Origin of the sequence: Rathayibacter sp. VKM Ac-2928 (genome assembly GCF_022815545.1) — a bacterium.
GTDB classification, from domain to species: Bacteria; Actinomycetota; Actinomycetes; order Actinomycetales; family Microbacteriaceae; genus Rathayibacter; species Rathayibacter festucae.
The window spans coordinates 817,962-933,304 of sequence record NZ_JALGRU010000001.1; the positions used below are offsets into that span (position 1 = coordinate 817,962).

A 115,343-nucleotide genomic window follows, 5' to 3' on the forward strand; every position below is an offset into this window, starting at 1 on the left:
CGGGCTACTCGATCAGCAAGTGTTTCTCGACCCACCGTCAGCGCGCTGCCGGTGCTCCCGCCGCGAGCGGGCCGCCGTCGAGCGTCGTGAGGTACTCGTCGAAGACGGGGGCCGGGTCGGTGCCCGTCGCGACGGCGTCCACGAGGGCCCGCCGCACCAGCGCCAGCACGACCGTGGCGAGCACGGCCGCGCGCGGCTCGTCCGCCGCGGGCAGGCGCATCCGCCGGGCGATGCTCGGGGTGAGCGCGGCCTCGCCGTCGTGCAGCGACTGCGCCCAGACCGCGCGCATGCCGGGCGTCTCGGTGAGCAGCGGCATCAGCCGCAGCGTCCGCTCGAGCTGCGGGCCGGACGCGGCCGCGGCGAAGGCGGCGCCCAGCGCGGTGTTCAGCGACTCCGACTCCGGCCGCGCGACGAGCTCCCGCGCCATCGCCGCGATGGCCGCGTAGAGCACGGGCCGCACGCAGTCCTCCTTGCCGCCGAGGTAGCGGTGGAAGGTGCGCAGCGAGATGCCGGCGGCGTGCGCCAGGTCGATCGAGCTGACGCCCTTGGTGGTCCCGCGCTCGAGCAGCAGGGCGACGCACTTCTCGGACAGGGCGAGCGCGATGGTGCCCTGCCGCTCCTGCGGACCGCTCATGCGAGGACCTCCCGGTGGCCGGTGGTGAGGGCGACGAGGAGCTCGGGCGCGAGGGTGCCCCGCCCGACGACGTCCACGGTGTCGAGCCCCTGCCAGTGCGCGGCGGCGACGAGCAGCGCGGCGAGGCGCTCGGCCGTGTCCGGCGGCGCTCCGGGCTCGCGCCAGGCCGCCTGCACCCGCAGCACGCCGTTCTGCCGGTCGCTCTTGAGGTCGACGCGCGCCGCGATCACGTCGTCGAGCAGCACGGGCAGCACGTAGTAGCCGTGCACGCGCTGGGCCGCCGGTGTGTAGATCTCGATCCGGTAGTGGAAGTCGAAGAACAGCTCGGCGCGCGGGCGGTGCCAGACGACGGGATCGAAGGGGGAGAGCAGTGCGTCGGCCCGCAGCTCGCGCGGTCGCCGCGCCGCCGTGTGCCGCCAGAGCGGCAGCGGGCGCCCCGAGCGCTCCCAGCCGCGGACCTCGACCGGCACCAGCTCGCCCGCGTCGACCAGGTCGTGCACGGCCGCGAGCGTCGGCGCCTTCAGCAGCCGGTGGTAGTCGGCCAGATCGCCGAGCGTCCCGACGCCGAGCGCGAGGGCGGAGCGGCGCACCAGCTCGCGGACCGCGTCCTCGGTGGAGACCTCCGCCTCGAGCACCTCGCGGGGCAGCACCTGATCGGCGAGCGCGTAGGAGCGCTCGAAGCGCGTGCGCCCGGCGGTCACCACCTCGCCCCAGCGGAAGAGCACCTCGAGCCCGCGCTTCATGTCCGACCAGCCCCACCACGGTCCGGTCCGGGTGTTGGCCTCGTGCTCGATCTCCGACGCGCGGAGCGGGCCGTCGGCGAGGGCCGCGCGCAGCCAGTCGAGCGTGGACCGGTTCTCGGCCGCCCAGCCCTCGTGCTCGGGCAGGCGGACGCGGCGGTAGTGCTCCATCCGCCAGCGGTAGAGCGGGAGGTCGGCGCGGCGGATCAGCGCCGCCTCGTGCGCCCAGTACTCGAGGTAGTGGCCCTTCGGCGAGAACGCGACCGCGTCGAGGAGGGCGCGGTCGTAGGGGCCGAGCCGGGCGAGGACGGGGAGGTAGTGGCTCCGCTCGAAGACGTTGACCGAGTCGAGTTGCAGCGGCCGGATCCGGTCGATCACGCCGAGGATCTGCCGCGTGCCGACCCGCGGCGGCGGCGCGGCACCGAAGCCCTGGGCGGCCAGGGCGATGCGGCGCGCGAGCGCGGGGCTGAGCTGCTCGGTCATGGTGCCCCCACGCTAGCGAAGGCCGCCGACATCGGCCGATCCCGCCCCGGCGCCGAGTGTTCCCGTCCGGTTCATCCGGGCGGCCCCGGGATGTCGGGAGCCGCCCCTACGTTTCCCGAGGCGCCCGCAGGGGCCCACCCACCCGACTCCTGGAGGACTCTTGACGACCCAGCGCTTCCCCCGCCCCGGCGTGCTCGCCGCCGCGACCGCCGCACTCGCTCTCACCCTGACCGCCTGCTCCGGTGACGCCGGCGCCTCGACCGGCGACGCGTCCGTCGACGCCTCGACCGCGACCTCCGCCGCCGACCTCGGCGGGCTCGACGCCCTGGTCGAGGCCGCGAAGGCCGAGGGCGAGCTGAACGTGATCGCGCTGCCCGACAACTGGGCCAACTACGGCGAGCTCATCTCGGGCTTCGAGGACGAGTACGGCATCACCGTCAACTCGGCCGACCCCGACGTCTCCTCCGCCGAGGAGATCAGCACCGCGCAGAACCTGGCCGGCCAGGACACCGCTCCGGACGTCTTCGACCTCGGTGCCGCCGTGGCGCTCGCCAACACCGACCTCTTCGCGCCGTACAAGGTCGAGACCTGGGACGACATCCCCGAGGGCAACCGCGAGGAGACCGGCCTCTGGGTGAACGACTACACCGGCCTGATGTCGATCGGCTACGACGCCGACGCCGTGCCCGCGCCCGAGTCGCTCGACGACCTGCTCGGCGCCGACTACCGCGGCTCCGTCGCGATCAACGGCGACCCGACCCAGGCCGGCGCCGCGGCGGCCGCCGTGCAGCTCGCCGCCCTGCAGTCGGGCGGCTCGGCCGACGACGTCCAGTCCGGCATCGACTTCTTCGAGAAGCTCAACGACGCGGGCAACTTCCTGCCGCTGGACCCGACCGACGCGACCATCGCCTCCGGCGAGACCCCGGTCGTCTTCGACTGGAGCTACAACAACCTCGCCGCCGCGAAGGCGAACGAGGGCACCCGCGAGTGGACGACGACGGTGCTGCCCGGGACCGCGGTCGGCAGCTACTACAACCAGGCGATCAACGCCGACGCGCCGCACCCGGCCGCCGCGCGCCTCTGGCAGGAGTACCTCTACTCCGACGCCGCGCAGAACCTCTACCTCGCGGCCGGCGCCTACCCGGTGCGCCTGGCGGCCATGGTCGACGCCGGCACGGTGGACACGGAGGCCCTCGACGCCGTCGGCGCCGCTCCGGAGGACCTCGTCCAGTTCACCTCCGAGCAGACCGAGGCCGCCTCGGCCCTGCTGGCCGAGAAGTGGGGCGCGGCGATCCAGTGACGACCGCCGCCGTCCGCGCCGTTCCCGGGGCCCGCGCGCCCCGGGGACGGCGCGGTCTTCCCGCAGCGCTCGGCGTCGCTCCGTTCGCGGTGTACGTCCTGCTCTTCCTCGCCGTGCCGACCGTCCTCGCGGTCGGGACGGGCTTCGTGGACGGCGACGGGCGGCCGACGCTCGCGAACGTCGCGGCGCTGGGCGACCCGGTCGTCCTGTCCGCCTTCGGCGCCTCGCTCGGACTGTCGGCGCTCACCGCCGTCGTCGGCGCGGTCCTCGGCGGCGTCGTCTGCCTCGCTCTGCTCGGCGCCGATCCGCGCGGTCCGCTGCGCACGATCGTCGACGCCGCGGCGAGCGTGCTCGCCCAGTTCGGCGGCGTGATGCTCGCCTTCGCCTTCATCGCGACGATCGGCGTGCAGGGCCTGGTCACGACCCTCCTGGCCGGCGCCGGCGTCGACCTCTACGCCGACGGCGTCTGGCTGTACCAGCTGCCCGGGCTGATCCTGCCCTACCTCTACTTCCAGGTGCCGCTGATGGTGCTGACCTTCCTGCCCGCGCTCGAGGGTCTGCGCCCCGAGTGGGCCGAGGCGAACGCCGTGCTCGGCGGGGGAGCGGTGAGCTACTGGTGGCGGGTCGCGGTCCCCGTGCTCGCGCCCTCCTTCCTCGGCTCGGTGCTGCTGCTGTTCGCCAACGCGTTCTCCTCGTTCGCCACGGCCGCGGCACTCATCAGCCAGGGCGCGCAGATCGTGCCGCTGCAGATCCGCGCCGCGCTCGTCAGCGAGACGGTCCTCGGCCGGGAGAACCTGGCCGGCGCGCTCGCGCTCGGGATGCTCCTCGTGATGATCGTGCTGATGTCCGGCTACGCGCTGCTGCAGCGCCGGGCCCGTCGGTGGCAGCGGTGACCCGCGCTCTCTCCCGCATCGTCCTGGTCGTCACCGGCCTCGCCTTCGCGGTGCCGCTGATCGCGATGGCGGAGTTCACCCTCCGCGGCGCCGGCGGCTACGACCTCTCGCACTGGACCGCGATCCTCGACTCGGAGAACGAGCGCGGCTACCGCGCGCTCTTCCAGGGCATCGGCAACTCGCTGATCCTCGCAGTGGTCACCGCCCTGATCGTGCTCGTGCTGCTGGTGCCGACGATGCTCCTCGTCGAGATCCGCCTGCCGCGGCTGCGCCGACCGCTCGAGCTGGTCTGCCTGCTGCCGCTGACCGTCCCCGCGATCGTGCTGGTCGTCGGGCTCGCGCCGGTGTACTCGGTGATCACCCGCCTCGTCGGCTCGGCGCCCTGGACGCTCGCGCTCGCCTACGGCGTGCTCGTGCTGCCCTACGCCTACCGCGCGATCGCTGCCGACCTCGCGGGCCTGGACGCGATCACGCTCTCGGAGGCCGCCCGCTCGCTGGGCGCCGGCCCGTTCGGCGTGCTCGTCCGGGTGCTGCTGCCGAATCTGCGCCGCGGTCTCGTCGCCGCCGCGCTGATCACGGTCGCCGTGGTCCTCGGCGAGTACACCATCGCCTCGCTGCTCAGCCGCACCACCCTGCAGACCGGTCTCGTGCAGGTGTCGAAGCAGGACGCCTACGTCGCCGTGATCTTCTCCCTCCTCTCCCTCCTGTTCGCCTTCGCCCTGCTGCTCGGGATCGGCCGCCTCGCGCGGATCGGCCTCGTCGCCACCGGGCGCCGCGCCTCGAAAGGCACCTCGTGACCGCGCCCCTCTCCCCGGGCGCCCGCGTCCGCTTCCTCGACGTCGCCCGGCACTTCGGCGCGGCTCGCGCCCTCGACGGCGTCTCGTTCGACGTGGCGCCCGGGGAGTTCATCGCCCTGCTCGGCCCCTCGGGCTGCGGCAAGACCACTGCTCTCCGCGCCCTCAGCGGGCTCGAGCGGATCGACTCCGGCCGCATCCTGGTCGACGAGCGCGACGTCGCCGATCTGCCGGTCGCCCGCCGCGACATGGGCATGGTCTTCCAGTCCTACTCGCTCTTCCCGCACCTGCGCGCCCGCGAGAACGTGGAGTTCGGGCTGCGCACCCGCGGTGTCGCGGCGAAGGAGCGGCGGACGGCCGCGCAGGACGCGCTCGACCTGGTCGGCCTCGGCGCCCTGGGCGATCGCTACGCGCACCAGCTCTCCGGCGGGCAGCAGCAGCGGGTCGCCCTGGCGCGGGCGCTCGTGACCCGCCCCCGGGTGCTGCTCCTGGACGAGCCGCTCTCCGCGCTGGACGCGAAGGTCCGCGTGCAGCTGCGCGACGAGATCAAGCGGCTGCAGTCCGAGATCGGCATCACCACCTTCTTCGTCACCCACGATCAGGAGGAGGCGCTCGCCGTCGCCGACCGGGTCGCGGTGATGAACGCGGGGAGGATCGAGCAGCTCGGCGCGCCCGAGGACCTCTACGCCCGGCCGTCGTCGCCGTTCGTCGCGCACTTCGTCGGGCTCTCGAACGTCGTGCCGGGGGTCGTCTCGAGCGGGGCCGTCTCGGTGCTCGGAGCGCGCCTGCCCCTGGTGGACAGCGCGGCCGTCGACGGCGCCGTCTCGGCGTTCCTCCGCCCCGAGGACATCGAGATCGTGCCGGGCGGCGCTCCGGGCGATCTGCCTGCCGTGGTCCTCGCGACCAGCTTCCTCGGACCGGTGCGCCGCTCCACGGTCCGCACCGAGCAGGGGGACGAGCTCGTCGTCCAGCACGCGGCCGGGATCCGGCTCGAGCCGGGGGAGCGGGTCGGCCTCGCGCTCGCGCGGCGGCCGGTGGCCGTCCGCGCGGCCTCGTGAGCTGTCGCGGATTCCGCCCGCGGAATGCGGCGGGGATTAGTCTGGGCGGATGAGACTCGGCCGGTCCCGCCGCACGTCCGGCGCCCGCGACGCCGTCCGCGCCGCCGCGGCTCCCGAGCGGGCTCCGCAGCCCCGCCCGCTCGACCCGGACGCCGCCTTCGTCAGCACCGGGATGCGTATCGCCGGGGCCTGGGCCTGGCGGATCCTCGTCGTCGCCGGTGCCCTCGCCGTGATCGGCCTGCTGGTGATCGAGCTGCGGCTGATCGTCATCCCGCTGCTGCTCGCGATCGTCATCGCGGCGCTCCTCGTGCCGTTCTCGACGTTCCTGCAGCGGCACCACTGGCCCAAGTGGCTCGCGATCGTGGTGGCCGAGCTCGGCATCGTCCTCGTGATCGGCGGCCTGCTCTTCCTCGTCGTCACCCAGGTCACCTCCGGCTTCGACGACCTCAGCCGCCAGACCGTGCAGTCCTACGACGCCCTGAAGTCGTGGCTGCTCGAGGGGCCGCTGCACCTGACCGAGACCGACATCAACCAGTACGCGCAGCAGGCGCTCGCCGCCGTGCAGCAGGACTCGGGGATGCTCGTCAGCGGTGCGCTCAGCGTCGGCTCGACGGTCGGGCACGTGCTCACCGGGGTGCTGCTGACGCTGTTCTCGACCCTCTTCATCCTGATCGACGGTCCGAACATCTGGCGCTGGGTCGTGCGGCTCTTCCCGCACCGCGCCCGGAGGGCCGTCGACGGGGCCGGCCGCGCGGGCTGGATCACGCTGACCAACTTCGTGAAGGTGCAGATCCTGGTCGCCTTCGTCGACGCGGTGGGCATCGGGCTCGGCTCGTTCCTGCTCGGCGTCCCGCTCGCGATCCCGATCGGCGTGCTGGTCTTCCTCGGCTCCTTCGTGCCCGTGATCGGCGCGGTCGTCACCGGCGCGCTGGCCGTCTTCATCGCCCTGGTCTACAACGGCCCGGTCATCGCGCTGATCCTGCTGATCGTCGTCCTCGGCGTCCAGCAGCTCGAGGGGCACATCCTCCAGCCCCTGATCATGGGCTCCGCCGTCAAGGTGCACCCGCTCGCCGTCGTCCTCGCGGTCGCCGGCGGCTCGATCGTCGCGGGCATCGCGGGCGCGTTCTTCGCGGTCCCGGTCGTCGCGACCCTCAACGTCATGGTCAACTACGTCGCGAGCGGAGCCTGGCGCTCGCCGACCCGAACCCCCGAGAGAGTTGCCGAAGAGCATGCAGACTAGCCGCGTCGTCGGACCGACCCTGAGCGAGTTCGAGGCGGCCCGAACCGTCCTCGCCCCCGTCATCGCGAACACTCCGATGGAGACGAGCACCTTCCTCGCCGAGGTGCTCGGCTCGCCCGTCTTCCTCAAGTGCGAGAACCTGCAGCGCACCGGCTCCTACAAGATCCGCGGCGCCGTGTTCCGGCTCTCGCACCTCACTCCCGAGGAGCGGGAGCGCGGCGTCGTCGCCGCCTCGGCCGGCAACCACGCCCAGGGCGTCGCCTTCGCCGCGCGTGAGCTCGGCATCAAGGCGACCATCTTCATGCCGATCGGCGTCGCGCTGCCCAAGCTCGCGGCGACCCGCGACTACGGCGCGGAGGTGGTGCTCAGCGGGCACATCTTCAACGAGGCGCTCGCCGCGGCGGCCGAGTTCGCCGAGAGCACCGGCGCGGTCTTCATCCCGCCCTACGACCACCCCGATGTGATCACGGGCCAGGGCACCATCGGCCTGGAGATCCTCGAGCAGGCGCCCGGCGTCGAGACGCTCGTCGTCCCCATCGGCGGCGGCGGGCTCATCGCCGGCGTCGCGTCGGCGGCGAAGCAGAAGGCCGCCCAGGAGGGCCGCACGCTGCGCGTCATCGGCGTCCAGGCGGCGAACGCCGCGCCCTACCCGCTCTCGCTCGCGGCCGGCGAGCCGATCGCCATCACGATCTCGCCCACCATCGCCGACGGCATCGCGGTCGCGAAGCCCGGTCAGCTGAACTTCGAGATCATCCGCGAGGTCGTCGACGAGGTCGTCACCGTCGAGGACGACGACACCGCCCGCGCCCTGCTCGTGCTGCTCGAGCGCGCGAAGCTCGTCGTCGAGCCGGCCGGAGCCGTCGGCATCGCCGCGATCCTCACCGGCAAGATCCGCAACGCGGGCCGCACCGCGGTCATCCTCTCCGGCGGCAACATCGATCCGCTGATGATGGAGCGGGTGATCAGCCGGGGCCTCGCCGCCTCCGAGCGCTACCTGAAGATGAGCATCGGCCTGCCGGACCGGCCGGGCCAGCTCGCGCGGATCGCCGACCTGATCTCGGAGGCCAACGCCAACGTCGTCGAGGTGCTGCACACCCGGCACGGCCGCGGCCTGCAGATCAGCGAGGTCGAGCTCGAGATCAGCGTCGAGACCCGCGGCCCCGAGCACGCCGACCGCGTCCTCCAGGTCCTCCGCGACGCCGGCTACAGCCCGCGCCTCTCCCGCGGCTAGTCCGCCGGATACGCGAGATGCCACTTGTGACGCTTCGACACGGCGTGTCGAGCGCACAAGCGGCATCTCGCGGAGTGACTCACGACAACGCCGCGGACGGGTCACCGTGACGTGCTCAGTGGCCGTTCCAGGTCTCGACGTCGACGACCTTCACGGTGATGTTCCGGCCGTTGGGGGCCTCGAAGGTGGTGGAGTCGCCGACCTTCAGGCCCATGATCGCGCCGCCGAGCGGGCTCTGCGGGCTGTAGACGTCGAGGTCGCTCTCGCCCGCCATCTCGCGGTTGCCGAGGAGGAAGCGCGACTCGTCGCCGGCGATCTCGGCGGTGATGATCGTGCCGGCCTCGACGACTCCGTGGCTCTCGGGCGGCGTGCCGATCTCGGCCTCGCGCAGCAGCGCGGTCAGCTGGCGGATGCGCGCCTCGATCTTGCCCTGCTCGTCCTTGGCGGCGTGGTAGCCGCCGTTCTCCTTGAGGTCGCCCTCCTCGCGCGCGACCTCGATGCGCTTGGCGATCTCGAGGCGTCCGTTGGTGGACAGCTCGGTGTGCTCCGCCTGGAGGCGGTCGTACGACTCCTGGGTCATCCAGGTGACCTGAGGCTGGTCGGCCATGGTGGGCTCCTCACATGACGGCCGCGCGCGACCGACGGTGCTGTCGGGCGCCTGGCCCGTCGAGCGGATCGACCGAGGGCGTGCGGCGGGGGAAAAGACAAGGCCCCGACGAGTCCGTCAGGGCACCCCGACACCCTACGGGAGCCAGCAGGAGGAGATCAAACCTGTCGTGGCGAGCTCCGTGGTGCGCACCGTCTCGGTGTAGGAGCGGAAGCGATCGCTGGACGCGGGGTACTCGACGACGAGCCAGCCGACCACGGCGGACTGCTCGTTGAGCGCCTGGACGGCGCAGGCGGCGTCGCGGCCGGTGGGGACGGTGAGGTCGAACGACACCTGGACGGTGCGGTCGTCGACGACCACGTGCGCGGTGTCCTGCACGTCGACGCCGTCGCGGGCGCCGTCGAGGCCGGCCCAGATCACCCAGGCGGCGAAGACCGCGACGAAGGCGACGGCGACGAGGGCGAAGAGGCGCCGGTCGCCGCGGCGGCTGCGCGGGGTGCGCCCGTAGCGGGAAGCCAGAGGGCCGGCGGCGCGGACGGCGTCCGGGTCGAGGGCGGGGTCGCTCGCGCGCTCGTCGCTCTCGGACGTTCGGGCGGCCACGGAACTCCCTGGGGTGAAGCGACTATTCTGGCGGGTGACGTGCGCCGGTGAAAACCGAGCGACGCCCCCCCATTAAACCCCGACGAATCGAGCGATCGTGTCCCAGGCCGTCCAGGTCTCCGCAGATTCAGAGGCGCCTGCCGCTGTGGCGCCGCGCGAGGTCCCGCGCCTGCTCGCCGTGCACGCCCACCCGGACGACGAGTCCAGCAAGGGCGCCGCGACCCTCGCCTCCTACGCCGCCCGCGGTGCCGAGGTCATGGTCGTCTCCTGCACCGGCGGCGAGGCCGGCTCCGTTCTGAACGAGGCGCTCGGCGCCCGCGCGCACGCCGAGCGCGACATGGGCGGCCTGCGCCGCTACGAGATGGCCGCCGCGCAGCGCGCGCTCGGCATCGAGCACGCCTGGCTGGGCTTCGTCGACTCCGGGATGCCCGAGGACGGCGCCGTCGCCGCGGACTCCTTCGCCGGCCTGCCGCTGCCGACCGCGTCGGCACCGCTGGTGCGCCTCGTCCGCCGGTTCCGCCCGCACGTGATCATCAGCTACGACGAGAACGGCGGCTACCCGCACCCGGACCACATCCGGGCGCACCAGGTCGCGGTCGAGGCGTTCCGCGCCGCGGGCGAGGCCGACGAGTACCCCGGCACCGGCGCCGCCTGGTCGGTCTCGAAGCTCTACTACGACCGCGTGTTCAGCTCGCAGAAGCTGCGCGCCATCGCCGAGCACATCCGCGCGATCGACCCGGAGGACCCGCTGCTCGCGGCCTTCGAGGAGATGAAGCGCTGGAACGAGGAGACGCCCTACCTCGCCACCACGAAGATCGTCGTCTCCGGCTTCCACGACCGCCGCGACGCCGCCCTGCTGGCGCACGCGAGCCAGGTCGCGCCGGACAACAAGTTCTTCTTCCTCCCGCACTCGGCGATCGACGCCGCGTGGCCGACCGACGACTTCCAGCTCGTGCAGAGCCGGGTCGACGCGCCGACGCCGGAGACCGACCTCTTCGCCGGGATCGATGTCGCGCTGCCGGATGACGCCGCCCTCGCCGCCCCCGCCTCCGAGGAGCAGTCCGCATGATCGCCGCGACCGTGCTCGAGGCCGCCAACGTCGCCCTGATCCGCGCCGCTGAGGCCACGCCGGTGCCGACGACCGCGCCGGAGTTCAACGAGGACACGGTGACGCCCGGCCTGTTCGGCTTCATCACGATGTTCGTGATCGCGCTCGCCGCCGTGTTCCTCGCGCTCGACATGGTCCGCCGCGTCCGCCGGACGACCTACCGCGCCCAGGTCAACGAGCAGCTCGACTCCGAGGAGCGCGAGCGCGCGGAGGACGCCCCGTCCGGACGCTGACGCCCGGGCGCTGATTTCAGGGCGGTGACGCCTCCCGCGCTCAGCCGACGTTGTAGGTCGGGTTCAGGCAGACGATCAGCGCCGCCGTCCAGTGGCAGAGGAACGCCACCGCGGTCAGCGCGTGGAAGATCTCGTGGAAGCCGAAGACCCCGGGCACCGGGTTCGGCCGCTTGATCCCGTAGATGACCGCGCCGACGGAGTAGCAGAGGCCGCCGACCAGCACGAGCACCATCATCGCCGCGCTCGCCTCGAACAGCGGGCCGAGGTACATCACCGCCGCCCAGCCCAGCAGCAGGTAGAGCGGCACGTAGAGCCAGCGCGGCGCGGAGATCCAGAACACCCGGAAGCCGATCCCGAGCAGCGCCCCCGCCCAGACCAGGACCAGCAGCAGCGAGCCCTGCGCGGGCGGCAGAGCGAGCGCGGCGAGCGGCGTGTAGGTGCCGGCGATCAGCAGGAAGATGTTCGCGTGGTCGATCCGCTTGAGGATCATCTTGGTCCGCGGCGACCAGTCGAAGCGGTGGTAGAGCGCCGAGTTGCCGAAGAGCAGCAGCGACGAGACGGCGAACACGGTCGCCGCCCACTTCGCCGGTGCGCCGTCGGCGACGCTGACCAGGACGATGCCCGCGACGATCGCGACCGGGAACAGTCCGGCGTGGATCCAGCCGCGCCAGGTCGGTCGCGCCTCCGTCGCCGGGCCGTGCTCGATCTCGTCCTCGACGAGCGGGAGGGCGGGGAGCGACGGGCCGGCCGCGTCGTCCTCCGCCACGGCGCGCGCATCCGGATCGGGCGTGGGGGAGGTCGGCCGGTGGCTCATACGGACGAGGATACGACCCGCCGCCGCAGGGCGACCGGGAGAGCCTGCTCGAACGGGGGAACAGCCGTGGTCCGGTACCGGGCCGCGGTTTCGACTACCGTGGCACCGTGCCGAAGCCGAGACTGCCCGTGGGGAGCGACCTGCTCTACGGCGTCTACAAGAAGCGGCTGCGCTCGAGTCTCGAGGGCGCCGCGCTGCCGAACCACGTCGCGATGATCATCGACGGCAACCGCCGCTGGGCCCGCCAGCGCGCGCTGGAGACGGCCGCGCACGGCCACCGCGCGGGCGCGGCGAAGGTGCACGAGTTCCTGCAGTGGTGCGACGAGCTCGGCATCCGGCACGTCACCCTCTACCTGCTCTCGCAGGACAACCTGGTCGGCCGGGAGAGCTCCGAGCTCACCGAGCTGATCGCGATCATCGCCGACCTCGCCGAGGAGGTCTCGCAGCAGCCCGAGTGGCGCGTGCAGCACGTAGGCTCGGACGACGGGCTGCCGGAGTCGCTCGTCTCGGCGCTCGACCGCGCGGAGGAGCGCACCGTCGCGCACACCGGCCTGCACATCAACCTCGCGGTCGGCTACGGCGGCCGCCACGAGATCGCGCAGGCGGTCCGCAGCATCCTCGACGAGCACGGCAAGCGCGGCTCCTCGATCGAGGACGTCGCGGGCCTGCTCACCCCCGAGCTGATCGGCGAGCACCTCTACACAAGCGGTCAGCCCGACCCGGATCTGGTGATCCGCACCTCGGGCGAGCAGCGCCTCTCCGACTTCATGCTCTGGCAGAGCGCGCACAGCGAGTTCTACTTCATGGAGGCGCTCGGCCCCGATATCCGCGAGGTCGACTTCCTCCGGGCGCTGCGTGACTACGCCGGCCGGCACCGCCGCTTCGGCAGCTGAGCTGCCCTCCCGCGCGCGCTGTTCACATAGCCGTTACACGTTCGTCTCGGCAAGAACCACACGGCTGTCATTTCCGGGATTAGGTTCGGATCATCAGGTGACGCACCTGGTCGAGTCGGCCACACAAGTACGACTCGATGACTGCCAGTGAAGGAACTGCGCGGTGCCGAGACGCACCACCGGCCGACTCGAATCCTCTGAAGTGAGTCGGGGGCTCCGGCCCCCGGAATGTGGAGAGTCGACGTGACAGTTCCCCAGGGTACGGATCCGCAGAACGGCACGCAGGGCGCGGTCCACCGCCGCGCGCAGCACGGCTCCTCGGATCGCACCGAGCAGCTCCAGCGCACCTACGTCCTCGACACCTCGGTGCTGCTGTCGGATCCCTCCTCGATGTTCCGCTTCGCGGAGCACGCCGTCGTCCTGCCGATCGTCGTGATCAGCGAGCTCGAGGGCAAGCGCAACGACCCCGAGATCGGCTACTTCGCCCGCCAGGCGCTGCGGCACCTCGACGAGCTGCGGGTCAAGCACGAGCGGCTGGATTTCCCGATCCGGGTCGGCCGGGGCGGGACCCTCCGCGTCGAGCTGAACCACTCGAACATGTCGGTGCTGCCCAGCGGGCTGCAGCTCGGCGACAACGACTCGCGGATCCTCGCCGTGGCGATGAACCTGCAGAGCGAGGGCGCCCTCGTCACCGTCGTGTCGAAGGACATGCCGATGCGCGTGAAGGCCGCGTCGATCGGCCTCACCGCCGAGGAGTACCTCGCCGAGCTCGCCCCCGAGTCGGGCTGGACGGGCATGGACGACGTCACCCTCCAGGGCGACCAGATGAGCGAGCTCTACGACCGCGAGCGGCTGTTCACCGACGAGGTCGCCGACATCCCGATCAACACCGGCTTGGTCGTGCACTCGGATCGCGGCTCCGCGCTCGCCCGGGTGACCGGCAAGCGCCAGATCACGCTGGTGCGCGGCGACAAGGACGTCTTCGGGCTGCACGGCCGCTCCGCGGAGCAGCGGCTCGCGATCGACCTGCTGCTCGACCAGGAGGTGGGCATCGTCTCGCTCGGCGGCCGGGCCGGCACCGGCAAGTCGGCGCTCGCGCTCTGCGCGGGGCTCGAGGCGGTGCTGGAGAAGCGCCAGCACAAGAAGATCATGGTGTTCCGGCCGCTCTACGCGGTCGGCGGCCAGGACCTCGGCTTCCTGCCCGGCGACGCCGCCGAGAAGATGAACCCCTGGGCGCAGGCGGTCTTCGACACCCTCGGCGCGCTGGTCTCGCAGAACGTGCTCGACGAGGTGATCGAGCGCGGGATGCTCGAGGTGCTGCCGCTGACGCACATCCGCGGGCGCTCGCTGCACGACGCGTTCGTGATCGTGGACGAGGCGCAGTCGCTCGAGCGCAACGTGCTGCTGACGGTGCTGTCGCGGGTCGGCCAGAACTCGCGGGTGGTGCTCACCCACGACGTCGCCCAGCGCGACAACCTGCGCGTCGGCCGCTACGACGGCGTCGCCTCGGTGATCGAGACGCTGAAGGGGCACCCGCTGTTCGCGCACGTGACGCTGACCCGCTCCGAGCGGTCGGCGATCGCGGCGCTGGTCACAGAGATGCTGGAGTCGAACGAGTCGGCCTGAGTCCTCCCCGCCGGCGGCTCGCGTCTGAGCGGCCTCCGGCTCGCGGAACCGGTCCCGGCTCGCCGGATCGACCTGTTCCCGCGAGCCGGAGGTCGTTCCGCGTGCCGGAGGTGCTCCGCGACTGGAGTGATCCGGGGCTGCGGCGCGTAGCGTGGGGCGGGTGAGCATCCTCGACGACGCGCTCCTCGAGCGCTTCCGCCTCCGCGCGGCCGACTACGACGCGCGCAACGTCTTCTTCACCGAGGACCTCGAGGAGCTGAAGGCCGCCGGGTATCTGACGATGCTCGTCCCGGCGGAGCTCGGCGGCGGCGGCCTCGGTCTCGAGCAGGTCACGGCCGAGCACACCCGGCTGGCGACGGCCGCTCCCGCGACCGCGCTCGCGACCACGATGCACCTGGTCTGGACCGGCATCGCGAAGGCTCTGCGCGCCCGCGGCGACGCCTCGCTCGAGCACGTGCTGGTCGACGCGGCGGCCGGGCACGTCTTCGCCTTCGGCAACAGCGAGCCCGGCAACGACCTCGTGCTCTCCGACTCGCTCACCCGCGCGGAGCCGCTCGGCGACGGCGGCTACCGCTTCACCGGAACCAAGATCTTCACCTCGCTCTCGCCGGCCTGGACCCGGCTCGGCGTCTTCGGCCGCGACGACAGCGGGCCGGAGCCGCGGCTCGTGCACGGCTTCGTCGACCGGCCGTCGCCGGACGCGCCGATGCCGGGGCTCACTGTGCACGACGACTGGGACACCCTCGGCATGCGCGCGACGCAGAGCCGGACCACGGTGCTCGACGGCGTCGAGGTGCCGGCCGCGCGGATGTTCCGCTCGCTGCCCGTCGGCCCGACCGCCGACCCGCTGGTCTTCGCGATCTTCGCCGACTTCGAGCTGCTGATCGCCTCGGTCTACCTCGGGGTGGCCCAGCGCGCCCTCGAGCTCGGCGTGGCGTCGGCGCGGAAGCGGACGTCGCTCCGGGTCGGCGGGCGGCCGCTCTCCGAGGACCCGGACATCCGCTGGCGCCTCGCCGACGCCGCGATCCTGCTCGACGGACTCCGGGCACCGCTCGCGAGCGCGGCGGCCGACGTCGACGCCCTGGTCGAGCGCGGGGCGGCCTGGTTCCCGTCGCTCGTCGGCGTGAAGATCCGCACCACCGAGGCGGCACTGCGCATCGTCGAGAGCGCCGTCCGCGTCTCGGGCGGCTCGTCCTACCGCCGCGACTCCGAGCTCTCCCGGCTCTACCGCGACGTGCTCGCCGGGCTCTTCCACCCCTCCGACGACGAGTCCGCGCACGGGCTCTTCGCGAACGCGCTGCTCGGGTCGGTGCCGCCCCGGGAGTGACGGGCGGACGTCCGGCATCGCCTGTGGAGAACTCCGGCGGGCGCGGGGCGATCGGCCCTACAGTCTCCGGATGCACCGGCTCCAGGACCTCTCGGCGGCGCTCGTCGGCGCGCTTCTGCTCGGCGCGATCGGGCTCGCGCGGGTCGAGGGGCTCGCGGCGATCGTCATCCTCGTCGTCGCTGCGGCGACCGTGCCGCTCGTGGTCGCGGACGTGCGCGAGCGGCGGCTGCCGAACGCGCTGACGGTGCCGATCCTGCTGGCGGGGCTCGCGTCGATGGTCGGCGAGTCGCTCTCGGGGCGGGTGCCGGGGGAGCTGCCCGCCGCGCTGGCGACGGCGCTCGCGCTCGGGGTGCTGCACGCCGCGGGCGGGCTCGGCCGGGGCGACGTGAAGCTCGGGACGGGGCTGGCGCTCCCGCTCGCGGCGGTCGATCCGGCGCTCGCCCTCCTGGCGCCGGTGCTCGCGTTCGTCCTGGCCGGGGCGTGGAGTCTGCCGTCGGCGCTGCGGGGCGGGGGCGAGCGGATCCCGTTCGGGCCGTTCCAGCTCGCCGCGTTCTGGATCGTCATCGTCGGGGCGTGACAGGCGAGCCTCGGACGCTGGTCCGCACGGCCGCGGAGGTGTAGACCGAGTGCCGAGCGAGGAGGCCGACGTGGCGGACGGCGACGGAGACGACGGGGTGGACGGTGGGAGCGCGGCCCTGCAGCGGGGGACGACCTGCGCGATCGTGGGCGGCGGGCCGGCGGGCCTGGTGCTCGGTCTGCTGCTGGCGCGGGCCGGCGTCGCGGTGACGGTGCTGGAGAAGCACGCCGACTTCCTCCGCGACTTCCGCGGCGACACGGTGCATCCGACGACGCTCGGGCTGCTCGAGGACCTCGGGCTCCTCGACCGCTTCGAGGCGATCCGGCACTCGCGGGTGGAGCGGGTGACGATCCCCGGCCGCGACGGGCGCGACGTGGTGATCGCGGACTTCGCGCGGCTGCCGGTGCGCCACCCGTACGTCGCGATGGTGCCGCAGTGGGACCTGCTGGCCCTGGTCGCCGAGGCGGCGCAGGCCGAGCGCTGCTTCACGCTCCTCACCGAGCACGAGGTGACCGGCGTCGTCCGCGAGGGCGGGCGGGTCGTCGGCGTCGAGTACCGGTCGCCGGCCGGGGAGGGGCGCCTGCTCGCCGATCTGACGGTCGCCTGCGACGGGCGCTGGTCGGCCGTGCGCCGCTCGTCCGGACTGCCCGTGCGGTCGCTGGCGGTCGGCTTCGACGTCTGGTGGTACCGCCTGCCGACCGCGCGGGCCGTGGGCGAGTCGCTCCTGCCGCGGATCGGGCGCGGGCGGGTGTCGATCGCGATCCCGCGCGACGGCTACCTGCAGATCGCGCGGCTGGGGCTCAAAGGCACCGACGCGGCGGTGCGGGAGCGGGGGATCGAGGCGTTCCGGGTGGAGGCGGCCGATCTGCTCCCCGAGGTCGCCGAGGACGTGGCGGGGATCGCGTCGATGGACGACGTGAAGCACCTCGACGTCCGGCTCGAGCGGCTGCCGCGCTGGCACGCTCCAGGGGTGCTCTGCCTCGGCGACGCGGCGCACGCGATGTCGCCGGTGGGCGGCGTCGGCATCAACCTGGCCGTGCAGGACGCGGTGGCGGCCGCGCGGCTGCTGGCCGGGCCGCTGCGCCGCGGTGTGCTGCGGACGGCAACGGGCGACCGCGTGCTCGCGCGGGTGCAGCGCCGGCGCGCGCTGCCCGCGATGCTGATCCAGTCGCTGCAGCGGGTCCTGCACGCGAGGCTGATCCTGCCGGCGCTGAACGGGCGGCTCTCGGGACCGCCGACCGCGCTCGCGGTGCTGCTCCGGCTGCTGCCCGGGCTCGCCGTCGTGCCGGCGGCACTGGTCGGCATCGGTCCTCGACCCGAGCGCGCGCCGTCGTGGGCGCGGCGGCCGGCCGCGCGCTGACGGCCGACGTCCTGGCCGCGGTGGGTCTCGATACGCGCCTGCGGCGCTACTCGACCAGCATGGTGTGGGCGCCCGTCCCACGGCGGCGGCCCGGTCCATGTTGATCGAGCAGCCCGCGGAGCGGGCGTATCGAGATCCACCGTTGTCTGGAGTGGGGGTCTTGATACGCGCGTGCGGCGCTACTCGACCAGCATGAGAGCGGGGCTCAGCCCGGGTGGGTCATCGACATGACGTCGAGGGCGCTGTCGAGCTGCGACTCCGTCACCTCGCCGCGCTCGACGAAGCCGAGGTCGACGACGGACTCGCGGACGGTGATGCCCTTCGCGACCGAGTTCTTCGCGACCTTGGCGGCGGCCTCGTAGCCGATCACCTTGTTCAGCGGCGTGACGATCGAGGGCGAGGACTCGGCGAGAGCTCGCGCGTGCTCGACGTTGGCCTCGAGGCCGTCGATGGTCTTGTCGGCGAGCAGCGTGGCCGAGGCGGTGAGCAGGCGGATCGACTCCAGCAGCGCCGTGCCCATCACCGGGATGGCGACGTTCAGCTCGAAGGCTCCCGAGGCTCCGGCCCAGGCGATCGTCGCGTCGTTGCCGATCACGCGGGCGCAGACCATCAGGACCGCCTCCGGGATCACCGGGTTCACCTTGCCGGGCATGATCGACGAGCCGGGCTGGAGGTCCGGGATGCTCAGCTCGCCGAGACCGGTGTTCGGGCCGGAGCCCATCCAGCGCAGGTCGTTGTTGATCTTGGTGAGGCTGACGGCGAGCACGCGGAGCGCGCCGGACGCCTCGACGAGCGAGTCGCGGGCGCCCTGCGCCTCGAAGTGGTTGCGCGCCTCGGTGACGGGCAGGCCGGTCTCCTCCGCGAGGCGGGCGATGACCTTCGCCGGGAAGCCGGCGGGCGTGTTGATGCCGGTGCCGACGGCGGTGCCGCCGAGCGGGACCTCCGCGACCCGGGGGAGGGCGGACTGCACGCGCTCGATGCCGAGGCGGATCTGCGCCGCGTAGCCGCCGAACTCCTGGCCGAGGGTGACGGGCGTCGCGTCCATCAGGTGGGTGCGGCCGGCCTTGACGACCTCGGCCCACAGCTCGGCCTTGGTCTCGAGGGCCTCGGCCAGGTGCTCGAGCGAGGGCACCAGGTCCTGGATCAGCGCGCCGGTCACGGCGACGTGCACCGAGGTCGGGAAGACGTCGTTCGAGGACTGCGAGGCGTTGACGTGGTCGTTCGGGTGCACCGCGCGGCCGAGCGCGGTCGTCGCGAGGGTGGCGAGCACCTCGTTCATGTTCATGTTCGACGACGTGCCGGAGCCGGTCTGATAGACGTCGATCGGGAAGTGCTCGCCGTAGCCGCCGCCGACGACGAGGTCGGCCGCGTCGGCGATGGAGCGGGCGATCTCGCCGTCGAGCACGCCGAGATCGGCGTTGACGAGGGCCGCGGCCTTCTTGATCCGGGCGAGGGCCGCGATCTGGGCGGGCTCGAGGCCGGCGCCGGAGATCGGGAAGTTCTCGACCGCGCGCTGCGTCTGCGCGGCGTAGAGCGCGTCGCGCGGGACGCGGACCTCGCCCATCGTGTCGTGCTCGATGCGGAAGGCGTCGTCGGCGCCGGAGTCGGTCGGGGAGGTGTCCACCACGCTGTGTTCGTCCTGTTCTGTTCGGTTCATCGGTTCGGTGAGAGGAGGTCGGTGGTCGGCTGCTCGGCGGCCGGAGCGGTCGCGTCGGGGCCCGACACGCTCTGCAGGGGGCTGGAGGTGCGCTCCTGCTCCGAGCGGTACGGGCTCATCTGCGGCGGATCGATGCCGAGGACCACGTCGGAGTCGACGGTGCCGTCGGCGAGGCGGTAGTTGGCGCCGACGACCGCGAGCTCTCCCGCGGCGACCGCGTCGGCGATGAGCGGGGAGCGCTGCAGCAGCTCGGCGACGGTGTCGCGGAGGTGCTCGCGGCCGACCGCGAGGGCGTCGGTCGTCGACGGGTCGACGAGCACGCGGCCGTCGGGCTGCGGGCCGACGATGCGGCGGACGGCCGGGATGATCGGCTCGATCAGGTGCTCGATGTGCGGCGGGAGGCGCTCGGCGTCGGGCGCCTGCGACTGGATCGCGGCCTTGACCGCTCCGCACTCGTCGTGGCCGAGGACGAGGATCAGCTTCACGCCGAGCACGGCGACGCCGTACTCGAGGGAGCCGATGATCGAATCGGCGATGACCTGGCCGGCGTTGCGGACCACGAAGAGGTCGCCGAGGCCGAGGTCGAAGATGATCTCGGCTGCAAGGCGCGAGTCGCTGCAGCCGAAGAGCGCGGCGAGCGGCTTCTGCTCGGCGGCGAGCTCGTTGCGGCGCTCGACGTCCTGGCGGGGGTGGCGGGGCTCGCCGGCGACGAAGCGCTGGTTGCCGCGCAGCATCTCCTTCCAGACCCACGACGGCGGGCGCGATTCGCGCGCGACGACGATGCTCTGCGGGACCTCGTGCTGGGGACTCGACGGATCGAAGCTCAACGGGACTCCTCCTGGCCGATCTGCGGGGTGATGGCGTCGACGACCTGGCGGATCTCGTCCGTCGGCGCCGTGCCGTAGACGAGGTAGGTGCTGCCACCGGCCGTCGTCTCGAGAGCGTAGGGGCTGTTGCCGGTCTCGCCGGCACCGTCGCGGTGGTCGTAGACCGTCCACTCGCGGCCGTCGATCTGCTCGACGCCGGTCGCCGCGGCGCTGTCGAGCTGGCCGGAGACCCAGCGCTCGTCGGCGTCGAAGCCCTGGCTGACGCCGATGTAGCCGCTCTTGGGCGTGATCAGGCCGACGTACCAGTACTCGACCCCGCCGTCCTCACGCAGCTCGGCCGCGTTCGAGGACCAGGAGTCGGGCATGTCGGGCGCGGCGAGCGTCTCGCTCTCGCCGAGCTGGAACTGGGCGGCGACCGCCGGCACGTCCACCGGGTCGCGGACGGTGCCCTCGCCGCGCGGGACGATCAGCACGATCAGCGCCACGGCGCCGACGGTCGCGAGCAGCGAGAAGACGAGGTTGTTGACGGTCTTGCGCTGGCGGTAGAGCCGGGAGTTCTCGGCCTTGCGGGCCGCGGTCTCGGCGGCCGTCTCGGGACGGCCGAGCTCGGCGACGACGCGCGGCGGCTTCTCGCGGCTCATCCGGCGCTCGATCCGCCGGCGGCCGATCCGCCTGAGCGGGCGGCGTCGAGCCGAGCGCGGGCACCGATCAGCCACTCCTCGCAGCGGGCCGCGAGCGCCTCGCCGCGCTCCCAGAGGGCGAGCGAGCGCTCGAGGGTGGAGCTGCCCTGCTCGAGCTCGGAGACGACGCGGACGAGCTCGTCGCGCGCCTGCTCGTAGCTGAAGCCGGAGACGTCGGTCTCGCGGGTCGGGACGGGGTCGCTCGACGGCACGGCGGGGGAGTCGGTGCGGGCGTCGGCCATGGGGGTGATCCTATCGATCGGGGCTGCGAGGAGGGCGCGGGCGGGTGGGAGCGGGACGGGTCAGCCGCGGCCGGCGGGATCGGCGGCGGGCCCTGTCGAGCGGGCGGCGACGGCGCCCTCGGCGAGGGTGAGCACGAGCGCCTCGCCCTCGGCCGCGTCCTGCGGGGTGCGGACCACGTGACCGTTGCCGTTCTGCACGATCGCGTAGCCGCGGTCGAGGGTGTGCTGCGGCGACAGCGCGCGGAGGTGGCCGTGCAGGCGCTCGACCTCGAGGTGGGCGCGCTCGATCCGCCGCTCGACCAGCTCGGCGCCGCGGGCGACCCAGCGGGTCAGCTCCTCGGAGCGCTGGTCGACCAGGACGCGAGGCTGGGCCAGGACCGGCCGCGAGCGCAGCTGCGACAGGCGGTCGATCTCGTGCGAGACGAGCCCGCTGACGCGGGTGGTCATCCGCAGCCGCGCCTGCTGCACCCGGAGCAGCTCGTCGGAGACGTCCGGGACGACCCGCTTCGCCGCGTCGGTCGGGGTGGACGCGCGGAGGTCCGCGACGTCGTCGAGCAGCGGGCGGTCCGCCTCGTGCCCGATCGCGCTGACCACGGGGGTGGTGCAGGCCGCGACCGCCCGCACGAGGGACTCGTCGCTGAAGCCGAGCAGGTTCTGGAAGTCGCCGCCGCCGCGGGCGATCACGATCACGTCGATGCTCGCGTCGGCGTCGAGCGTGCGCAGGGCCGAGGTCACCTCGGACACCGTGCGCTCGCCCTGCACGGCGGCGTGCACGACGCGGAAGCGGACGGCCGGCCAGCGCAGCTGGGCGTTGCGGAGGACGTCCTTCTCGGCGTCGGAGTCCTTGCCGGTGATCAGGCCGATCCCGTGCGGAAGGAAGGGCAGCCGCTGCTTGCGCGCCGGCTCGAACAGCCCCTCCGAGGCGAGCTGCCGGCGCAGCCGCTCGAGCTTCTCGAGCAGATCGCCGAGCCCGACGTGCCGCATCTCGAACACCTGCATCGAGAGCGTGCCGCCCTTGACCCAGTAGTTCGGCTTGACCAGCGCGATCACCCGGTCGCCCTGCTTGAGGTCCGCCGGGAGGCGGGCCCGGACCGAGGACCAGACGGTGAAGCCGACGGTGGCGTCGCCGGAGAGGTCCTTCAGCTTGCCGTAGACGTTGCCGCCGGAGACGCCCCACTGCGTGATCTCACCCTCGACCCACGCGGTGCCGAGGCGCTCGATCCAGCCCTTGATCTTGCTCGCGAGCAGACCGACCGGCCAGGGAGCATCGGCGGTGGGAGGGGCGTCTGTCATCGGTGCCTTCGCTGGAGCGGGCGGGCGGGGGAGCGGGCGGCGGACCCGCGACGACAACGGTACGGGATGCCTCCGACACCTCGGCGGCCGCGGCGCCGGGCCGGGCGCGAGGCGGCCCGTCCGGCCGCCGGTCAGCGGATCCGGCCCTTCCGCGGGGAGCACAGGATGCACCGCGTAGAATCGCGGGGTGAGTGAAGCCCCGATCAGCCTGCCCATGCCGCGCATGCCCCGCGCTACCGGGCGCCTGCGCGACGAGCCCGTCGACGGTGCCAAGCGGGTGCTCCTCGCCGCCCCGCGCGGCTACTGCGCCGGCGTCGACCGCGCGGTCGTCGCCGTCGAGAAGGCCATCGAGCACTACGGCGCCCCCGTCTACGTGCGCAAGCAGATCGTGCACAACGTGCACGTGGTCTCCACGCTCGAGAGCCAGGGGGCGATCTTCGTCGAGGAGGTCGACGAGGTCCCCGAGGGCTCGCACATCGTCTTCAGCGCGCACGGCGTCTCGCCGGCGGTCGTGCAGGACGCGGCCGACCGGGGGCTCCAGGCGATCGACGCGACCTGCCCGCTGGTCACCAAGGTGCACCGCGAGGCCGTCCGCTTCGCGCGCGACGACTTCGAGATCCTCCTGATCGGCCACGAGGGGCACGAGGAGGTCGAGGGCACCGCGGGCGAGGCTCCCGATCACGTGACCCTGGTCGGCAGCCCCGACGACGTCCCGAACATCGTGGTGAAGGACCCGGACAAGGTCGTCTGGCTCTCGCAGACCACGCTCTCGGTCGACGAGACGATGGAGACGGTGCGCCGCCTCCGCGAGCGCTTCCCGAACCTGCAGAACCCGCCGAGCGACGACATCTGCTACGCCACCCAGAACCGCCAGGTCGCGATCAAGAAGGTCGCCGAGCACGCCGAGCTGGTCATCGTGGTCGGCTCGGCCAACTCCTCGAACTCGGTCCGCCTCGTCGAGGTCGCGCTCGAGTACGGCGCGAAGGCCGCGTACCGGATCGACTACGCCAGCGAGATCAAGCAGGAGTGGCTCGACGGCATCCGCACCGTCGGCGTCACCAGCGGCGCCTCGGTGCCCGAGGTCCTCGTCCGCGAGGTGCTCGACGACCTCGCCGCCGCCGGCTACGGCGACGTCGAGGAGGTCAAGACGGCCGAGGAGGACCTGATGTTCTCGCTCCCCAAGGAGCTGCGCAAGGACGTCGCCGGCAAGCGCGACGCCCGCGGGGCCGGCGGACGCGTGAGCGCCTCCGTCAGCGCCTGACGCTCCGCACGCAGAACGAGGAGAAGGCCGCCGCTCCCGAGGGAGGGCGGCCTTCTTCGCGTCAGCGGGTCGGGCGCTAGACGTCCGTGCCGGTCCCGGCGGACATCCGCGAGACGTAGTCGGCGAAGGTCGGATCGCCGAGGATCGCGATGGCCGCGACCGTCAGCGAGAGCACGACCGTCGCGACGATCCCCAGGATCGGCACGAGCACCGCGCGCTTGCCGGCCCGCAGCCGGCGGATCGAGATCCAGACCGCGAACGCGACGATCAGCGCCTGCGCGAGCGCCACGACCAGCCCGAGGGTGCGGGCGAGGTCGGGGGAGGCGTAGGTGCCGATGCCCTGGCTCGTGTACAGCTCGGAGAGGGTGGTGGCGAAGCTCGAGGGGTCGAGCAGCGTCGGCACGGCGAAGAAGACGCCGAGCGCCAGCAGGATGATCGTGATCAGCCGGTCGACGGGGTGCGCGACGGTCTTCGCGGAGGGCGCGGTCACGGGCCGCGGATCGGTCTCGGACCCTCGCGGGTCGGGGACGACGACGGCGTCCTCCGGAGGCGTCCACGACCAGCCGGGCGGCGCGTACTCGCCGTACTGCGGTTCCGGGCGCTCTGTGCGGCCCGGCTGGTCGTGTGCGTTCGTCACGGAGCGGTGCCCTACTTGCCGGAGTGGCCGGCGGAGCCGAGCTGGCGGGTCGCCTCGGCGACGCGGACGGCCATGGCGGACTCGGCGATCTTGCCCCACGAGCGCGGGTCGTAGACCTTCTTGTTGCCGACCTCGCCGTCGACCTTGAGGAAGCCGTCGTAGTTCTTCAGCACGGTGTCGGCGACCGAGCGGCTGAAGGCGTACTGGGTGTCGGTGTCGATGTTCATCTTCACGACGCCGTTGCGGACCGCCTCGGCGATCTCCTCGTCCGTCGAGCCGGAGCCGCCGTGGAAGACGAGGTCGAGCGGGAGCGCCTCGGTGCCGTACTTCTTCTGCAGGCCGTCCTGGATCTCGCGGAGCAGCTCGGGACGCAGGCGCACGTTGCCGGGCTTGTAGACGCCGTGGACGTTGCCGAAGGTCAGCGCGGCCATGTAGCGGCCCTGCTCGCCGAAGCCGAGGGCCTCGACGGTCGCGATCGCGTCGTCGAGCGTGGTGTAGAGGTGCTCGTTGATGTCGTGCGAGACGCCGTCCTCCTCGCCGCCGACGACGCCGATCTCGACCTCGAGGATCGCGTTGATCGCCTTCACGCGCGGCAGGATCTCCTGGGCGATCTTCAGGTTCTCGTCGAGGGGCACGGCCGAGCCGTCCCACATGTGCGACTGGAAGAGCGGCTCGCGACCGGCCTTGACCTCCTCCTCGGAGGCGGCGATCAGCGGGTAGACGAAGCCCTCGAGCGCGTTCTGCGGGCAGTGGTCGGTGTGCAGCGCGACCGTGACCGGGTAGTTCTTGGCGACCTCGGTGGCGAACTTCGCGAAGGCGATCGCTCCGGCGGCGCGGTTCTTGACCGTGTGGCCGGCGAAGTAGTCGGCGCCTCCGGTCGTGACCTGGATGATGCCGTCCGAGCCGGCCTCGGACAGGCCCTGCAGCACCGAGTTGATGGTCTGCGAGGAGGAGACGTTGAACGCGGGGTACGCGAAGCCGCCCTTCTTCGCCTTGTCGAGCATCTCTGCGTACTGGTCCGGGGTAGCGACGGGCATGGCATCTCCTTTGACGGATGAACGGGAGGGGGTCGGGCGAGGCCCGCGTCGGCGTCGAGTCTAGCGAGGCGGCTGCGGGGCGTCCCCCGGGCGCGGGGCGGGCCTCGGATAGACTCCGCTCCGGGATGGGGATCCGCTCCGCGGGTCCTGCGACGACGCCGTCTGCACGAACTCGAACGCGAAGGACTCCGCGCTGTGACCGATATCGACCACGACTCGCTCTACCTCCACCCGGACCGCAACCTCGGCATGGAGCTCGTCCGAGCCACCGAGGCGGCGGCGATCCGCGCCGTCCCCTTCATCGGCAAGGGCGACAAGAACGCCGCCGACGGTGCCGCCGTCGACGCGATGCGCACCTTCCTCGGCACCGTCAACTTCGACGGGGTCGTCGTCATCGGCGAGGGCGAGAAGGACAACGCGCCGATGCTCTACAACGGCGAGCACGTCGGCAACGGCTCCGGGCCGGCCGCCGACATCGCCGTCGATCCGATCGACGGGACCTCGCTGACCGCCGCGGGCCGGCAGAACGCGCTGTCGATGATCGCCGTCGCCGACCGCGGGGCGATGTTCGACCCCTCCGCCGTCTTCTACATGGAGAAGATCGTCACCGGGCCCGAGGGCGTGGGGATCATCGACATCGAGCGCCCGATCGGCGAGAACATCCGCGCGCTGGCGCGGGCCAAGCGCAAGCCCGTCGACGAGATGCGCATCGCGGTGCTCGACCGCCCGCGGCACGCGCAGCTGATCGACGACATCCGCGCGGCGGGCGCCGGGACGCGGCTGCTGCTCGACGGCGACGTCGCGGGCGGCATCAACGCCGCTCGGCACGACTCGCGCGTCGACATGTGCGTGGGGACCGGAGGGACGCCCGAGGGCATCATCACCGCGTGCGCCATCCGCGCGCTCGGCGGCGTGATCCAGGGCATCCTCCGCCCCAAGGACGACGACGAGCGCCAGCGCGCGATCGACGCCGGACCCGACCTCGACCGCGTCCTGCACGCGAACGACCTGGTCCGCAGCGACAACACCTACTTCGTCGCCACCGGCGTGACCAACGGCGGGCTGGTGAAGGGCGTCCGCAAGGAGGGCCACATCATCACCACCGAGTCGATCGTCCTGCGCTCGCGCTCGGGCACGATCCGTCGCGTGACGGCCCAGCACCTCGCGGAGAAGTGGGTCTAGGCGGCCGACCCCGTCACCTGCTGGTCGAGTAGCCGCGCAGCGGCGCACCCCTGCTGAAGCAGTGTGCGCCGGTGTTGCGCTTCATGCTGGTCGAGTAGCCGCGGAGCGGCGTATCGAGACCGACGTCTGCAGGACGGCGGATCTCGATACGCGCCCTGCGGGCGCTACTCGATCAGCATGATGGGGGCGCGCCCTGTCCGGTGGTCGAGTAGCCGCGGAGCGGCGCACCCCTGCTCGAGCCGCCGCGGAGCGGCGCCCGCATGCTGGTCGAGTAGCCGCGGAGCGGCGTCTCGAGATCCCGCGGCTCAGGCCGTGCGCTCGTCCGGCGCGAGGAGCTCGACGGCGGTCAGGCGGCGCGGTGACACCGTGACGCCGCCGGCCGGCGCGATCACGCGGGACTCGTCGAGGGTGTCGAACTGGCGCGCGGTGACGAGGACGCGGGTCTCGAGCGAGCCGGCGAAGGCGTTGTAGGAGTCGACCGTCTTCTCGATCGAGCGGCGCAGCCCCTCCGCGTGGTCGGCGAGGGTCGCCAGCCGCGCGTAGAGGGTCTTGCCGAGATCGAGCAGGCGCTTCGCGTCGTCGGTCAGGACGTCCTGCTGCCAGGTGTAGGCGACGGTCTTCAGCACCGACCAGAGCGTCACCGGCGAGGCGAGGGCGACCCGCTTGCGGAACGCGTACTCCAGCAGCGTCGGGTCGACATCGAGCGCGCTGGCGAGCAGTGGCTCGCTGGGGATGAAGGCGATGACGAACTCCGGGCTCGCCGGCAGCCCGGTCCAGTAGGCGCGGCCGGCGAGGGCGTCGATGTGCCCGCGGAGGGCCCTCACGTGCGCCCGCAGCAGACCGGCGCGCCGGGCCTCCTCCTCGGCCCCCGCGCCGGCGGGGATCGCGCTCGCCTCGAGGTAGGCGTCGAACGGCACCTTCGCGTCGACGGCGATCGCCTTGCCGCCGGGGAGGCGGACGACCATGTCGGCGCGGCCCTTCCCGCCCTCGCCCTCCAGGCCGAACTGCACGTCGAAGTCGACCCGCTGCGTCAGCCCGGCCGCCTCGACGACGTTGCGCAGCTGCGTCTCGCCCCACGCACCCCGGCTGGCGCTCGAGCGCAGCGCGGACGCGAGCGTCTCGGTGGTCGAGCGGAGCCTCTCCCCGGCGAGCCGCTGCCCCTCCAGCTGCTCGGTGATGGCGCCGAACTGCGCGGCGCGCTCGCTCTCGAGGCGGCGCACCGACTCCTGCATCCCGCGCAGGCTCTCGGCGACGGGGGAGAGCGTCTGCAGGATCCGCGCGTCGTGCCGCTCGCGCTCGGCGACGACCCGCAGCTGCTCCTGCAGCTCGCGGATCTGATCGCGGGCGGAGCCGAGGTGCTCGCGGTGCTGCTCCACGACCGACTCGTGCCGCTCCTCGAGCCCCTCGGCCCGCGCCTGCGCCGTGGCCAGCTCGAGGGCGAGCGCGGTGTCGGGGGTGCGGGCACGGGCGAGCAGCACGGCGACGACGGCGGCGAGGAGCGCGCCGACCGCGAGGCCGAGGACGAAGCTGAGTTCCATGCGCCGAGGAGACCACGGACCTCCGACATCCGCCCTGCGGCGCTCCGACGATGTCCGTCTGACCCTCGGACGGGTGTCCGGAGCGGGAGGAGGCGGAGTCGGAGGTTGCCCCTAGGCTTCGGGACCATGGGGAATCACCGCCGTCCTTCGCGCCTGCTCACCGCCGCACTCGCCCTCGCCGTCGGACTCGGGACCGCTCTCGTCCCGGTCGCCGCCGCCGCCGCCGCCGACGAGACGCTGCCACCCGCGTCCGTCCTCGTCGATCCGGGAGCGGGGGAGGCGCAGGTCACCGCCGCCGACGGCTCCGTCCTGCCCGACGTGAAGGTCCAGTACGAAGCGGAGAGCACCAAGAGCTTCCGCGCCGGCTACATCTTCAGCGACGCGAACTTCTTCGACAGCGACGCCCGCTCGGCGCAGCAGATGCAGGCGCTCCTGGACGACAAGGGCCGCAACTGCTCCGGTACGCCCAACGGCGTGCCCTGCCTCAAGGCCTTCAGCCAGGTCACGCCGTCGAAGGCGGCCGACCCGATGTGCAAGGCGTACCGCGGCGGCGTCCTCGAGTCCGCGGCGTCGATCTTCGCCGGCGTCGGCGAGGCGTGCGGCATCAGCCCGCTCGTGCTCGCCGTCCTCGTGCAGAAGGAGACGAGCCTCGTCTCGACGACGAGCCCCACCGAGCGCCTCTACAACCGCGCGACCGGCTTCAACTGCCCCGACAGCACCGGCTGCGACAACGGCTCCGCCGGCTTCTTCACCCAGGTCTACGGCGCGGCCCGCCAGTTCAAGAAGTACGCGAACCCGCCCGGCTCCGGCTCGAACTTCACGGCCTACGCCGCGGGCACGACGCCGAGCATCCTCTTCAACCCGGACACGTCCTGCGGCTCGTCGCCGGTCGCGATCCGCAACCAGGCCACGGCGAACCTCTACTACTACACGCCCTACCAGCCCAACAGCTACGCGCTCACGAACACGGGCAACCAGGCCTGCGCCACCTACGGCAACATCAACTTCTGGTACATCTTCAGCGACTGGAACGGCTCGCTCGCCAACGCCGGCGTCGCCCCGGCCGGCCGCGTCGACGCCCCGAGGATCTCGGGCGGCACGCTGACCGCCTCCGGCTGGGCCGTCGACCCGACGACGCAGCGCGCGCAGCTCGCCACCACGGTCACCATCACCGCGCCCGACGGCTCCAAGACCGTCCGCACCCAGACCGCGAACGCCTCCCGCGGCGACATCCCGGGCGAGTACCCGGCCGCCGGCGGCAACCACGGCTTCTCCGCGACCGCCCCCGCCTCGGCCGCGGGCACCTACACGGTCTGCGCCAGCGCCGCCTCGGTGGACTGGAACCTCTGGACCGGCTCGGGCGACGCGAAGGCGCCCGGCACCAAGGACCTCGGCTGCACGAGCGTGTCCAACGGCACGACCGTTCCCGTCGAGCGGATCGCCGGCACCGACCGCCAGGACACGGCCGTCCGCGTCTCGAAGGCGACCTTCACGGCGAACGTCCCCGTCGTCTACGTCGCGACCGGCTCCGCCTTCCCCGACGCGCTGAGCGCCGCGCCCGCCGCGGCCAAGCAGGGCGGCCCGCTCCTGCTCGTCGACCGCGACTCGATGTCGCAGCCGGTCCGCACCGAGCTGACCCGCCTCAAGCCCGCGAAGATCGTCGTGGTCGGCTCCACGCTGAGCGTCAGCGACGCCGTGCTGCAGGACCTCAAGCAGTACGTGCGCGGCGGAGCGACCCCCACCCGCCTCGGCGGCGTCGACCGCTACGACACCGCGAAGAAGGTCGTCCAGTACGCCTTCTCCGACGGGTCGAGCCGGGCGTGGCTCGCGACGGGCGAGAAGTTCCCCGACGCCCTGGGCGCCAGCGCGGCGGCCGGCTCGGTGGACGCTCCGGTGCTCCTGGTCAACGGGACGCTGGCGACCGCGGACGCCACGACGAAGAGCCTCGTCTCGCAGCTCGGAGTCCGCTCGCTCACCATCGCGGGCAACGCCCTCTCGGTGAGCGACGGCATCGAGCGCTCGCTCGCCGTCGCCTCGAAGACCCGCATCGCGGGCTCGGACCGCTACGACACCTCGGAGAAGCTGAACAGGGCCGCCTTCCAGCGCGCGAGCACGGTCTACCTCGCGACCGGGGAGAACTTCCCGGACGCGCTCGCCGGAGCGACCGCCGCCGGCTACACCTCGAGCCCGCTCTTCGCGGTCCCGCGGGACTGCGTGCCGCAGGCGGTGCTGAACGACATCAGTGCGTTCGGCGCCAAGAAGGTCGTCCTGCTCGGCGGCCCGAACACGCTGTCGGACGCGGTCGCGCGGCTCACGCCCTGCGGCTGATGCTCCGGCGCACGGCCGCTAGCGTGGAGGGATGAGCTCGGCCGATCCCTCCCCGGTCGCCCCCTCCCCGTCCGTCGTGCGACGTCGACGGGGAGGGGCGGCGGCCCTCGCAGCCCTCGCGGTGATGCTGCTGCTCCCCGGCGCGACGGACTTCGGCGCCGCGGCCGCTCCCGCGACCGAGGTGCCGAGCATCCGGATGTGGACCGACCTGGCCGGCGGCGTCGACGGGTCGGGCTTCGATCCCGGCGACATCGTGTCGGACGAGGTCTTCTTCGACGGCGACGCCCTCGGCCCGCTGACGATCCAGGCGTTCCTCAACGCGCGGGTGCCCTCCTGCGCGGGGACCGATGTCCCGTGCCTGCGGGACTACGCCGAGGACACCGGCGACGTCGCCGCCGACGAGCAGTGCGCCGCCGTCACGGGTGGGCAGGACGTCTCGGCCGCCGAGATCATCGCCTTCGTCGCCGGCGCCTGCGACGTCAGCCCCGCCGTGCTGCTGACGCTGCTGCAGAAGGAGCAGTCGCTGGTGACCGACAGCGCGCCGAGCGAGCGCCAGTTCCGCAGCGCCACCGGCTACGGCTGCCCGGACACGGCCGACTGCGACACCGACTACTTCGGCTTCTTCGGCCAGGTCTACGGTGCGGCCTGGCAGTTCCAGCGCTACCGCAACCCGGAGAGCAGCTTCGACTGGTACCCGGTCGGCGAGACCAGCGAGATCCAGTACTCGCCCGACGCCGCCTGCGGGACGGCCCCGGTGCGGATCGAGAACGCGGCGACCGCGGGGCTCTACTACTACACGCCGTACCAGCCGAACGCGGCCGCGCTGGACGACCTCTACGGCTCGGGCGACGCGTGCTCGGCCTACGGCAATCGCAACTTCTGGCGCATCTTCAGCAACTGGTTCGGCGACCCGCGAGCGGGGGAGTGAGCGCGCCGGCTCTCGGATCGCCGCCCCGGGCGTCAGGCGGCGACCGGCGCCTTCGGCCGCAGGCGCTTGACGGAGACGCCGGCCAGCTCGCCGAGCTCGGCCAGGCTCCCGGCCCCGTGCCGGCGGGCGGCGTGCACCACGATCGCAGCACAGGCCTCGGCGTCGGCCGAGGCGTCGTGGTGGCGGAAGTCGTCGTAGCCGGCGGCGAACGCGACGGACGGCAGGCGGTAGGACTCGAGCTGGTAGGTCCTGCGGGCGAGCTGGAGCGAGCAGAGGTAGTCGTAGGCGGGGAGCTCGAGCGCCGTCGCGGCGCAGGCGGCGCGGATCACGCTCATGTCGAAGCCGGCGTTGTGAGCGACGAAGACGTCCTCGCCGGCGAAGGCGACGAGGTCGGCGAACTGCTCGACCCAGGAGGCGGCGCCGTGCACGTCGTGCTTGCGGATGCCGTGGATGCGGGTGTTCCACTCGAGGAAGTCGTCGTAGCCGTAGGGCGGGCGGATGAGCCAGCCCGCGCGGTCGACGACGCGGCCGTCGCGGACCTTCACCAGCCCGACGGAGCAGGCGGACGCTCCGTGCGAATTGGCGGTCTCGAAGTCGATGGCGGTGAAGTCGATGGGCACGACTTCACCCTCTCACGCACCTCCGACGCCGCCGGGACCGGCACGCGGCACCCCCGCGACCACGCCGTAGGATGGATGCCCGTGGCTCTTACTATCGCAATCGTCGGACTCCCCAACGTCGGCAAGTCGACGCTCTTCAACGCGCTGACCAAGAACACGGTGCTCGCCGCGAACTACCCGTTCGCGACGATCGAGCCCAACGTCGGAGTCGTGAACCTGCCCGACTCCCGCCTCGAGGTGCTCGCCGGCATCTTCGGCTCGGAGCGCATCCTGCCCGCGCCCGTGTCGTTCGTCGACATCGCCGGCATCGTCCGCGGCGCGTCGGAGGGCGAGGGCCTGGGCAACAAGTTCCTCGCCAACATCCGCGAGGCCGACGCGATCGCCCAGGTCATCCGCGGCTTCGAGGACGCCGACGTCGTGCATGTCGACGGCAAGGTCGACGCCGCGAGCGACATGGAGACGATCAACACCGAGCTCGTCCTCGCCGATCTGCAGACCCTCGAGAAGGCCGAGGCGCGCTACGAGAAGGAGCTCAAGGGGAAGAAGATCGAGCCCATCGTCCTCGAGACGGCGAAGAAGGCGCGCGAGTTCCTCGACTCCGGCAAGCCGCTCTCGGCGTCCTCGATCGAGCTCGAGCCGATCCGCGAGCTGGGCCTGCTCACCGCGAAGCCCTTCATCTACGTCTTCAACGTCGACGAGGCCGTGCTGACCGACGGGGCGCGCAAGGCCGAGCTGGCCGCGCTGGTCGCTCCGGCGCACGCGATCTTCCTCGACGCGAAGATCGAGTCCGAGCTGATCGACCTCGACGAGGCCGACGCCGCCGAGATGCTCGAGTCCACCGGCCAGACCGAGTCGGGCCTCAACCAGCTCGCGTCCATCGGCTTCGACACCCTCGGCCTGCAGACCTACCTCACGGCGGGCCCGAAGGAGACGCGCGCCTGGACGATCGGCAAGGGCTGGACCGCCCCGCAGGCGGCCGGCGTGATCCACACCGACTTCCAGAAGGGCTTCATCAAGGCCGAGATCATCTCGTTCGACGACCTCGTCGAGACCGGCTCCATCGCCGAGGCGCGCGCGAAGGGCAAGGCCCGCATCGAGGGCAAGGACTACGTCATGCAGGACGGCGACGTGGTGGAGTTCCGCTTCAACGTGTAGGACGGCCCTTTTGCCCGTGTCATTACTGGGAGGCGGGCCGGTCAGTCCGCAGGGAGTCCGCGGGAGCTACGACGGAGGCCTTCATCAGCCCCGCGGCGGCGGCTCTAGTGCGGTCCTCCGCGGTCGGCCAGAGGTGCGAGTAGGTCTCCAGCGTCGTCGTTGCTTTCGCGTGGCCGAGCGCGCGCTGCACTGTGACGACGTCGCAGCCGTCGGCGATGAGGCCGGACGCGTAGAAGTGTCGGCAGTCGTGGAGTCGAAAGGGCTCGACCTTCGCTCGAGCGACCGTGCTGCGCCACCAGTAGCCGACCGTGTTCTGGTGCGGAGGCTGACCGCCGCCGCCGACGAACAACCACTGCTCCTCGCCACGGACACCGATCTGCTCGACGTGACGCCCGAGGAGAAGCACGAGGTCGTCGGGTAGGTAGACGACGCGCTCGGACCCGTACTTCGGGGGCGTTACTTCGACGACACCGGCCGAGACGCGCTGCACCTGACGTCGGACGTGGAGCTGCCGGCGGAGGAAGTCGACGTCGGCGAGTTGGATCGCCGCAGCCTCTCCTAGACGCAGGCCGGCGAAGGCACAGAGCGCGACGAACGGACGGAACCACTCCTCGGCGGCGTCGATGACGGTGCCGACCTCCTCGGGCGTCGGGACGCGCATCGCGTGCTCCGCCTTGCGGCCGCGGGGGAGAGTGACGCCCTCCGACGGGTCGGCCCCGATCACGCGGTCGCGCAGCGCGCCTCGCAGGACGGCTCGGACGTTGTTTGTGCGGGTACGAATCGTCCCGGGCGCGAGGCCTTCCGCACTCATGCTCTTGATCCACGTCTCCACATGTGAGCGGCGGAGCTTCCCCAGCTCGATGTCGGCGAACGTGCAGCGGCGGACAGCGAGACTCATTGCCGTAGCGGTTCCGCGGGCCCAGACCTGACGTGTGGACCACTCCGCGAAGTAGGTAGAGAGCGTGATGCGGCCTGCCGCGGGGTCGACGTAAGTGCCGACGACGACGGTCGCGGTGACAGCATCGAGCCAGCGCTGCCCGTCGATCTTGCGGGAGAAGTGTCGAGCGTGTTCCTTGCCGTCAGCGTCCCGGTAGCGGGCGCGCCAGGTGCCATTAGGACGCTTCTGAATGCTTGCCACTGTCGAACTCCTAACCGAATCGTGCGATCGCCGCTCGGAACTCCAGATCGCTCGCCTCGGTGCGATCGACGACCTCTACCCCGCGCCAACTGTTGCTGATTGCTTCCTCCAGGAGCTCGAGACTTCGCGACGCTACGAACGGCGTCGCCATCGCTGCCAGAAGCGGGCGAAGGTTCTCGTAGGCGTCCGCGACGATCGATGAAGGGTCGGAGTTCAGCGACAGCAGCTCGTCAAGCAGGTCGTACTCCGACGGATTCACACGCAGGTACTCGCCCGTGAAGTGTTCGCCTGACGCGCTCCAGGGGTAGTCACGGTCGAGTTCCGCTGCGACAGCCTGTCTGCGCTGAAGCAACTCACGCACGGAATTTCGCACCTGATGAACAGCGTCCTCGAGAGACCGTCGGCTGTCGTGCAAGCGCGCGGTCTCCGTCGATTCGACCAGGTCCTCGACCCGGTACTCGAGGATGCGCGCGAGGACCAGCGCCTCCGCTAGGCGCAAGGTGCGCTGCTCGCCTTCGATCCTCGCGATCGTCGTTTGGTGGACCCCGGCGACGCCCGCTTCCGTCATCAGTCTCGCGACGTCGGCCTGCGAGAGCCCAGCACGATCCCGAGCCCGCTTCACGTTGCGCGCAACCGACTGATCGACCATCGCGTTGAAATTCTCTCCAGCCTGCATGACCACAATGATTGCACGTCGATCGCATTGACTGTCAACACAAACCAGCATATGCTCGGACGTGTTCGGACCGAACACACGAGAGGATCCACATGACCGAGAACAACGAGCGGCCCCGCTCGAGCCGCCTCCTCACGGTGAGGGAGGCGGCGGAGCGGATCGGGCGTACCGAAGCTTCCGTCCGCTGGCTGATCCACCAGGGCACCTTCGCGAAGACCGCTGTCGTGGGGGGTCGACGCGTCACGCGTGAGTCCGACCTCCAGGCCTGGATCGAGGCCGCATTCGCCGAGGCGTCCTGATGGGGGCTGAGCAGCTCGACGGGACGATCTCCGCTCGTCGTGACGTTCTGCGTCCCGACCAGCTCGCCGGCGCGGAGCAGACCGCCGAGTGAATCACCCCCGTCAAGAACGCGGTCTTGCTGCTGCTGCACGCGTTGGCCCGGCCACTCACGAGGAGCTCACCACGCTCCATCAGGCCGCGGAGATTAGCGAAGGTCTCCCGCACGTCCCCGGGATGTTGTTTCGCACGCAGACCTCGGAACTGCTGCACGCAGGCCTCGTGCGAGCCGCTGAGGAAAAGGGCCGATCCTGAACCGGACGCACCGCGAACTGCTGGGAGGCAGCATGACGCCTCCACGAAAGAGCGGGAGCCGTCCTGGCAGACGAACTCCCGCAACCACCCCACCCGAACCGATACCACTCAGAACGAAGGGACCACTTCGGTGACCATTCTCGCATCGCTCCAGGGCCGCGTCGAGACCGTCAACACCATCGACGAAGACGACGGCTGCATCGAGGTCGACGACTTCGTGTCCGTCCGGTCAGTTGGTTACATCGCCCCCCTCTGCCCCGTAAAGGCCCACAAGCTGGCGACCGCTTCCCTCGAGGCCGCCGACCGCGCCGAGCATCCGACGCCTGATGGATTGGCCCGACAGCGAGGTGCAGGCACCGCGCTGATCGCGGCGTTCCTCCTGTCCATGAACGTCAGCCGGACCCCGGCAGAGAAGGTGAACGACTAGTGCCCGACGCGCGACTGCCCAGCCGGTGGCAGACCGACCCCGACAGAGTCGGCCTGTCCGACGCCGCCTGGCGCATCCACTCGTGGGCGCTCATGTGGTCGAACGAGCAGTGGGCCGACGGCAGGATCCCAACTGCCGCGGTGCGCATGTTCCCCGTCGACGAGGGCGTGCTCCGTGCCGTCGCGATCGAGGAGCTCGTGACGGCGAAGCTTTGGCGGATCACCAAGGCGGGCTGGCAGATCCTCAAGTGGGACGAGACTCAGACCACGGCGGAGGAGCACGAGACGAGGCGTCAGCAGTGGCGCGATTCGAAGCGCCGGAAGCGTGCAGGCGACCGAGAACGTCCACACGATCCCGACGCCTCTATCCCCGCCGATCCTGACGCTGAAGCGGAAGAGTCCACCGTGGAGTCCACGTGGACGCGTGAGGAGGAGGAAGAGGCTGAGGAAGAGGCGAAGGATCAGGCGCAGGCCTTCGACTCTCGGACTGGTGAGGTGCAGGACCTATCTGCCTACCGGTGGAAGACGGTGGACGGTCGGCGGACGAAGGTGAGGGCGTGATGGGCGAGGTGCTCGAGTGGCCAACGCAGGTCCCGGGCCAGCCATACCGCTGGGTCCTGTGCCTTTGGACTGAGCGACCGTCGCCTCGCTGCATGTTGCATCGCACCCGGACCGGTCCGCACGGGGTGTGCGATGAGTGCGTGTCGGGGTGGCGGCAGTTGTTGGGCGCGGATCCCTCGTCGTGGAGGGTCTGCACTGAGTGCGACTTGCCGCTGCATCCGGCGGCAGAGGCGGGCGGGCACAGGATGTGTCCTTCATGCGATGTGGACATGGCGGTATCGAAGGAGGTGGTATCAGGGTGATCGATCGGAAGGGTGACGGCAGACACGACCATCCGCGAGACGCGGACCGCCCACGTCGAGGACATCAACTTCTTCCATCACCTGCTGCCCGTTGTCCTCACGCACGCCGGGCACGAGGTCGCCCTCGATGCCGCACGCGGCGCGGCACGTTCGTCTCAACAGAACCCGAGCCCGGCGCAACCTACTGGGAGGATCGATCATGACCATCGAACGCAACCAGCCTTGGCTCACCGGAACCGCCACCGACGTGACGATGCAAGCCATCGCCCCCCGCCAATTCCTTCCGGGAATCCACTACGGCGACGATCTGTGGGTCCCTGCGGGCACCGCGGTCGCTACCGACGACGGCGGGCGCACTGGCCCGTACCTCGAACCGGAAGGGGACATCGAGGCTCCGGTCCGCGGCTTCACCCTTGAGCCAATGCACATGGATCCGGGCATCGACGTCGCATGGATCGGCATCGTCGACAGCGGCGAGATCATCGTCGACAAGCTCCCCCTCCCGCAGCAGCGGAAGTTCATCGCCCGTTCGGACAGCAACCGCCGGTTCACCTACCGAGCGTCCATGAGCTGAGCTTCGAGCTCACCCGTCGCCGCGGCCGGTATCGACAGCAGGCCGACCGGCCTCGGCACTACTTCAGGCATCCAGGTCCGACAGCTCCCCATCGTTCCCGAGCACGAAACGCGGAGACTCTGCGGTAACAGTCCGAGACGCGAGCGCTGGAATCCAAACGCCGTCTTCGGAGACCATTCGATCTCCGAGATATGCACCAGCGGCGATCAGCACACGCCCACCCTCAGCAACCCGCACAGCGCCAACCTTGCCAGTGATCTCAGCGACACCGCCCTCGTCCACCAAAAGGGTCCCGACGACGTAGCCCTCGACACTCGCCTACCCGCCAGCCTGAACGAGTAAATCGCCTGTGACCATCCCCGACATTTCTGCCGCGCCACGCAAGACAGGGACTCATACATTTCCTCGGAGGCCGTCGTGGCCGCACCGTAGCCCGCCTTCCCGCTTCCCACCAGCGCACTCGCGTGGCTCTTGTGTCAGAGCGGCACGATGGTGCGCTCGCGATACCCGCAGTCCACTGTCACGCCACCCTGAACCGGGTCCCACCTGCACAGACGGCTGACAACACCCCGGACACCACTCGATCGCTACCACTCGATTCGACATGCGCGCACACCCTGGTTGACCACCGACACTAGCCCCGGACAATCAGCGGGAGAGAGGTACCCTCCACCGGTCTGAGGCTCCCGCTTCGCGTCCTGCTGGTCGCGGTGCGCGCGTCAGGGGGTCTTCGTTCAGGGGCAGGATACGGTTCCTAGCAGCCGAGACAAGGCCGAGCTGATCATCGGGCTACCCCCTCAACCCGCGCGCACCGCGTATGGCAGAACGCGGAGCGGGCCGGAGCGAACGGGGGAGGGGGGTCCCCGCCCCCGTCGGCAGGAGACATGCTCGATCTGTCGAGGATGTGCTACCTGGCCAGGCCGCTCCGGCAACCCGCGACAGATCAAAGCTGTGGTCGGGGAGCTCGTCTAAGGCGGTGCCCGCGTTCTCGTCTTCGCGATCCCCGCCCGCAGACGCGGCCAACCGATCGCGTACGAAGGGCGCTACCTGATGCGGTCATGCGAGAGCCCGGTAGCGATGCCGCAACATCAGCTCGGCGCGATTTTCTTGGTACCAAACGGTGGACCAATGGAACGCATCATCGGGGCTCGACGAGCATGGTGTCTACGAGCTTCTCGACGTCGGCGGCCTGTACCGCCGCATGACCTGGGCCATCCCAAGCGCCCGCCTCAGTTGCATCAGTGACCTCCTAGCGTGCAAGCTGATCGCTCGAGAGCTCGACGGCACCTACTCGATCCCTTTGAAGACGGCCGTCATCGTTGGCAAGAGCCTCGCGGCCTTCGACGGACTGGCGTTGCGGCGCGTGCGCGTGATCAAGTACGCCACGGCCGGCCGCGTCACCGCAACGTACGCGCACTTCGTGGAGCAGGGCTAGCTGCTCACGTGTGAGAGCATTCTGACGCTGCCCCAGAGCTTGCTTCCTGTTGACGAGTCGATCGAACAAGGCTTGCGAAGCATCCGACCTGTCTATTCGCCCAAGGCGTTACGAGAGTTCCTCGCGAGCGCCTTGGTTCATCAGGATTTCGACGAGCACACCACCCGAACGGTGATAGAGATCTTCTCTGACCGCATGGAGATTCGCAACCGCGGCGAGCCGATTATCGATGTCACGAGGTTCGTAGACGAGACCCGTGCTCGCAATCCCGATCTGGCTGAAGCAATGCGTCATGCCGGCATATGCGAGGTTCGAGGGAGTGGGGTCGACTGCGCGCTCGAACAAATTGAGGACCTCCTTCGACCAGCACCTCGATTCAGAGCAGAGTGCGGTGCGACAACCATTCTTCTCTTCGCGGCCTCGGATTTTTCAAGCATGACGATCAAAGATCGTGTCTGGTCTGCGTTCCTGCATTGCTGCCTGCGGCACCAAAGTGGGCAGCGGTTAACGAACGCGAGTCTACGGACTCGCTTCGGGCTACCAGACAATAAGGCGACTCTGGTGTCACACACGATCGCAGCGGCGGTCGAGCGACGACTTATCCTTCTCGATCCTCGCGCGGGAAGTTCGAAGCGTAACGCTGCCTACGTCCCATTCTTCACTTAACCTAAGCCTCGGGTGCGAGAGGCAGCTCGAACAGTGAGGATCTACTACTTGCTTATCTGAACTGCATGTTTGGCGATCTGCTTGAGGACACGAGAGTCGGATGAGCGGCCTCATTTGCATCGCCCCATGTCTCCAGAACGAACTCGTCGCGGAAGTGCGGTCGTGCTTCCTCGTACCAAGGGGCCTGTACGCGTCAAAACAGGTCGACGAATCCGTCAATATCCGTGATGCGGGAGCCAGCCGGCCTGTCAATGATAGGTCCGTAGCTTAGCCACGAAACAAGCCACATTTTGACCCTGCTGTCCAGTAAATTCCAGGAGCTCGAAGGCATCCTCGAGGATCGCGACCTGGCGCCCCAACGAGATCTGCGCAGCGATCGCAGATCTAGCACCTGAGAGTTATTATGTCGCGACAGCGCCACGACGGACAGGACATGCGCAGGGTCAGCGAACAGCGTGGGGTTTACGTGTACGACGACCGACCCAGCAGATACTCTGCGGCAGCACCAACCCGACCGAAGCAAGCCGCCGCGCCTGCAGCTGGTCGCTGGTGAAGGTCTGCAGGGCGGTCCGTGCTTCGTGGTGGCGGGCCTGGTACAGCCTCTCCTCTAGAGCACTATGGAGGCCGATGTGAGGGGAGTCCGCGCCACGTGGTGTGGTGGTCATCGCCGTCGTCTAACCCCAGAAGCGAGAGGCTGCCCTACAGCGGACACTCAAGCGGCGATTCTGTTCCAGTAGCCACGGAAAGGTGCAACGGTGCTCCGCCAACGCGCAGAGCCGCGCTGGATGGGCGATGAGGGGCGCCGAGCGTCAACCTACTCGGCGCAGGCGTCGCGCGGCAGCAGACTGATTGCTCACGCGTCGAGCCCAAAGTGTTCGGCGGCGGAGATCTGCTGCCGCAGAATGGTCTAGCGTTTGAGTGAAGACTAGGGGGCGTTCGAAGATGATTTTGAAGTGGCTGGCGGCGGTGGTCTGCGGAAGTTCCGCATTGATCTTCGTCGCACTCGCATGGAACCTCTGGGGGCCCAGCGACCGAGGTATGACGGCTTTTTGGCTGTTGTTGTTTCTCGTCGCTGGCATTACATATTATTACTGTCGCCTGAATGAGCGGACTCGCACGCGAGCGCCAAAATACGGATTGCCTGGTTATAGCGAGCCGCTCGCCCAGTCGCTCGACAGGTGGGTTTCACCGGCGGGAATCCACAAGCTGAGCTCGGGCCAGATGGACCTTTTCGTAGGTTGCGCGATTAATCCACTAGGTCACTTTCTGAGAATCTCTGAGCTGGTATCAGAAAGTCATACTTCGATCATCGTCGAGTCAACGTTCAGTGTCCGCGTGGACCAGTTTCAGGACGTGGCGAAGGACGAGGAAGTCAAAGGCCCAAGAGGAGACCTGGTCGTGCCCCTCATTTTCCCCAGACGAGGGGTGCTTTTGAATGGGCTGAGGGCTTTCGGTCCAGGCGATAAGCGAATATCGACGCTGCCCTACGACGACGTGATTACGTTTGAGATGGCCGTCATGCGAGCTCTTGCATTTCATTATTCCGACGGCTTCTTCAGCGCCTACGTTTCACGTATTGAGCCGTCTGTGGCTCACGTTCTCGGGGCTCCAAGGGATGACCAGGAAGAACTGTTAGAAGCAATACTCGAGCAGATCGTCGAAGTGGCAGCTGGACAAACACCGAAAAATGAGTCGGCAGGTCAATTCATCCAGACTCTTCTCGACCTTATTGCTCGCGTCTGGAATGTGCATCCCGTCTGCGTGGCAGTTTCTACCGAGGAAGCTCGTAAGTTGGAGTGGCCAAGCGCGTTACGGTTCAAAATCGAGCAACGCGTGGTTCGTCCTATCGATGCCGATGTTCGGAACGTGAAGTCCAAGCTTGCGGCACGAATCGCCAACTTTTTCAACAGGCGGCTCGAGCATCTTCGATTGTTCTTCGGTGTACGTCCGGGGCGAATCTACTTCGAGATTGGCAATTCTCGGCAGGCGTTGAGCTACCACCTACAGATCGAGGGTCCAGGGGGCACCTTCCTGGCGTCCCCCGGAATTTATGGCGATGAAGCCGAGATTATGAAACTAAAGGGTGACCTTAGTCCTGTCGCGGGGCAGCGACGGCTTCACGCCTACTTTCGGCAGGAGCCGAAACCTCGTAAGGAGCTCAGGTGGGACGCTGAAGGGTACGAACGACCGCGGCGCCCCCGACGCATCTTCGTCTCTGCAAACTTCGAAGAACGCTCGCCGGGTTCGCTGGCGTCTCCGACGTTCTCAGCGGTCGCTGCGTTCGTGGTGATCGGTTCGATCGCCCTTCGGCACACCTCGACCGAGCAGGACTCGACGCTGGGTAGCGACCTTCCGCTCATCGGCCTTCTGCTGGCCGTACCTGTGGCTGTGGCGGCGATGTCGGGGTTCGACGTCAACAAGGATCATCGCCGTCCAAGCATGGTGGCGCGTGCGGTGCCCCTGGCGACGATGGTTTTTGCCCTCGTCGGGGTGCTTCTCGTGATTCTTCAAGCCAGGGAAGCTACGTTGGATACGTTTAACCCTGACCAGAGCTGGCTGGGCCTGACCGCTGCCGCGGGGATTAACGTGGTGGTCGCGGCGGGTAGCTGGTTCGGTCGGGTCCGACAGGAACACCGTCTGATGATGAGGTCGGCGAGGAGAGGGCATGAGCAAGAAGAAACGACTGGGCGCCACACGCAACCGTGAGGCGCATGGCGAGCAGCGAGTCGAGAGCTCCAACGACTGGTTTTCGGAGAGCATCTTCCGTGCAGGAAGAGTAATTGAGAATTTGTCGGAACCCATCGGGGATGGCTACAGCAGCTATGACCGCGACCGGCTGATCAGCGCAACGCGGGACGCGTATGTCCCGTTTCCGACTGGCTGAGAGTTGAGGCATGGGGTGGCGAACTGGGCTTCGCCACCAGGCGCCCCGGGCGCTGACTCGGCAAGGAACTGAGAGCCGGGTTGCCACGGGTTGGGTTTCGCGCAGCTCGCACGGAATTCATCGAAGCGGGTGCAGGGCGGGCCCACGAAACCCTGTGACGAACTCGGATCTGGCCTCCTGCACATCGTCGGAGTTGAGTCGATTTGGGTCGACCTTGCGCAGGTGGCAGGCGCCTACCGAAGTTTTAGGGCGGCGATGGCTTGTGCGGAAGCCGCAACCCGCCGCGACGCGAGGACGCCGCAGCGGGCTTAGGTCCGGGGCTGGCAGGCGCACGAGATGTTTGGGCGGGCTTAGATTTCGGAGTCTGGTCGCGCTCCCCGCTTCGAGGCTGCGGGCGGCCCTCGACTGGTGGCGTGTACGCACGGTTCGCTGGCGTGTGGAGAACTGGAGTCGGCAACAACTAGCTCTCATCGCGCAGATCGAGGGCCGGCTCGGTGATCAACCGCTGCCCTAGATTCCGCGCGTAGACGATGGGTCGGTTGTGGATGCGCAGCAGCCGGGAAAGTTCGAATGCGGGCGCTGGTCGAGGGAGGGGTGGTGGCCCCCGGATCAGCGGCCGGCCGTAGGCTCACGGCCATGACAGAGGAGCTGCAGCTGATCCCGTCGACACTGACCGCCGACGGGTACTACGTACCTCCGACATGGTCGGGCGGGCGGGTGACAGAGACGGAGCGCGGCCGCGCGGTCACCCTGTGGTGGTGTCTGCGCGCTGCGGAGTCGCGGGCGGCCGAGTCGGGGAAGGAGAATGTCGGATTCGCTGTGTGGTCCGCGGCTGTCGAGGCAGTGTGGTGGATCGTCGCGCTCGAGGACGGGCTGATCGACATGTGTGGTGACGAGCGGTGGAAGCGGCTGCTGCGTGGTTCGCCGGATGACCAAGTGCTACGCGGCCTCCGTTGGCTTTGACACCGGCACGCGCATGACGTCATGGTCACCGCCTCGGGAGGACCCGTCCGCGACTTTTATGGCCGCGATAAGAAGCCCGGCGAGAAACACGTGTTCTTCCTGCCTCCGTCGCCCCTCTGGAAGCCGCTCGAAGGAGTGGACGCACAGCGGGATCTCGGTCCTGGCATGCGACCGTTCTCAGCGACTCACGTCGCAGGGCGTCCACTGACCCGACCGATCTTTGACTACGTCGACTGGCTGGCGACTGTCTTCGAAGCCTCGGGGCTGAACCGGACGTGCCCGAAGATCCGACGGTTTTCGGGTAGCGCGGCCATTCGTTCACGTCGCGCGTCCGCCGTGGAGTGCGAACGTGCACAGCAAGAAGCGAATCGATTAGTGCCGGCCAGTGGGCTGCCGGGCTCTGCCGGATGCCACTGCGGGAGCGGACCGAAGACGCCGAATCAGCCGATGCGTCAGGCGTAGGGGAGAGGTGGTGTGCCGCCCGGGTGTTGCTGCCATCAGACGGGGGCGGGGAACCTAGAACGAACCGGCTCAGTGCCAGGTTCGCCAAGCGTCCCGCGCGATCCCGCCTCCTTGGCGTCCTTCGACATCACCGCGATCTAGTTCGTCGTCTCCCCTTTTACGCAGCAGGGGAAGCGTCGTCGCGAGCCTGGAGCTTGCATCTATCACAGTGCCGAGCGCCGTAGCGCTTCAGAGGCATCGAGGCGTCTGTGGATGAGGGAGAGCGTGCCTAGGACATCGAGGGCGTCGTGTTCCGTCAGTACCCACTCGATCCGGGGCTCGTGCGCTGCGGGATTCCGAAACGCACTGAACAGCCCCTTCGCGAGGTTGCCGACGCCGGTCTGCTCATCGCGTTGCGTCCGCGTTTGAAGCGAGTTGATCCGAAGCTGCGGGTTTGGCCCGCTCATCGTCACGTCGATGAGCTTGTACCCGTCGGCGTCGACACCCGTCATCTGGCGGATGCGGCTTCCCAACCCTTTGATGGCCTCGAACACCGCCTCGTAGTAGTCCTTCCTGAGCAGCTCAGGACGACAGTAGGTGAGCACTTTGTCATGCGCGCCTCGTCGCACGAGCAGCGCTTGGAGGCGATCAGTGCGATCGAGAGCGTCGTCTACGGTCCGCGTCTCAACAACTCGAGCCACCTGGCCGTCCTCCCGAACCTTGAAGCCAGCGAGAGACAGCACCTGATTCAGCTCATCACGGGTGCGTCGAGCGGCCTCCGCCCTAGAGATGGTCCGGTCCGGCTCCATCGAAGCTCGAATCAACGCAAGCAGGGCATTGCCAGTCTGGGTCTTAACCTGATTGGCGCTCACCGCATGCGCGAGCCGCCGCCACTTCGTGACCGCTTCACCGGGATCCTGACGCAACGGGACTTCCGCCCTGATCCGAGTGAGCTCCGTACCCGTGTACAGCTCGGCCAGCAGCCTGCATGTCTGCTCGAGAACCCCAGCGGAGAACGGTGCATGCGTCGTCGGCACTTCAAGCTCCTTGGTTCAGCGTCGCACCATCCTAGATGCCAGCTCCGCGTCATCGACAGGCCTGCGGCGATTCAGACGAGCAGCGAAAGCCTGTACCTAATTGAGTTTCAGTGGGCCAGCTCAAGGCACCCCTTGCGGCCGGTCGGCTGCGGTAGGGTCACGCTGGTGGAACACCGTCGTTCGGGCGATTGGATGGAGCAAACATGAGCATATTCTCCGGCATTGGGGCTGGCGACCTTTCCGAAACCACACTTGATCCGAAGCGACTGTTTCGCGTACTCCCTAAACCGAAAAAGTCCAAGTTTGTATTTCCGCACGACATTCAGACGGAGGTCTGGGACGCGTGGTTCGACCGCCGCGCTGAGGCTGACTTAGTCGTCAAAATGAATACCGGAAGCGGAAAGACGGTGATCGGACTTCTTGTCGCGCGCAGCTCGCTAAACGAAGGGGTGGGCCCTGCCGTCTATTTAGTGCCGAATCTCCAACTGCAGGAGCAAGTCACCGAAACGGCGACGGAGCTAGGTCTGCGGTGGACCGATGATCCAATGGACGCCGCATTCAGGCAGGGCAACTCAATTCTCATCACTACAGCCCAAAAGATTTTCAACGGAAAGACCAAATTTGGCTTAGAGGGCAGCGGCTCTACTATGGAAGTTGGCACGATCGTAATCGACGATGCTCATGCTTGCATCCCCATTATCGAAGATCAGTTCTCGCTGCGCCTGAAGAGGAAAACTGCGGCCTACAAGACGCTTCTTGAGCGCTTTGATGGGCCATTGAAAGAGCAGTCCCTAAGCGGGTGGACATCTATTAAGAAAAACGACGGCATCCAGGCCGTTCCGGTCCCATATTGGTCGTGGGAGGACAGCCTGACGGAGTCCTACGCCGCTCTAAATTCAGTCACGCATGACGATGAAGAGAGCCACAAATTTAAGTGGCCGCTGATCAAGAACAACCTCCGGCTGTGTGAAGTGGCTTTCACATCTCAAGAAGTTGAGGTGCGGCTACCTTATCCGGATTTGGCCATAGTTCCGTCATTCTTGCTCGCGAAGCGACGAATTTACATGACTGCCACTCTCGCAGACGATAGCATTCTGACATCCAGAATGAAGGTCGACGCAACGTGTGTTACGAATCCGATTGTCCCGGCATCTGCCAGCGATATTGGTGACCGAATTATTTTGACACCAGTTGAGACGAGCCGGGCTGTATCGACGAACGATGTCATGAAATCGGCCGCTAGTTGGTCCGAGAAGGTGAACGTTGTTGTACTTACACCCTCCCGCACGCGCGCGGACGAGTGGAAGCACCTGACAACGGAGATTCACCAGAAGGAAACAGTCAAGGATGTCGTGAAGCGACTGAAGGCTGGCCACGTTGGTTTGGTTGTTTTAATAGCACGGTACGACGGTGTAGATTTGCCGGCAGATGCATGTCGAGTTCTCGTCATTGATGGCCTGCCGGAAAGGTACAACGCTCAAGATCTGGTGGAAGCTGCGGCTATTCGTGGGACAGGGGCCATGAGCAGCGAGCAGAGCCAGCGGATAGAGCAGGGAATGGGGCGCGGAGTTCGCGCCACCGATGACTACTGCGCAGTCATTTTACTTGACCCTCGACTCGTTGGGCGCCTATATTCGCAATCTGATCTGAGCATGCTTTCGCCTGGAACGCGTGCCCAGTACCAGCTTTCTAGCAGTTTTGCGGCTGGGGGGAGCGGTAAGTCGATCGAATTCTTCGACGAAGCGATCAAGGCATTCCTGGCCCGAGATTCGGCTTGGACGGCCGCAAGTAAGGATGCGGTAGACGGACTTGTCTATACGGCGCTCGAGACGATTGACCCGCTTGTCTTAGCCGAACGTAACGCGTTCGCACTCGCTCTGTTGGGAAGGTATGAGGATGCCGCTGATGCACTGAGAACACAGTTTGACGCGATTTCCGACTCCCGCTACCGAGGTTGGATCAAGCAGCGTGCAGCGAGTTACCTTCACAAAACCGACCCCTCGGCTGCGCGTCAATTGCAGAGCCAAGCTCGCATCGATAGCAACTTTATCTTGAAAGTGCCTGATGGTGTGAAGGCCAAACCGCTCAAGGATGCCGGCAACCAGGCAATAGCAGCGGCAAAGCATTTATTGGAGACATATCCAACGTTCATTGAATTGCAGATCGCAGTTGAAGGCTTACTGTTAGACCTTACTCCATCTGAGGAGAAGAATAGTCACAAGAAGTTCGAAGCGTCGCTCGCGGAGATCGGTCGGGTGATTGGGTTGAGCTCATCCCGGCCTGACTCTGAAACCGGGATTGGTCCAGATAATTTGTGGGCCCTCGGCAATGGACGATTCTGGGTCATTGAATGTAAAAGCGAGGCTACCGCTAATCAGGTTTCTCGCGAATATCTTGAGCAGCTCTCGCACTCGGCGGATTGGTTCGAGCGGGAGTATGACATGACGGCCATGACCTATCTACCAGTGATGATTCATCCTTCTAGATTGCCAATGTGGGACGCCGTCCCGCGACAATCCGCGAAGTGCATGACCTTCGACAGGCTTCAAAGCTTCCGTGAATCCGTCCAGAAGTTCATATCGGCAATTGGGACCGCGAAGAGTTATGTCGATGTCGAGGTCGTGAAGGGAGGACTCGCCGAGTTCGGTTTGGTCGCCTCTAGTCTCGAAAGTCGATGGACCGCCGTCTTCAAGGCTTCGGCGCATAAATAGCTGGAAACACCTACCCGCTTAGCAAGCTCGCATTTTCTCACGCGAGCTCAGCGCATCCATGACCGGGTAGGCCTCCTCCGCGCCCCGCGTGCCCTTCGATCGAGTCCGTCGACGCACCCGCCAGCCGGGGTTGCGCAGATTGTCCTGGCCCGTGCCGTTCTTTGGGTCAGGCGATGGACACGGCACCTCGGTCCGCAACGAGTCCGCAAGCACGCCAATCAACGCAGCGTCGCAGCGACCAGCGACTATTGCGAAATCCACGAAGCTACGCGGATATTGATCACCCGCGACGCCCGTCTGCCATGAGGCCAATGTTCAGGAGTGACTGATGAGCGACGAAGAACGTACTCCGATACCGGAGGAACTGCGAGAGGAGTGGAAGCACCTCGCCTTGATCTCACGGGCTCTGGGTCACGCCCTAGCAGCAAGACCTACCCCGTTACCTGGAAGCTCGCTCGAGTTCGCTGACGACCTCTACCAGTCAGAGGTGGTCAGTCAGTGGTCTCGCGAGATGCTGAACTCTGCGATTGATCACTTTCAAGCTTGGGCTGACGTCTTTGTTCCCTTGCAGCAGTTCGAAGGCCAAGTAGTTATCCACCGCGGCCACCGTTGGTACTTCACGTTCGTCCGAGCCATTCTCGAAGGCGCGTCGCAAAGCCTTTGGCTCCTTAGCGTGCCGAACGCGCAAGTCGCCGTCGCTCGCCTGCTGGTAGCGGTGCGACACGATCTCGAGGAGGAGAGGAAGGCGCTGGCATTACTCGGAATGGACACCTCGTCCGTCGTCGAACGGCTTGCGCGACACGCGGCAGCGGCGGAGGCGTTCGCCGAGTTCGAGACCCCCAGGGCGAAGCTGCCGGCGATGGTTGACCTGATCGCCAATGCGGCTCGCAAGGAGGGGTTGTCGCCTGATCGCCTCGTAGCTGACTGGCGCTTGAGTAGTGCGGCAGCGCACGGGAAGCTCTGGGCAAGACCCCACCTGCAGGTCGCTGTGAAGTCAGCAGAGTGGCGGCCCGGTCAGTACCTGCAGTCGACGCACGTTGACCTTCAGGCGCTCGCGGACATGCTGAACCGCGCTTCGAGTCTCCTCAATCGCGCTGTTCTGCGTTATTTGACCCACAGCGGCGAGGCGAATCCACTCCCGCTGATGCGGGATGCGATCCTCAAGAGCGCACGCGCGACTCCGACCGTCGGCGGACCTGAAGCTCTGGAGAAGCTGATAGCTACGCTTCCGAAGTTGCCGTCCTAGCTGGATGGCGTAAGCGTGGCCGCCCACCCCCTCCAGGAGGTAGGGGCGGCGACCCCGTGGGATAGCGCCGATCTCTCCCTGGCATTTCTTTCCAAAAGAAGCTGAGGACATCGCTGGGCGAGCCTTTCTGTGGGGCGGAGGCCGACGACCGTCGATTCGTGAGCCCTGGTGACCGCGTAACGTTGAGGTCGCCTCCTTGAACGAAGGGTGATGAATGCGAGATGCGAGGACAGAGCTGGGGATGGGTCGCACCGAGTGGTTCCGACTCCCAACCTCCTGGCTACCATTGCTCCACTTCCTGCGCGCTCGGCCTAGGCCGGTCTCCGTGTATTGCGGCGCTGTGGCGACGGGTGAAGAGGCGTACTCAGTCGCGATTCTGCTCGAGCACCACGGCATCCCTGGCCGCGTAATAGCGACGGACATCGATCTCGAGCTGATCGCTATCGCCCGGCGGGGCGTCACCGCCCGACTTGACTTGGTGCAAGCGGCGCAGTCCGCGGTCGAGGCAGGCGTGCTTCGGCCGATGCAGCTCCTCGACTACTTCGAGGAGAAGGCCGGGGAGTGGCGCCCTTCCCCAGCGGTCCGTCGACGCGTGACGTTCGACGTTGCCGACCTCCGAGACTGCGAAATCCCGTCGGCGGACGTCGTCCTCGTCCGGAATGTGTGGCGCTACCTCGGCGATGACGGCCGGAAGAGCCTCCACGAGCGCCTCCTGCGCCTTCCCAGCGGAATCGTCCTGAGCGTCGGCGGCGGGGATCTCATCGATGAGGAGCAACGGCCGACCGGACTCGAGAAGCAATTGACCGGCTTCCGAGCCGGTTCCGCATGTCTGTTTGTTCGGGAGTAGGCCCCTCGCGTCAGCGTGACGATGGTCGCGCCGACGACGGGCGGATGCCGCACTCCTAGACCCCCATGTCGATGATCTCCCAACGATCACTCCGGGTGAGTGGAAGGTCGCAGACCGGACCGAGGACCTCGGTAAATTCGTTTCGTGCGGTGTCAGGGGCTGCCGACATTCGTCTGCGTGGCTCGAGGCGGCTGGGTCCTTGGTAGGGGGGGAACACGCTGTGGGATGCGGCTGATGCGTTTCTAGCCCGGTGACGACATGTTCGGGAACCAGCTGACCCTAGCCCGCTCGACCAATCGCGGCGACGTCGCCGCCCCGCGCAAGGATCGTCGAGAGCATGGCTGACCCGCCGGTGGCGGCCTCCGAGGGGCGAGCCCCTGCCGGCTGAATCGTCGCGCTACGCGTGTCAAGCGCTTCCCGGGCTGCGGGCCCCGAGCCAAGTTCATCCGATCGTCTCCCTGCCCTCGATGCGCTGCACCTGATTCGCACGATCGATAGAGGACGTCTCCATGAAGACTTTGGTTCATACCGGCGGCTTCGTCGCCCTCGAGGACGAGACTGCGGCGGCTGTCGTCCGTTACTCACTCCCCCTCTCGGAGCTCCGACGGATGGGCACCGTCACTTTCGACGACGGGAGGCATCCCGAGACGCGCTCTCAGGTGCTTATCGTCGTCGGGCTCGGCGTACCGCTCTCAGTGCATGGGATCTGTGGCCCTGATGACACCCTCAAGCGCGGCGATTCGCGAGCGGACATCGACGCTCATGCAGAGCAAGCAGAGCATCCCGACTTCGTTGCTACCGGGCTCAGCCTGTTCGAGGCCACGAACGTGGCGTATGACGTCGAGTTCGACTTCGAGCTGCTGCGAGCTTGGGGCAACCCGTGCAGTGACGATCAGTGCTCATGGGTTGATGCCGTCGATGACGGATCTGGAGTGGCTGGAGCGTCGCCTCGATGACACGGTCGCTGTGGCCGAAAGAGCGGTTGCGATCCTGCACCGCCACTATCGCAAGCACGACGCCGACGACCTCTCGAAGCGGCTTCGGGCCGCGCTCGGTGTTGAGTGCTTGTCCGACCGCAAGGGACGTGGGAAGGGCTGGTACGAGCGGGACTGAGCGACCGGCGCTCCTTGCCACTAGACGGAGCCTAAGAGTCCGCAACGAGTCCGCAAGAGCGTCAGTCTTCGACTACCCGTAACCAGCACCGCCAACCGCTACATCCCGGTAATGATGCGGTAGACGGGCCCGGACGAAGATCGCCAACCATTGGGCCTACGTTCCGCTTCAACGTCTGACGACCGCCCGGGCTCCGGCTCGCGGAACGGCCTCCGGCTCGCAGGATCTCGACGATCCGGCGAGCCGGAGGTGTTTCCGCGTGCCGGAGGGCCGCGTCGGCCGACGTGCCGAGCCTCAGTTGAGGACGTCGCCGATGATCCAGCTCGAGAGGCCGACCAGCGTGCAGACGCCGACGACGACCCAGGCGACCGTCCGGCGGGTCGAGCGGGCGACGGCCTCCGAGGTGCGCGGGGTCGGCCGCAGCGGCGCGACGTAGGCGGGTGGCGCCCCGGTGGCCCCCGGGACCAGCCGGGGGAGCGTCACCGGCCGGCCGTCGACCCAGTCCGCCGGCAGCTCGGCGGCGCGCGCCGCCTGGAGGGTCAGCTCGGCCTTCAGCGGCGAGCCCTGGAGCGAGCAGTAGGCGACGGCGGTGAGGCCGAGGCCGGTGAGGTGGCGGAGGGTGGGCGCGAACTGCTCGGACATCGACGCGGTCAGCTCGCCCACGCGGTCGCCGTCGAGGCGCACCTCCACGAGACCGCCGACGAGGTGGAGCGTCACGAGGAGGAGGCCGCGGCCGCCCTGGGGGACCACGCCGGCCAGGCGGACGAAGTGCTCGTCCTCGCGCTGCACCTGCAGGGCGCGACCCCACGGCAGGATCGAGTAGCGCTCCTGAGGCGGCGCGTTGAGCGGCACGAGGAGCTCGGGGGCGACAAGGGCGACCTTCACCGAGGCGCGCAGGCCCTCCTCCGTCCGCTCGGCGCGCAGCCGGGCGGACGTCGTGGGGGCGGCGCGACCGGCGACGACGCGGGAGAGGCCGGTGAGCGCGGGGGCGCGGCGGTAGGCGTCGGGGAGGTAGCCGATCACGCGGCCGCCGGCACGGACGGAGACGGCGGGAGTGCCGGTGGGGTGGTCGGGCTCGGGGACGAGGACGACGTCGAGGATCCGGTCGGAGATCTCGCCGACGCGCAGCGGGCGGCCGACGACGGCGGCGATCTCCTCGATCCGCTCCGCCTCGTCCGTGGCGTCGACGGTGGGGGTGCCGGCGGAGTTCGGGAGGCGGTACTCGACGTGCTCGGGGGCGGTGTCCGGGAGCCTCCGCGTCTCCTGCGCGCCGGTGGAGCGCGTCGCCGCGTCCTCTGCCGAGCGGCGGGCGTCGGTCCAGGCGGTGCCGTCCCACCAGCGCATCGACTCCGGGTGGGCGTCATCGCGGTACCAGCCCGCAGGTGCGGCGCGTTCGTCGTCCACCGGGTCCCCGTTCTCTCGGCCCGTCGAGTCTACGAGGGGCCCGCGGCGTCCCTCCGCTCGGCGGGGGAGGCCCCGACTCCGCAGAAGCCGGGGTAGTCGCGCTCGACTACCGCAACTCTCGGGGAGTGGAGAGTGGCCGGGAGGCAGAGGCGCCTCCGAGTCCGCGGAAGTCGCGGTAGTCGCGCTCGACTACCGCGACTTCTGAGGAGTGGGGCGAGGCGGCGAAGTGCCGGGTGACGCGGTGGCGGTCGGGGCGTTCAGAGGGCCGGGTTCTCGTCCGCCGGGTCCTCCGACGCGAAGGCGACGAGCTGGGCCGGGGCGCCGGCGCAGTCGCTGAGGGCCGGGGCGGAGTCGAGGGCGCCGGCGAGCAGTCCGCTCACGTGCCGGGCGTGCCCCGGGTTGATCGGCGCGGGGTCCTCGAGGACCTCCACCAGTCGGTGGAGCACGGCACAGGTGTCCGGACGCGACATGCGATCCACCGTATTGACGGCCCTCGCCTCCCGGTAGAGGCGATTCGCGCCAGACCCCCCGTCTACGCTTCGGACATGACTCGATTCGAAGGCTCCGTCGTCCTCGTCCTCGGTGCCTCCGGCGGCCTCGGGCGGCTGATCGCGGACGAGCTGGAGCAGCGCGGCGCGACCGTGGTCCGCTCCGGGCGCCGCGCCGCCGACCTCGGCGACGCGCCGCTCGTCGCCGATCTCCTCGGCGAGGACGCCCCGCAGCGCCTGGTGGACGAGGTCCTCCGCCGTCACGGGCGACTCGACGGCGTCGTCGTCGCGGCCGGCGTCGTCGCCTTCGGCCCCTCGGCCGAGCTCGATCCGGCGGTGCTCGAGGAGCTCGTCGACGTGAACGCCCTGGCGCCGATCCGCGTGCTCACGGCGACGTTCCCCGCCCTGTCCGCCTCCGGGAATCGGCCCTTCGCGGTCACGATCAGCGGGGTGGTCGCCGAGGCGCCGACCGCCGGTCTCGCGGCGTACTCCGCGTCCAAGGCGGCCCTGTACTCGTTCGTCCGGGCATCGGCCCGGGAGTACCGGAAGGCGGGCGTCCTCCTGCTCGACGCGCGGCCCGGCCACACGGAGACCGCGCTGTCGCAGCACCCGCTGGCGGGCACGGCTCCGCGCTTCGGCGCGGGGCACTCGCCGGAGACGGTCGCGGCGCGCATCGTTCGCGCCGTCGAGGACGGCGAGACGGACCTGCCGCCGGCGGCCTTCGACGCCTAGACGAGTCCGGGAACAGAAGCGGTCGCTCGTCCCTCCACAGCCGCGTGATCGCTCGGCCCTCCCCAGATCTCGGTATCCGGCGCCGGAGCGAGCGCGGTGCTCGCCACCATCGACGCATGGGAATCCGTTATTACGCTTACGCCTTCGATGCCGATCTGACCGAGCGCGCGCTCGCCGACCCGCGGAGCGTGATCGGCGAGACCGCCCTGGCGGGCGCCTGGGGGATGCCGCACGGCGCCGAGATCGACGCCGCCGACCTGCCGCAGCCGGTGCCGGAGGACGACATGCTCTTCCTCGACCGGGCGTGGTCCGGGCTGCAGGCGCTGACCGCTCCGCGCTCGCCGGGGCAGCCGCCCCGGCCCGCGCACCGGATGCTGGAGGGCCGGGTGTCGCTGCGGGGGATGTGCTGGGATCCGTGGGTGCGCGCCGTTCCGCCGGGAGAGGTCGCCGAGATCGCCGACGATCTGCTCGCGCTCCGGCAGGAGCTCGAGGAGGGCCTGCCGCAGCACCCCGAGGGGGAGCAGCTCGGGCAGTACCTGGACCGCGCCGTGGAGTTCGCGTCCCGGATCGCGCGGTCGGGTCGCGGCTTCGTCTACCTGATCGGCTAGCGCGTGCCCCTCCCGGATCGGCCGGCGCGTGCGTCGCACCTCACGCCGTGGCGAAGCGCTGGGCCGAGCGCTCGCGGGCCTTCGCCGCCTCGACCTCGCGGTCCTTCGGCGGCGCGGTCGTCACCAGGTCCTCGAGGAGGTGGCCCGTGATGTGGGCGATCTCCGCCACGGCGCGGTCGAACGCCTCCTGGTTCGCCTTCGACGGGCGGGTGGCGCCGCTGATCTTGCGGACGTACTGGAGGGCGGCGGCGTGCACCTCCTCGTCGGAGGCGGCGGGCTCGAAGTTGTGGAGGGTGTGGATGTTCCGGCACATGCGACGAGGGTACGTCCGGGTGCGCGCGGGCGCGAGAGGGCGGACACCCGCCGTTCACCCCGGCGTCGCTCGGGGCCCCTAGCGTCGCTCCGTGCCCTCCGTCTCCGATCGCTCCCTCAGCCCCGACGCCGTCCTCGATGCCGCTCCCGACGCCGCTCCCGATGCGGCTCCCCGCGGCGCCCTCGTGCCGACGCCCGAGCTGCTCCGCTCGCTCACGCCCGAGGACGCCCGCGATCTCGTCGTGCTCGACGAGGACGACGACGATCCGGTGCTGCTGCGCCGCGACGGCACGCAGATCGACACCTGGCGCGAGGGCTACCCCTACGACGAGCGGATGTCGCGCGAGGAGTACGAGGCCGGCAAGCGGCTGCTGCAGATCGAGCTGCTGAAGCTCCAGAACTGGATCAAGAAGCACGGCCGGCGCTTGGTCGTCGTCTTCGAGGGGCGCGACGCCGCGGGCAAGGGCGGCACCATCAAGCGCTTCACCGAGCACCTCAACCCGCGGGGCGCCCGGGTCGTCGCGCTCGAGAAGCCGACCGAGCGGGAGGGCACGCAGTGGTACTTCCAGCGGTACGTCTCGCACCTGCCCGCCGCGGGCGAGATCGTGCTGTTCGACCGCTCCTGGTACAACCGGGCGGGGGTCGAGCGCGTGATGGGCTTCTGCACTCCGGAGCAGTACGACGAGTTCGTCCGGCAGACGCCGCTGTTCGAGAGCATGCTCGTCGGCGAGGGCATCGACCTGGTCAAGCTCTGGTTCTCGGTCTCGGCCGAGGAGCAGCGCACCCGGTTCACCATCCGGATGATCGACCCGGTGCGGCAGTGGAAGCTCTCGCCGATGGACCTCGCCTCGCTGGACAAGTGGGACGACTACACCGCGGCCAAGGAGGCGATGATGGCGGCGACCGACACCGCCGACGCGCCGTGGACCATCGTCAAGAGCAACGACAAGAAGCGCGCCCGGCTCGAGGCGATGCGCTACGTGCTGAGCCTGTACGACTACGACGGCCGGGACGACGAGGTCGTATCGCCGCTCGGACCCGATCCGCTGATCGTCGGCTCGGCGGCGGACGTCTACGAGCGCGGCGAGCACGCGGCGACCGCTCGGGCCGCCGAGTAGCGCTGGACCGGGGACGGGATCATGGGGGACACGACCGTGGGGGACGGGATGAGGAACGACGACGGCGTGCGTGATCTGCCGGGGGTGCACCTGCGCTGGCTCGCGCTCGACGAGCAGCGCCTCGACGCCGAGCGGCTACTGCCGCTGCTCGGCACGGCGGAGCGGGAGCGCTACCGCGCGACGGGGTCGGCGGCGGTGGCGGAGCGCTTCGTCTTCGGCCGCGTCCTGCTGCGCATGCTCGCGGGCGAGCTCCTGGGGCTGTCCGCCTCGATGGTCCGGGTCACCGCCCGCTGCTCCCGCTGCGGTGGTCCGCACGGGCGCCCCTGGATCGAGGGCGCCGAGCACCTCTCCGTCAGCATCGCGCACTGCCCGGGCGCGGTCGTCGTCGCGGCCAGCAGCGCGGGCGTCGTCGGGGTCGACGTCGAGCCGGTCGCGGGTCCGCCCGAGCGCGGCGTCGCGATCACGCGGATCGCCGGCGCTCCCTTCGCGACGGGCGGGTTCCGCGCCGCCGACCCGATCCTGCACTGGACCCGCATCGAGGCCGCGCTGAAGGCCGACGGCCGCGGGCTGGACGTCGATCCGCGGCGCGTCCGGATCCACGAGTCGCGCTTCACCGCGGAGGCTCGCATCGACAGCACGCGCTTCCGGCTCGCCGAGCCGCACCTCGACCCGTCGCTCCGGGTCAGCGTCGCGCTGGGCGACTCCGTCGGCGGTGCCGGTCCGATCATCGGCTGGCGCCGCGAGCACGGCGACGCGCTCGAGGACTCGCTGGTCTCAGCGGGCGGCCGGTAGCGGCGGCAGCCGCACGTCGACGAGCCAGGCGTCGAGCAGCGCTTCGACAGCCGAGACGGCCGTGCCGCCCGCGATCGCCGAGCCGCCGGCGACCTCGGCGCAGAGCGCGCGGAAGTCGTCCTCGCTCGCGGTGCCGGACGCGTGCCGCGCGGTCCAGGTGCGCAGGAGCCGGAAGAACACCTCGTCGCCGAGCCGGAGCCGCAGCGCGTGCAGCGTCAGCGCGCCCCGCTTGTAGACCCGGTCGTCGAAGAGGTCCACCGGTCCCGGGTCGCCCAGCACGAGGTCCTGGCGCTGGAACCGCAGGAGCGCGTGGTGCCGGCGGGCCTGGGCATCGGCGCTGGGCCCGCCCGACTCCTCCGACCAGAGCCACTCGGCGTAGCAGGCGAAGCCCTCGTTCAGCCAGATGTGCCGCCAGCGGGCGAGGCCGACGCTGTTGCCGAACCACTGGTGCGCGAGCTCGTGGGCGATCAGCCGCTCCGAGCCGCCGCGGCCGTCGACGTGGTTCGCGCCGAACACGGCCATGCCCTGCGCCTCCAGCGGGATCTCCAGCTCGTCCGCGGTGACCACGACGGTGTACTGGCGGAACGGGTACGGGCCGAAGACCCGGGAGAAGAACGCGAGCATGGCGCTGAGCGGTGCGAAGTCGCGCGCGACCCGCGCGGCCAGCGCGGCCGGGCGCGCGAGCGTGACGGCCACTCCGGAGAGCAGGCGGTCCTCGAGCACGTAGCGGCCGATCTGCACCGACGCGAGGTAGCTCGCGGTCGGCTCCCGCTGCTCGTAGAGCCAGGTGCGCCGGCCCGAGCGCTCGCTCGTCTCGAGCAGCACGCCGTTCGCGAGCACGGAGTAGCCCTCCTCCGCGCTCACCCGGATCCGGTAGGTCGCCTTGTCGGCGACGTCGTCGTTGCAGGGGTACCAGGTCGACGCGCCGGAGGGCTGCGAGGCGACGAGCACGCCGTCGGTCAGCTCCTCCCAGCCGAGTTCGCCCCAGTGGCTGGCGCGCGGCCCGGGGTGCCCGCCGTACTCGATCTCGACGACGGCGCTCGCGCCGGCCTCGAGCGGCTCGGCGGGGGTGACCCGGAGCTTGTGCGCGGCCTGATCGCTGCGCGCCTTGCGTCCGGCGACCCGCACCCGCGTCGCCCGGAGGCGGCTCAGATCGAGCGAGAAGCGGCGCAGCGGCTGCAGCGCGACGATCCGCAGGGTCGCTCGGCCGGCGAGCCGGTTGCTCGAGACCCGGTAGTCCAGGTCGAGCTCGTAGGACTCGACGCGGTAGCCGGTGTTGCCGATGCCGGGGAGGTACGGGTCACCCGCCGTCTCCAGCCCGGTCTGCGCGTCGCTCACGCGACGGGCGCGTGGTAGTCGCCGACACGGACCTCGCGCCACGGGCCGATCGGGTTGCCGCTCCAGCGGCTGCCCGCGGGCACGAGCTCGCCGCGCATGACGAGGGAGGCGGGGCCGACCGTGCCGTGCGCCGCGATGGTCGCGGCGGGGAGGATCACGCTGTGCGGGCCGAGGGTCGCGCCGGCGTCGAGACTCACGAGATCCATGCTCATGATTCGATCATGGAACAGGTGGGTCTGCACGACGCAGCCCCGGTTGACGGTCGCTCCGTCGCCCAGATCGACCAGATCGGCCTCCGGGAGCCAGTAGCTGTCGCACCAGACTCCGCGGCCGATCCGCGCGCCGAGGCTCCGCAGCCACCAGACGAGGGCGGGCGTTCCGGCCGCGGCGTGCGCGAACCACGGCGCCGCCACCATCTCGGTGAAGGTGTCGGCGAGCTCGCTGCGCCAGACAAAGGAGGACCAGAGCGGGTGCTCGCTCGGGCGGACGCGCTGGATGAGGAGCCACTTCGCCGCGGTCGAGACGCCTGCGGCGACCGCGCCTGCGGCGAGCAGGACGACACCGCCGACCACCGCCGTCGCCGGTGCCCCGATCACCGGCACCAGTGCCAGCAGGGCCGCGACGACGCCGAGGCCGATCGCGATCGAGACGACGACCGGGACGAAGCGCAGCAGCTCCCAGACGATCCGGGCGGCGCGGAGGCGCGCGGCCGGCCGGAACGTGCGCGCCGACTCCGCCTCGACCACCGTGCGCCGCAGCCGCACCGGCGGCGAGCCGAGCCAGGACGAGCCCGCCTTCGACTTGCGCGGGGCGGAGGAGAGGACCGCGACAAGCCCGCCCGCCGGCACCGTGTGTCCGGGCGCCGCCATCCCGGAGTTCCCGAGGAACGCGCGCTCGCCGATCTCGGCGCGGGCGAGCCGCATCCAGCCGCCGCCGAGGGCGTAGGAGGCGACGAGGGTGTCGTCGGCGAGGAAGGCGCCGTCCCGGATGGTGGTCATCGCGGGCAGCAGCAGCACGGTCGAGGCCTCGACGTCGCGGCCGACCTTCGCGCCGAGCAGCCGCAGCCAGACCGGCGTGAACAGGCCGGAGTAGAGCGGGAAGAGGAGGGCGCGGGCGTGGTCGAGCAGGCGCTCCGTGGACCAGACCTGCCAGCCGATCCGGCCGCGGACGGGATGCGTGCCGGCCTCGACGCCGCGGCCGAGCAGGCGCACGAGCACGACGACCAGGCCCGCCAGCACGACGCCGGTGACGGCGACCGCGGGGACGAGGGCGGCGACGGCGCGGGGGAGCGCCTCCGCGAGATCCGCTGCGCCCTGTACGGCGAGGGCGAGCACGCCGAGTCCCGCCGCGAAGGAGACGACCGGCACGGCGGCGAGGCCGACCGCCGAGACCGCGTAGGCCCAGACCCACGGCGTCGCACGCGGCGGGCGCTCGGCGGGGAAGCCCGCGCTCGCCTTGCCGAGGCGCTGCGCGGGCGAGCCGCCCCAGCGCTGGCCGGCCGGCACCCGGCCGAAGACCGCGGAGCCGGGCTCGATCTGCGCGTTCTTGCCGATGCGGGTGCCGGGCAGGAGGGTGCTGCGGGCGCCGACCGTGCTGCCGGCGCCGACGCGGACCGCGCCGACCCGCAGGACGTCGCCGTCGATCCAGTAGCCGGAGAGATCGACTTCGGGCTCGATCGCGGCGCCGCGGCCGAGGGTCAGCATGCCGGTCAGCGGCGGGAGCGAGTGCAGGTCGACGTCGTCGGCGATCCGGGCGCCGAGCGCACGGGCGTAGTGCGCGACCCAGGGTGCTCCGGCGAGGCTGACGGCACCGAGCTGGTGGGCGATCCGCTCGGCGAGCCACAGCCGCAGGTGCACCCCGCCGCCGCGCGGGTGGTCGCCGGCGCGCACCCCGCGCAGCAGTGCGCGGGCGGCGAGGACGGTGAGGCCCATCCGGCCGAACGGAGTGCAGAAGAGGGCGAACGCGACGACGAGCCCGGGCAGCGGCACGGTGGGCAGCCAGCCGAAGCCGGGCAGCAGGTCGAGCAGGGCGCAGACCGTGAGCACGACCGTCGTCCAGCGGGCGCCGCTCAGCACCAGGAGCGGCGCGCCGAGGAGGGTCTGCAGCACCTGCATCCGACGCGGGACCGGGGCGATCCGGTGGCTCGAGACCTCGCCGGCGCCGGTCGCGCGACTCGCGATCTCGGCCGACATCGCCGCGAGCCGAGGGTGCGCGTAGACGTCGGCGACGGTGAACTCGGGGTCCTGCTCGCGGATCCGGGCGACGAGCTGGGCGGCGGCGAGCGACCCGCCGCCGAGGTCGAAGAAGTTCGCCCTCTCGTCGACCGGGACGCCGAGGACCTCCCGCCAGAGCCCGGCGAGCCAGGCGGTCCCGGCGTCGAGCCCCGGGTCCGCCGCAGTGCTCTCGGGCAGCGGCCAGGGCAGTGCGGCCCGGTCGACCTTGCCCGACACGCGCGTCGGCAGCTCGTCGACCACCGCGAGCAGCGGCACGAGGGCGGCCGGCAGCTCCTCGCGCAGCCGCGTCAGCGCGGCGTCGCGGTCGAGCGCGCGCCCGCCGGCGAGGGCGAGGTAGCCGACGAGCACCTGGATCCCCGCGCCGGTGGTGCGGACGGCGGCCGCCGCGCCCGAGACTCCGGGCAGGCCCTGCAGCGCCGCCTCGACCTCGCCGAGCTCGATCCGCCGGCCGCCGAGCTTGACCTGGTCGTCGGCGCGGCCCTGGAAGACGAGTCCGGCGCTCTCGAAGCGCACGAGGTCGCCGGAACGGTAGGCGCGCTCCCAGCCCAGCGTCGGCGCAGGGGCGTACTTCTCGGCGTCCTTCGCGGGGTCGAGGTAGCGGGCCAGGCCGACGCCGCCGATGATCAGCTCGCCGACCTCGCCCTCGCCGACGCGGCGGCCCTCGGGATCGACGACGGCGAGCCGCCAGCCGTCCAGCGGCAGGCCGATCCGCACCGGGCCGGGCCCGCCGAGGGGAGCGGCGCAGGCGACGACGGTCGCCTCGGTGGGGCCGTAGGTGTTCCAGACCTCGCGGCCGTCGACGGCCAGGCGCTGGCCGAGCTCGGGCGGGCAGGCCTCGCCGCCGAAGATGAGCAGGCGGACGTTCTCGAGCGACTCGGCGGGCCAGAGCGCGGCGAGGGTCGGCACGGTCGAGACGACGGTGATGCCGTGCGTCGTCAGCCAGGGGCCGAGGTCCATCCCGCTGCGCACGAGCGAGCGCGGCGCGGGCACGAGGCAGGCGCCGTTCCGCCAGGCCAGCCACATCTCCTCGCAGGAGGCGTCGAAGGCGACCGAGAGGCCCGCGAGCACCCGGTCGCCGGGGCCGAGGGGCTCGGCCCGGAGGAAGACGCGCGCCTCAGCATCGACGAAGGCGGCGGCCGAGCGGTGGCTGACGGCCACGCCCTTCGGTGTGCCGGTCGAGCCCGAGGTGAAGATGATCCAGGCGTCGTCCTCGAGGGTCGGCGGCTGCAGCAGCGGGATCGAGGCGGTGCTGGGGTGCGGCGCCGACCCGGTGAACAGTCGCGCGGGCTCCGCGTCGGCGCGCTCGAAGCGTCCGGAGCCGGTGATGACACCGCGGACGGCGGCCTCGCCGAAGACGAGTCGCGCCCGCTCCTCGGGGTCGTCGGCGTCGACCGGGACGTAGGCGGCACCGGCGGCGAGGATGCTGAGGATCGCGAGGTAGAGCTCGCGCGAGCCGCTGGCCATCCGCACGCCCACTCGATCGCCGCGACGCACCCCGGCGGCGGTCAGCTCGGCGGCGGCGGAGACGACGCGGGCGAGCAGCTCGCGGTAGCTGAGGGCGCCGGCGGGATCCTCGAGCGCGGAGGCGTCGGGGTGGCGCTCGGCGGTGTCGCGGAGGACATCGATCAGGGTCCGCGGTGCCGGGGCGAGGGCGCCGGCGTCGAGGAGGTCCTGGGGATGCGCGTCCGTGCTCACTAGTGCTCTCCGTTCCGGCCGCGCGTCCGGGAGCGGGTCGGCCGGGGCGCCACGGTAGGGGCACCCGGTGTCGCGGAGGTGAACAGCCGGTGCCCCGCGCGGACGCGGAGCACCGGCGGTCGGCCTAGTGCGCGACCATCGGCCGCGGGCCGTCCGTCTCGGCGGGGCGCTTCACGAAGAAGGCGGCGACGATCGCGGCGGTCGCGATCGAGGCTCCCCAGACGAACGCGGAGTGGATGCCGCCCGCCGTGGCGACGACTTCGTCGACGCCCTCGCGGGCGAGCGCGGCCGACTGCACCGAGAGCACCGTGACGAACAGCGCCGTGCCGGCCGCGCCGCCGAGCTGCTGGACCGTGCCGATGATCGCGCTGCCGTGCGAGTAGAGCGCGGGGCGCACCGAGCCGAGGCCCGCGGTGAACAGCGGAGTGAAGACCAGCGCGAGGCCGAGGCTCAGCACCACGTGCAGGGAGAGGATGAACCAGGAGACCGAGTTCTCGTCGAGCGTCGTGTAGCCCCAGAGCGCACCGGCCACGATGATCGAGCCGGGCACCAGCAGCACCCGCGGGCCGAAGCGGTCGTAGCCGCGGCCGACGAACGGCGCGAGCAGACCCATCAGCAGCCCGCCCGGCAGCAGCAGCAGACCGGTCTCGAGCGGGGTGAGGCCGAGCACGTTCTGCGTGTAGAGCGGGAGCAGGATCAGCGTGCCGAAGAGCGCCGACATGCTCACCGCCATCATCACGATGACCACGGTGAAGTTGCCCGAGGAGAAGGTGCGCAGGTCCAGCAGGGCGCGGTCGGTCTTCTGCAGCAGCAGCTGGCGGACGATGAAGGCGGCGAGCGCGACACCGGCGACGACGAAGGGCACCCAGGGAGCGACGATCGCCTCGCCGCCCTCGCCGAGGCTGCTCAGGCCGTAGACCAGGCCGCCGAAGCCGAAGACCGAGAGGACGACGGAGAGCGAGTCGATCGGGATCTTGCGCGGCTCGGTGACGTTCTCGACCTTGCGGAGGCCCAGGATCAGCGCGCCGACGGCGATCGGCAGCACGATCCAGAACATCCAGCGCCAGCTGAGGAAGTTGAGGATGACGCCCGAGATCGTCGGCCCGACGGCGGGTGCGACCGAGATGACGATGGAGATGTTGCCCATCATCCGGCCGCGGATCGCCGGCGGCACGAGGGTCATCACGGTGGTCATCAGCAGCGGCATCATGATCGCCGTGCCGCCGGCCTGCACGACGCGCGCGGCCAGCAGGACCTCGAAGGTCGGCGCGAGCGCGGCGCTGAGCGTGCCGAGGCTGAAGAGGGTCATCGCGGCGGCGAAGAGCGTGCGGGTGTGCAGCCGCTGGATCAGGTAGCCGGTGATCGGGATGACGACCGCCATCGTCAGCATGAACGCGGTGGACAGCCACTGGCCCACGTGAGCTTCGACACCGAAGTCGCGCATGAGGTCGGGCAGCGCCACGCTCATGATCGTCTCGTTGAGGATGACGACGAAGGCCGAGACCAGCAGCAGGCTGATCACCAGGCGGCTGCGCGGATCGAGGGCCGTCGAGGGCGTGTCGGCCGCGGCGGCGGGCCGCGTCTCGGGAAGGGTGCGCTCGGTCACTGGTGCGTCTCCGGTCGTGAAGGGGATCGTCGTGAGGGGGCGCATCGCCAGGGTGACGTCGATGCGACGGGTGGTACGAGACTCAGAACACTGCCAGGCGCCTCCGACATTCCCGATCGGCCGACATCCGTCGCACAACCGGCGTGTCGGCCGCGAGGCAAGCGGTGGCGCGACGGCGCACCGCCGCCGCCGTTCTGCATGCTGGTCGAGCAGCCCCGCAGGGGCCAGTCGCGACTGCATGCCGGTCGAGCAGCCCGCAGGGGCCTGCCGCGACTGCATGCTGGTCGAGCAGCCCCGCAGGGGTGTATCGCGATTGCATGCTGGTCGAGTAGCCCCGAAGGGGCGTATCGAGACCCACCGTCCCCAGCAGGGCAGGTCGACAGTCGTCTCGTCTGTCGCCGGTGGATCTCGATACGCCCGCTCTGCGGGCTACTCGATCAGCAGGACGCCCGCGCGATCGTCACTCGACGGGAACCGGATCCCCGATCAGGCACCGACCGGTGGCGAGTGGTGCGACGCTCGCCCCGAGGTATTTCGTGTCACCGTCCTCACCTGACGCCTTGTGCCGGTACTGACCCACGAAGCACGAGTCACCGACTTTCACCGCGACGAAGACCGCATCGGCCCGCTCCTCCGCCGTCGTGATATCGACGGTGATCTCTACATCAGCCCGAGCGAAGCCGCCAGCAATGAGGGCCAGGGCAAGATCCCGGCCGGTCGGATCGCCGATCGTCGCGACAGTGGCCCGATTGATCGAATTGAAGGTCTCGAGATTCAAGCTCGTTGCTTGGTTCGTCGTTGCAGCGTCTGAAGTGCCAATGGTTGTAGACGGGACAGGAGTCGGCTCCTTCCCACGGGGAGATGCAGTTGTGCACCCACTGAGGACGAAACACGCGGCAGCAATGACCGCAGTCGTCTGGGACGAGCGACTTCGGAACCGTGCCCGCGATTGCTCTACTTCGGGGCGGACTCTTTCAGGGCTGCGTTCTGGTTCAACCCTTCGAGGCGTCAATGAGGTACCCATATCCATCCACGAAGGGGCAGTTCTTGAGGATCTTCCAGCCCTCGATCCGGTACGCCTTCACTTCTGCGCGGCACGCGGATGAAGTCGTGAAATATCTACCGCTGTATTGAATTGCACTGGCCGAATTCGGTGTAGCGGCAAGTAGCGCGGCACCGATCAGCCCCGCCATCGCGGTCAGGGATGTCCATTTAGTCAACTGGAGTCGCATCATCGTCCTTCCATTACGCGGGCATCGTCGCCCTTGTCTGCGGAAAACGATAGGTAGGATGCGGCACCGAGAATCGCGAATGGTCAGGAATGGCGGGGAATCGGCGCGCGACGTCGGCTCAGGGGCTCGGCACGGCTCGAGCTAACCTTTGAGCACCGCCGCGAACGCGTCCGCCGCCGCGTCCGCGTCCGCGGGCGTCGACTCCGCGCCGAAGCTGAACCGCACCGCCGTCTGGGCGACGGCCGGCTCGAGGCCGAGCGCCAGGAGCGTCGGCGACGGCTCGTCGCGGCCGGCCGCGCAGGCCGAGCCGCTGGACACCACGACGCCGCGCTCCTCCAGGGCGAGCAGGATCGACTCGCCGCTGCGTCCCGGCACGACGAACGACGCGATCGAGGGGAGCCGGTGCTCCGCCGCCCCGAGCGGCACGGCCCGCGGCACCTCCGCCGCCACCCGCGCCGCGAACGTGTCGCGCACCGCCGAGACGCGGGCGCCCCGCGCGGGATCCACGAGCTGCACCGCCGCCCCGAGGGCCACCGCGAACGCCACGTTCTCGGTCCCCGAGCGCCGCGCCCGCTCCTGACCGCCGCCGTGCACGAGCGGCTCGAACGGCACGCGACTGCGCAGCAGCAGTGCCCCCACGCCCTTCGGCGCCCCGAGCTTGTGCCCCGAGATCGACACCGCGTCCGCGCCGAGTCCGACCAGGTCGATCCACCCCGCCGCCTGCACCGCGTCCACGTGCAGCGGGATCCGGTGCGGCCGGCAGAGCGCCGCGATCGCCGGCACGTCCTGCAGCGTGCCGATCTCGTTGCTCGCCGCCAGCACCGAGACCAGCGCCGTGTCCGGCCGCAGCAGCGCGGCGAGCGCCACCGGATCGAGCCGCCCCTCGCCGTCCACCGGCGCGACCGACACCTCGAAGCCGTGCAGCCGCCGCAGATGGTCGGCGGACTCCACCGTCGCCTCGTGCTCGATCGCCGAGATCACGACGTGCCGGCCGCGTCCCGCGGCGAGACCGCCGAGCGCGATGCCCTTGACCGCCGTGTTGATCGACTCCGTCCCGCCCGAGGTGAAGAGGACCTCCGAGCCGCGCCCGCCGAGGAAGCGCGCCACGTGCCGCCGCGCCTCCTCCAGCGCGCGCGCCGCCGACGCGCCCAGCGCATGACTGCTCGACGGGTTGCCGTACTCACCGGTCAGGAACGGCCACATCGCCTCGAGCACCTCGCGGCGCACGGGCGAGGTCGCCGCGTGGTCGAGGTAGATCACGCGGCCTGAGCCTCGATCGCGATGTCGAGGCCGAGGTCGAGCGAGCGGACGCTGTGCGTGAGCGCTCCGACGGAGATCACGTCGACGCCGGCCTCGGCGATCGCGCGGACCGTGTCGAGGTTCACCCCGCCGCTGGCCTCGACAACGGCCCGGCCGCCGATCAGCGCGACGCCCTGCGCCAGCTGCTCGGGCGTGAAGTTGTCGAGCATGATCGTGTCGGCGCCGCCGGCGAGGGCCGCGCCGATCTGCTCCAGCCGGTCGACCTCGACCTCGATGTGCGTCGTGTGCGAGACGGCCGCGCGCGCGGCGAGCAGCGCCTCCGTCAGGTCGAGTCCGCGCTGAGCGAGGATCGCGAGGTGGTTGTCCTTCGCGAGGATCGCGTCCGAGAGCGAGAAGCGGTGGTTGTGCCCGCCGCCGCTGCGCACCGCGTGCCGCTCGAGGGCGCGCAGTCCCGGCGTGGTCTTCCGGGTGTCGACGATGCGCGCGCGCGTGCCCGCCACGGCCTCGACGTAGCGCGCGGTCAGCGTCGCGATGCCGCTCATCCGCTGCACGAGGTTGAGCGCCACGCGCTCGCCGCGCAGCACCCCGCCGGCGGGGCCGTCGATCCGCGCGAGGACGTCGCCGGCCGCGAAGACCGTCCCGTCCGCGGCGACGTCCTGCACGCGGATCCGCGAGTCGGCCTGCAGGAACGTGCCGAGCAGCACCGCGCCGCCGCTGAAGACGCCGGGCTCGCGGGCGACGAGGGCCGCGGAGGCCGTCGCGTCGGCGGGCAGGAGGGTGTCGGAGGTGAGGTCGCCCCAGGGGGCGTCCTCCTCCAGGGCCAGGGTGACGATGCGCTCGATGCTCTGACGGGTCAGCACGGGACGGCGACCTTTCTCGTACCGGCGACGCGGTAGGCGCTCGCCGAGGGGTGGGGGTGGTCGGTGCGGTGGTGGGCGCCGCGCGACTCGGCGCGGGCCAGGGCGGCGTCGATCAGGGCGAGACCGCAGGCGCGGAGGTTCGCGTCCTCCAGCGTCGCTCTCGACAGCGGCGCGGGGGAGCCGGCGGCGGCGAGAGAGGTCCGTGCCGTCTCGAGGCCCGCGGCGTCGCGCGAGAGTCCCGCGCCGGTCCAGAGCGTCTCCTGCAGCTGCGCGCGGTCGAGCGCGAGCGGCACGAGGGCGGAGAGCTCCGGCGCCTCGGACGAGGGCTCCGCAGGCGGTCCGTCGAGCGCCGCCGCGACCCGCCGCGCGAACACCACGCCCTCGAGCAGGCTGTTCGACGCCAGCCGATTCGCGCCGTGCACGCCGGTGCAGGCGACCTCGCCGACGGCGAAGAGCCCAGGGAGGCTGCTCCGCCCGTCGAGGTCGGTGGCGATCCCGCCCATCCAGTAGTGCGCGGCCGGCGTCACGGGGATGAGGTCGTCGGCGAGCGAGAGCCCGCCCGCGCGGCAGGCGGCGGAGATGGTGGGGAAGCGGTGCGCGAGCACGTCCGCGGGGATCGCCCGCGCGTCGAGGTGCACCGGCAGTCCGCCCTGGAGCAGCATCCGGTCGGCGATCGCACGGGCGACCACGTCGCGGGGCGCCAGCTCGGCGTCCGGGTGCACCCCGACCAGGAAGCGCTCACCCGCGGCGTCGCGCAGCACCGCGCCCTCGCCGCGGACCGCCTCCGAGACCAGGAACCCGCCGGCCAGCGCGAGCCAGGTGGGGTGGAACTGGTAGAACTCGAGGTCGGCCGTCTGGGCACCGGCCCGGAGCGCCGCGGCGAGCCCGTCGCCGGTCGCGACCGCGGGATTGGTGGTGTGCCGGTAGAGCTGCCCGGCGCCGCCGGTCGCGAGGACGACCGCGTCGGCGTCGATCCGCTCGACCCGTCCGTCCCGCAGCACGTCGACACCGGTCACGGCGGCGCCCGGGCGCACCAGGTCGACCAGCACCGTCTCCTCGAGCACCGTGACGGCGGCGGCGCGCACCGCGGCGACGAGCGCCTCCTCGATTGCGGAGCCGGTCGCGTCGCCGCCGGCGTGCAGGATCCGCGGCCGCGAGTGCGCTCCCTCCAGCCCGCGGGCGAGGTCGTCGCCGTCGCGGTCGAAGCCGACGCCCCACGCCTGCAGCGCAGCGACCGCCGCCGGCCCCTCGGCGCAGAGCACCTCGACGGCCGAGCGCGAGCAGAGCCCGGCGCCCGCGGTCAGGGTGTCCTCGACGTGCAGCGCGACGGAGTCTCCCGCCGCCGTGACGGCGGCGATCCCGCCCTGCGCGGCGCGGGTGCTCGACTCCGCGAGCGCGCCCTTGGTGACGAGGACGACCTCGTGCCGGCGCGAGGCCAGCAGGGCGACGACCAGGCCGGCGATCCCGCTGCCGACCACGACGACGCGGGCCATGTCAGACCCCTGCCACGGGAGCAGGAGCGGGAGCAGGAGTCACCGGACCGGCCGGCGGCACCGCGGCGAGCATCCGCTCGAGCGCCACGCGCGCCTGGTCCTGAACCGACTCGTCGACCGAGATCCGGTTGTGCACCGTCCCCGCGACGAGCCCCTCCAGCACCCAGGCGATGTACCCCGGGTGGATGCGGTACATCGTCGAGCACGGGCAGACCACGTCGTCGAGGCAGAAGATGGTGTGCTGCGGGTACTGCACTGCGAGGCGCTGCACCAGGTTGATCTCGGTGCCGATCGCGAAGGTGCTGCCCGCCGGCGCGGCCTGGATCGCCTTGACGATGTAGTCGGTCGAGCCGTACTCGTCCGCCGCGTCGACGACCGCCATCGGGCACTCCGGGTGCACGATCACGCGGACGTCCGGGTGCTGGAGCCGCGCGCGCTCGATCTGCGCGACGGTGAAGCGCTTGTGCACCGAGCAGAAGCCGTGCCAGAGGATGACCTGCGCGTCGAGCAGCGTCGCCTCGTCCGAGCCGCCGCCCGGCTTCCGCGGGTTCCACATCGGCATCCGCTCGAGCGGCACGCCCATCGCCTTCGCGGTGTTGCGGCCGAGGTGCTGGTCCGGGAAGAAGAGGACCCGCTGCCCGCGAGCGAACGCGTCCTCGAGCACGGTGGTCGCGTTCGACGAGGTGCAGACCACGCCGCCGTTCCGTCCGCAGAAGGCCTTCAGCGCCGCGGAGGAGTTCATGTAGGTCACCGGGATCAGCGGCACCCGGCCGTCGGCGTCCGGCTCGGTGCCGTAGAGCTCGGTCAGCTCGGCCCACGCGTCCTCGACCGAGTCGATGTCGGCCATGTCCGCCATCGAGCAGCCCGCGGCGAGGTTCGGCAGGATGACCGCCTGGTCCGGCCGGGAGAGGATGTCCGCCGTCTCGGCCATGAAGTGCACGCCGCAGAAGACGATCGCCTCGGCGTCGGGCCGGTTCGCCACCGCCTTCGCGAGCTGGAAGGAGTCGCCGACGAAGTCCGCGTACTGCACCACCTCGTCGCGCTGGTAGAAGTGACCGAGCACGACGACCCGCTCGCCCAGCGTCTCCTTCGCCGCGAGGATGCGGCGGTGCAGCTCGTCGGCGCTCGCCGCGGTGTACTCGTCCGGCAGCCGGCCCTGCACGGGCGACGCCGCGGGGATCGGGTCCGCCTGCGAGGCGCCGGGGCCGTAGGCCGGGAGGCCGAGGTCGAACGACCAGGGCGCGTCGGCGAGCTCGGGTGCGCAGGTCGCGCCGGGGGCGGCTCCCCGCTCGATGAGCTGGATGGTGCTGTCGACCGATGTCACGGTGTCTCCTCGATGGTGCGGTTCGGACGGCGGCGGCGGCCGGTGCGGGGCCGGCGGCGGCCTGGTGCGGGCGGCGGCCGGTGCTAGACCGGCAGGGGCCCGTTGTCGACGAGTGCCACGGACCCGTCGTAGCGGTACAGCCGGGGCGGGCGGTGACGGGTGCCCGTCAGCCGCTGCTCGGTCGGCAACACGGTCTTGGAGGCCTCGATCGTCCGGCGGAAGTTCGCCGGGTCGAGGGGCTTCTGCAGGACGGCCTCGTGCACCTCGCGCAGCTGGGCGAGCGTGAAGGTCTCGCCGAGGAAGGCCTGCGCGATCCGGGAGTACTCCATCTTGTTGCGCAGGCGCCAGAGGGCGTAGTCGACGATCAGCCTGTGATCGAAGGCCAGCTCGGGCAGCAGATCGGTGCAGAGCCAGGCGACGTTCTCGTCCACGATCGCTGCGTCGGCCTCGGAGGTGCGCACCAGGGCCCAGTAGACGATCGAGACCACGCGGCGCTCGCCGCGGGAGCGCTCGGTGCCGCCGACGGCGTACAGCTGCTCGAGGTAGCGCGGAGCGAGGCCCGTCGTCTCGCGGAGGGTGCGGCGCGCCGCCTCGGCGAGGTCCTCGTCGGGCCGGAGCGGACCGCCGGGCAGCGCCCAGAGCCCCCGGTAGGGATCGCGCAGCCGGCGGACGACGGGGATCCAGACGGCGGCGGCCCCGGTCTCCGGGTGCGGGCGCAGCGCGAAGATCACGGTCGACACCGCGAGCTGCGGCACTGCTGCCTCCACGAGCCCCTCCCTAAAGGTCACCCTGACCCTAACGACTCCCTGAAGCTTAGTGTCACCCCGACCCGAACACCACCCCGGCACCCGCCCTCCCCCCCGCCACGAGATGCCACTTGGGCCCGCGACCCGCCGAGTAACGCGTGCACACGGGGCATCTCGCGAGGGGGAGGGACAGCGCGCGCGCCCGCCCGCTAGGGTGAGCGGACAACCGAATACCGGGCCGCATACGCGACGCGGGAGAGCCGACTCCGGTCGGCACCGAAGGAGCAAGCCTCCCCGCCAATCTCTCAGGTCTTGTACCGCGTCGAACTGGCCACTCTGGAAAGCGATCCGCAGAGGATCCGCCGATGGTGAAAGCGATCGCCCCGCGAGGGGCGGCGTGAATCTCTCAGGCACCACGACAGAGGGGGAGTTCCCACGGCACTGCTGTGCCACGCATCACCGACCTGTGCGGGCGCGTGCGCAGCACTGCGACGAAATGGAGAACTCCCACATGTCCGAAGAAAACTCTGCCGACGAGAACACTGTCGAAGGCATCTCCGCTCAGACGGCCCCTGTCGAGTCCGGCGCCCCCGAGACCGGCGGCATCGAGATCGACTCGCCCGACGCCACCGCGCCGAGCACCGAGCCCCGCCGCTCGCCGCTGCACGACGTGCACATGGCCGCCGGCGCCTCCTTCACCGACTTCGCCGGCTGGTGGATGCCCGTCCGCTATTCCGGCGACCTCGCCGAGCACCACGCGGTCCGCACCGCGGCGGGCCTCTTCGACCTCTCCCACATGGGCGAGATCCTCGTCGTCGGACCCGAGGCGGTGGACGCCCTCGATTACGCGCTCGCGAGCGACCTCTCCGCCGTCGCCGTCGGCCGGGCGAAGTACACCCTCCTGCTCGACCGCACCGGCGGCGTGATCGACGACCTCGTCGTCTACCGCACCGGCGAGGACCGCTTCATGGTCGTCGCGAACGCGGCCAACCGTCACGTGGTCGCCGAGCAGCTGCGCGACCGCACCGCGATGTTCGAGTGCGAGCTCTACGACGAGAGCGACGATGTCGCCCTGATCGCGATCCAGGGCCCGCGCTCGCTGGAGATCCTGCAGAACGTGCAGGGCCTCGCGATCGAGGTCGACCGCGGCGAGGAGTCGGTGCTCGACACCGACGACGCCGCCCGCCTGCTCGAGGAGCTGCGCTACTACCGCGCCGTCCCCGCCACCTTCGAGGCGCACCCGATCCTGATCGCCCGCACCGGCTACACCGGCGAGGACGGCTTCGAGATCTACGTCGCCCCCGACACCGCCCCGGAGCTCTGGGAGGCGCTCGCCGAGACCGGCGCCGGCGCGGGCCTCGTCCCCGCCGGGCTCGCCGCGCGCGACACCCTCCGCCTCGAGGCGGGCATGCCGCTCTACGGCCACGAGCTCTCCCGCGACGTCTTCCCCGCGCAAGCCGGCCTCGGCCGCGTCGTCGCCCTCGGCAAGCCGATCGACTTCGTCGGCCGCGCGGCCAGCGAGGAGGGCCCCTCCGGCGACGCCCCCGTGCTGGTCGGCCTGATCGGCGAGGGCCGCCGCGCCGCCCGCGCCGAGTACAGCGTTCACGGCCCCGACGACGACGTCATCGGCGTCGTCACGAGCGGCGTCCTCTCGCCCACCCTCGGCGTGCCGATCGCGATGGCCTACGTCGCGCCGGCCTCCGCGCAGCCCGGCAGCGTCGTCTCCGTCGACATCCGCGGCAGCCGGCTCCCGATGACCGTCACCGAGCTCCCCTTCTACTCCAGAAAGAAGAACTGACCATGGCCGTTCCCACCGAGCTCCAGTACACCTCCGACCACGAGTGGATCCTGGTCGAGGGCGAGACCGCGACCGTCGGCATCACCGCCTACGCCGCCGACAAGCTCGGCGACGTCGTCTTCGTCGAGCTGCCCGAGGCGGGCACGCGGGTCGAGGGCGGCTCCGTCGTCGGCGAGATCGAGTCGACCAAGTCGGTCGGCGAGCTGTTCGCACCTGTCGACGGCGAGGTCCTCGAGACCAACGCCGCGGTCGTCGACAGCCCCGAGCTGGTCAACGCCGACCCCTTCGGCGACGGCTGGCTGATCAAGGTGCGCTTCGACGCGCTGCCGGACGGCCTGCTCGACGCCGCCGCCTACGACGAGCTGGTGGGCGAGTAGATGGCGGCCCGCACCCCCGGAGAGTTCGAGTCCCGCCACATCGGGACCGACGCCGACGCCCAGCGCACCATGCTCGCCGCCCTCGGCTACGACTCCGTCGACGCGCTGGTCGAGGCCGCCGTCCCCGAGTCGATCCACGTCCGCGACCTCGCGCCCGTCCTCCCCGCGCCGGCCACCGAGGCCGAGGCGCTGGCCGAGCTGCGCGCCCTCGCTGCGCGCAACACCCTCCGCCGCCCGCTGATCGGCCTCGGCTACCACGGCACGCTCACCCCGGCCGTGATCAAGCGCGACGTCCTCGAGAACCCGAGCTGGTACACGGCCTACACGCCGTACCAGCCCGAGATCTCCCAGGGCCGGCTCGAGGCGCTGATCAACTTCCAGACGATGGTCGCCGACCTCACCGGTCTCGACACCGCCGGCGCCTCGATGCTCGACGAGGGCACCGCCGTCGTCGAGGCGATGCTGCTCGCCCGCCGCGCCTCGAAGGCGAAGACCGACGTCTTCGTCGTCGACTCCGACGCGCTGCCGCAGACCCTCGCGCTGCTGCGCGGCCGGGCGGAGGCGGTGGGCATCCGCATCGTCGAGCTGCCGCTCTCGCGCACCGACGCGGACGACGTGCCCGAGTCCTTCGGCGCCCTCGTCCAGTACCCGGGTGCCTCCGGTCACCTCTGGGACCCGTCCGCCGTCCTCGGCGCGGTCAAGGCGCACGGCGGTCTCGCGATCGTGGCGGCCGACCTCCTCGCACTCACTCTCGTCCGCTCGCCGGGCGAGCTCGGTGCCGACGTCGCCGTGGGCACCACCCAGCGCTTCGGCGTCCCGATGGGCTTCGGCGGGCCGCACGCCGGCTACCTCGCCGTCCGCAAGGGCCTCGAGCGCCAGCTCCCCGGACGCCTCGTCGGCGTCAGCCAGGACGCGGCCGGCAACCCCGCCTACCGGCTCTCGCTGCAGGCGCGCGAGCAGCACATCCGCCGCGAGAAGGCGACCTCGAACATCTGCACCGCGCAGGTCCTCCTCGCCGTGATGGCCGCGATGTACGCGGTCTACCACGGTCCGGACGGCCTCGCCCGGATCGCCGAGCAGGTGCACTCCCGTGCCGCGCTGCTGGCGCGGCTCCTGCTCGACCGCGGACACGCGCTCCGGCACGCCGACTTCTTCGACACCGTCGCGGTCGTCGTCCCGCAGGGTGCGGAGGCGGCCGTCGCCCGCGCCCGCAAGGCCGGCTTCGACCTGCGCCTCGTCGACGCGGACACCGTCGCGGTCGCCCTCGACGAGACGGTGACCCCGGAGGAGGTCGTGGCGGTCGCCGTCGCGATCGGCGACCTCGACGCCCGGCACGGCGTCCTCGCCGGCGCCGCGCGCAGCATCCCCGGCGCGCTGGAGCGGACCACTCCGTTCCTGGTGCACCCCGTCTTCAACACGCACCGCAGCGAGACCTCGATGATGCGCTACCTCAAGCGCCTCGCCGACGCCGACTACGCGCTGGACCGCGGCATGATCCCCCTGGGCTCCTGCACGATGAAGCTCAACGCTGCCGCTGAGATGGAGGCGGTCAGCTGGCCCGAGTTCGCCGGCCTGCACCCCTTCGCGCCCGAGGCCGACGTCGAGGGCTCGCTCGCCCTGGTCGACCAGCTCGAGCGCTGGCTCGCGCACCTCACCGGCTACGACTCCGTCTCCCTGCAGCCGAACGCCGGCTCGCAGGGCGAGCTCGCCGGGCTCCTCGCGATCCGCGGCTACCACCGCTCGCGCGGCGACGAGGCGCGCACCGTCTGCCTCATCCCTTCGAGCGCCCACGGGACGAACGCGGCCAGCGCGGTCCTCGCCGGCATGCGCGTCGTGGTCGTCGCCTGCGACGAGCTCGGCAACGTCGACCTCGACGACCTCCGCGCGAAGATCGCCGAGCACGCCGAGGGCCTCGCCGCCCTGATGATCACCTACCCGTCCACCCACGGCGTCTACGAGCACGAGGTCGCCGAGATCTGCCGGCTCGTGCACGAGGCCGGCGGCCAGGTCTACGTCGACGGCGCGAACCTCAACGCGCTGCTCGGCTTCGCCCGCTTCGGCGACTTCGGCGGCGACGTCTCGCACCTCAACCTGCACAAGACGTTCTGCATCCCGCACGGCGGCGGCGGCCCCGGCGTCGGCCCCGTCGCCGCGAAGGCGCACCTCGCGCCGTTCCTGCCGGGCCACCCGCTCGCGCAGCGGCTCGAGCACTCCGTCGGCCAGCACGGCGAGACCGTCGTCCACGGCGGTGCTCCCGTCTCGGCGGCCCCGTACGGCAGCCCCGGCATCCTGCCGATCTCCTGGGCCTACGCCCGGATGATGGGCGAGGAGGGACTGCGCGCCGCCACCGGCGCGGCGGTCCTCTCGGCCAACTACGTCGCCGCCCGCCTCCGCGAGCATTTCCCGGTGCTCTACACCGGCGGCAGCGGCCTCGTCGCGCACGAGTGCATCCTCGACATCCGCCCGCTCACCGCGGCCACCGGAGTGACCGTGGACGACGTCGCCAAGCGCCTCGTCGACTACGGCTTCCACGCGCCGACGATGAGCTTCCCCGTCGCGGGCACTCTGATGGTCGAGCCGACCGAGAGCGAGGACCTCGCCGAGATCGACCGCTTCATCGACGCGATGATCGGCATCAAAGCCGAGGCCGACCGCGTCGGCGCGGGGGAGTGGCCGGTGGACGACAACCCGTTGCGCAACGCCCCGCACACCGCGGAGTGCCTTGTCGACGCCGAGTGGTCGCACCCGTACAGCCGCGAGGAGGCCGTCTACCCGGTCCGCTCGCTGGTGCGCGGCAAGTACTGGCCTCCGGTCCGCCGCGTCGACCAGGCCTACGGCGACCGCAACCTCGTCTGCGCCTGCCCGCCGATCGAGGCCTTCGCCTGATCCGCGCCTGACGCGCGCCGACGATCCGTCGCGGACGGTCGTGTCCGCTCTCTCGACACGACCGTTCGTGACGGATCGGCCGCCCGGCGCCGGACGACGAGGGGCGTCAGGGCGTCGGAGTGACGGAGGGCGTCGGCTGCGGCGCCGGCGCCGCGAACAGCTCCGGCCAGAGGGCGACCGCCAGCGGGTAGCCCACGAACGACACGATGTCGATGATCGAGTGCGCGATCACCAGCGGCAGCGTGCGCCCGAAGCGCTGGTAGAACAGCCCGAAGACCACACCCATGATCACGTTGCCGATGAACGGCCCGATGCCCTGGTACAGGTGGTAGCTGCCCCGGAGCAGGGCGCTCGCGAACAGGATCCTCCACCGCCCCCAGCCGAGGTCGCCGAGGCGCGCGAAGAGGTAGCCGATCATGATCACCTCCTCCTGCACCCCCGCCCGGATCGCGGAGAGCACCAGCACGGGCACCGTCCACCAGTAGGCGTCCAGCGGCGACGCGACCACCGCGACCGTGATCCCGAGCGCCCGCCCGAGCGCGTACAGACCGATGCCGGGTGCGCCGATCGCCACCGCGAGCACGACTCCCGTGCCGAGGTCGGGAAGCGGCCGGCGCAGGTCGAGCCCGAGTCTCCCGAGCGGACGCCGGCCGCCCTGCCAGAGGAGGAAGACGCAGAGCAGCACCGGCACGAGGTCGAAGAACAGCGCGAGCAGCTGGTAGATCAGGTCGAAGGCCGGCCGGTCGCTGAGCGCCCCGTTGATCGTCGTCGACTGCTGCCCGAGCGAGACCGAGCGGGTGAGCTTGTTGGCGATCGAGACGACGGAGTAGACCGCCGACGCCCCGAGGGAGAGCCCGAGGACCAGGAGGATCTCCGCCCCGATCCGGCCCCGGGACTGTGCGGACGCTGGGGGAGCGGTGGACACGCGGGCCTCTTCCTCGGATTCGCTGGTGTGCGCGGAACGACGCGCAGACGCACGTTTCGTGCGAATTCGCGCAAGGATTCCACCTCCTGGTTACCGCTGTGTAACGGTTTCCTCATCGTTTTGTGGCGATAGGCAGTCGATACATAGTCTCGACGGAGGCATTCGCGCGGTGGCCACCAGTCTCGCGCGCCGACGTCGTCGCCACGCGCACGGCACTCCACGCGTCAGGGAAACCACTTCTCGCGCGCCCCCACACCACTGGAGGAATTGTGAAAATCAGACGTTACGGCCTCGGAGCTCTGGCGCTCGTCGCCGCGAGCACGCTGGTCCTGGCCGGCTGCAGCAGCTCGAACGACTCGGGCGGCGGAGACGCGAGCGGTGACACCGCCGCGATCATCTCCACCAACGGCTCGGAGCCGCAGAACCCGCTGGTCCCGACCAACACCAACGAGGTGGGCGGCGGCAAGATCCTCGACGAGATCTTCGCGGGCCTGGTCTACTACGACGCCGAGGGGGCGCCGAACAACGACGTCGCCGAGTCGATCGAGTCGGACGACGCGCAGAATTACACCATCACCATCAAGGACGGCCTGACGTTCACGAACGGCGACCCGGTGACCTCGAGCTCCTTCATCGACGCCTGGAACTACGGCGCGAAGCTCTCGAACAACCAGCTCAGCTCGTCGTTCTTCGCGAACTTCGAGGGCTACAGCGACACTGAGGACAGCGAGCTCACCGGCCTCAAGGCCGTGGACGACACCACCTTCACCGTGGCGCTCAAGTCCCCGCAGTCGGACTTCCCGATCAGCCTCGGCTACTCGGCGTACTACCCGCTGCCCGCCGTCGCGTTCGACGACATGGCCGCGTTCGGCGAGAACCCGATCGGCAACGGCCCGTACAAGCTGGCCGGCGACGACGCGTGGCAGCACGACGTCCAGATCGACCTGGTCAAGAACGAGGACTACTCCGGTCCCCGCGAGGCGCAGAACGGCGGCCTGAAGATCGTCTTCTACGCCACCCAGGACGCGTCCTACGCCGACCTCCTCGGCGGCAACGTCGACGTGGTCGACCAGATCCCGGACTCCGCCTTCGGCACCTTCGAGAGCGACCTCGGCGACCGCGCCGTGAACCAGCCCGCCGCGATCTTCCAGTCCTTCACCATCCCGGAGCGCCTCGCGCACTTCGGCGGTGAGGAGGGCCAGCTGCGCCGTCAGGCCATCTCGATGGCCTTCGACCGCAAGGAGATCACCGACGTGATCTTCGAGGGCACCCGCACCCCCGCCTCCGACTTCACCTCCCCGGTGATCGACGGCTACAGCGACTCCCTCGAGGGCGCCGACGTGCTCGAGTACAACCCCGACGAGGCCAAGGCGCTGTGGGCTCAGGCCGACGCGATCAGCCCCTGGGACGGCACCTTCAAGATCGCCTACAACGCGGACGGCGGCCACCAGGGCTGGGTCGACGCGGTGACCAACTCGATCAAGAACACGCTGGGCATCGAGGCCGAGGGCGACGCCTACCCGACCTTCGCCGAGGCGCGCACGAAGATCGTCGACCGCTCGATCGAGACGGCGTTCCGCACCGGTTGGCAGGCCGACTACCCGAGCCTCTACAACTTCCTCGGACCGCTCTACGTGACCGGCGCCTCGTCGAACGACGGCGACTACACGAACCCCGAGTTCGACGCTCTCGTCGCCTCGGGTCTCTCCGACGCCGACACCGACGCTGCGAACACCACGTTCCAGCAGGCGCAGGAGACCCTCCTCACCGACCTCCCGGCACTGCCGCTCTGGTACGCGAACGTGACCGGCGGCTACGGCGAGGGCGTGTCGAACGTCGAGTTCGGCTGGAACTCGGTGCCGCTCTACTACGAGATCACCAAGAACTAAGCTCGAACCACTGGGGCGCTTCGCCCGTGCCGCCGGCCACCAGGTCACGGCACGGGCGGAGCGCCCTGTTTCGGTCACAATCGAATGAGGTCCCCATCCATGCGACTCCGGAACCGGCTGGGCTGACATGCTCGCCTACATCGTCCGACGCATCCTGCAAGCCGTCCCCGTGCTCATCGGCACCACGTTCCTCATCTACTTCATGGTCTTCTCCATGCCGGGGAACCCGCTCCTGTCGCTCTTCGGCGACAAGACGCCGAGCCCCGCGCTCCTCGCCCGCCTCGAGGAGCAGTACCACCTGAACGAGCCGTTCATCGTCCAGTACCTGTACTACCTGGGAGGCGTCGTCCGCGGCGACTTCGGCATCTCGTTCTCGGGCCAGTCGGTCAACGAGATCCTCGCCCGCACCTTCCCGGTCACCCTGACCCTCGCGATGATGGCCATCATCATCGAGATCGTCGTGGCGCTGACCATCGGCCTCATCAGCGGACTGCGCAAGGGCAGCTTCTTCGACGCGAGCGCCCTGGTCGTCAGCCTCCTGCTCGTCTCGGTGCCGATCTTCGTGCTCTGCTTCATCGCGCAGTCGTTCTTCGCGATCCAGCTGGGCTGGTTCCCTCCGACGGTCGGTGCCGACGCGTCGTTCCAGAGGCTCCTGCTCCCGGCGATCGTGCTCGCGCTGTTCGTGGTCGCCTCGGCGATCCGCCTGACCCGCGGCTCGGTCATCGAGACCGCCGGCTCGGACTTCGTGCGCACCGCGTACAGCAAGGGACTCTCGCGTCGTCGCGTCATCCCGGTGCACGTCCTGCGCAACTCGCTGATCCCGGTCACCACGCAGTTCGGAGCCGACTTCGGCCTCCTGATCGTCGGTGCCACCGTGACCGAGGGCATCTTCAACGTTCCCGGCGTCGGGAACACGCTCTACCAGGCGATCATCCGAGGGGAGCGACCGACCGTCGTCTCCTTCGTCACGGTCATGGTGCTGTTCTACCTCGTGGTGAACATCCTCGTCGACCTGCTCTACGCCGTACTCGACCCGAGGATCCGCTATGCCAAATGAGTTCTCCGGCGGCGCGCAGAAGGCCCGCCGCATCGACCACTTCGTCGCCCCGCTCGAGGAGACGCCGATCGCGTCCGTCGACGCGGTCAGCCTCGACGAGAAGCCCAGCAACCTCTGGACCGACGCCTGGCGCGACCTGCGCAAGCGCCCGATGTTCTGGATCTCCGGCGTGATGATCGTCGTGATCATCGCGGTCGCCCTGCTCCCCGGCCTGTTCACCTCGGTGGACCCGCGGCAGTGCGCGCTCTCGTTCAGCAACCAGGGCCCGGGTGGCGGCAGCCTGCTCGGCTACACCAAGCAGGGCTGCGACGTCTTCTCGCGCATCATCCACGGCACGTCCACGTCGCTGACCGTCGGCCTGATCGTGATCGTCATCACGACCGTCTCCGGCGTCATCGGCGGCGCGCTGGCCGGCTTCTTCGGCGGCTGGGTCGACACCGTGATCATGCGCCTCGGCGACATCTTCTTCTCGATCCCCTACATCCTCGCCGCGGTCGTCATCATGTCGGTCTTCTCGGCCTACCGGAACGTCTTCGTCATCGCCCTGGCGATCGGAGCGTTCGCCTGGCCCACGACGGCGCGCGTTCTGCGCTCCGAGGTCCTCCGCGTCAAGCAGTCCGACTTCGTCGGCGCCGCCACCGCGACGGGCCTGTCCAAGATGGCGATCCTCTTCCGGCACGTGCTGCCGAACTCGATCGCCCCCGTCATCGTCGTCACGACCATCTCGCTCGGCGCGGCCATCACCGCGGAGGCGACGCTGTCGTTCCTCGGCGTCGGCCTGCCCGGCTCGGTGATGTCCTGGGGCAACGACATCAGCCAGGCGCAGCGCGACCTGCGCACCAACCCGCAGACGCTGATCTACCCGTCGATCGCGCTGACGGTGACGGTGCTGAGCTTCATCCTCCTGGGCGAGTCGCTCCGCGACGCGCTCGACCCGAAGGCGAGGGCCCTCCGATGACGTCCACGACACCGAGCACCCCGCAGGGGCCGCTGCTCCAGGTCACCGACCTCGAGGTCGGCTTCCAGACCGGCAGCGGACTGGTCCCCGCACTCCGCGGCGTCAGCCTGACGATCGAGCACGGCCAGACCGTCGCGATCGTCGGCGAGTCCGGCTCCGGCAAGTCGACGACCGCCGCGGCGATCATCGGCCTGCTCCCCGGCACCGGCACGGTCACCGGCGGCTCCGTGCTGTTCGACGGCAAGGACCTGGCCAAGGCGACCAGGACCGAGCTCGAGGACATCCGCGGCCGCCGGATCGGCTACGTGCCGCAGGACCCGATGTCCAACCTCAACCCGGTCTGGTCGGTCGGCTTCCAGGTCGAGGAGACGATCAAGGCCAACGGCCTCGCCTCCGGCCGCAAGGAGGTCCGCGCCAAGGCGATCGAGGTCCTGCAGAACGCCGGGCTCGCGGACGCCGAGAAGCGGCTCAAGCAGTTCCCGCACCAGTTCTCCGGCGGCATGCGCCAGCGGGTGCTGATCGGCATCGGCCTGGCCGCATCGCCGCAGCTGCTGATCGCGGACGAGCCCACCTCGGCGCTCGATGTGACCGTGCAGCGGCGCATCCTCGACCACCTCGAGACCCTGACGAGGACCGACGGCACCGCACTGCTCTTCATCACGCACGACCTGGGCCTCGCCGCCGAGCGCGCCGAGAAGCTCATCGTGATGTACAAGGGCCGGATCGTGGAGTCGGGCGCCTCGGTGGAGGTGCTGCAGAACCCGCAGCACCCCTACACGCAGCGCCTGATCGCCGCGGCGCCGAGCCTCGCCTCGCGCCGCATCCAGTCGACCGCCGGCAAGGCGACCGAGGCGGTGCCCGGCGAGTCCGACGCCGTCCGCGAGGTCGACCTGGTCGGCGCGGCCGGCGCCCACCACGGCGCGGCGACCACCACCGCGCGGCCGATGATCGAGCTCGACGGGCTCACCAAGGTCTTCAAGATCCGCCGCGGCGGGCTGAAGGCCGAGGACTTCACGGCGGTCGACGACGTGTCGTTCTCGATCCCCAAGGGCACCACCACGGCGCTCGTGGGGGAGTCGGGCTCGGGCAAGTCGACGATCGCCCGCCTCGTGCTCGGCCTCGAGACGGCGACGTCCGGCGCGATCTCGATCGACGGCCGTCGCACCGAGAAGCTCCGCGGCAAGGAGATGCTGGCGCTGCGGCGCTCGATGCAGCCGGTGTTCCAGGACCCGTACGGCTCGCTCGACCCGCTGCACAACATCGGCAACACCATCTCCGAGCCGCTGCGGGTGCACAAGGTCGGCGACCGCACCTCGCAGCGCGAGCGCGTGCTCGAGCTGCTCGACCAGGTGTCCCTCCCGCGGGTCATCGCGAGCCGCTACCCGAACGAGCTCTCCGGCGGCCAGCGCCAGCGCGTGGCGATCGCCCGCGCGCTCGCGCTCAAGCCCGAGATCGTGGTGCTCGACGAGGCGGTGTCGGCTCTGGACGTGCTCGTCCAGGCGCAGATCCTCCGCCTCCTGGCCGACCTGCAGGCCGAGCTCGGGCTCACCTACCTGTTCATCACGCACGACCTCGCCGTGGTCCGCGTGATCGCCGACGACGTCTGCGTGATGCAGAAGGGCAGGATCGTCGAGCACGCGTCGACTGACACCGTGTTCGAGTCGCCGCAGCAGGAGTACACCCGCGAGCTGCTCGCCGCCATCCCCGGCGCCGGGATCGAGTTCGCGGTCTAGTCCGCCGGATCCACTCCGCGAGGGCCCCGTTCCGGCCCCGGCGACACCGGATGTTCACCGGGTCGCCGGCCCGGAACGGGGCCCTCCGCCGTCTCGGCGCGAGCCTGCGGTACGATGGAGGGTCCCCCTTACTGCACGAGAACACGAGACGAGTCCGTTCACATGGCAAGTGCCACCCGCTCCGACCTGCGCAACGTCGCGATCGTCGCCCACGTCGACCATGGCAAGACCACCCTGGTGGACGCCATGCTCAAGCAGACGAACTCCTTCGACGCGCACGCCCACGTGGACGAGCGCGCGATGGACTCGAACGAGCTCGAGCGCGAGAAGGGCATCACGATCCTCGCGAAGAACACCGCTGTGTCCTACAGCGGCAAGCACGCGGTCGACGGCCCCATCACCATCAACGTGATCGACACCCCCGGCCACGCCGACTTCGGCGGCGAGGTCGAGCGCGGCCTGTCGATGGTCGACGGCGTCTGCCTCCTCGTCGACGCGTCGGAGGGCCCCCTCCCGCAGACCCGCTTCGTGCTCCGCAAGGCGCTCGAGGCGAAGCTCCCCGTCATCCTGCTGGTCAACAAGACCGACCGCCCCGATGCCCGCATCGACGAGGTCGTCGCCGAGAGCCAGGACCTCCTCCTCGGCCTCGCCTCCGACATGGCGGACGACGTCCCCGACCTCGACCTCGACGCCATCCTCGACGTGCCCGTCGTCTACGCGTCCGGCAAGGCCGGCCGCGCCTCCGCGAACAAGCCGGAGGACGGCACGCTGCCCGACGCCGAGGACCTCGAGCCGCTGTTCGAGGCGATCCTCAAGCACATCCCGGCGCCGACCTTCGACGACGAGGCGCCCCTCCAGGCCCACGTCACCAACCTCGACGCGTCGCCGTTCCTCGGCCGCCTCGCCCTCCTCCGCGTCTTCAACGGCACGATCAAGAAGGGCCAGACCGTCGCCTGGGTCCACCACGACGGCTCGCACACCAACGCGCGCATCACCGAGCTGCTGATCACCAAGGCGCTCGACCGCTACCCGGCCGAGACCGCCGGCCCCGGCGACATCGTCGCGATCGCGGGCTTCCCCGAGATCACCATCGGCGAGACCATCGCCGACCCGGAGGACATCCGCCCGCTGCCGGCCATCACGGTCGACGACCCGGCGATCTCGATGACCATCGGCACCAACACCTCGCCGCTGGTCGGCAAGGTCAAGGGCCACAAGCTCACGGCGCGCATGGTCAAGGACCGCCTCGACCGCGAGCTCATCGGAAACGTGTCGCTCAAGGTCCTCGACATCGGCCGCCCCGACTCGTGGGAGGTCCAGGGCCGCGGCGAGCTCGCGCTGGCCATCCTCGTCGAGCAGATGCGCCGCGAGGGCTTCGAGCTCACGGTCGGCAAGCCCCAGGTGGTCACCCGCCAGGTCGACGGCAAGGTGCACGAGCCCTTCGAGCACCTCACCATCGACGCTCCGGAGGAGTACCTCGGCGCGATCACGCAGCTCCTCGCCGCTCGCAAGGGCCGCATGGAGAACATGGCGAACCACGGCACCGGCTGGGTCCGCATGGAGTTCATCGTCCCCTCGCGCGGCCTGATCGGCTTCCGCACCGAGTTCCTCACCACGACCCGCGGCACCGGCATCGCGAACGCGATCCTGCACGGCTACGAGCCGTGGGCCGGCGCCATCGTCACCCGCAACAACGGCTCGATCGTCGCCGACCGCACCGGCGTCGTGACGCCGTTCGCGATCATCGCGCTCCAGGAGCGGATGACCTTCTTCGTGAACCCCACCGAGGAGGTCTACGAGGGCATGGTCATCGGCGAGAACTCGCGCAACGACGACATGGACGTGAACATCACCAAGGAGAAGAAGCTGACCAACATGCGTCAGTCCACCTCCGACACGTTCGAGTCGATGACGCCCTCGCGCCAGCTGACGCTCGAGGAGTGCCTCGAGTTCGCCCGCGAGGACGAGTGCGTCGAGGTCACCCCCGAGATCGTCCGCATCCGCAAGGTCGAGCTGGACGCGAACGCCCGCGCCCGCGCGACCAGCCGCCTCAAGAAGCAGGCCTGATCCCCGGGCGCCCCCGAGGCGCCCGCCACGACGAACGACCGGCCGGAGCCCCGCTCCGCCGGTCGTTCGTCGTTCCGCCGGGTCTCGATACGCCCTCTGCGAGGGCTACTCGACCAGCATGTCGGCGGCCCTCGCCTTCAGCGCAGGTCGGCGCTCGCCAGCGGCACGAGCGGGCGCCCGCTCGCGGTCCTTCTCCCATGCTGGTCGAGTAGCCGCGCAGCGGCGTATCGAGACCCGGCCGTCAGCCCGCAGGCGTCGGCGTCGGAGTCGCGCCCTCCGCCTCGAGCGTGGCCGTGATGAAGGCGACGAACGCGTCCGCGTCGTCCGGCTTCCCCGTGTACTGCTCGCCGTTGACGAGCACGGTCGGCGTCGAGCTCAGCTTCGCGACCGAGGAGTTCGCCAGGGTCCCGCTCGTCGCCCGCTTCGTGGCCGCCGCGACCCACGGCCGGAACTCACCACCCGTGATGCAGGCCAGCACGTCGTCGTCCGTCACGCCCGCCCCGGTCACCAGCGTTCGCAGCTCGTCGTCGCTCAGCCCCGTCGTCCCCTCGGCCGGCTGCTTCGCGAACAGCGCCTCGTGCACGGCGAGGAAGCGGTCCGGATCCTCGTCCGCCACGCAGGCCGCGGCGTTCGCCGCCCGGCTCGAGTACTCCGACCCCGCCGAGGAGGAGTCGAGGATCGCGACCGGATGGATCTCGAGTGTGATCGCCCCCTGCGTCAGCCACGACTGCAGGTTCGCCATGTTGGCGGTCTCGAACTGCCCGCAGTACGGGCAGAGGTAGTCCACGTAGAGGTCGACGGTGACGACGCCGCCCGCGCGCGCGGCGGCCTCGTCGGTCGGCACCGGCTCCTCTCCCGCCTCGAGGGGGGCGGTCGTCACCGGAGTGACCGCCGACTCCGCCCCCGCGAGCACGATCCCGTCGCTCAGCATGTTCGCCGGACCGGTGCTGGCGATCTCCTGCTGCGACCAGACGTTCCACGCGACGAGCGCCACGACGGCGAGCACTCCGACGGCCGCTCCGCTCTGCCCGAGCACCCGATTCCGCCGCTTCCGGCGCCGCTCCTGCTCGCGCCGCTCCTTCGCCTCGAGGCGGGCGAGCTCCTGGCGCTCGCGCTTGGTCGGCTGGTTCTTCGCACTGTTCCCGGACATCGTCGTCGACGCTAGGGAGCCGACCTTGCCGCACTCGGAGAGGCAGCCGCCGACGACCTGTGCCGGCATGGAGATTCCCTCAGGAAAGCGGACGGCTCAGGCGAAGAGCCCCGACCCCACGTAGTCGCTCTCGTCGCGGACGCCCGGCGGGACGGCGAAGACCGCCGAACCCACGTGCTTTATGTACTCGTTGAGCGCATCGGTCGCGAGGTTCCTCTGCACGGTGATGAACTGCTCCGGCGACCGCTGGAACGAGAGGAAGAACAGCCCCGCGTTCAGCCGCCCGAGCTCGTCGTTCCCGTCGACGAAGTTGTAGCCGCGGCGCAGCAGCCGGACGCCGTTGTTCACGGTCGGGTGCGCGAGCCGCACGTGCGACTCCTTGTCCACCAGCGGCACGCCGGTCGCCCCCGCCGCCTCGAAGTCGGGCTCCGTGAACTCGCCGCCGCCCGAGAGCGGGGCGCCGGAGCCCTTGCTCCGGCCGATCACGCGCTCCTGCTCGCCGAGCTGGCTGCGGTCCCAGGTCTCGATGATCATCCGGATCTTGCGCGCGACGAGGTAGCTGCCGCCCGCGAGCCAGGCCGGGCCGTCCGCGTCCTGCACCCAGACGTGCTCCTGCACGGCGTCCGGCTCCTCGGACTTGATGTTGGCGGTGCCGTCCTTGAAGCCGAAGAGGTTCCGCGGAGTCGCCTGCGCGGTGGAGGTGGAGGAGGTGCGGCCGAAGCCGAGCTGCGACCAGCGCAGCGAGGCGCGACCGAAGGCGATGCGGCTGAGGTTGCGGATCGCGTGCACCGCGACCTGCGGATCGTCGGCGCAGGCCTGGATGCAGAGGTCGCCGCCGCCCGCGGTCGGCACCAGCGCGTCGCCGCGGAAGCGCGGGAGCGCCGCGAGCTCGGCCGGCCGGCGGTCGGCGAGGCCGAAGCGGTCGGTGCCCGACTCGTCGGTGAAGAGTGTCGGTCCGAAGCCGAAGGTCAGCGTGAGCGAGGACGCGTCGAGGCCGAGCGCCTCGCCGGTGTCGTCCGGCGGCGCCGTGTCCGGGCCGCCGACGGCGCCCTCCTCGCTGACGTCGAGGCCCCGGGTGAGACGGGCGGCCGCGAGGGTCCAGTCCTGCAGCAGCTCGATCAGGTCGTCGCGGGTCGCCGTGGAGGCCAGGTCGAACGCCGCGAAGTGCAGCCGGTCCTGCGCGGCCGTGGTGATGCCGGCCTGGTTCGCGCCGTGGAACGGCACGACGCGCGTCGCGGCGGAGGAGGCGCTCGCGCTGGTCGCCGAGGTGACGGCGACGGTCCCGCCGATCCCCGCCGCGAGGCCCGCGGTCCCGGCCGAGACGAGGCCGAGCAGCCCGCGCCGCGAGAGGCGGCGGGGCTGCTCGGCGGGTCGGCCCGACTCGTCGGCGGGGCCGGTGGCGTTCTGCTCGGGCTCCACTACTCCGCGGGCTCCTCGACGCCGAGCACCGTGTGGGTGAGCTGCGAGAGCGGCTCGGACAGGGCGTTCACCTGATCGGAGAGCTCCTTCTTCTGCTCGGCGGTGACGCTCGAGTAGGCGACGAAGCCGGAGTCGAGCGAGCCGTACTGGGCGAGCATCGCGTCGAGCTCGGCGAAGCGCTGGCCGATCTCGGCGGTGAGCGCGGCGCCGTCGTCACCGGTGGCGGTCGCGATGGGCTCGACGTTGCCGAAGGCCACCTCCGCGCCCTGCACGTTCGCGGCGAAGTCGGTCAGGTCGGTGCCCGACCACCAGTCCTCCTCGCCGGTGATCTTGCCGGCGGCGACCTCGTCGAGCAGGCCGATCGCGCCGTTCGAGATGTCGCCGACCGAGACGGTGAAGTCGGGCGCGGCGACGAGGTCGTAGAGGTCCTGCACGTCGGAGACGAGCCCGTCGGCGAAGGCCGTCCGCTGCTCGGGAGTGGAGGGCGCCCAGTCGAGCCAGGCGCTCGTCCCGTCGGAGTTCAGCGCGTCGGCGGCGGGGACCCAGAGGTCCTTCTCGATGCGGTGGAAGCCGGTCCAGTCCAGGCCCTCGGCGACGGCGTCGACCTCACGGTAGTCGATCTTCGGGTCGAGGTCGCCGAAGGCCTCGGCGGTCGGCTCGATGCGCTCGTAGAAGACGCGGGTCGCGGCGAAGAGGCTGCGCGCCTTCTCGTCGTCGCCCGCCGCGTACGCCTCGGCGAAGGCCGTCACGGCGGGCAGCAGCTCGCCGGACTGCGACTGCACGTAGGAGACGTAGTTGGTGACGGCGGCCTCGGTCGCGGCCTGCTCGTCGGCCGACTGCTCGGTCGCCTCGCCGGTCACGGTGAACTCGGCGAGACCGACGGGAGCGCCGACCTGCTGGAACTTGCAGGCCGTGTAGTAGGTGCCGGGCTCGAGCTGGGCGACGTAGGAGACGCTCTGACCGGGAGTGACGTTCTCCTTCTCGCCCACGATGCGCAGCTTGTCCTCGGCGAGGATCTCGAACTCGTTGACGTCCGATCCGGTGTTCTCGAGCGCGAAGGTCACCGCACCCGCCTCGGCGGTCGCGGCCGACACCGCGCAGGCGCCGTCGTCGATCGCGACGTCGAGGGCCGCGGCGGAGGAGGCGGCCGGGGTGTTCGGCACGCAGCCGGTGAGGAGCAGGGCGAGAGCGCCGGCGCCGGCGAGGCCGGTGGCGACGCGGGGGAGGCGGGGTCGAGTGCGCGGGGGCATGGTTCTCCTGGTGGTGGGAGGTCGTTCCGGCGGTGCCGGGGCGGGATCAGACGGAGGTGGCGACGGGTGCGGCGACCGGGGCCGCGCTGCCTCGTCGCGGCCGGCGGGAGCGGACCTGGCGGACGAAGAGGGACCCGACGACCACGAGGTAGAGCAGCCAGGCGGAGAACTGCAGGGCCGTCGGCTCGGGCGTGTAGTTGAAGAGTCCGCCGAGGACCGCGGCGACCGTGGCCGGCAGGATCGGGCCGAGGTCGAACAGCGGAGTGCCCCACCCGGGCAGCAGCGCCGCCTCCTGCAGGTCGCCGACGCCGTAGAGCAGCACGCCGGCCGCGACGACGATGAGGAAGCCGCCGGTCCAGGTGAAGAAGCGGCCGAGGTCGATCCGGACGAAGCCGCGGAAGATCAGGTAGGAGGCGACGACCGCGCTGAGGATGCCGAGGAAGGCGCCGATCGTGCCGACCCAGGCGTTGGAGGCGGAGGAGGCGCTGCTCGAGGAGACGCTCGCCCAGACGAACAGGGCGGTTTCGATCCCCTCGCGGCCGACGCTGACGAAGCCGAGCACGACGATCCCGAGGGCGGAGCCGCTGACGGCCGCGTCCAGCTTGGACTCGAGCTCGCCCTTGAGGCTGCGGGCGTTGGCGCCCATCCAGAAGATCATCCAGGTGACGAGGCCGACGGCGAGCAGCGAGAGGCCGCCGCCGAGGAGCTCCTGCGCGGTGAAGCTGAGCCCGTAGGGGCCCCAGGTGAGGATCGCGCCGGTGACGAGCGAGAGGACGACCGCGGCGGCGATGCCCGTCCAGAGCCGGGGGAGCACGTCGCGCCGCTGCAGCTTGGTCAGGTAGGCGACGAGGATGCCGACGACGAGCCCGGCTTCGAGGCCTTCACGGAGGCCGATGAGGTAGTTTGCGAGCACGTGTGTTCTCTTCGTCGTCTGCACGGGAGGACGGTGCGAAGCCCACCCCCGGGCCGCATCCTCAGGTAAGCCTTGCCTAACCCGTGGACGACTGTAGTGGCCATCCGGTCGCGTGTCCACACAGGACGCCGGGCGCGCGATGTGCGGCGCCGAGCGGCCGGTCGGACGCGCTTCGAGCGGGGCCCCGCGGCGGAACGAGAGCACAGGACGGACGAGAGGCGGAGAGTGGACGCGAGTCGAGACGGCGCAGGCGAGCGGGTCGTGGCGGTGCACGCCCATCCCGACGACGAGACCATCACGATGGGCGGGACCCTCGCGCGACTCGTCGCGGACGGCGCCGCGGTCACCGTCGTCACCGCGACGCGCGGCGAGTGCGGCGAGGTCATCCCGGCCGATCTCGCGCACCTCGAGGGCTCGGACGAGCTCGCCGCGCACCGCACCACCGAGCTGGTCGTCGCCCTGACCGCCCTCGGCGTGGCCGATCACCGCTTCCTCGGCGACCCGGCCGCCCGTGCCGCAGGCCTCGCCCCGCGGGTCTACCGCGACTCCGGCATGCAGTGGGGCCCGGGTCGCGTGCCCGTCCCGCTCGAGCCTGTCGATCCCCGCTCCTTCACCTCCGCGCCGGAGGAGGAGGCGATCGCCGACCTCGTCGCCGTCCTCCTGCAGACCGGCGCGACCCTCGTGCTCTCCTACGACGTCGGCGGGGGCTACGGCCATCCCGACCACATCCGCGCCGCCCTGATCGCCTCGACGGCCGCCGAGCGGCTCGGACTGCGCTACCTGGCCGTCCTGCCCGACGCCGTCCCCGAGCAGCCCGGCGACGTCGCGATCGAGCTCGACGACACCGATTACGCCCGCAAGCGCGCGGCGCTCGAGGCGCACCGCACGCAGCTCGTCGTCGACGGCGACGAGCTGCGGCTCTCGAGCGGCCCGCCGTTCCCGATCGGCCGCCTCGAGCGCTTCCGCCCCGAGGGTGCGCCGAGGCCGCCGGAGCCGGTCGCCGAGGAGCGGCCCGATCTCGGCACCCGCATCGTCTCGGGCCTGCTCTCGGTGCTGACCGGCGCGGTGGTCGGCGCGATCACGACCGTCGCGCACCAGAGCACCGTGACCGTCGGCGACGCGGAGCTCCCGGTCGGCCTCGCCGTGTCGCTGGCCGCCGTGCTGCTCCTGCTGCTCGGACTCCGTCTCGCGATGGTGGACCGCTTCGTCGCCTTCTGCACCGCGATGGGCCTGCTCGGCGCGATCGGGCTGCTGGCGCTGCGCAGCACCGGCGGCTCGGTCCTCGTGCCGGCCAACGGCCTCGGCGTGGTGTGGACCTTCGCCCCCGCGCTGATCGCCCTCGTGGTGATCGCCTGGCCGCGGGTCCGCCCGCCGTCCCGCCCCGCTCCGGCGGAACCGGCGGCCGACAGCACCGCCCCGCCGCTCCCCGTACGATAGAGAACACTGTTCGAAGGGACGTCCACGACCGTGACCTACGTGATCGCACTTCCGTGCGTCGATGTCAAAGACCGCGCCTGCATCGACGAATGCCCGGTCGACTGCATCTACGAAGGCGAGCGCTCGCTCTACATCCACCCCGACGAGTGCGTCGACTGCGGGGCGTGCGAGCCGGTGTGCCCCGTCGAGGCCATCTACTACGAGGACGACCTCCCCGAGGAGTGGTCCGACTACTACAAGGCCAACGTCGAGTTCTTCGACGAGATCGGCTCGCCCGGCGGCGCCGCGAAGGTCGGAGTGATCGCGAAGGACCACCCGGTCATCGCCGTCCTCCCGCCGCAGAGCCACTGAGCGCGCGTCCGTGGCACTCGGACCGCTGCCGGACTACCCCTGGGACCTGATGGGTCCCGCCACCCGGGTCGCCTCCACGCACCCCGGCGGCCTCGTCGACCTCTCGATCGGCTCGCCGGTCGACCCGACGCCCGAGCCGATCCGCGAGGCACTCGCTCGGGCGACCGACGCGCACGCCTACCCGACCACGGTCGGCACTCCCGCCCTGCGCGAGGCGATCGCCGCCTGGTACGCCCGGCGCCGGGGCGTCCCGGGGCTCGGCCTCGACGAGGTGCTGCCGACGATCGGCTCGAAGGAGCTCGTCGCCTGGCTGCCGTTCCTGCTCGGTCTCGGCGAGGGCGACGTCGTCGTCCACCCGCGCGCCGCCTACCCGACCTACGCCATGGGCGCCGCCATCGCCGGAGCCTCGGTGCTCGCCTCCGACGACCCCGACGAGTGGCCGGCCGAGACGCGCCTGGTCTGGCTGAACTCGCCCGGCAACCCCGACGGCGCCGTGCTCGACGTCGACGCGCTGAGGCGCGCGGTCGAGCGCGCGCGCGAGCTGGGCGCCGTCGTCGCGGGCGACGAGTGCTACGCCGAGCTCGGCTGGGACGGCCGCTGGGCCGACGAGCCGATCCCGAGCATCCTCGACCCCCGAGTGGCGGGCGAGGACCGCCGCGGCGTGCTCGGCGTCTACTCCCTCAGCAAGCAGTCCAACCTGGCCGGCTACCGCGCCGCCTTCGTCGCGGGCGACCGCGAGCTGATCGGTCGGCTCGTCACCGTCCGCAAGCACGCCGGGATGATCGTCCCCGCCCCGCTGCAGGAGGCGATGGTCGTCGCGCTCGCCGACGACGGCCACGTGGCGGAGCAGAAGGAGCGCTACCGCTCCCGTCGCGACCTCCTGCGCCCGGCGCTCGAAGCCGCGGGCTTCCGCGTCGACCGCAGCGAGGCCGGCCTCTACCTCTGGGCGACCGAGGGGCGACCCGCCTGGGAATCGATCGACCGGCTCGCGCGCCTGGGGATCCTCGCCGGCCCCGGCGTCTTCTACGGCGACCACTTCACCGAGCACGTCCGCCTCTCGCTGACGGCCACCGACGGGCGGATCGCGGCCGCCGCCGAGCGGCTGGCGGGCGGTCTCTGACCCTCGGCTCACCGCGATCCTGAAGGATCCCCACAACGGACGGGGGCGAGCACTGGGCGGTGTCACAGTGCCGCCGCTTTGCCCATAGGCTGTATGGGGTTCGGTCAGCGTCGCCACAAACGGCCCTGGTTCCGGACAGTTCCAGCCCCCGGCGCCGCCCGCTCCGCGCGAGCGCACCCGGGTGCGACCGATGACCTGGGAGGCGTTGTGACCGAATCCGGCACGCAGAGCGACGGAACCGCGACGGTGGAGACACCCGAGCCCGCCACGGAGAGTGCGCCGGCCGCGGCCGAGGTCCTGCCCGAGAAGGTGACGCTCACGTTCGGTGATCGCACCGCGGAGTTCCCGGTCCTGCGCAGCGTCGACGGCTCCTCGAGCATCGACTTCTCGACCCTGTCGAAGCAGACCGGTCTGATGTCGCTCGACTACGGCTTCGTCAACACGGCCGCCACCAAGTCGAGAATCACCTACATCGACGGCGACGAGGGGATCCTGCGCTACCGCGGCTACCCGATCGAGGAGGTCGCGACGAACGCGACGTACCTCGAGGTGGCCTGGCTGCTGATCTACGGCGAGCTGCCCACCGCGGACGAGCTCGCCGGCTTCGACGACCGCATCCGCCGGCACACGCTGCTGCACGAGGACCTCAAGCGCTTCTTCGACGCGCTGCCGCACAGCGCGCACCCGATGTCGGTCCTCTCGGCCGGTGTCTCGGCGCTGTCGACCTACTACGAGGACAGCTCGAACCCGAAGGACCCGGAGGCGGTCGAGCTGACCACCATTCGCCTGCTCGCGAAGCTGCCGGTGATGGCGGCGTACGCGCACAAGAAGGCGATCGGCCAGGCGTTCCTCTACCCGGACAACTCGCTGAGCTTCGTCGACAACTTCCTCCGCCTGAACTTCGGCACCATGGCCGAGCCGTTCGAGGTGGATCCGGTGCTCTCGAAGGCGCTCGATCGCCTGCTGATCCTGCACGAGGACCACGAGCAGAACGCGTCGACCTCCACCGTCCGCCTGGTCGGCTCGACCGAGGCGAACCTCTACGCGTCGGTCTCGGCCGGCATCAACGCCCTGTTCGGCCCGCTGCACGGCGGCGCGAACGAGGCCGTGCTGACGATGCTCGGCCGCATCCGCGAGTCCGGCGAGAGCGTCCAGACCTTCGTCGAGCGGGTGAAGAACAAGGAGGAGGGCGTCCGCCTGATGGGCTTCGGCCACCGGGTGTACAAGAACTACGACCCGCGCGCGAAGCTCGTCAAGGAGAGCGCGTCCGAGGTGCTGCAGGCGCTCGGCGTCAAGGACCCGCTGCTCGACATCGCGATGGAGCTCGAGGCCCTCGCCCTGGAGGACGACTACTTCAAGGAGCGCCGCCTCTACCCGAACGTCGACTTCTACACCGGCGTCATCTATAAGGCGATGGGCTTCCCGACCCGGATGTTCACCGTCCTCTTCGCCATCGGCCGCCTGCCCGGCTGGATCGCGCACTGGCGCGAGATGAACACCGACAAGCAGACCAAGATCGGCCGCCCCCAGCAGCTCTACACGGGAGCCCCCGAGCGCCACTGGCCCACCGGCCGCTGACCCGGGCCGAGGAGCCCGTCGGCGGGTGGGTCTCGATACGCCGCGTGCCGCGGCTACTCGACCAGCATGTTTCGCCCTGCTGGTCGAGTAGCCCGCGCAGCGGGCGTATCGAGACCCGATGTCTGCAGAGGGGTGGGTCTCCATATGCCGCGTTCCGCGGCTACTCGACGAGCAGGTGCCTCGCCCCCGCGTCAGGCGTGCAGGGCCGTGTTCAGCTTGATGCCGGCTCCGGTGCGGGGGAGCACCTCGACCGCGCCCGTGAGCGAGTTGCGGCGGAAGAGCAGGTTCGGCACTCCCGACAGCTCGACGGCCTTGACCGTCTGCGGACGCCCGTCGACACGCGGGGCGCCGCCCACCACGACGACCTTCGTCCCCGCCGTGACGTAGAGCCCGGCCTCGACGACGGTGTCGTCGCCGATCGAGATGCCGATGCCCGAGTTCGCGCCGAGCAGCGCCCGCGCGCCGATCGACACGCGCTGCACGCCACCGCCGGAGAGCGTCCCCATGATCGAGGCGCCGCCGCCGACGTCCGAGCCGTCGCCGACGACGACGCCCTGTGAGATGCGGCCCTCGACCATCGAGCTGCCGAGCGTCCCGGCGTTGAAGTTGACGAACCCCTCGTGCATGACGGTCGTCCCGGGAGCGAGGTGCGCGCCCAGGCGCACCCGCGACGTGTCCGCGATGCGCACCTTCGCCGGCGTGACGTAGTCCGTCAGCCGCGGGAACTTGTCGATCCCTGCGGCCTGGATCCCGTGGCGCCGCAGCGACGGACGCAGCCGGGTGAACGAGTCCGGCGCGACCGGCCCGGCGTTCGTCCACACGACGTTCGGCAGGTGCGCGAAGATCCCGTCGAGGTTCACGGTGTTCGGCTGGACGAGCAGGTGCGAGAGCAGGTGCAGCCGGAGGTACGCGTCCGACGTCGACGCCGGCGCGCTCTGCAGGTCGATCTGCAGCGTCACCACGTCGATCCGCACCTCGCGCCGCGGGTCCTCACCGGCGAGGGCCTCGAACTCCGCCGGCACGATCCACGGGTCGCGGCCCGCGGGGATCGTGCCCAGCCGCGGCTCCGGGAACCAGGTGTCAAGGACGGTGCCGTCCGAGGCGATCGTCGCCAGCCCGTAGCCCCAGGCGGAGGCGGGCGCGGGCACGGCGGAGTCAGCGGTGTTCTGGAGGCTCATGTCGCCCAGGGTAGCGCGCACGATCCGGCCGGTACCCTGGGGCGCATGGCCGTACCGACCTCCGCCCCGGCGCCCGTCGCGGCCCTCGATCTGGGCTCCGATCCGATCGCGCTGACCCGCGTGCTCTGCGACATCCCCTCCGTCTCCGGCGATGAGCTGGCGCTGGCCGATGCGGTGCAGCTCGCCCTCGAGCAGTACCCGCACCTCGAGGTGCTCCGCGACGGCCACACCGTGGTCGCCCGGACGAACCTCGGGCGCGAGCAGCGCGTCGTCATCGCCGGCCACCTCGACACGGTCCCGATCAACGACAACCTCCCGGTGCGCGCCGAGACGATCGACGACGTCGAGCACCTCGTCGGCCGCGGCACCACCGACATGAAGGCCGGCGTCGCTGTTCAGCTGGTCCTCGCCGCCGAGCTGACCGATCCGGTCGTCGACATCACCTGGATCTGGTATGACAACGAGGAGGTCGCCTCCGACCTCAACGGCCTCGGCCGCCTCTCCCGCCACCGCCCGGACGTCTTCGCCGCCGATTTCGCCGTGCTCGGCGAGCCGACGCGGGGCGAGGTCGAGGGCGGCTGCAACGGCACCCTCCGCGTCGACGTGACGACGCACGGCCGCCGCGCGCACTCCGCCCGGAGCTGGGTCGGCGAGAACGCGATCCACGCCGCCGCCCCGATCCTGGACCGCCTCGCCGCCTACCAGCCGCGCGAGGTCGAGGTCGAGGGCCTCGTCTACCGCGAGGGCGTCAACGCGGTGCGCATCAGCGGGGGAGTGGCGGGCAATGTGATCCCCGACCTCTGCACGGTGCACGTCAACTACCGCTTCGCACCGAACCGCAGCGGCGACGAGGCGGTCGCCCACCTCCGCGAGCTGTTCGAGGGCTTCGAGGTCGATGTCGTCGATCTGGCCGAGGGCGCGCGCCCCGGGCTCGACGCGCCGCTCGCGCAGGCCTTCATCGCCGCGGTCGGCGCCGAGGCGAAGCCCAAGTACGGCTGGACCGACGTCGCCCGCTTCTCGGCGATGGGCATCCCCGCCGTCAACTACGGCCCCGGCGACCCGCTCAAGGCGCACGCCGACGACGAGCACGTCGCCGTGCACGAGATCACCGCCTGCACCGAGGGCCTCCGCCGCTGGCTGCGCGGCTCCGCGTGAGCGCCGTCCTCACCGGGCTCCCGGTCCGCCGCCGCGCGCAGCTGCGCCTCGTCCCCTGGTGGGCGCGCGTCCTCGCGGTCTTCGTCCTCACCCGCATCGTGACGACCGTGATCATGCTGCAGTTCGCCGCGAACCAGCAGGCGAACTCGTGGACCGGCCCGTCGCCGGCCTACGTCGACTTCGCGACGATGTGGGACGGCCGCTGGTACGAGATCATCGCGACCGCCGGCTATCCGACCGAGCTGCCCGTGACCGACGCGGGTGAGATCGGCGAGAACGCGTGGGCGTTCATGCCGCTCTACCCGGTCGTCGTGCGCCTGCTGATGGTGCTGACCGGCCTCGGCTGGGCCACCGCCGGTGTCGCCGTCTCGGTGATCTGCGCGGCCGTCACCTGCCTGGTGCTCTACCGGCTGATGCGGCACTCGCTGAGCGAGTCGCAGTCCCTCGTCGCCGTGCTGTTCTTCTGCGTCGCGCCGACCTCGCCGATGCTGCAGATCGCCTACGCCGAGTCGATGGCGATGATGCTGACCGCGATCGTGCTGCTGCTGCTCGTCCGGCGCCGGTACGCCTGGGTCTTCCCGGTCGTGCTCGCGCTCGGGCTGACGCGCCCGAGCGGGCTGGCCTTCGCCGCGGCGATGGGCCTCTACGTCGTCTACCGGTTCGTCCGGCGCGCGAAGGAGCCGTTCCCGCGGGCCGACGCCGTCCCCGCCGTCGCGCTGACGGTGTGGGGCCTCGTGGTCGGCTTCCTCTGGCCCGCGGTGGCGTGGGCGGTCACCGGCTCGCCGACGGCCTACACCGACACCGAGCTGGCCTGGCGAGCCTCCTACATCGGCTACCAGGAGCTGTTCCCCTTCACCTCCTGGTTCCAGGGCGGCGCGTGGTGGGGCGGCTGGTGGTTCGGCGCGCCGATGGTCGGCATCGCGCTGGTCGTCGTCCTCGTGCTGCTGTTCGTCGGCATCCTGGCGTCGCCGTGGACGCGGCGGCTGGACCTCTTCAGCCGCGCGTGGATCGCGGGCTACGGCGTCTACCTCTTCGCCTTCTTCTTCCCGCAGTCGAGCACGTTCCGCCTGCTGGGCCCGATGTTCCCGCTGGTCGGAGCGCTCGCAGTGCCGCGCTCGCCCCTGTTCCGGAGCGCGCTGGTGCTCGTCTCGATCGCCGGCCAGATCGGCTGGATCACCATCGGCTGGGCCGTCGACGGCTACGACTGGACACCGCCGTGATCGACGCCGCGTTTCCGCGGGAGGCGGCCGATTTCGTCCCTGGCGCGGATGCACGATAATAGACGGATACGTCACGAAAGGGGAACTCTATGGCGGCCATGAAGCCGAGGACCGGAGACGGACCGATGGAGGCTGTTAAGGAGGGGCGACTCATCGTCGTGCGCGTTCCGCTCGAAGGCGGCGGACGCCTCGTCGTCTCAGTCAACGATGCAGAGGCGAAAGAACTCCACGACGCTCTCGCGTCGGTGGTGACTCCAGCCTGACCCACCAGCACCGTCGAGAACGCCCGCCGCATCCGATGCGACGGGCGTTCCCTCGTTCCCGAGTCGGATCCGTGCTACGCGCGGCGCTTGTTCGCCTGCAGCAGCCCGTCGCCGATCGGCGACAGCACGCTGACCACGGCCGGCGAGCCGCAGACCTCGGCGACCAGCGTGCGGAAGGCGGAGGCGATCTCGTCGCGCTGCGCGGGGTTCGAGACGCGGCCGCGCCAGAGAGCGTGCGGCACGAGCACGGTGCCGCCGACGCGGACGAGGCGCAGCGCGTGCTCGACGTTCTCGATGACCTGCAGCGGGTCGCCGTCGACGAAGACGATGTCGTAGGAGTTCTCGTTCATCCGCGGGAGCACCTCGAGGGCGCGGCCGGGGATGAGGCGCAGCCGGTTCGGCGAGATGCCGGCCTCGTGGAACTGCGCGCGGGCGTGCTGCTGGTGCACCGCCTCCGAGTCGATCGAGGTGAGCATGGCCTCGGGGGCGCCGTCGAGCAGCCAGAGTCCGCTCACGCCGGTGCCGGTTCCGATCTCGATGATCGACGTCGCCCGGGCGGCCGCCGCGACGAGCGCGGACTGCGCTCCGATCGAGGGCGCGATCGCGTCGATGCCCAGCTCGACGGCGAGCCGGCGGGCGGAGGCGATGGCCTCGGGCTCGACGACGGCGTCCTCGGCGTACTTCCAGTTGGCATCCTTGTCGGACACGGGCGGGCTCCTCTGGTGGGGGTCGCGGCGGGCGGATCGCGCCTGCGCATCGCCAGGGTACGGGGGTCCGTGCGGTCGTCGGCGCAGGCGCGGCGGACTAGGGTGGTCCCGTGTTCGGTTTGACGTTCGACAAGCTCCTCATCATCGGAGTCATCGCCGTCTTCGTGCTGGGCCCTGACCGCCTCCCCTACTACGCCTCGCAGCTCGCTGCGCTGGTGCGGAAGGTCCGCGGATTCGCCACGCAGGCGCGCGAGCGCGTGAAGGACGAGATGGGCGACGAGTTCGACGAGGTCGACTGGCGCAAGCTCGATCCGCGGCAGTACGACCCGCGGCGCATCATCCGCGACGCCCTGCTCGAGGACGAGCCGGCCCCCACGGTCAAGCCGCCCTCGGCGGTCTCCGCGCCCGTCACCGCGGGCGGCGGCGCCTCGACGGCGGACAGCTACTACACGACGATGAAGCGCTCGGCCGGAGCCGGCGAGCTCTCGACGGTGGCGCCGCCGCCCATCGACCTCGAAGCCACCTGACGCGCTCCCGTCGGCCGAAGTGCTGACGACAGCGGGTCTCGATACGCCCCTGCGGGGCTACTCGACCGGCATGGTTGCGGCACTTCCCTCGGTTGCGGCCGGTCGAGCAGCCCGCAGTGCGGCCCTTGCCTGCTGGTCGAGCAGCCCGCAGTGCGGTCCTTGCCTGCAGGTCGAGCTGCCCGCGCAGCGGGCTCCCTCATGCTGGTCGAGCAGGCCGCGGAGCGGGCGTATCGAGACCCACCTCAGTCTGGGCCTGCGTTGAAGGCCTCAGCCGACCGACATCGGGAGGCGCCGGCCCGTCAGATTACGTGGCCGCGAGGCGAGCGTCCGGGCCAGTTCCGTGATCGCGACGGCGGCCGGGTCCTCCGGATCGCCGATGACGACCGGAAGCCCGTCGTCGCCGCCCGCCCGCAGTGCCACGCTGATCGGCAGCGAGGCGAGCAGCGGCACGTCCTCACCGCTCGCGCTGAGCCGGCGGGCCACCTCGGCCCCGCCGCCGCTGCCGAAGAGCTCGAGCACCGACCCGTCGGGCTGCGGCAGCCCGGACATGTTCTCGACCACGCCGACGATGCGCTGCCCCGACTGCCGGGCGAGCGCACCGCTGCGCTCCGCCACGTCGGCGGCGGCCGGCTGCGGAGTCGTCACGATCAGCACCTCCGCGTGCGGCAGGAGCTGCCCGATCGAGATGGCGACGTCGCCCGTGCCCGGCGGCAGATCGAGCAGCAGCACGTCCAGGTCGCCGAAGTACACGTCGGTGAGGAACTGCGAGATGGTGCGGTGCAGCATCGGTCCCCGCCAGGAGACGGCCGCGCCGCGGGTGTCGCCCTCGAGGAACATCCCGATCGAGATCACCTTCACGCCGTGCGCGACCGGGGGGAGCATCAGCTCGCCGACGCGCGTCGGCCCCGCGACGCGGCCGTCGTGCATCAGTCCGAGCAGCCCCGGGATGGAGAAGCCGTGCACGTCGGCGTCGACCAGCCCGACCGCGAGCCCGCGCCGGGCCAGGGCCACCGCCAGATTCGCGGTGACGGTCGACTTGCCGACCCCGCCCTTGCCGCTGGTCACCGCGTAGACCCGCGTCAGCGAGTCCGGGCCGAACGGCATCTCGCGCCGCCCGCCGCGCAGCCGCTCGGTCAGAGCCGTGCGCTGCGCCGGCGTCATCACGCCGACCTCGACCCGCACCGCGGCGGAGCCCGCCGCAGACTCCGCCGCCGCGCGGACATCGCGCTCGATCGCGGACGCGGCCGGGCAGCCGACGATCGTCAGCCGGATGGCGACGGTCACCACGCCGTCCTCGCCCACCGTCACCGCGTCGACCATGTCGAGCTCGGTGATGGGCTTCCGGATCTCGGGATCGATGACCCGCGCGAGCGCCGCGAGCACCGCGCTCTCGAGAGCGGCGGGATCCGCCGGACCCGTCACGGCGTCGTCAGGCATCGCGCCGCTCGCTCGCGATCGACTCCGCCCGATCCTTCTCGAGCTCCTCGACGAGGCTGCGCAGCTCGGAGCGGATGAAGTCCTTGCTCGCCATGTCCCGGATCGCCAGGCGGAGCGCGACGACTTCGCGAGCCAGATACTCCGTGTCGGCGAGGTTGCGCTCGGCGCGCTGGCGGTCCTGCTCGATCTGCACGCGGTCGCGGTCGTCCTGGCGGTTCTGCGCGAGCAGCAGCAGGGGCGCCGCGTAGGAGGCCTGCAGGGACAGGATCAGCGTGAGCACCGTGAAGCCCAGAGCCTGGGAGTCGAAGCGCGACTCCTCGGGGCCGTAGGTGTTGAACAGCAGCCAGAACACGCAGAAGATCGTCATGCCGACGAGGAACCACGGCGTGCCCATGCCGCGGGCGAAGGATTCGGTCAGGCGGCCGAAGCGGTCGCTGCTCTGCCGGTTGCGCCGGGGGAGCACCCGCGTGCGCAGGCCCTTCGGGGCGTCGAGCCGTCGATCCTGCTTGGTGTCCCTAGCCACGCGCACCCCTCCGTCCTCGTCGTCCTGCCCTGAACCTGCTGGTCGCCGCCGCGGGCGGCGCGATCGGTATGCCCTGGGTCGTCGTGCTCACCGGCACGCGCGGTTCGTCGTCGCCGTCGTGGCTGCGCCAGTCGTCGGGGAGGAGGTAGTCGAGCACGTCGTCGATCGTGACGACGCCGACCAGGCGGTGCGACTCGTCCACGACCGGCACCGAGACGAGGTTGTAGCTCGCGAGGATGCGGGCGACCTCGGCCGCGGAGGTGTCCGGGGTGATCGGGTCCAGGCTCTGGTCGAGCAGGGTGCCGAGGCGCTCGTGCGGCGGGTAGCGGAGCATCCGCTGGAAGTGCACCATGCCGAGGAAGCGGCCGGTCGGCGGCTCGTACGGCGGCAGAGTGACGCAGACCGCGGCGCCGAGCGCCGGGGCCAGCTCGTGGCGGCGGATCATCGCGAGGCCCTCGGCCACGGTCGCCTCGGACGAGACGATGATCGGCTCGGTCGTCATCAGTCCACCGGCCGACTCGGGCGCGTAGGAGAGCAGCATGCGGACGTCGTCCGCCTCCTCCGGCTCCATCAGCTCGAGGAGCGCCTCGCCGCGCTCGTCCGAGAGCTGCGCGATCAGGTCGGCCGCGTCGTCCGGCTGCATCTGGTCGAGGACGTCGGCCGCGCGGTCGTCGTCGAGCCGGCCGAGGATCTCGACCTGCTCGCTCTCGGGCATCTCCTCGAGGACATCGGCGAGCCGGTCGTCGGAGAGCTCGCCCGCGACCTCGAGCATCCGCTGCTGCGGCAGGTCGAGGAGGGTGCTGGCGAGGTCGGCGGGCTTGAGCTCGGAGAGGCTCGCCACGTACTGCTCGGCCGACTGCGCCTCGGTGGACACGCTCTCGCGGACCTCGCGCCAGCCGGCGAACGTCGTGGCGCCCTTGGCGAAGGGGGAGGGGCTGGTCTTCGGGCGGCGGACGAAGAGCTGCGCGAGCTCCCACTCGCCCGGCCCGACCTCCTCGATCGCGACGTCCTCGACGATCGCGTCGCCCGAGCCGTCGACGAAGGTCATCCTCCTGCCGAGCAGCTCGGCGATGACGCGGACCTCGCCGCCGCGCTGCTCGAAGCGGCGCACGTTGATCAGACCGGTCGTGATGATCTGCCCGCTGCCGATGCTGGTGACCCGCCCGATCGAGACGAACACCCGGCGGCGGCCGGGGATCTCGACGACGAGGCCGACCACGCGCGGCGCGTCGTTCTGACGGTGCACGAGCAGCACGTCGCGGACCTTGCCGACGCGATCGCCCGCCGGGTCGAAGACGCTGCAGCCGGCCAAGCGCGCTACGAAGACTCTGGCGGAACTCACGGCTACCAACCTAGACCCGGGCGCCCCTGCGGAAGCCGAGCGCGGGGTCCGGCGCTCCCACCGGGCGCTCGGGAAGCTCCCGATCCGTGTCCAGAATGCTCCAAGTCCTCTGTGACAGTCTGAGCAGGTGACTCAGCAGATGCCCATGAACAACCGCCGGGGCGCCGCCTCCCCGACGATCCCGCGCGGCGAGATCCTCGCCACCTTCGACACCTACGAGAAGGCGCAGCAGGCCGTCGACGTCCTCGCGCGGGCCGACTTCCCGGTCAAGCAGCTGGCCATCCTCGGCAACGACCTCAAGAGCGTCGAGCGCGTCACCGGCAAGCTCACCTGGGGCCGCGTCGCCCTGGCCGGCGCCGCCTCGGGCGCCTGGCTCGGTGTCTTCCTCGGCCTGCTGCTGATCATCTTCTCGCCGGCCACCGAGTTCTCCTTCCTCATCGCGGCCGTGCTGCTCGGCGCCGGCTTCGGCATGCTCTTCGGCCTCGCCTCCTACGCGGTGAACCGCCGCCGCCGGGACTTCACCTCGACGATGCAGGTCATCGCCACCAGCTACTCGGTGATCGTCGACCCCGAGGTGGTGAACCGCGCGCGCAACCTGCTCGACGGCACCCCCGCCGAGTCGGAGGCGCCGGTCTGGTCGCCGCCGCCCGCGAACGCGGAGCCCGTGCCGATCCGTCCGGAGGACGAACGGCGCTGACCCACCTCGAAGGCCCCCGGAGCGATCCGGGGGCCTTCGTCGCGTCCGTGCCGTAGCGACCGGGCGGGTCCGTCTGCCGGGCCGTCGCCTCAGTGGGCGGCGGAGCCCACTGGAGGCAGGACGATGTCGACCGCGAGACCGTGCGGCTCCCGGTTGGAGAGCGCCACGGTCCCGCCGCCGGAGAGCACCGTGGTGTGCACGAGGGCGAGACCCAGGCCGCTGCCGCCGGAGGCGATCGTCCGCGAGTCGTCGGGACGGGAGAAGCGGTCGAAGGCGACCGGGATGAACTCGGCCGGCATGCCCGGGCCGTCGTCGGAGACCGTCAGCAGCAGCCGGCCGTCCTTCTGTGCGAGCGCCGCGACGATCGTCCCGCCGTGGCCGATCGCCTGGATCGCGTTGCGGACGAGGTTGTCGATCACCCGGCCGAAGTCCTGGGTGGCGACGGCGTAGAGCCGAGCGGGCTCGCGCTCGTCGATCTCGTAGTCGATCTCGACGTCCGACTCGGCCGCGAGCAGCCGGGTGCGGTCGACCGCGCCGACCAGCTCGTCGACCAGCTCGGCGAAGGGCGACGCGGGCCGGGCCGACCGGCTCTCGATCCGGGAGATGTCCAGCAGTGCGGAGGCGAGGCGGACCAGGCGGTCGACGCTCTTCTGCGCGTCGAGGATCACGCGGTCGACGGCGACCGGGTCCTCCACGCGGTGGTGCGCGATCTCGAGCTGGGCCGAGAGCGCGGCGAGCGGCGTCCGCAGCTCGTGGCTGGCGTCCGAGACCATCTGCTTCTCCCGCGCCAGGGAGGCCGTCTGCTTGGCGAGGAACGCGTTGAGCGTCTCGGCGAGCTCGTCGATCTCGTCGCGGGTGCCGACGACCGGCAGCTGATCGCCGGGAGTGGGGTCGGCGGCGATCTGGTCGGCGCGCGCGCGCATCCGGCGCACCGGCGCCAGAGCCGCTCCGGTGAGGATCCAGGAGGCGAGCCCGAAGGTGACGACGAGGAAGATCGCCGCGTAGACCAGCACGTGCGCGAAGTCGTCGAGCACCAGCTGCGACGCGGCCTGGTCGCGGGCGGTGGCGACGCTCCAGGTGCCGTCCTCGCCCTCCACCGCGGTGATGCGCACCAGGTAGCGCGTGGTGGCGGTGGCGACCTCGGTGTAGCGCGGCACCGCGTCGGCCGCGCGGTCGCGCAGCTCCGCCTGCACCGAGCGGCGCACCTCGGTCGGCATGGTGGTCGCGTCGATCCCGCCGTCCGGGGTGATCGCGAGGTAGAGCTGCCCCGTGGAGGAGTCCCGGACCCGGGGGACGTCGCCTGCCGCGATGTCGCGCCGGATCTCGTCCTCGATCGAGACGAGGATCGTCCGCTCGCTGCGCTCGACGATGCCGGTGACGACCTGGTAGAAGAGCATCGCCGCGAGGGCGAAGAGCACGGTCGCGACGGCGACGGAGCCGACGGTGATCCTGGCGCGGATCGACAGGGCTCCCGAGCGCCGCCTCGCGGCACGCGCCGCGGCGAGTGGGCTCGGGGCGGCCATGCGGCTACTCGACCGGGCGGAGGAAGTAGCCCTTGCCGCGCACCGTGACGATGCTGACCCCGGTGTCCTCGGCGGGCAGCTTCTTGCGCAGGTAGCTGACGTACTGGTCGACGATGTTGTTGTCGACGATCTCGCCACCGCCCCAGATCTCGGAGAGGATGCGCTGGCGGGTGACGACCGAGCCGACCGGCGAGATCAGCAGCTTCAGCAGCTCGAGCTCCTTCGGGCTGACGTGGATGCGCGTGTTGTCCGCGGTGCGGCGGATGCTCGACCCGTCCACCGTGATGCGGCCGACCTCGATGGAGGTGGACATCAGCGAGGGGCTCCGCCGCAGCAGCGCCCGCAGCCGCGCGTTCAGCTCGGTGAACGCGAACGGCTTCGTCAGGTAGTCGTCGGCGCCGGCGTCCAGGCCGAAGACGCGGTCCTCGACGGAGTCGCGCGCCGTGAGCAGCAGGATCGGCGTGGAGCGGCCCAGCTCGCGGATGCGCCGGCAGATCTCGAAGCCCGACATCGCGGGGAGCATCACGTCGACGATGGCGGCCGAGAACTCGGCGTTGCTGAACGCGACGAGCGCGTCGATGCCGTTCGTCGTCAGCTCCGCCTCGTAGCCGGCGTCTTCTAGGCCGCCCACGAGTGCTTCGCCCATGGCTGGATCGTCTTCGACGACAAGGATCTTCACGGGCTCACCCTACGACGCCGCTCTCAGGAACGCGGTGTGCGCCGAGCGCGTTTCGGCGGCGCGGGTGGCGGTCGCGCACTGTCCCCGGTGCGGGGCTCCGAGCTTCGAGGAAGGGACGGCGTGTTGCAACACGGGCCAATTCGACACGTTCACGAGGTGAAATTTCCGGTTTCCCTGCCGTCCCGAACCAATCCGGGCCCGGCGGGGGTACGAATAGGACACGACGTCTCCCGGCGAGCGTCCGCGCACCCGAAGCGCGGTCCGGCTTCCCCTCGGCAGCTCGCGACGTCACCGAAAAGGTGGTTCTCGTGACCCCGAAACACCTCGCCGAACGACTCCGCTCGCTGATACCCGGACTGCGCCCGCCTCTCCTCTGCGCAGCGTGCGGTCTCGCGCCACGGCGCCTGTTCGACCCCTACTGCTCAACTCGCTGCGCTCACGACGACGACTGAAGGCCCCGTCGACCCGCCCGCCTGTCACCAGTCAGGGGTGCACTTCATGACACACCCCTCCTCGCGGACCGCGCTCCCGATAACCTCGGCGAACTCAGTGGGGGGATTCCAGGTGGTCGAGCAATCGAAAAGTCGGGAAGAGATGAAGCCGCAGCGATTCAAGTCACTGGACGGTCTGCGCGGGGTCGCAGCCCTCGTCGTTGTGATTCATCACTGCCTCCTCGTGGTACCTGCGCTGGCCTCGGGCGATCCGGGCGAGCACTCTCTCGTCGTCGATCTCCTCAAGTTCACGCCTCTGCACGTCGCGTGGATCGGCACCGAAGCAGTGTGGCTGTTCTTCATCTTGAGCGGTTTCGTTTTGACGCTCCCCTTCGTGTCAGGCCGGGGCTTCGATGCTGTGGCCTACTATCCGCGCCGACTGATCCGCATCTACCTACCGGCTTGGGCGGCGCTCGCGATAGCCGCCGTCCTCACGCTGGTCGTGGTGCGGCCCGACGCCTCGGCTGGCGCATGGATGGATCGGCACAACAACCAGCCGTTCGGGGAGACACTGATCGACGCGGCGCTCGTCTTCGGCGGCTCGACGCTGAATACACCGCTCTGGTCACTGCAGTGGGAAGTTCTTTACTCACTACTTCTCCCTTTTGCGCTGGTCGCCTTCGGGCGGCCGACCCGTTGGTGGCCGGCGCTCGCCAGCGCGTTGCTGGCCGTCATCGTCCTTGGTGCGCTGCTCGATCTGCGCGCGGTTTTCCTCCTGCCGATGTTCTTCCTGGGCAGCGTGCTGGCCGCTAACTGGGCTCGGATCGATGCCGTCGTGCAGCGGTTACTGAGCTGGGGTCTGACGGACCTCCTCGGCTGGTCGCTGTTAGTTGTCGCGTTGCTGTTCCTCACTCTCAAGTGGACCCTTCTGCCGCTCGGGCTGCCGTCGATACTCTCTTCAGCTGCCCAGGGCACATCCATCGCGGGCATCCTGATCGTCTTCGTCCTTTCAGTCGTCTGGGCTCCAGCGCGGGCGTTTTTAAGCCGTAGGACGCTGCAATGGCTCGGAAGAATCTCATTCAGTCTGTATCTCGTCCACGAACCGATTGTCGTGACTGTCGGCTCGGCGCTCGGGCCCAATAGGTCACCCCTGACGATCTTTCTGGCCCTACCTTTATCGCTACTCGCGGGCTGGTTATTTCACCAGATCATCGAACGGCCCTCTCATCGCCTCGCCCGTCGGGTCGGGACGTTGGTCGCAAATCGCCACACGCGTGGTGACCGAGCTGGAGCCAGTCGGGAAGTGAGATGAATACTGAAACCGGTGGCCAGGAGTCGGCGCCCACCAACCGCGTAGGGGGGATCATGCCGCTTACGCCGGCCAAAGAGCCGTCCGTCCACGACGCTGCGCGGGCGATCTCCGCCGTACTACAGAACTCGGCGCGACGCGGAATTCCCGCCTCAGCGCGGGCAGCGTGGACAACATGGCTGGTACAGCCAAACTCGACAGTTTCTGGCGCGGCGTACCCCTCCGCTAGCGTCTGGCTCATTCAATCGAGGGGATTATCTTGAGTCGTCCGAGCGCTTTGTCGCAGCTCCGGGGGAGTAAGGCGATGCGGACCGCGGCCATCGTGGCGGCGCTCGCTGTCACCGGAACGGCGGTCGTCTTCCTCTTGCCGGACGATCGCTCGGCCGTTGAGATTCCCCTCGGAGCGACCTTTTCACCGACCGCTGCCGTGCCGCCGGTCGAACCCCCAGATCCGATTGTGCTGCCTTCACGGCCGCGCGTGCTTGTCTTCGGTGACTCTTACACCGCGGGCTACGGCTCCACCGATCCGGCAACCGATGGTTTCGCACGAGTGCTGCCCCGCTATCTCCCGAGCTGGGACTTAGCGGTCGAGGGAGTTGGCTCGACGGGATACCTCAACTCGGGGAACGATGGGCAGGGCACCTTCTTGCAGCGCATCGAGCGCCTGAGCTACGGGGATGAATTTCAGCTCGTCCTTCTTCAAGGTGGCTCGAATGACCAGAACGTGGAAAACGCTGGCCTCGCAGAGGCGGTCGATGTGACGGTGAACGCTCTAAAAGACCGGTTTCCTTCGGCGCAGCTCGTAATGCTCGGCCCGGTCTCGGTCTCGACAAATTCTAATGCCAACAAGCGCTACGTCAACGGCGTTCTTGAGAAGTACGCACGCGATCATCGCATCGCTTTCATCAGCCCGCTGTATGAGCGCTGGTTCCCGACGAAGTCACAGTCCGAGTGGGTCAACATCGAGGTCGGTCATCCGAATACGGCAGGCTACGACCACATGGCTCAGGAGCTGGCGACTGATTTAGGAAAAATCGTCATCGTTCGGTAATCCGATCCCGCGCTTAGGTGGCGCGGAGGTGAGGTGTGGCCGGGAACTTCGTCGGGCTTCTTGATCGAGGCGCAGACGGAACGTATGATCCGGTGAAGACACCTCCCGAGCGACCTGTGGAACCCGAATCCCGCAGCCTCACGGCGGTCGCGGTGTCGTACCCGAAGGCTCACGATGACGACCCTGATCAGCTCCTTCTGGCGCGCCCGACGCTGCGACGCCTGCCATCGTCGCTTGTCGCGGATTGCCGATCCGTACTGCTCCCGGTACTGCGCGAACGACGACGACTGATCCACGTACGTCGCGTGCGAGCGACGCTTTCGGATCCATCCCGGTTCTGCTTCTCGGAGGTGCTTCGATCTCGATGGTGGTCCAGCTCGCGATGCGGCCTCGCGGCTCGATCTAAGGTGAGTCGGACCGCAGTTGACGTTGTTTCGTCCGGTTCGGAGCGCATCAAGTTTTCTCGCCCCTACTCGGTCCTCGCCCGCTCCGTCGGGGCTCTCATCCGACGTCCCGCGAGTACTGCAGGAAGACGAACCCCGCGGCGGAGCCGTACTGCTCCTCCACGTGCGCTCGCCGAGCGCAGAGGTTCGATCTGAACCCCTGACGCCGCCGTCACGCAGAGCGTCGGACGCGCGTCCCGCGCCAGTTCCGCCGTCGGCAGCGACTTGCGTTCGAGGGCTGCCGCCGATACGGCAGCCTGCTGACGTCCCCCGCCTTCATCGCTGCGAGTTCCGCCGCGTCCGGGTGACCGGTCGGAGTGGCAGCGATGACCTACCGAGCCCTCGACTCCGTCCGCGCCTGCGCGGCCCTGCTCGTCCTCGTCGCCCACGTGCGGCAGGCCTTCCTGGTCCCGGCTGCTGAGACGCGGCTCGGCCCCGTCGACAGTGCGCTCTATGCGCTGACGTCCCTCGGTCACGGCGCCGTCATCGTCTTCTTCGTCCTGAGCGGCTTCTTCGTCGGCGGCTCCGTCCTCAGCGCTCTGTCCCGCGATGCCTTCAGCTGGACGAGGTACCTCACCTCCCGCCTGACCCGGCTGTGGCTCGTCCTGATCCCGGCCCTCGTGCTCACGGCCGTCCTCGACGCCGTCGGCGTCGCCTTCCTCGCGGACCGGCCGCTGTACGCGCCGGGCGGTTCCGCGCAGGTGAACGGCGGTGTTCTCGGGGCACTGGGCAACGTGGTCTTCCTCCAGCCGCACCTGGTCCGCCCCTTCGGCACCGACCAGCCGCTCTGGTCGATCGGCTACGAGGCCGGCTACTACCTGCTGTTCCCGTTGCTCCTCGTCGGGCTCACGCGCGGCTCCTGGCGGCGGCGAGTGCTGTGCGCCGCAGCCGGCGTCGTGATCGTCTGCGTTCTCGGGCCGGCGGGAACGGGGCTCTTCCTGGCCTGGCTCGCCGGCACGGCGGTCGCCTGGAAGGGAGCGGCGGCCACGCGGTTCCTCTCCCGACTCGGGCCGAAGGGCACCGCCGCCTCGATCGGTTTGGTACTCCTGCTCGTGATCTCGGCGATGTCGGTCGACCGGCTCGCGAAAGCCGGCCCGGACGATCTCGGCTGGACGACGTGGGCGACGACGATCGCGGCGGCGGCCCTCGTCATCGTGCTGTGCCACTCCGAGGGGACTCCAGGGAAGGGTCTCGACCGTCTGCTCCGCGGCGGCACCTGGGTCTCGGGGTTCTCGTTCTCGCTCTACGCGACGCACGTGCCCGTGCTGATGCTGCTCCACGCGCTGCTGTTCCCGCCGGCGTCGGCCTGGTGGCCGCCGTCCGCGGCGAGCTGGGCAGGTGTCCTCGCCCTCGCGCTCCTCGCCTGCGCCGTGGGCTGGGCATTCGGCGCGCTCACGGAGCGGAGGACCGAGGCCGTGCGCGCCCGGGTGCTCGGCGCCGTCGAGCGTCTCCGGCGACCGCGGCGCACGGCCGTCGGCGAAGGCTGATCAGCCGAGGACCCCGACCTGGTCGAGGCGGCCGTCGGAGAAGGCGAGCGGGAGCGAAGAAGGCCCGGCTCGCGCTGCTTACCGCGTGATTCCGGGCCTTCGAGAGTGGTGCCCCCAGTAGGATTCGAACCTACGCCCCTGCCTCCGGAGGGCAGTGCTCTATCCCCTGAGCTATGGGGGCCAGGAGTGCCTGTCAACATTAGCACCCGGGGTGGGCGCCGCCGGACGCCCTGGCGGGCCGTGCGGTCGTGCCACGATGGGGGCATGCTGCGCACCGTCTCCGCCTCGCTGGGCCTGCGACTGAACGGGCCGACCGACCTGATCTTCCTCCTGGCGGCGACGCCGACAGGAGATGGGTTCGAGGACTCGTTCACCGTCACGCTGGACGGCGAGCCCGTCCCGGTGCGGGAGTTCCCGGCGCGGCACGGCGCGCGGGTGCACCGCGTCGCGGCGAACGCCGGGGCGATGCAGGTGGAGTACCGCGGCCGCGTCTCCGGGCGCGGCGTGCCGGACGAGCCGAGCGAGCTCGAGCTGGTCGAGTACCTGCGGCCGAGCCGCTACGCGGAGACCGACGCGCTCGGCGGCATCGCCCGGCGCGAGTTCGGCCGGGCGCGGGGCTTCGAGGCGCTCGCCGCGGTCGAGGAGTGGGTGCACGCGCACCTCTCCTACGTCTACGGCTCGACGGTCGCGACCGGGGGAGCCGCGCAGGTGATCGAGAGCGGGCAGGGTGTCTGCCGCGACTTCGCGCACACCGTCGTGGGGCTGCTCCGCGCGCTCGACATCCCGGCGCGGGTGACCGCCGTCTACGCTCCCGGCCTCGAGCCGCGCGACTTCCACGCGGTGTCGGAGGCCTGGGTCGACGGGGCCTGGAACGTGGTCGACGCGACCCGGCTCGCTCCGCGCCCGTCGATGCTGCGCATCTCCTCCGGCCGGGACACGGCCGACACGGCCTTCCTCAGCAGCTACCTCACCGACCTGCGGCTCGAGACGATGAACGTCGAGGCGACCTGCGACGAGGTCGTCGAGGACGACCACGTCTCGCCGGTGCGCCTGGGCTGAGCGGCCCCACCGACCGCGGCGGTCAGCCGGCGAGGGCGTCCAGCGCCGCGCGCACGAGCGGCTCCGGGTCGCCCGGCTCGACGAAGGACGCGCTCGACGCCTCGAGCCAGTAGTCGCCGATGAAGGCGTCCGCGATGCCGCGGCTGTCGGCGACCTCGTAGTAGCCCTCGATCTCCGGGGGCCGGCCGTAGGTCGGGACGGCCTCGCTCGTGGTGAAGAACTCGTTCTTGAGGGCCTCGATGACGGCCGGGTCGAGCCGGGCGACCGCGAGCTGGAAGTCGGCGCCCTCGGAGTCGGCCCAGCCGCAGACCAGGCCGTCGTAGCCGGCGATCTCGGCGGAGACCGCGGTCGGCTCCACCGCGTCGCTGGGGGAGAAGCCCGCCCAGAGGCCGGTCAGGGCGGAGGCGGGCACGAGCTGCTCGCACGTGACGGGAATCGGAGTGCCGGTGACCGCGTCGCTCGCGCTCGGCGCCGGATCCGCGGCCGACGCGCAGCCGGCGAGGGCCGCGACGGCGACGATCAGGGCGAGGGAGGCGGGTCGGCGCATGCGCTGCACCCTAGCAATCGCGGCGGGCGGGGCGCCGGGGCGCGGGCGGGTGGGGTGCTGGCGGCGAGGGATCCCGATACGCCGGCTGCGTCGGCTACTCGATCAGCAGAAGGAGAGGGGCTGCTCGATCCGGAGGAAGAAGGCGCGTGGGGACCGGCCGGTAGAATCGTGCCCCGTGACTCCCGAACAGCTCGCCGCCTCCCTGCACGCCCTCGTCCTCGACGCCGTGCAGCGACGAGGGAGCGACGCCGAGGTCGCGCTCGGCGACGTCGTGCTCGAGCGGCCCAAGAACCGCGACCACGGCGACTGGGCCTCGAACATCGCGATGAAGATCGCGAAGAAGGCCGGGGCGAACCCGCGCGAGCTCGCGACCGAGCTCGCCGAGGGCCTCGGCGCGGTCGACGGCGTCGCCTCGGTCGAGGTCGCCGGCCCCGGGTTCCTCAACGTCCGGCTCGACGCCGCCGCCGCCGGCGCGCTCGCAGGCGCGATCGTCGACGCGGGCGAGGCCTACGGCACCGGCTCCGCCTACTCCGGTCTGAAGATGAACCTCGAGTTCGTCTCGGCCAACCCCACCGGCCCGATCCACATCGGCGGGACCCGCTGGGCGGCCGTCGGCGACAGCCTCGCCCGCGTGCTGATCGCGCAGGGCGCCGAGGTGACCCGCGAGTACTACTTCAACGACCACGGCGCGCAGATCGACCGCTTCACCCGAAGCGTCCTGGCCGCCTACCGCGGCGAGCCGACTCCGGAGGACGGCTACGGCGGCGCGTACATCGCCGACATCGCCGATCGCATCGTCGCCGCCTACCCGGGCGACCTCTCGGTCCTGCCCGAGGCCGAGCTGAACGAGACGTTCCGCTCGATCGGCGTCGACCTGATGTTCGGCGAGATCAAGCAGAGCCTGCACGAGTTCGGCGTCGACTTCGACGTCTACTTCCACGAGAACTCGCTGCACGAGTCGCGTGCTGTCGAGCGGGCGATCGAGCGTCTCCGCGAGCTCGGCCACATCTTCGAGGCCGACGGAGCGACCTGGCTGCGCACCACGGACTTCGGCGACGACCGCGACCGCGTCATCATCAAGAGCGACGGCGAGGCGGCCTACATCGCCGGCGACCTCGCCTACTACCTCGACAAGCGCGAGCGCGGCTTCGACCGGGCGATCATCATGCTCGGCGCCGACCACCACGGCTACATCGGCCGGATGATGGCGATGTGCGCGGCCTTCGGCGACACCCCGGGCGTGAACCTCGAGATCCTGATCGGCCAGCTCGTCAACCTGCTCCGCGACGGGCAGGCGGTCCGGATGTCCAAGCGCGCGGGCACCGTCGTGACGATGGAGGACCTGGTCGAGGCCGTGGGCGTCGACGCCGCGCGCTACTCGCTGGTGCGATCGTCGGCCGACTCCTCGCTCGACATCGACCTCGACCTGCTCACCAAGCGCAGCAACGACAACCCCGTCTACTACGTGCAGTACGCGCACGCCCGCACCCGTCAGGTGGCGGCCAAGGCGGAGGCGTCGGGCGTGCCGCGCGAGCCGTTCGCTCCCGAGACGCTGGTGCACCCGAGCGAGTCGGCGCTGCTGGGCGGACTGCAGGAGTTCCCGCGCATCGTCGCCCTCGCCGCCGAGCTGCGCGAGCCGCACCGCGTGGCCCGCTACCTCGAGGAGATCGCCGGTCTGTACCACCGCTGGTACGACAACTGCCGCGTGGTCCCGCAGGGCGACGACCCGATCGAGGCCGTGCACTCGACCCGCCTGCGCCTGAACGACGCGACTGCGCAGGTCCTGCGCAACGGGCTCTCGCTGCTCGGCGTGACCGCTCCGGACCGGATGTGACCGCCGCCGACGCCGGTGCGCCGCGCCGCGGCCGCCGGATCGCGATCGTCGCCGTGATCGTGATCGTGCTGCTGGCGGTGGCCGCCGTCGTCGGCGACGTGCTCGCCCGCCGCGCCGTCGCCGACACCGCGGCGTCGAGCATCCGGGAGGCGCTCTCGCTCCCCGCCGACCACCCCGTCGAGGTCGAGGTCGCCGGCTGGGCGGTGCTGCCGCAGCTGATCGCCGGCTCGCTCGACCGGCTCGACATCCGCAGCGAGGACGTCGCGTTCGGCGACCTGAACGGCGATGTCGACGCGACCCTCGAGGGCGTCCCCGCGAGCGGCGACGGTCCGCTCGCGGCGGGACGCGTGACCGTGGCGCTCGACCCCGACTCGGTCAGCACGCTCGTCGCAGCGCGGAGCCAGGTGCCGATCGACGGCGTGACGCTCGATCCGCCGCTGGTGCGCGTGAACACCTCGGTCGACGTGCTCGGGCTCACCCTCGCCGCGGGCGTCGGCATCGAGCTCGGCGCGGCCGACGGCGCGATCGAGCTGACGCCGTCCGAGGTGACGGCGGGCGGCACCACGATCAGTGCCGCCGACGTCGAGGACCGCTTCGGCGCCGTGGCCGAGGGGCTGCTCGCCGCCCGCTCCGTCTGCATCGCCGACGCCGTGCCGCAGGGGCTCGCGCTCACCGACGTCACCGTGACGGCCGACTCGCTGGACGCCTCCTTCGACCTCTCTCCGACGTTCCTCAGCGACCCGGCGCAGCAGGAGACCGGCGTCTGCTCCTGACCCGGGACGGACGCGCAGCGCCCGACCGGTAGGATCGGAGCCCTGCGCCCGCGTGTCCCGCGGGCCGAACGCCGGCAGTGCGCGCACCGAGAGCACTGCCACCGACAGCACTCTCAAGGATCTTGCTGGCTTCAGGGGTCAATCCGGACTCGCTCGCCACGCAGTGACGCTCCCACTCTCTCCTGTGAGGTCTCACCCGTGGCACACGCCGACGCACCCGTCCGCGCCCCCCGTCATCCCCTCGCTCCGGACTGGCTGCACCGCCCCGAGGACGCGAACGCGCTCGCCGACGGCGTCTGGTCCGGCGGCACGCTCCGCTCGGCGGACGGCGGTCTCGAGATCGCCGGCGTCGCGGCCACCGAGCTGGCCGCCCGCTTCGGCACCCCGCTCTACGTCGTCGACGAGGACGACGCCCGCCGCCGCGCCGTCGCGACGCGCGAGGCCTTCGAGCGCGAGCTCGGCCGGATCGGCACCGGCGTCACCGTCTACTACGCCGGCAAGGCGTTCCTCTCCACCGAGGTCGCGCGCTGGATGCGCGCCGAGGGCCTGAACATCGACACCTGCAGCGGGGGAGAGCTCGCGGTCGCGCTCGCCGCCGGCGTCGAGCCCGAGCACATGGGCCTGCACGGCAACAACAAGTCGCTCGCCGAGATCGACCGGGCGGTCGAGGCCGGCGTCGGCGCGATCGTCCTGGACAGCGTGCTCGAGATCGAGCGGGTCGCCGCGGCGGCCGAGCGCCACGGCCGCGTCCAGTCGGTGCGGCTGCGGGTGAACAGCGGCGTGCACGCGCACACCCACAGCTTCCTGGCCACCGCGCACGAGGACCAGAAGTTCGGCATCACCCTCGAGGACTGCCCGGACGCCGTCGCGCGGATCCGCTCGCACGGGAGCCTGCGCTTCCTCGGCCTGCACTGCCACATCGGCTCGCAGATCTTCGGCTCGGCCGGCTTCGCCGAGTCGGCCTCGCGCCTGCTCGCGGTGCATGCGGGGCTTCTCGCCGACGGCCCGGTCCCGCAGCTCAACCTCGGCGGCGGCTTCGGCATCGCCTACACGAGCGCCGACGACCCGACCCCGATCGGCGAGATCGCCGCGGCGATCGCGGACGCGGTCGGCGAGCAGTGCGCGACCCGCGGGATCCCGGTGCCGCACATCGCCATCGAGCCGGGCCGCTCGCTGATCGGGCCCGCCGGGCTGACCCTCTACGAGGTCGGCACCATCAAGGACGTCGCGGTCGGCACGGACGGCGTGCGCCGCTACGTCAGCGTCGACGGCGGGATGAGCGACAACGCGCGGCCCGCCCTCTACGGCGCGGACTACACGGCGCGAATCGCCAACCGCGTCTCCGACGCCGAGCCCGCCCTCGTGCGCGTGGCCGGGAAGCACTGCGAGTCGGGCGACATCGTCGTCCACGACGACTTCCTCCCCGCCGACGTGCAGCCGGGCGACCTGCTCGCCGTCGCCGCGACCGGCGCCTACTGCTGGTCGCTCTCGAGCAACTACAACCACCTCGGCCGCCCCCCGGTCGTCGCCGTCCGCGACGGAGTCGCGCGCGTCATCGTGCACGGCGAGACCGAGGACGACCTCCTCCGCCGCGATGCCGGCATCGAACGAAAGGCCATCCTCCGATGATCGAGTACCGCAGCCTCCGCGTCGCCCTGCTGGGCGCCGGGTCCGTCGGTGCCCAGGTGGCGCGCCTCCTGCTCGACCACGGCGACGAGCTCGCCCAGCGCGTGGGGGCGCCGCTGGAGCTCGCCGGCGTGGCCGTCCGGGACCTGGACGCACCGCGCACCGCGGACATCCCGAGGGAGTACCTCACCACGGACGCCGAGGCGCTGATCCTCGGCGCCGACATCGTCGTCGAGCTGATCGGCGGCCTGGAGCCGGCGCGCAGCTACATCCTCAAGGCGATCTCCTCGGGCGCCGACGTGATCACCGCCAACAAGGCGCTGCTCGCCGCGCACGGCAACGAGTTGTTCGAGGCCGCCGACCAGGTGGGCGCGCAGCTCAACTACGAGGCCGCGGTGGCCGGGGCGATCCCGATCATCCGCCCGCTGCGCGACAGCCTCGCCGGCGACCGGGTGCACCGGATCCTCGGCATCGTGAACGGCACCACCAACTTCATCCTCGACCGGATGGACACCGAGCACGCCACGCTCGAGGAGGCGCTCGCGCTCGCCACCGAGCTCGGCTACGCCGAGGCCGATCCGACCGCCGACATCGAGGGCTACGACGCCGCGCAGAAGGCGGCGATCCTCGCGCGGCTCGCCTTCCACACCGACGTCCCGGTCTCGCTGGTGCACCGCGAGGGGATCACCGGCGTCACCCAGCAGCAGGTCGAGCAGGCCCGCGCCTCGGGGTACGTGATCAAGCTGCTCGCGATCTGCGAGCGACTCGTCGACGCGAAGACGGGGGAGGAGGGCGTCTCGGCGCGGGTCTACCCCGCGCTCGTGCACCGCACGCACCCGCTCGCCGCCGTGCATGGCGCGAACAACGC

102 protein-coding genes, 1 tRNA gene, 1 pseudogene and 1 riboswitch (1 of these 105 only partly in view) are annotated in these 115,343 nt (G+C 70.6%); of the genes and pseudogenes, 60 read left to right on the forward strand and 44 right to left on the reverse strand.

Going from position 1 to position 115,343, the window contains the following annotated elements; all coding sequences use genetic code 11:
* Positions 1-37: 37 nt before the first annotated feature.
* Both MT350_RS03900 and MT350_RS03905 read right to left on the reverse strand, forming a co-directional pair.
* Positions 38-634, reverse strand: coding sequence for a TetR/AcrR family transcriptional regulator (locus MT350_RS03900; RefSeq protein ID WP_243598884.1), 597 nt, complete (start codon positions 632-634; stop codon positions 38-40).
* Positions 631-1,857, reverse strand: coding sequence for a winged helix-turn-helix domain-containing protein (locus tag MT350_RS03905; protein ID WP_243598885.1), 1,227 nt, complete (start codon positions 1,855-1,857; stop codon positions 631-633). The genes MT350_RS03900 and MT350_RS03905 overlap by 4 nt, the downstream gene beginning before the upstream one ends.
* Positions 1,858-2,017: 160 nt before the next feature.
* On the opposite strand from MT350_RS03905, the gene MT350_RS03910 reads away from it, so the two are divergent.
* The 6 genes from MT350_RS03910 to ilvA are packed head-to-tail and all read left to right on the forward strand — an operon-like array spanning position 2,018 to position 8,373.
* Positions 2,018-3,157, forward strand: coding sequence for an ABC transporter substrate-binding protein (locus MT350_RS03910; protein ID WP_243598886.1), 1,140 nt, complete (start codon positions 2,018-2,020; stop codon positions 3,155-3,157).
* Complete coding sequence (locus tag MT350_RS03915) at positions 3,154-4,050, forward strand: ABC transporter permease subunit (protein ID WP_243598887.1); 897 nt, start codon at positions 3,154-3,156, stop codon at positions 4,048-4,050. Before MT350_RS03910 ends, MT350_RS03915 begins: the two co-directional genes overlap by 4 nt.
* The gene (locus tag MT350_RS03920) at positions 4,047-4,847 is read left to right on the forward strand and encodes an ABC transporter permease (RefSeq protein WP_243598888.1); all 801 of its coding nucleotides are present in this window, start codon (positions 4,047-4,049) and stop codon (positions 4,845-4,847) included. The genes MT350_RS03915 and MT350_RS03920 overlap by 4 nt, the downstream gene beginning before the upstream one ends.
* A complete protein-coding gene (locus tag MT350_RS03925) occupies positions 4,844-5,902 on the forward strand; it encodes an ABC transporter ATP-binding protein (protein WP_243598889.1) in 1,059 nt (352 codons plus the stop codon). The genes MT350_RS03920 and MT350_RS03925 overlap by 4 nt, the downstream gene beginning before the upstream one ends.
* Positions 5,903-5,951: 49 nt before the next feature.
* Complete coding sequence (locus tag MT350_RS03930) at positions 5,952-7,142, forward strand: AI-2E family transporter (protein WP_123735277.1); 1,191 nt, start codon at positions 5,952-5,954, stop codon at positions 7,140-7,142.
* Entirely contained in the window at positions 7,132-8,373 is a 1,242-nt protein-coding gene (ilvA, locus tag MT350_RS03935) for a threonine ammonia-lyase (RefSeq protein ID WP_123445410.1), read from the forward strand. The genes MT350_RS03930 and ilvA overlap by 11 nt, the downstream gene beginning before the upstream one ends.
* Positions 8,374-8,488: 115 nt before the next feature.
* Here the strand turns inward: ilvA and greA are convergent, their stop codons facing one another.
* On the reverse strand, positions 8,489-8,980 hold the full coding sequence (greA, locus tag MT350_RS03940) for a transcription elongation factor GreA (protein ID WP_123445411.1): 492 nt from the start codon (positions 8,978-8,980) through the stop codon (positions 8,489-8,491).
* A 135-nt stretch (positions 8,981-9,115) separates the two neighbouring features.
* Positions 9,116-9,580, reverse strand: coding sequence for a DUF4307 domain-containing protein (locus MT350_RS03945; RefSeq protein ID WP_243598890.1), 465 nt, complete (start codon positions 9,578-9,580; stop codon positions 9,116-9,118).
* Positions 9,581-9,725: 145 nt separating this feature from the next.
* On the opposite strand from MT350_RS03945, the gene mca reads away from it, so the two are divergent.
* Positions 9,726-10,649 (forward strand): mycothiol conjugate amidase Mca, encoded by a 924-nt coding sequence (gene mca / locus MT350_RS03950; RefSeq protein WP_243598891.1) that lies wholly within the window; start codon positions 9,726-9,728, stop codon positions 10,647-10,649.
* Positions 10,646-10,921, forward strand: a complete 276-nt coding sequence (locus MT350_RS03955; RefSeq protein ID WP_243598892.1) for a hypothetical protein — start codon at positions 10,646-10,648, stop codon at positions 10,919-10,921. Before mca ends, MT350_RS03955 begins: the two co-directional genes overlap by 4 nt.
* A 40-nt stretch (positions 10,922-10,961) precedes the next feature.
* On the opposite strand, the gene MT350_RS03960 is transcribed toward MT350_RS03955, so the two are convergent.
* Complete coding sequence (locus MT350_RS03960; protein ID WP_243598893.1) at positions 10,962-11,735, reverse strand: hemolysin III family protein; 774 nt, start codon at positions 11,733-11,735, stop codon at positions 10,962-10,964.
* Positions 11,736-11,842: 107 nt separating this feature from the next.
* Here MT350_RS03960 and MT350_RS03965 point away from each other — a divergent pair, with 107 nt between their 5' ends.
* The 5 genes from MT350_RS03965 (at position 11,843) to MT350_RS03985 (ending at position 17,518) form a co-directional block, all read left to right on the forward strand.
* A complete protein-coding gene (locus MT350_RS03965; protein WP_243598894.1) occupies positions 11,843-12,628 on the forward strand; it encodes an isoprenyl transferase in 786 nt (261 codons plus the stop codon).
* Positions 12,629-12,856: 228 nt separating this feature from the next.
* Entirely contained in the window at positions 12,857-14,254 is a 1,398-nt protein-coding gene (locus tag MT350_RS03970; protein ID WP_374204642.1) for a PhoH family protein, read from the forward strand.
* Positions 14,255-14,405: 151 nt separating this feature from the next.
* Complete coding sequence (locus tag MT350_RS03975) at positions 14,406-15,581, forward strand: acyl-CoA dehydrogenase family protein (RefSeq protein ID WP_243598896.1); 1,176 nt, start codon at positions 14,406-14,408, stop codon at positions 15,579-15,581.
* 70 nt (positions 15,582-15,651) lie between these two features.
* Positions 15,652-16,158: a prepilin peptidase gene (locus MT350_RS03980; protein ID WP_243615407.1), complete on the forward strand. Its 507-nt coding sequence runs from the start codon at positions 15,652-15,654 to the stop codon at positions 16,156-16,158.
* Positions 16,159-16,228: 70 nt separating this feature from the next.
* A complete protein-coding gene (locus MT350_RS03985; protein ID WP_243598898.1) occupies positions 16,229-17,518 on the forward strand; it encodes an FAD-dependent oxidoreductase in 1,290 nt (429 codons plus the stop codon).
* A gap of 205 nt (positions 17,519-17,723) precedes the next feature.
* On the opposite strand, the gene MT350_RS03990 is transcribed toward MT350_RS03985, so the two are convergent.
* The 5 genes and pseudogenes from MT350_RS03990 to xseA all read right to left on the reverse strand — a co-directional run bounded on the left by MT350_RS03990 (position 17,724) and on the right by xseA (position 22,217).
* Complete coding sequence (locus MT350_RS03990) at positions 17,724-19,145, reverse strand: aspartate ammonia-lyase (RefSeq protein ID WP_243598899.1); 1,422 nt, start codon at positions 19,143-19,145, stop codon at positions 17,724-17,726.
* 158 nt (positions 19,146-19,303) lie between these two features.
* Positions 19,304-19,909 (reverse strand): annotated as a pseudogene (locus MT350_RS03995) (carbonic anhydrase); the annotation flags it as partial.
* A gap of 89 nt (positions 19,910-19,998) precedes the next feature.
* Positions 19,999-20,643 (reverse strand): DUF4245 domain-containing protein, encoded by a 645-nt coding sequence (locus MT350_RS04000; protein ID WP_127886140.1) that lies wholly within the window; start codon positions 20,641-20,643, stop codon positions 19,999-20,001.
* Positions 20,640-20,924, reverse strand: coding sequence for an exodeoxyribonuclease VII small subunit (locus tag MT350_RS04005; RefSeq protein WP_243586462.1), 285 nt, complete (start codon positions 20,922-20,924; stop codon positions 20,640-20,642). Before MT350_RS04005 ends, MT350_RS04000 begins: the two co-directional genes overlap by 4 nt.
* 60 nt (positions 20,925-20,984) lie before the next feature.
* Positions 20,985-22,217 carry an exodeoxyribonuclease VII large subunit gene (xseA, locus tag MT350_RS04010; RefSeq protein WP_243598901.1) on the reverse strand — a complete coding sequence of 411 codons (1,233 nt, stop codon included), beginning with the start codon at positions 22,215-22,217 and terminating at the stop codon, positions 20,985-20,987.
* A gap of 214 nt (positions 22,218-22,431) precedes the next feature.
* On the opposite strand from xseA, the gene MT350_RS04015 reads away from it, so the two are divergent.
* A complete protein-coding gene (locus MT350_RS04015; RefSeq protein ID WP_243615632.1) occupies positions 22,432-23,478 on the forward strand; it encodes a 4-hydroxy-3-methylbut-2-enyl diphosphate reductase in 1,047 nt (348 codons plus the stop codon).
* Between the two features lie 76 nt (positions 23,479-23,554).
* On the opposite strand, the gene MT350_RS04020 is transcribed toward MT350_RS04015, so the two are convergent.
* Both MT350_RS04020 and fbaA read right to left on the reverse strand, forming a co-directional pair.
* Positions 23,555-24,115 carry a DUF6264 family protein gene (locus MT350_RS04020; protein WP_243598902.1) on the reverse strand — a complete coding sequence of 187 codons (561 nt, stop codon included), beginning with the start codon at positions 24,113-24,115 and terminating at the stop codon, positions 23,555-23,557.
* A gap of 11 nt (positions 24,116-24,126) precedes the next feature.
* Entirely contained in the window at positions 24,127-25,152 is a 1,026-nt protein-coding gene (gene fbaA, locus MT350_RS04025) for a class II fructose-bisphosphate aldolase (RefSeq protein WP_123445424.1), read from the reverse strand.
* A gap of 249 nt (positions 25,153-25,401) precedes the next feature.
* On the opposite strand from fbaA, the gene glpX reads away from it, so the two are divergent.
* Complete coding sequence (glpX, locus tag MT350_RS04030; RefSeq protein WP_243615633.1) at positions 25,402-26,334, forward strand: class II fructose-bisphosphatase; 933 nt, start codon at positions 25,402-25,404, stop codon at positions 26,332-26,334.
* 305 nt (positions 26,335-26,639) lie between these two features.
* On the opposite strand, the gene MT350_RS04035 is transcribed toward glpX, so the two are convergent.
* Complete coding sequence (locus tag MT350_RS04035) at positions 26,640-27,872, reverse strand: DNA recombination protein RmuC (protein WP_243598903.1); 1,233 nt, start codon at positions 27,870-27,872, stop codon at positions 26,640-26,642.
* Between the two features lie 126 nt (positions 27,873-27,998).
* On the opposite strand from MT350_RS04035, the gene MT350_RS04040 reads away from it, so the two are divergent.
* Positions 27,999-30,200, forward strand: coding sequence for a cell wall-binding repeat-containing protein (locus MT350_RS04040; protein WP_243598904.1), 2,202 nt, complete (start codon positions 27,999-28,001; stop codon positions 30,198-30,200).
* A gap of 31 nt (positions 30,201-30,231) precedes the next feature.
* Entirely contained in the window at positions 30,232-31,128 is an 897-nt protein-coding gene (locus MT350_RS04045) for a hypothetical protein (protein WP_243615408.1), read from the forward strand.
* Between the two features lie 32 nt (positions 31,129-31,160).
* On the opposite strand, the gene MT350_RS04050 is transcribed toward MT350_RS04045, so the two are convergent.
* Positions 31,161-31,748, reverse strand: coding sequence for an exonuclease domain-containing protein (locus tag MT350_RS04050; protein WP_123445426.1), 588 nt, complete (start codon positions 31,746-31,748; stop codon positions 31,161-31,163).
* A gap of 81 nt (positions 31,749-31,829) precedes the next feature.
* Between MT350_RS04050 and ychF the strand changes: the two genes are divergently transcribed.
* Entirely contained in the window at positions 31,830-32,903 is a 1,074-nt protein-coding gene (gene ychF, locus MT350_RS04055) for a redox-regulated ATPase YchF (protein ID WP_243598906.1), read from the forward strand.
* Between the two features lie 22 nt (positions 32,904-32,925).
* Here ychF and MT350_RS20365 read toward each other — a convergent pair whose 3' ends face one another.
* Positions 32,926-34,041: a site-specific integrase gene (locus MT350_RS20365; protein ID WP_243615409.1), complete on the reverse strand. Its 1,116-nt coding sequence runs from the start codon at positions 34,039-34,041 to the stop codon at positions 32,926-32,928.
* A 10-nt stretch (positions 34,042-34,051) separates the two neighbouring features.
* Positions 34,052-34,717, reverse strand: a complete 666-nt coding sequence (locus MT350_RS04065; RefSeq protein ID WP_243615410.1) for a helix-turn-helix transcriptional regulator — start codon at positions 34,715-34,717, stop codon at positions 34,052-34,054.
* Between the two features lie 92 nt (positions 34,718-34,809).
* On the opposite strand from MT350_RS04065, the gene MT350_RS04070 reads away from it, so the two are divergent.
* The 9 genes from MT350_RS04070 to MT350_RS04105 all read left to right on the forward strand — a co-directional run bounded on the left by MT350_RS04070 (position 34,810) and on the right by MT350_RS04105 (position 43,119).
* Complete coding sequence (locus tag MT350_RS04070) at positions 34,810-35,016, forward strand: AlpA family transcriptional regulator (protein WP_243615411.1); 207 nt, start codon at positions 34,810-34,812, stop codon at positions 35,014-35,016.
* A 422-nt stretch (positions 35,017-35,438) separates the two neighbouring features.
* Positions 35,439-35,735 (forward strand): hypothetical protein, encoded by a 297-nt coding sequence (locus MT350_RS04075; protein ID WP_243615412.1) that lies wholly within the window; start codon positions 35,439-35,441, stop codon positions 35,733-35,735.
* On the forward strand, positions 35,735-36,295 hold the full coding sequence (locus MT350_RS04080) for a hypothetical protein (protein ID WP_243615413.1): 561 nt from the start codon (positions 35,735-35,737) through the stop codon (positions 36,293-36,295). Before MT350_RS04075 ends, MT350_RS04080 begins: the two co-directional genes overlap by 1 nt.
* Before the next feature lie 501 nt (positions 36,296-36,796).
* Positions 36,797-37,171, forward strand: a complete 375-nt coding sequence (locus MT350_RS04085; RefSeq protein WP_243615414.1) for a hypothetical protein — start codon at positions 36,797-36,799, stop codon at positions 37,169-37,171.
* A 1,120-nt stretch (positions 37,172-38,291) separates the two neighbouring features.
* The gene (locus tag MT350_RS04090; RefSeq protein ID WP_243615415.1) at positions 38,292-38,606 is read left to right on the forward strand and encodes a hypothetical protein; all 315 of its coding nucleotides are present in this window, start codon (positions 38,292-38,294) and stop codon (positions 38,604-38,606) included.
* 171 nt (positions 38,607-38,777) lie between these two features.
* Positions 38,778-39,272, forward strand: a complete 495-nt coding sequence (locus tag MT350_RS20580; protein ID WP_374206634.1) for an ATP-binding protein — start codon at positions 38,778-38,780, stop codon at positions 39,270-39,272.
* Positions 39,273-40,214: 942 nt separating this feature from the next.
* On the forward strand, positions 40,215-41,978 hold the full coding sequence (locus MT350_RS04095; RefSeq protein ID WP_243615416.1) for a hypothetical protein: 1,764 nt from the start codon (positions 40,215-40,217) through the stop codon (positions 41,976-41,978).
* Entirely contained in the window at positions 41,938-42,156 is a 219-nt protein-coding gene (locus tag MT350_RS04100; RefSeq protein WP_243615417.1) for a hypothetical protein, read from the forward strand. The genes MT350_RS04095 and MT350_RS04100 overlap by 41 nt, the downstream gene beginning before the upstream one ends.
* Positions 42,157-42,792: 636 nt before the next feature.
* Positions 42,793-43,119: a hypothetical protein gene (locus MT350_RS04105; RefSeq protein WP_243615418.1), complete on the forward strand. Its 327-nt coding sequence runs from the start codon at positions 42,793-42,795 to the stop codon at positions 43,117-43,119.
* Between the two features lie 665 nt (positions 43,120-43,784).
* On the opposite strand, the gene MT350_RS04110 is transcribed toward MT350_RS04105, so the two are convergent.
* On the reverse strand, positions 43,785-44,597 hold the full coding sequence (locus tag MT350_RS04110) for a TIGR02391 family protein (RefSeq protein ID WP_243615419.1): 813 nt from the start codon (positions 44,595-44,597) through the stop codon (positions 43,785-43,787).
* 203 nt (positions 44,598-44,800) lie between these two features.
* On the opposite strand from MT350_RS04110, the gene MT350_RS04115 reads away from it, so the two are divergent.
* The 4 genes from MT350_RS04115 (at position 44,801) to MT350_RS04130 (ending at position 50,357) form a co-directional block, all read left to right on the forward strand.
* Positions 44,801-47,308, forward strand: a complete 2,508-nt coding sequence (locus MT350_RS04115; RefSeq protein ID WP_243615420.1) for a DEAD/DEAH box helicase — start codon at positions 44,801-44,803, stop codon at positions 47,306-47,308.
* 328 nt (positions 47,309-47,636) lie between these two features.
* A complete protein-coding gene (locus MT350_RS04120; protein WP_243615421.1) occupies positions 47,637-48,554 on the forward strand; it encodes a hypothetical protein in 918 nt (305 codons plus the stop codon).
* A gap of 241 nt (positions 48,555-48,795) precedes the next feature.
* Positions 48,796-49,401 carry a CheR family methyltransferase gene (locus tag MT350_RS04125; protein ID WP_279396240.1) on the forward strand — a complete coding sequence of 202 codons (606 nt, stop codon included), beginning with the start codon at positions 48,796-48,798 and terminating at the stop codon, positions 49,399-49,401.
* 509 nt (positions 49,402-49,910) lie between these two features.
* The gene (locus MT350_RS04130) at positions 49,911-50,357 is read left to right on the forward strand and encodes a hypothetical protein (protein ID WP_243615423.1); all 447 of its coding nucleotides are present in this window, start codon (positions 49,911-49,913) and stop codon (positions 50,355-50,357) included.
* A 451-nt stretch (positions 50,358-50,808) separates the two neighbouring features.
* Here MT350_RS04130 and MT350_RS04135 read toward each other — a convergent pair whose 3' ends face one another.
* Both MT350_RS04135 and MT350_RS04140 read right to left on the reverse strand, forming a co-directional pair.
* Positions 50,809-51,918 (reverse strand): DUF2510 domain-containing protein, encoded by a 1,110-nt coding sequence (locus MT350_RS04135; RefSeq protein ID WP_243598907.1) that lies wholly within the window; start codon positions 51,916-51,918, stop codon positions 50,809-50,811.
* A gap of 257 nt (positions 51,919-52,175) precedes the next feature.
* Positions 52,176-52,388, reverse strand: coding sequence for a hypothetical protein (locus MT350_RS04140; protein ID WP_160088252.1), 213 nt, complete (start codon positions 52,386-52,388; stop codon positions 52,176-52,178).
* Between the two features lie 75 nt (positions 52,389-52,463).
* On the opposite strand from MT350_RS04140, the gene MT350_RS04145 reads away from it, so the two are divergent.
* The gene (locus MT350_RS04145) at positions 52,464-53,138 is read left to right on the forward strand and encodes an SDR family oxidoreductase (RefSeq protein ID WP_243598908.1); all 675 of its coding nucleotides are present in this window, start codon (positions 52,464-52,466) and stop codon (positions 53,136-53,138) included.
* A gap of 116 nt (positions 53,139-53,254) precedes the next feature.
* On the forward strand, positions 53,255-53,746 hold the full coding sequence (locus MT350_RS04150) for a hypothetical protein (protein WP_243598909.1): 492 nt from the start codon (positions 53,255-53,257) through the stop codon (positions 53,744-53,746).
* 40 nt (positions 53,747-53,786) lie between these two features.
* Here MT350_RS04150 and MT350_RS04155 read toward each other — a convergent pair whose 3' ends face one another.
* Positions 53,787-54,059, reverse strand: a complete 273-nt coding sequence (locus tag MT350_RS04155; RefSeq protein ID WP_123702785.1) for a DUF2277 domain-containing protein — start codon at positions 54,057-54,059, stop codon at positions 53,787-53,789.
* A gap of 199 nt (positions 54,060-54,258) precedes the next feature.
* Between MT350_RS04155 and ppk2 the strand changes: the two genes are divergently transcribed.
* Together ppk2 and MT350_RS04165 are read left to right on the forward strand one after the other, a co-directional pair.
* On the forward strand, positions 54,259-55,176 hold the full coding sequence (gene ppk2 / locus MT350_RS04160) for a polyphosphate kinase 2 (RefSeq protein WP_279392201.1): 918 nt from the start codon (positions 54,259-54,261) through the stop codon (positions 55,174-55,176).
* Between the two features lie 48 nt (positions 55,177-55,224).
* Entirely contained in the window at positions 55,225-55,968 is a 744-nt protein-coding gene (locus MT350_RS04165) for a 4'-phosphopantetheinyl transferase superfamily protein (RefSeq protein WP_243615424.1), read from the forward strand.
* Here MT350_RS04165 and MT350_RS04170 read toward each other — a convergent pair.
* From MT350_RS04170 to MT350_RS04215, 10 genes are all read right to left on the reverse strand, one after another.
* Entirely contained in the window at positions 55,951-57,306 is a 1,356-nt protein-coding gene (locus MT350_RS04170; protein ID WP_243598911.1) for a M1 family metallopeptidase, read from the reverse strand. The two genes, MT350_RS04165 and MT350_RS04170, sit on opposite strands and share 18 nt — an antisense overlap.
* A complete protein-coding gene (locus tag MT350_RS04175; RefSeq protein ID WP_243598912.1) occupies positions 57,303-61,235 on the reverse strand; it encodes a Pls/PosA family non-ribosomal peptide synthetase in 3,933 nt (1,310 codons plus the stop codon). Before MT350_RS04175 ends, MT350_RS04170 begins: the two co-directional genes overlap by 4 nt.
* Positions 61,236-61,359: 124 nt before the next feature.
* The gene (locus MT350_RS04180; RefSeq protein WP_374204678.1) at positions 61,360-62,886 is read right to left on the reverse strand and encodes a DHA2 family efflux MFS transporter permease subunit; all 1,527 of its coding nucleotides are present in this window, start codon (positions 62,884-62,886) and stop codon (positions 61,360-61,362) included.
* Between the two features lie 415 nt (positions 62,887-63,301).
* Entirely contained in the window at positions 63,302-63,619 is a 318-nt protein-coding gene (locus MT350_RS04185) for a hypothetical protein (protein ID WP_243598913.1), read from the reverse strand.
* Between the two features lie 214 nt (positions 63,620-63,833).
* Positions 63,834-64,076: a hypothetical protein gene (locus tag MT350_RS04190; protein WP_243615426.1), complete on the reverse strand. Its 243-nt coding sequence runs from the start codon at positions 64,074-64,076 to the stop codon at positions 63,834-63,836.
* 138 nt (positions 64,077-64,214) lie between these two features.
* Positions 64,215-65,333 carry a cysteine desulfurase family protein gene (locus tag MT350_RS04195; protein WP_243615427.1) on the reverse strand — a complete coding sequence of 373 codons (1,119 nt, stop codon included), beginning with the start codon at positions 65,331-65,333 and terminating at the stop codon, positions 64,215-64,217.
* On the reverse strand, positions 65,330-66,193 hold the full coding sequence (gene nadC / locus MT350_RS04200; protein ID WP_243615428.1) for a carboxylating nicotinate-nucleotide diphosphorylase: 864 nt from the start codon (positions 66,191-66,193) through the stop codon (positions 65,330-65,332). The genes MT350_RS04195 and nadC overlap by 4 nt, the downstream gene beginning before the upstream one ends.
* Positions 66,187-67,686 carry an L-aspartate oxidase gene (nadB, locus tag MT350_RS04205; RefSeq protein ID WP_243598916.1) on the reverse strand — a complete coding sequence of 500 codons (1,500 nt, stop codon included), beginning with the start codon at positions 67,684-67,686 and terminating at the stop codon, positions 66,187-66,189. Before nadB ends, nadC begins: the two co-directional genes overlap by 7 nt.
* 1 nt (position 67,687) lies before the next feature.
* Positions 67,688-69,010 (reverse strand): quinolinate synthase NadA, encoded by a 1,323-nt coding sequence (gene nadA, locus MT350_RS04210; protein WP_243615429.1) that lies wholly within the window; start codon positions 69,008-69,010, stop codon positions 67,688-67,690.
* A gap of 83 nt (positions 69,011-69,093) precedes the next feature.
* A complete protein-coding gene (locus MT350_RS04215; protein WP_243615430.1) occupies positions 69,094-69,777 on the reverse strand; it encodes an NUDIX domain-containing protein in 684 nt (227 codons plus the stop codon).
* Positions 69,778-69,998: 221 nt separating this feature from the next.
* Positions 69,999-70,086: riboswitch (glycine riboswitch) on the forward strand.
* A gap of 346 nt (positions 70,087-70,432) precedes the next feature.
* On the opposite strand from MT350_RS04215, the gene gcvT reads away from it, so the two are divergent.
* Genes gcvT through gcvP form a run of 3 tightly spaced genes read left to right on the forward strand, consistent with a single transcriptional unit; the run spans position 70,433 to position 74,817 of the window.
* Positions 70,433-71,554 carry a glycine cleavage system aminomethyltransferase GcvT gene (gcvT, locus tag MT350_RS04220; protein ID WP_243615634.1) on the forward strand — a complete coding sequence of 374 codons (1,122 nt, stop codon included), beginning with the start codon at positions 70,433-70,435 and terminating at the stop codon, positions 71,552-71,554.
* A gap of 2 nt (positions 71,555-71,556) precedes the next feature.
* Entirely contained in the window at positions 71,557-71,931 is a 375-nt protein-coding gene (gene gcvH, locus MT350_RS04225) for a glycine cleavage system protein GcvH (protein ID WP_243598919.1), read from the forward strand.
* Entirely contained in the window at positions 71,932-74,817 is a 2,886-nt protein-coding gene (gene gcvP / locus MT350_RS04230) for an aminomethyl-transferring glycine dehydrogenase (protein ID WP_243615431.1), read from the forward strand.
* A gap of 106 nt (positions 74,818-74,923) precedes the next feature.
* Here gcvP and MT350_RS04235 read toward each other — a convergent pair whose 3' ends face one another.
* Complete coding sequence (locus MT350_RS04235; RefSeq protein WP_243615432.1) at positions 74,924-75,742, reverse strand: CPBP family intramembrane glutamic endopeptidase; 819 nt, start codon at positions 75,740-75,742, stop codon at positions 74,924-74,926.
* Positions 75,743-76,011: 269 nt separating this feature from the next.
* Between MT350_RS04235 and MT350_RS04240 the strand changes: the two genes are divergently transcribed.
* The 5 genes from MT350_RS04240 to typA all read left to right on the forward strand — a co-directional run bounded on the left by MT350_RS04240 (position 76,012) and on the right by typA (position 83,446).
* Positions 76,012-77,631 (forward strand): ABC transporter substrate-binding protein, encoded by a 1,620-nt coding sequence (locus tag MT350_RS04240; RefSeq protein ID WP_123735315.1) that lies wholly within the window; start codon positions 76,012-76,014, stop codon positions 77,629-77,631.
* A gap of 127 nt (positions 77,632-77,758) precedes the next feature.
* Positions 77,759-78,688, forward strand: coding sequence for an ABC transporter permease (locus MT350_RS04245; protein ID WP_123445445.1), 930 nt, complete (start codon positions 77,759-77,761; stop codon positions 78,686-78,688).
* Entirely contained in the window at positions 78,678-79,646 is a 969-nt protein-coding gene (locus MT350_RS04250) for an ABC transporter permease (protein ID WP_123445446.1), read from the forward strand. The genes MT350_RS04245 and MT350_RS04250 overlap by 11 nt, the downstream gene beginning before the upstream one ends.
* Positions 79,643-81,379, forward strand: a complete 1,737-nt coding sequence (locus MT350_RS04255) for an ABC transporter ATP-binding protein (RefSeq protein WP_243615433.1) — start codon at positions 79,643-79,645, stop codon at positions 81,377-81,379. Before MT350_RS04250 ends, MT350_RS04255 begins: the two co-directional genes overlap by 4 nt.
* Positions 81,380-81,541: 162 nt before the next feature.
* Positions 81,542-83,446 (forward strand): translational GTPase TypA, encoded by a 1,905-nt coding sequence (typA, locus tag MT350_RS04260; protein ID WP_123445448.1) that lies wholly within the window; start codon positions 81,542-81,544, stop codon positions 83,444-83,446.
* 241 nt (positions 83,447-83,687) lie between these two features.
* Here the strand turns inward: typA and MT350_RS04265 are convergent, their stop codons facing one another.
* From MT350_RS04265 to efeU, 4 genes are read right to left on the reverse strand one after another with little or no spacing between them, the layout of a single operon-like run.
* A complete protein-coding gene (locus MT350_RS04265) occupies positions 83,688-84,665 on the reverse strand; it encodes a thioredoxin domain-containing protein (RefSeq protein WP_243615434.1) in 978 nt (325 codons plus the stop codon).
* 27 nt (positions 84,666-84,692) lie between these two features.
* Positions 84,693-86,015 (reverse strand): iron uptake transporter deferrochelatase/peroxidase subunit, encoded by a 1,323-nt coding sequence (gene efeB, locus MT350_RS04270; RefSeq protein WP_243615435.1) that lies wholly within the window; start codon positions 86,013-86,015, stop codon positions 84,693-84,695.
* Positions 86,015-87,265 (reverse strand): iron uptake system protein EfeO, encoded by a 1,251-nt coding sequence (efeO, locus tag MT350_RS04275; RefSeq protein ID WP_243615436.1) that lies wholly within the window; start codon positions 87,263-87,265, stop codon positions 86,015-86,017. The genes efeB and efeO overlap by 1 nt, the downstream gene beginning before the upstream one ends.
* A gap of 46 nt (positions 87,266-87,311) precedes the next feature.
* Positions 87,312-88,178 carry an iron uptake transporter permease EfeU gene (gene efeU, locus MT350_RS04280; RefSeq protein ID WP_123445452.1) on the reverse strand — a complete coding sequence of 289 codons (867 nt, stop codon included), beginning with the start codon at positions 88,176-88,178 and terminating at the stop codon, positions 87,312-87,314.
* Positions 88,179-88,403: 225 nt separating this feature from the next.
* Between efeU and MT350_RS04285 the strand changes: the two genes are divergently transcribed.
* The 4 genes from MT350_RS04285 (at position 88,404) to MT350_RS04300 (ending at position 92,664) form a co-directional block, all read left to right on the forward strand.
* Positions 88,404-89,615 carry a PIG-L family deacetylase gene (locus tag MT350_RS04285; protein WP_243615437.1) on the forward strand — a complete coding sequence of 404 codons (1,212 nt, stop codon included), beginning with the start codon at positions 88,404-88,406 and terminating at the stop codon, positions 89,613-89,615.
* A gap of 30 nt (positions 89,616-89,645) precedes the next feature.
* A complete protein-coding gene (gene fdxA / locus MT350_RS04290) occupies positions 89,646-89,966 on the forward strand; it encodes a ferredoxin (protein ID WP_085475430.1) in 321 nt (106 codons plus the stop codon).
* A gap of 10 nt (positions 89,967-89,976) precedes the next feature.
* Positions 89,977-91,086, forward strand: coding sequence for a succinyldiaminopimelate transaminase (gene dapC / locus MT350_RS04295; RefSeq protein ID WP_308197461.1), 1,110 nt, complete (start codon positions 89,977-89,979; stop codon positions 91,084-91,086).
* 297 nt (positions 91,087-91,383) lie between these two features.
* Positions 91,384-92,664, forward strand: a complete 1,281-nt coding sequence (locus tag MT350_RS04300) for a citrate synthase (RefSeq protein WP_243615636.1) — start codon at positions 91,384-91,386, stop codon at positions 92,662-92,664.
* Between the two features lie 191 nt (positions 92,665-92,855).
* Here MT350_RS04300 and dapD read toward each other — a convergent pair whose 3' ends face one another.
* Positions 92,856-93,842, reverse strand: coding sequence for a 2,3,4,5-tetrahydropyridine-2,6-dicarboxylate N-succinyltransferase (gene dapD / locus MT350_RS04305; RefSeq protein ID WP_243615438.1), 987 nt, complete (start codon positions 93,840-93,842; stop codon positions 92,856-92,858).
* Between the two features lie 45 nt (positions 93,843-93,887).
* Here dapD and dapE point away from each other — a divergent pair, with 45 nt between their 5' ends.
* The 3 genes from dapE to MT350_RS04320 all read left to right on the forward strand — a co-directional run bounded on the left by dapE (position 93,888) and on the right by MT350_RS04320 (position 96,480).
* A complete protein-coding gene (dapE, locus tag MT350_RS04310) occupies positions 93,888-94,997 on the forward strand; it encodes a succinyl-diaminopimelate desuccinylase (RefSeq protein WP_243615439.1) in 1,110 nt (369 codons plus the stop codon).
* Positions 94,994-96,217, forward strand: coding sequence for a hypothetical protein (locus MT350_RS04315; protein ID WP_243615440.1), 1,224 nt, complete (start codon positions 94,994-94,996; stop codon positions 96,215-96,217). Before dapE ends, MT350_RS04315 begins: the two co-directional genes overlap by 4 nt.
* A gap of 89 nt (positions 96,218-96,306) precedes the next feature.
* Complete coding sequence (locus tag MT350_RS04320) at positions 96,307-96,480, forward strand: DUF3117 domain-containing protein (RefSeq protein WP_077221916.1); 174 nt, start codon at positions 96,307-96,309, stop codon at positions 96,478-96,480.
* Positions 96,481-96,554: 74 nt separating this feature from the next.
* Here MT350_RS04320 and MT350_RS04325 read toward each other — a convergent pair whose 3' ends face one another.
* A complete protein-coding gene (locus MT350_RS04325; protein ID WP_123702830.1) occupies positions 96,555-97,187 on the reverse strand; it encodes an O-methyltransferase in 633 nt (210 codons plus the stop codon).
* 110 nt (positions 97,188-97,297) lie between these two features.
* Between MT350_RS04325 and MT350_RS04330 the strand changes: the two genes are divergently transcribed.
* Positions 97,298-97,714 carry a Sec-independent protein translocase TatB gene (locus MT350_RS04330; RefSeq protein WP_123445460.1) on the forward strand — a complete coding sequence of 139 codons (417 nt, stop codon included), beginning with the start codon at positions 97,298-97,300 and terminating at the stop codon, positions 97,712-97,714.
* Between the two features lie 267 nt (positions 97,715-97,981).
* Here the strand turns inward: MT350_RS04330 and MT350_RS04335 are convergent, their stop codons facing one another.
* Genes MT350_RS04335 through MT350_RS04345 form a run of 3 tightly spaced genes read right to left on the reverse strand, consistent with a single transcriptional unit; the run spans position 97,982 to position 101,016 of the window.
* Positions 97,982-99,151 (reverse strand): Mrp/NBP35 family ATP-binding protein, encoded by a 1,170-nt coding sequence (locus tag MT350_RS04335; RefSeq protein ID WP_243615441.1) that lies wholly within the window; start codon positions 99,149-99,151, stop codon positions 97,982-97,984.
* Entirely contained in the window at positions 99,144-99,674 is a 531-nt protein-coding gene (locus tag MT350_RS04340) for a DUF1003 domain-containing protein (RefSeq protein WP_123445981.1), read from the reverse strand. The genes MT350_RS04335 and MT350_RS04340 overlap by 8 nt, the downstream gene beginning before the upstream one ends.
* Positions 99,667-101,016 (reverse strand): magnesium transporter MgtE N-terminal domain-containing protein, encoded by a 1,350-nt coding sequence (locus MT350_RS04345; protein ID WP_123735327.1) that lies wholly within the window; start codon positions 101,014-101,016, stop codon positions 99,667-99,669. Before MT350_RS04345 ends, MT350_RS04340 begins: the two co-directional genes overlap by 8 nt.
* 145 nt (positions 101,017-101,161) lie before the next feature.
* Between MT350_RS04345 and MT350_RS04350 the strand changes: the two genes are divergently transcribed.
* On the forward strand, positions 101,162-101,713 hold the full coding sequence (locus tag MT350_RS04350; protein ID WP_207901626.1) for a general stress protein: 552 nt from the start codon (positions 101,162-101,164) through the stop codon (positions 101,711-101,713).
* 89 nt (positions 101,714-101,802) lie between these two features.
* On the opposite strand, the gene MT350_RS04355 is transcribed toward MT350_RS04350, so the two are convergent.
* A complete protein-coding gene (locus tag MT350_RS04355; protein ID WP_243615442.1) occupies positions 101,803-103,236 on the reverse strand; it encodes a cell wall metabolism sensor histidine kinase WalK in 1,434 nt (477 codons plus the stop codon).
* A gap of 4 nt (positions 103,237-103,240) precedes the next feature.
* Complete coding sequence (locus MT350_RS20370) at positions 103,241-103,915, reverse strand: response regulator transcription factor (RefSeq protein WP_260300519.1); 675 nt, start codon at positions 103,913-103,915, stop codon at positions 103,241-103,243.
* A 564-nt stretch (positions 103,916-104,479) separates the two neighbouring features.
* On the opposite strand from MT350_RS20370, the gene MT350_RS04365 reads away from it, so the two are divergent.
* From MT350_RS04365 to MT350_RS04375, 3 genes are all read left to right on the forward strand, one after another.
* The gene (locus MT350_RS04365) at positions 104,480-105,658 is read left to right on the forward strand and encodes an acyltransferase (protein ID WP_243615443.1); all 1,179 of its coding nucleotides are present in this window, start codon (positions 104,480-104,482) and stop codon (positions 105,656-105,658) included.
* A 301-nt stretch (positions 105,659-105,959) separates the two neighbouring features.
* A complete protein-coding gene (locus MT350_RS04370) occupies positions 105,960-106,706 on the forward strand; it encodes an SGNH/GDSL hydrolase family protein (RefSeq protein ID WP_243615444.1) in 747 nt (248 codons plus the stop codon).
* A 769-nt stretch (positions 106,707-107,475) separates the two neighbouring features.
* Positions 107,476-108,636: an acyltransferase gene (locus MT350_RS04375; RefSeq protein ID WP_243615445.1), complete on the forward strand. Its 1,161-nt coding sequence runs from the start codon at positions 107,476-107,478 to the stop codon at positions 108,634-108,636.
* Between the two features lie 106 nt (positions 108,637-108,742).
* Here the strand turns inward: MT350_RS04375 and MT350_RS04380 are convergent.
* A tRNA-Arg gene (locus MT350_RS04380) sits at positions 108,743-108,817 on the reverse strand.
* Positions 108,818-108,900: 83 nt separating this feature from the next.
* On the opposite strand from MT350_RS04380, the gene MT350_RS04385 reads away from it, so the two are divergent.
* Positions 108,901-109,695 (forward strand): transglutaminase family protein, encoded by a 795-nt coding sequence (locus MT350_RS04385; RefSeq protein ID WP_243615446.1) that lies wholly within the window; start codon positions 108,901-108,903, stop codon positions 109,693-109,695.
* Between the two features lie 22 nt (positions 109,696-109,717).
* Here MT350_RS04385 and MT350_RS04390 read toward each other — a convergent pair whose 3' ends face one another.
* Complete coding sequence (locus MT350_RS04390; protein WP_243615447.1) at positions 109,718-110,242, reverse strand: hypothetical protein; 525 nt, start codon at positions 110,240-110,242, stop codon at positions 109,718-109,720.
* A gap of 175 nt (positions 110,243-110,417) precedes the next feature.
* Here MT350_RS04390 and argS point away from each other — a divergent pair, with 175 nt between their 5' ends.
* The 4 genes from argS to MT350_RS04410 form a co-directional block, all read left to right on the forward strand.
* Positions 110,418-112,076, forward strand: a complete 1,659-nt coding sequence (argS, locus tag MT350_RS04395) for an arginine--tRNA ligase (RefSeq protein ID WP_243615448.1) — start codon at positions 110,418-110,420, stop codon at positions 112,074-112,076.
* Positions 112,073-112,849 (forward strand): DUF2993 domain-containing protein, encoded by a 777-nt coding sequence (locus MT350_RS04400; protein ID WP_243615449.1) that lies wholly within the window; start codon positions 112,073-112,075, stop codon positions 112,847-112,849. The genes argS and MT350_RS04400 overlap by 4 nt, the downstream gene beginning before the upstream one ends.
* Positions 112,850-113,047: 198 nt before the next feature.
* A complete protein-coding gene (gene lysA, locus MT350_RS04405) occupies positions 113,048-114,478 on the forward strand; it encodes a diaminopimelate decarboxylase (protein ID WP_243615450.1) in 1,431 nt (476 codons plus the stop codon).
* Positions 114,475-115,343, forward strand: the 5' portion of a protein-coding gene (locus tag MT350_RS04410) for a homoserine dehydrogenase (protein WP_123445472.1). It continues 472 nt past the right edge of the window; only the first 869 of its 1,341 coding nucleotides appear in the window; it begins with the start codon at positions 114,475-114,477; its stop codon lies off the right edge, out of view. The genes lysA and MT350_RS04410 overlap by 4 nt, the downstream gene beginning before the upstream one ends.

Bases quoted from the DNA above. Each gene is read 5' to 3' on its own strand.
- MT350_RS04085 (WP_243615414.1), top strand. From the start codon at position 36,797: ATGACCATCGAACGCAACCAGCCTTGGCTCACCGGAACCGCCACCGAC.
- gcvT (WP_243615634.1), top strand. From the start codon at position 70,433: ATGGCCGCCGGCGCCTCCTTCACCGACTTCGCCGGCTGGTGGATGCCC.
- MT350_RS04015 (WP_243615632.1), top strand. From the start codon at position 22,432: ATGCCGCGCATGCCCCGCGCTACCGGGCGCCTGCGCGACGAGCCCGTC.
- MT350_RS04105 (WP_243615418.1), top strand. From the start codon at position 42,793: ATGACAGAGGAGCTGCAGCTGATCCCGTCGACACTGACCGCCGACGGG.
- gcvH (WP_243598919.1), top strand. From the start codon at position 71,557: ATGGCCGTTCCCACCGAGCTCCAGTACACCTCCGACCACGAGTGGATC.
- MT350_RS03970 (WP_374204642.1), top strand. From the start codon at position 12,857: ATGTGGAGAGTCGACGTGACAGTTCCCCAGGGTACGGATCCGCAGAAC.
- MT350_RS04245 (WP_123445445.1), top strand. From the start codon at position 77,759: ATGCTCGCCTACATCGTCCGACGCATCCTGCAAGCCGTCCCCGTGCTC.
- MT350_RS03960 (WP_243598893.1), bottom strand. From the start codon at position 11,735: ATGAGCCACCGGCCGACCTCCCCCACGCCCGATCCGGATGCGCGCGCC.
- MT350_RS04040 (WP_243598904.1), top strand. From the start codon at position 27,999: ATGGGGAATCACCGCCGTCCTTCGCGCCTGCTCACCGCCGCACTCGCC.
- efeO (WP_243615436.1), bottom strand. From the start codon at position 87,265: ATGCCCCCGCGCACTCGACCCCGCCTCCCCCGCGTCGCCACCGGCCTC.
- MT350_RS04355 (WP_243615442.1), bottom strand. From the start codon at position 103,236: ATGGCCGCCCCGAGCCCACTCGCCGCGGCGCGTGCCGCGAGGCGGCGC.
- MT350_RS04070 (WP_243615411.1), top strand. From the start codon at position 34,810: ATGACCGAGAACAACGAGCGGCCCCGCTCGAGCCGCCTCCTCACGGTG.
- MT350_RS04385 (WP_243615446.1), top strand. From the start codon at position 108,901: ATGCTGCGCACCGTCTCCGCCTCGCTGGGCCTGCGACTGAACGGGCCG.
- MT350_RS04125 (WP_279396240.1), top strand. From the start codon at position 48,796: ATGGGTCGCACCGAGTGGTTCCGACTCCCAACCTCCTGGCTACCATTG.
- ilvA (WP_123445410.1), top strand. From the start codon at position 7,132: ATGCAGACTAGCCGCGTCGTCGGACCGACCCTGAGCGAGTTCGAGGCG.
- MT350_RS04335 (WP_243615441.1), bottom strand. From the start codon at position 99,151: ATGCCTGACGACGCCGTGACGGGTCCGGCGGATCCCGCCGCTCTCGAG.
- MT350_RS03905 (WP_243598885.1), bottom strand. From the start codon at position 1,857: ATGACCGAGCAGCTCAGCCCCGCGCTCGCGCGCCGCATCGCCCTGGCC.
- MT350_RS04000 (WP_127886140.1), bottom strand. From the start codon at position 20,643: ATGAGCCGCGAGAAGCCGCCGCGCGTCGTCGCCGAGCTCGGCCGTCCC.
- MT350_RS04155 (WP_123702785.1), bottom strand. From the start codon at position 54,059: ATGTGCCGGAACATCCACACCCTCCACAACTTCGAGCCCGCCGCCTCC.
- MT350_RS03955 (WP_243598892.1), top strand. From the start codon at position 10,646: ATGATCGCCGCGACCGTGCTCGAGGCCGCCAACGTCGCCCTGATCCGC.
- MT350_RS04035 (WP_243598903.1), bottom strand. From the start codon at position 27,872: ATGGAACTCAGCTTCGTCCTCGGCCTCGCGGTCGGCGCGCTCCTCGCC.
- MT350_RS04140 (WP_160088252.1), bottom strand. From the start codon at position 52,388: ATGTCGCGTCCGGACACCTGTGCCGTGCTCCACCGACTGGTGGAGGTC.
- MT350_RS03900 (WP_243598884.1), bottom strand. From the start codon at position 634: ATGAGCGGTCCGCAGGAGCGGCAGGGCACCATCGCGCTCGCCCTGTCC.
- MT350_RS04375 (WP_243615445.1), top strand. From the start codon at position 107,476: ATGACCTACCGAGCCCTCGACTCCGTCCGCGCCTGCGCGGCCCTGCTC.
- MT350_RS04350 (WP_207901626.1), top strand. From the start codon at position 101,162: ATGAACAACCGCCGGGGCGCCGCCTCCCCGACGATCCCGCGCGGCGAG.
- MT350_RS04045 (WP_243615408.1), top strand. From the start codon at position 30,232: ATGAGCTCGGCCGATCCCTCCCCGGTCGCCCCCTCCCCGTCCGTCGTG.
- dapE (WP_243615439.1), top strand. From the start codon at position 93,888: ATGGCCGTACCGACCTCCGCCCCGGCGCCCGTCGCGGCCCTCGATCTG.
- xseA (WP_243598901.1), bottom strand. From the start codon at position 22,217: ATGACAGACGCCCCTCCCACCGCCGATGCTCCCTGGCCGGTCGGTCTG.
- MT350_RS04370 (WP_243615444.1), top strand. From the start codon at position 105,960: ATGCGGACCGCGGCCATCGTGGCGGCGCTCGCTGTCACCGGAACGGCG.
- fbaA (WP_123445424.1), bottom strand. From the start codon at position 25,152: ATGCCCGTCGCTACCCCGGACCAGTACGCAGAGATGCTCGACAAGGCG.
- MT350_RS04190 (WP_243615426.1), bottom strand. From the start codon at position 64,076: ATGATGCGACTCCAGTTGACTAAATGGACATCCCTGACCGCGATGGCG.
- gcvP (WP_243615431.1), top strand. From the start codon at position 71,932: ATGGCGGCCCGCACCCCCGGAGAGTTCGAGTCCCGCCACATCGGGACC.
- nadB (WP_243598916.1), bottom strand. From the start codon at position 67,686: ATGGCCCGCGTCGTCGTGGTCGGCAGCGGGATCGCCGGCCTGGTCGTC.
- MT350_RS04180 (WP_374204678.1), bottom strand. From the start codon at position 62,886: ATGCGCCCCCTCACGACGATCCCCTTCACGACCGGAGACGCACCAGTG.
- MT350_RS04145 (WP_243598908.1), top strand. From the start codon at position 52,464: ATGACTCGATTCGAAGGCTCCGTCGTCCTCGTCCTCGGTGCCTCCGGC.
- greA (WP_123445411.1), bottom strand. From the start codon at position 8,980: ATGGCCGACCAGCCTCAGGTCACCTGGATGACCCAGGAGTCGTACGAC.
- MT350_RS04130 (WP_243615423.1), top strand. From the start codon at position 49,911: ATGAAGACTTTGGTTCATACCGGCGGCTTCGTCGCCCTCGAGGACGAG.
- MT350_RS04255 (WP_243615433.1), top strand. From the start codon at position 79,643: ATGACGTCCACGACACCGAGCACCCCGCAGGGGCCGCTGCTCCAGGTC.
- MT350_RS04095 (WP_243615416.1), top strand. From the start codon at position 40,215: ATGATTTTGAAGTGGCTGGCGGCGGTGGTCTGCGGAAGTTCCGCATTG.
- MT350_RS04150 (WP_243598909.1), top strand. From the start codon at position 53,255: ATGGGAATCCGTTATTACGCTTACGCCTTCGATGCCGATCTGACCGAG.
- glpX (WP_243615633.1), top strand. From the start codon at position 25,402: ATGGAGCTCGTCCGAGCCACCGAGGCGGCGGCGATCCGCGCCGTCCCC.
- typA (WP_123445448.1), top strand. From the start codon at position 81,542: ATGGCAAGTGCCACCCGCTCCGACCTGCGCAACGTCGCGATCGTCGCC.
- MT350_RS04065 (WP_243615410.1), bottom strand. From the start codon at position 34,717: ATGCAGGCTGGAGAGAATTTCAACGCGATGGTCGATCAGTCGGTTGCG.
- MT350_RS03930 (WP_123735277.1), top strand. From the start codon at position 5,952: ATGAGACTCGGCCGGTCCCGCCGCACGTCCGGCGCCCGCGACGCCGTC.
- MT350_RS04390 (WP_243615447.1), bottom strand. From the start codon at position 110,242: ATGCGCCGACCCGCCTCCCTCGCCCTGATCGTCGCCGTCGCGGCCCTC.
- MT350_RS04120 (WP_243615421.1), top strand. From the start codon at position 47,637: ATGAGCGACGAAGAACGTACTCCGATACCGGAGGAACTGCGAGAGGAG.
- MT350_RS04265 (WP_243615434.1), bottom strand. From the start codon at position 84,665: ATGCCGGCACAGGTCGTCGGCGGCTGCCTCTCCGAGTGCGGCAAGGTC.
- MT350_RS04005 (WP_243586462.1), bottom strand. From the start codon at position 20,924: ATGGCCGACGCCCGCACCGACTCCCCCGCCGTGCCGTCGAGCGACCCC.
- MT350_RS04115 (WP_243615420.1), top strand. From the start codon at position 44,801: ATGAGCATATTCTCCGGCATTGGGGCTGGCGACCTTTCCGAAACCACA.
- MT350_RS04165 (WP_243615424.1), top strand. From the start codon at position 55,225: ATGAGGAACGACGACGGCGTGCGTGATCTGCCGGGGGTGCACCTGCGC.
- dapD (WP_243615438.1), bottom strand. From the start codon at position 93,842: ATGAGCCTCCAGAACACCGCTGACTCCGCCGTGCCCGCGCCCGCCTCC.
- MT350_RS04250 (WP_123445446.1), top strand. From the start codon at position 78,678: ATGCCAAATGAGTTCTCCGGCGGCGCGCAGAAGGCCCGCCGCATCGAC.
- MT350_RS04320 (WP_077221916.1), top strand. From the start codon at position 96,307: ATGGCGGCCATGAAGCCGAGGACCGGAGACGGACCGATGGAGGCTGTT.
- MT350_RS04100 (WP_243615417.1), top strand. From the start codon at position 41,938: ATGAGCAAGAAGAAACGACTGGGCGCCACACGCAACCGTGAGGCGCAT.
- MT350_RS03980 (WP_243615407.1), top strand. From the start codon at position 15,652: ATGCACCGGCTCCAGGACCTCTCGGCGGCGCTCGTCGGCGCGCTTCTG.